The organism is Brevibacterium sp. FME17 (assembly GCF_014897515.1).
In the GTDB taxonomy this organism is placed as follows: Bacteria; Actinomycetota; Actinomycetes; order Actinomycetales; family Brevibacteriaceae; genus Brevibacterium.
This window is the reverse complement of the sequence record NZ_JABUYD010000012.1, coordinates 1-115343: the sequence shown is the minus strand read 5'-3', so window position 1 is coordinate 115343 and position 115343 is coordinate 1. Positions and strand designations below refer to the sequence as shown.

General features: G+C 63.2%; 103 protein-coding genes and 1 tRNA gene (1 of these 104 running past the window's edge). 42 read left to right on the top strand and 62 right to left on the bottom strand.

The window, feature by feature from the left end; translation table 11 throughout:
• From INT40_RS12455 to INT40_RS12435, 5 genes are all read right to left on the bottom strand, one after another.
• Positions 1-834 carry the 5' end (the start) of an ATP-dependent Clp protease ATP-binding subunit gene (locus INT40_RS12455; RefSeq protein WP_193096182.1) on the bottom strand. The gene continues 1719 nt to the left of window position 1, outside the view, so 834 of the gene's 2553 nt are visible here — the first part of the coding sequence; the start codon lies at positions 832-834; the stop codon falls past the left edge of the window.
• A gap of 110 nt (positions 835-944) precedes the next feature.
• Positions 945-2732: a P-loop NTPase fold protein gene (locus tag INT40_RS12450; protein ID WP_193096181.1), complete on the bottom strand. Its 1788-nt coding sequence runs from the start codon at positions 2730-2732 to the stop codon at positions 945-947.
• A 48-nt stretch (positions 2733-2780) separates the two neighbouring features.
• The gene (locus tag INT40_RS12445) at positions 2781-3602 is read right to left on the bottom strand and encodes a DUF3152 domain-containing protein (protein WP_319021986.1); all 822 of its coding nucleotides are present in this window, start codon (positions 3600-3602) and stop codon (positions 2781-2783) included.
• 59 nt (positions 3603-3661) lie between these two features.
• Positions 3662-4330, bottom strand: a complete 669-nt coding sequence (locus INT40_RS12440) for a VOC family protein (RefSeq protein ID WP_193072006.1) — start codon at positions 4328-4330, stop codon at positions 3662-3664.
• Positions 4318-5019: a VOC family protein gene (locus tag INT40_RS12435; protein ID WP_193096180.1), complete on the bottom strand. Its 702-nt coding sequence runs from the start codon at positions 5017-5019 to the stop codon at positions 4318-4320. Before INT40_RS12435 ends, INT40_RS12440 begins: the two co-directional genes overlap by 13 nt.
• Before the next feature lie 221 nt (positions 5020-5240).
• Here INT40_RS12435 and INT40_RS12430 point away from each other — a divergent pair, with 221 nt between their 5' ends.
• From INT40_RS12430 to INT40_RS12405, 6 genes are read left to right on the top strand one after another with little or no spacing between them, the layout of a single operon-like run.
• Positions 5241-6950, top strand: coding sequence for a TIGR04028 family ABC transporter substrate-binding protein (locus INT40_RS12430; protein ID WP_193096179.1), 1710 nt, complete (start codon positions 5241-5243; stop codon positions 6948-6950).
• Positions 6947-8032, top strand: coding sequence for an ABC transporter permease (locus INT40_RS12425; RefSeq protein WP_193072003.1), 1086 nt, complete (start codon positions 6947-6949; stop codon positions 8030-8032). Before INT40_RS12430 ends, INT40_RS12425 begins: the two co-directional genes overlap by 4 nt.
• Positions 8029-8904, top strand: a complete 876-nt coding sequence (locus INT40_RS12420; RefSeq protein ID WP_193072002.1) for an ABC transporter permease — start codon at positions 8029-8031, stop codon at positions 8902-8904. The genes INT40_RS12425 and INT40_RS12420 overlap by 4 nt, the downstream gene beginning before the upstream one ends.
• The gene (locus INT40_RS12415; RefSeq protein ID WP_193072001.1) at positions 8901-10592 is read left to right on the top strand and encodes a dipeptide ABC transporter ATP-binding protein; all 1692 of its coding nucleotides are present in this window, start codon (positions 8901-8903) and stop codon (positions 10590-10592) included. Before INT40_RS12420 ends, INT40_RS12415 begins: the two co-directional genes overlap by 4 nt.
• Positions 10593-10602: 10 nt before the next feature.
• Positions 10603-11646: a putative FMN-dependent luciferase-like monooxygenase gene (locus INT40_RS12410; RefSeq protein WP_193072000.1), complete on the top strand. Its 1044-nt coding sequence runs from the start codon at positions 10603-10605 to the stop codon at positions 11644-11646.
• A gap of 1 nt (position 11647) precedes the next feature.
• Positions 11648-12991 carry an alkylhydroperoxidase domain protein gene (locus INT40_RS12405; protein ID WP_193096178.1) on the top strand — a complete coding sequence of 448 codons (1344 nt, stop codon included), beginning with the start codon at positions 11648-11650 and terminating at the stop codon, positions 12989-12991.
• A gap of 6 nt (positions 12992-12997) precedes the next feature.
• Here the strand turns inward: INT40_RS12405 and INT40_RS12400 are convergent, their stop codons facing one another.
• Both INT40_RS12400 and INT40_RS12395 read right to left on the bottom strand, forming a co-directional pair.
• Entirely contained in the window at positions 12998-13666 is a 669-nt protein-coding gene (locus INT40_RS12400) for a class I SAM-dependent methyltransferase (RefSeq protein ID WP_193096177.1), read from the bottom strand.
• Positions 13666-14631 carry an NAD(P)/FAD-dependent oxidoreductase gene (locus INT40_RS12395; protein WP_193096176.1) on the bottom strand — a complete coding sequence of 322 codons (966 nt, stop codon included), beginning with the start codon at positions 14629-14631 and terminating at the stop codon, positions 13666-13668. The genes INT40_RS12400 and INT40_RS12395 overlap by 1 nt, the downstream gene beginning before the upstream one ends.
• Before the next feature lie 82 nt (positions 14632-14713).
• Between INT40_RS12395 and INT40_RS12390 the strand changes: the two genes are divergently transcribed.
• Complete coding sequence (locus tag INT40_RS12390) at positions 14714-15343, top strand: helix-turn-helix domain-containing protein (RefSeq protein ID WP_413463555.1); 630 nt, start codon at positions 14714-14716, stop codon at positions 15341-15343.
• A 108-nt stretch (positions 15344-15451) separates the two neighbouring features.
• Here the strand turns inward: INT40_RS12390 and INT40_RS12385 are convergent, their stop codons facing one another.
• Positions 15452-15871: a DUF779 domain-containing protein gene (locus INT40_RS12385; RefSeq protein WP_193096175.1), complete on the bottom strand. Its 420-nt coding sequence runs from the start codon at positions 15869-15871 to the stop codon at positions 15452-15454.
• Positions 15871-17394, bottom strand: coding sequence for an aldehyde dehydrogenase family protein (locus INT40_RS12380; RefSeq protein WP_101570841.1), 1524 nt, complete (start codon positions 17392-17394; stop codon positions 15871-15873). Before INT40_RS12380 ends, INT40_RS12385 begins: the two co-directional genes overlap by 1 nt.
• A 184-nt stretch (positions 17395-17578) precedes the next feature.
• Here INT40_RS12380 and INT40_RS12375 point away from each other — a divergent pair, with 184 nt between their 5' ends.
• Both INT40_RS12375 and INT40_RS12370 read left to right on the top strand, forming a co-directional pair.
• A complete protein-coding gene (locus INT40_RS12375) occupies positions 17579-18616 on the top strand; it encodes a protein kinase domain-containing protein (protein WP_101570843.1) in 1038 nt (345 codons plus the stop codon).
• Between the two features lie 71 nt (positions 18617-18687).
• Positions 18688-19146 (top strand): GNAT family N-acetyltransferase, encoded by a 459-nt coding sequence (locus INT40_RS12370; RefSeq protein WP_101570845.1) that lies wholly within the window; start codon positions 18688-18690, stop codon positions 19144-19146.
• 59 nt (positions 19147-19205) lie between these two features.
• Here the strand turns inward: INT40_RS12370 and INT40_RS12365 are convergent, their stop codons facing one another.
• Positions 19206-19781, bottom strand: a complete 576-nt coding sequence (locus INT40_RS12365) for a GNAT family N-acetyltransferase (protein ID WP_101570847.1) — start codon at positions 19779-19781, stop codon at positions 19206-19208.
• Positions 19778-20167, bottom strand: a complete 390-nt coding sequence (locus tag INT40_RS12360; protein WP_101570849.1) for a GNAT family N-acetyltransferase — start codon at positions 20165-20167, stop codon at positions 19778-19780. Before INT40_RS12360 ends, INT40_RS12365 begins: the two co-directional genes overlap by 4 nt.
• A gap of 58 nt (positions 20168-20225) precedes the next feature.
• Here INT40_RS12360 and INT40_RS12355 point away from each other — a divergent pair, with 58 nt between their 5' ends.
• Positions 20226-20456, top strand: coding sequence for a hypothetical protein (locus INT40_RS12355; RefSeq protein WP_193096174.1), 231 nt, complete (start codon positions 20226-20228; stop codon positions 20454-20456).
• Between the two features lie 3 nt (positions 20457-20459).
• Here the strand turns inward: INT40_RS12355 and INT40_RS12350 are convergent, their stop codons facing one another.
• Positions 20460-21530: an AI-2E family transporter gene (locus tag INT40_RS12350; RefSeq protein WP_193071991.1), complete on the bottom strand. Its 1071-nt coding sequence runs from the start codon at positions 21528-21530 to the stop codon at positions 20460-20462.
• A gap of 107 nt (positions 21531-21637) precedes the next feature.
• Between INT40_RS12350 and INT40_RS12345 the strand changes: the two genes are divergently transcribed.
• Positions 21638-24232 carry a M3 family metallopeptidase gene (locus INT40_RS12345; RefSeq protein ID WP_193096173.1) on the top strand — a complete coding sequence of 865 codons (2595 nt, stop codon included), beginning with the start codon at positions 21638-21640 and terminating at the stop codon, positions 24230-24232.
• A complete protein-coding gene (locus tag INT40_RS12340) occupies positions 24207-24953 on the top strand; it encodes a queuosine precursor transporter (protein ID WP_226831244.1) in 747 nt (248 codons plus the stop codon). The genes INT40_RS12345 and INT40_RS12340 overlap by 26 nt, the downstream gene beginning before the upstream one ends.
• 255 nt (positions 24954-25208) lie before the next feature.
• Here the strand turns inward: INT40_RS12340 and INT40_RS12335 are convergent, their stop codons facing one another.
• From INT40_RS12335 to tgt, 3 genes are all read right to left on the bottom strand, one after another.
• A complete protein-coding gene (locus INT40_RS12335) occupies positions 25209-25562 on the bottom strand; it encodes a hypothetical protein (protein ID WP_193071989.1) in 354 nt (117 codons plus the stop codon).
• 118 nt (positions 25563-25680) lie between these two features.
• The gene (locus INT40_RS12330; protein WP_193071988.1) at positions 25681-26142 is read right to left on the bottom strand and encodes a VOC family protein; all 462 of its coding nucleotides are present in this window, start codon (positions 26140-26142) and stop codon (positions 25681-25683) included.
• A 201-nt stretch (positions 26143-26343) separates the two neighbouring features.
• Complete coding sequence (gene tgt / locus INT40_RS12325) at positions 26344-27636, bottom strand: tRNA guanosine(34) transglycosylase Tgt (protein ID WP_374701020.1); 1293 nt, start codon at positions 27634-27636, stop codon at positions 26344-26346.
• Positions 27637-27657: 21 nt separating this feature from the next.
• Between tgt and mmuM the strand changes: the two genes are divergently transcribed.
• A complete protein-coding gene (mmuM, locus tag INT40_RS12320) occupies positions 27658-28608 on the top strand; it encodes a homocysteine S-methyltransferase (RefSeq protein WP_193096172.1) in 951 nt (316 codons plus the stop codon).
• Here the strand turns inward: mmuM and INT40_RS12315 are convergent.
• Both INT40_RS12315 and hisC read right to left on the bottom strand, forming a co-directional pair.
• The gene (locus INT40_RS12315) at positions 28583-30001 is read right to left on the bottom strand and encodes an FAD-binding oxidoreductase (RefSeq protein ID WP_193096171.1); all 1419 of its coding nucleotides are present in this window, start codon (positions 29999-30001) and stop codon (positions 28583-28585) included. The two genes, mmuM and INT40_RS12315, sit on opposite strands and share 26 nt — an antisense overlap.
• A complete protein-coding gene (gene hisC, locus INT40_RS12310) occupies positions 29998-31083 on the bottom strand; it encodes a histidinol-phosphate transaminase (RefSeq protein WP_101570864.1) in 1086 nt (361 codons plus the stop codon). The genes INT40_RS12315 and hisC overlap by 4 nt, the downstream gene beginning before the upstream one ends.
• 216 nt (positions 31084-31299) lie before the next feature.
• On the opposite strand from hisC, the gene mqo reads away from it, so the two are divergent.
• The gene (gene mqo, locus INT40_RS12305) at positions 31300-32775 is read left to right on the top strand and encodes a malate dehydrogenase (quinone) (protein WP_193096170.1); all 1476 of its coding nucleotides are present in this window, start codon (positions 31300-31302) and stop codon (positions 32773-32775) included.
• Positions 32776-32915: 140 nt separating this feature from the next.
• On the opposite strand, the gene INT40_RS12300 is transcribed toward mqo, so the two are convergent.
• The 3 genes from INT40_RS12300 to INT40_RS12290 all read right to left on the bottom strand — a co-directional run bounded on the left by INT40_RS12300 (position 32916) and on the right by INT40_RS12290 (position 36605).
• Complete coding sequence (locus INT40_RS12300; protein WP_101570869.1) at positions 32916-33740, bottom strand: bifunctional allantoicase/(S)-ureidoglycine aminohydrolase; 825 nt, start codon at positions 33738-33740, stop codon at positions 32916-32918.
• Positions 33741-33812: 72 nt separating this feature from the next.
• Positions 33813-35120 (bottom strand): DUF6986 family protein, encoded by a 1308-nt coding sequence (locus INT40_RS12295; RefSeq protein ID WP_193096169.1) that lies wholly within the window; start codon positions 35118-35120, stop codon positions 33813-33815.
• 105 nt (positions 35121-35225) lie between these two features.
• Positions 35226-36605, bottom strand: a complete 1380-nt coding sequence (locus tag INT40_RS12290) for an NAD-dependent malic enzyme (RefSeq protein WP_193096168.1) — start codon at positions 36603-36605, stop codon at positions 35226-35228.
• A gap of 241 nt (positions 36606-36846) precedes the next feature.
• Between INT40_RS12290 and INT40_RS12285 the strand changes: the two genes are divergently transcribed.
• A complete protein-coding gene (locus tag INT40_RS12285) occupies positions 36847-37632 on the top strand; it encodes an IclR family transcriptional regulator (protein WP_101570873.1) in 786 nt (261 codons plus the stop codon).
• Between the two features lie 224 nt (positions 37633-37856).
• Here INT40_RS12285 and aceE read toward each other — a convergent pair whose 3' ends face one another.
• The 4 genes from aceE to uraD form a co-directional block, all read right to left on the bottom strand.
• Positions 37857-40628, bottom strand: a complete 2772-nt coding sequence (aceE, locus tag INT40_RS12280) for a pyruvate dehydrogenase (acetyl-transferring), homodimeric type (protein ID WP_193096167.1) — start codon at positions 40626-40628, stop codon at positions 37857-37859.
• A 67-nt stretch (positions 40629-40695) separates the two neighbouring features.
• Positions 40696-41580: a factor-independent urate hydroxylase gene (gene pucL / locus INT40_RS12275; protein ID WP_101570948.1), complete on the bottom strand. Its 885-nt coding sequence runs from the start codon at positions 41578-41580 to the stop codon at positions 40696-40698.
• Positions 41581-41774: 194 nt separating this feature from the next.
• Positions 41775-42098 (bottom strand): hydroxyisourate hydrolase, encoded by a 324-nt coding sequence (gene uraH, locus INT40_RS12270; protein ID WP_101570876.1) that lies wholly within the window; start codon positions 42096-42098, stop codon positions 41775-41777.
• On the bottom strand, positions 42095-42589 hold the full coding sequence (gene uraD / locus INT40_RS12265) for a 2-oxo-4-hydroxy-4-carboxy-5-ureidoimidazoline decarboxylase (protein WP_101570878.1): 495 nt from the start codon (positions 42587-42589) through the stop codon (positions 42095-42097). Before uraD ends, uraH begins: the two co-directional genes overlap by 4 nt.
• A gap of 250 nt (positions 42590-42839) precedes the next feature.
• Between uraD and INT40_RS12260 the strand changes: the two genes are divergently transcribed.
• Together INT40_RS12260 and bcp are read left to right on the top strand one after the other, a co-directional pair.
• On the top strand, positions 42840-44039 hold the full coding sequence (locus INT40_RS12260; protein WP_226831242.1) for a glycerate kinase: 1200 nt from the start codon (positions 42840-42842) through the stop codon (positions 44037-44039).
• Positions 44040-44079: 40 nt separating this feature from the next.
• Positions 44080-44547: a thioredoxin-dependent thiol peroxidase gene (bcp, locus tag INT40_RS12255; protein ID WP_193096166.1), complete on the top strand. Its 468-nt coding sequence runs from the start codon at positions 44080-44082 to the stop codon at positions 44545-44547.
• Between the two features lie 80 nt (positions 44548-44627).
• On the opposite strand, the gene INT40_RS12250 is transcribed toward bcp, so the two are convergent.
• The 10 genes from INT40_RS12250 to INT40_RS12205 all read right to left on the bottom strand — a co-directional run bounded on the left by INT40_RS12250 (position 44628) and on the right by INT40_RS12205 (position 59067).
• Positions 44628-45656 carry a hypothetical protein gene (locus tag INT40_RS12250; RefSeq protein ID WP_101570884.1) on the bottom strand — a complete coding sequence of 343 codons (1029 nt, stop codon included), beginning with the start codon at positions 45654-45656 and terminating at the stop codon, positions 44628-44630.
• Positions 45657-45806: 150 nt separating this feature from the next.
• Positions 45807-47186 carry an allantoinase AllB gene (gene allB, locus INT40_RS12245; protein ID WP_101570886.1) on the bottom strand — a complete coding sequence of 460 codons (1380 nt, stop codon included), beginning with the start codon at positions 47184-47186 and terminating at the stop codon, positions 45807-45809.
• Between the two features lie 237 nt (positions 47187-47423).
• Positions 47424-49229, bottom strand: coding sequence for a glyoxylate carboligase (gene gcl, locus INT40_RS12240; RefSeq protein ID WP_193071619.1), 1806 nt, complete (start codon positions 49227-49229; stop codon positions 47424-47426).
• Between the two features lie 136 nt (positions 49230-49365).
• Positions 49366-50253 (bottom strand): 2-hydroxy-3-oxopropionate reductase, encoded by an 888-nt coding sequence (locus INT40_RS12235; protein WP_101570890.1) that lies wholly within the window; start codon positions 50251-50253, stop codon positions 49366-49368.
• A gap of 46 nt (positions 50254-50299) precedes the next feature.
• Complete coding sequence (locus tag INT40_RS12230; RefSeq protein WP_193096165.1) at positions 50300-51112, bottom strand: hydroxypyruvate isomerase family protein; 813 nt, start codon at positions 51110-51112, stop codon at positions 50300-50302.
• A gap of 195 nt (positions 51113-51307) precedes the next feature.
• A complete protein-coding gene (gene guaD / locus INT40_RS12225; RefSeq protein WP_101570894.1) occupies positions 51308-52594 on the bottom strand; it encodes a guanine deaminase in 1287 nt (428 codons plus the stop codon).
• Between the two features lie 40 nt (positions 52595-52634).
• A complete protein-coding gene (gene xdhC, locus INT40_RS12220) occupies positions 52635-53444 on the bottom strand; it encodes a xanthine dehydrogenase accessory protein XdhC (RefSeq protein WP_193071622.1) in 810 nt (269 codons plus the stop codon).
• Positions 53441-55876: a xanthine dehydrogenase molybdopterin binding subunit gene (gene xdhB / locus INT40_RS12215; protein WP_193071623.1), complete on the bottom strand. Its 2436-nt coding sequence runs from the start codon at positions 55874-55876 to the stop codon at positions 53441-53443. Before xdhB ends, xdhC begins: the two co-directional genes overlap by 4 nt.
• Entirely contained in the window at positions 55873-57357 is a 1485-nt protein-coding gene (locus INT40_RS12210; protein WP_193071624.1) for a xanthine dehydrogenase small subunit, read from the bottom strand. Before INT40_RS12210 ends, xdhB begins: the two co-directional genes overlap by 4 nt.
• A gap of 228 nt (positions 57358-57585) precedes the next feature.
• Positions 57586-59067, bottom strand: a complete 1482-nt coding sequence (locus tag INT40_RS12205; RefSeq protein ID WP_101570903.1) for an NCS2 family permease — start codon at positions 59065-59067, stop codon at positions 57586-57588.
• Between the two features lie 272 nt (positions 59068-59339).
• Between INT40_RS12205 and INT40_RS12200 the strand changes: the two genes are divergently transcribed.
• The 6 genes from INT40_RS12200 to INT40_RS12180 all read left to right on the top strand — a co-directional run bounded on the left by INT40_RS12200 (position 59340) and on the right by INT40_RS12180 (position 63051).
• Complete coding sequence (locus tag INT40_RS12200) at positions 59340-60125, top strand: IclR family transcriptional regulator (RefSeq protein WP_319020880.1); 786 nt, start codon at positions 59340-59342, stop codon at positions 60123-60125.
• 20 nt (positions 60126-60145) lie between these two features.
• Entirely contained in the window at positions 60146-60553 is a 408-nt protein-coding gene (locus INT40_RS12195; RefSeq protein ID WP_264298408.1) for a thiamine pyrophosphate-dependent enzyme, read from the top strand.
• Between the two features lie 67 nt (positions 60554-60620).
• Positions 60621-61379, top strand: a complete 759-nt coding sequence (locus INT40_RS12190) for an alpha-ketoacid dehydrogenase subunit beta (RefSeq protein ID WP_193071625.1) — start codon at positions 60621-60623, stop codon at positions 61377-61379.
• Positions 61376-61522 (top strand): hypothetical protein, encoded by a 147-nt coding sequence (locus INT40_RS20640; protein WP_226831238.1) that lies wholly within the window; start codon positions 61376-61378, stop codon positions 61520-61522. The genes INT40_RS12190 and INT40_RS20640 overlap by 4 nt, the downstream gene beginning before the upstream one ends.
• Positions 61492-61614: a biotin/lipoyl-containing protein gene (locus INT40_RS21215; protein WP_319021985.1), complete on the top strand. Its 123-nt coding sequence runs from the start codon at positions 61492-61494 to the stop codon at positions 61612-61614. Before INT40_RS20640 ends, INT40_RS21215 begins: the two co-directional genes overlap by 31 nt.
• Positions 61615-61869: 255 nt before the next feature.
• A complete protein-coding gene (locus INT40_RS12180) occupies positions 61870-63051 on the top strand; it encodes an integrase core domain-containing protein (protein ID WP_193071626.1) in 1182 nt (393 codons plus the stop codon).
• A 94-nt stretch (positions 63052-63145) separates the two neighbouring features.
• Here the strand turns inward: INT40_RS12180 and INT40_RS12175 are convergent.
• The 3 genes from INT40_RS12175 to INT40_RS12165 form a co-directional block, all read right to left on the bottom strand.
• Positions 63146-63233, bottom strand: a tRNA-Ser gene (locus tag INT40_RS12175).
• 89 nt (positions 63234-63322) lie between these two features.
• Positions 63323-63769, bottom strand: a complete 447-nt coding sequence (gene tadA, locus INT40_RS12170; RefSeq protein WP_193096164.1) for a tRNA adenosine(34) deaminase TadA — start codon at positions 63767-63769, stop codon at positions 63323-63325.
• A 59-nt stretch (positions 63770-63828) separates the two neighbouring features.
• Positions 63829-64383: a tRNA adenosine deaminase-associated protein gene (locus tag INT40_RS12165; protein ID WP_193096163.1), complete on the bottom strand. Its 555-nt coding sequence runs from the start codon at positions 64381-64383 to the stop codon at positions 63829-63831.
• A 79-nt stretch (positions 64384-64462) separates the two neighbouring features.
• On the opposite strand from INT40_RS12165, the gene upp reads away from it, so the two are divergent.
• The 3 genes from upp (at position 64463) to INT40_RS12150 (ending at position 67280) form a co-directional block, all read left to right on the top strand.
• Positions 64463-65101: a uracil phosphoribosyltransferase gene (gene upp / locus INT40_RS12160; RefSeq protein ID WP_101572032.1), complete on the top strand. Its 639-nt coding sequence runs from the start codon at positions 64463-64465 to the stop codon at positions 65099-65101.
• 322 nt (positions 65102-65423) lie between these two features.
• Positions 65424-66251, top strand: a complete 828-nt coding sequence (locus INT40_RS12155) for a winged helix-turn-helix transcriptional regulator (protein WP_193096162.1) — start codon at positions 65424-65426, stop codon at positions 66249-66251.
• Between the two features lie 87 nt (positions 66252-66338).
• On the top strand, positions 66339-67280 hold the full coding sequence (locus tag INT40_RS12150) for an endonuclease/exonuclease/phosphatase family protein (protein WP_193096161.1): 942 nt from the start codon (positions 66339-66341) through the stop codon (positions 67278-67280).
• A gap of 7 nt (positions 67281-67287) precedes the next feature.
• Here the strand turns inward: INT40_RS12150 and INT40_RS12145 are convergent, their stop codons facing one another.
• A complete protein-coding gene (locus tag INT40_RS12145) occupies positions 67288-68475 on the bottom strand; it encodes a MarP family serine protease (protein WP_101572026.1) in 1188 nt (395 codons plus the stop codon).
• 8 nt (positions 68476-68483) lie between these two features.
• Positions 68484-70181 carry a PrsW family intramembrane metalloprotease gene (locus INT40_RS12140; RefSeq protein WP_226831236.1) on the bottom strand — a complete coding sequence of 566 codons (1698 nt, stop codon included), beginning with the start codon at positions 70179-70181 and terminating at the stop codon, positions 68484-68486.
• A gap of 383 nt (positions 70182-70564) precedes the next feature.
• Here INT40_RS12140 and INT40_RS12135 point away from each other — a divergent pair, with 383 nt between their 5' ends.
• Positions 70565-72505: an LPXTG cell wall anchor domain-containing protein gene (locus INT40_RS12135; protein WP_193096160.1), complete on the top strand. Its 1941-nt coding sequence runs from the start codon at positions 70565-70567 to the stop codon at positions 72503-72505.
• 97 nt (positions 72506-72602) lie between these two features.
• Here the strand turns inward: INT40_RS12135 and INT40_RS12130 are convergent, their stop codons facing one another.
• Genes INT40_RS12130 through INT40_RS12105 form a run of 6 tightly spaced genes read right to left on the bottom strand, consistent with a single transcriptional unit; the run spans position 72603 to position 79003 of the window.
• A complete protein-coding gene (locus INT40_RS12130; RefSeq protein WP_193096159.1) occupies positions 72603-73391 on the bottom strand; it encodes an HpcH/HpaI aldolase family protein in 789 nt (262 codons plus the stop codon).
• On the bottom strand, positions 73376-74161 hold the full coding sequence (locus tag INT40_RS12125; RefSeq protein ID WP_193096158.1) for a fumarylacetoacetate hydrolase family protein: 786 nt from the start codon (positions 74159-74161) through the stop codon (positions 73376-73378). The genes INT40_RS12130 and INT40_RS12125 overlap by 16 nt, the downstream gene beginning before the upstream one ends.
• Positions 74162-74173: 12 nt before the next feature.
• The gene (gene hpaD / locus INT40_RS12120; protein ID WP_193096157.1) at positions 74174-75286 is read right to left on the bottom strand and encodes a 3,4-dihydroxyphenylacetate 2,3-dioxygenase; all 1113 of its coding nucleotides are present in this window, start codon (positions 75284-75286) and stop codon (positions 74174-74176) included.
• 11 nt (positions 75287-75297) lie between these two features.
• Positions 75298-76803 carry a 5-carboxymethyl-2-hydroxymuconate semialdehyde dehydrogenase gene (hpaE, locus tag INT40_RS12115; protein WP_193096156.1) on the bottom strand — a complete coding sequence of 502 codons (1506 nt, stop codon included), beginning with the start codon at positions 76801-76803 and terminating at the stop codon, positions 75298-75300.
• Positions 76800-77525, bottom strand: coding sequence for a GntR family transcriptional regulator (locus INT40_RS12110; protein ID WP_193071632.1), 726 nt, complete (start codon positions 77523-77525; stop codon positions 76800-76802). Before INT40_RS12110 ends, hpaE begins: the two co-directional genes overlap by 4 nt.
• The gene (locus tag INT40_RS12105; RefSeq protein ID WP_193071633.1) at positions 77522-79003 is read right to left on the bottom strand and encodes a fumarylacetoacetate hydrolase family protein; all 1482 of its coding nucleotides are present in this window, start codon (positions 79001-79003) and stop codon (positions 77522-77524) included. The genes INT40_RS12110 and INT40_RS12105 overlap by 4 nt, the downstream gene beginning before the upstream one ends.
• Positions 79004-79175: 172 nt before the next feature.
• On the opposite strand from INT40_RS12105, the gene INT40_RS12100 reads away from it, so the two are divergent.
• Both INT40_RS12100 and INT40_RS12095 read left to right on the top strand, forming a co-directional pair.
• Positions 79176-80516: an MFS transporter gene (locus tag INT40_RS12100; protein WP_193071634.1), complete on the top strand. Its 1341-nt coding sequence runs from the start codon at positions 79176-79178 to the stop codon at positions 80514-80516.
• 79 nt (positions 80517-80595) lie between these two features.
• The gene (locus INT40_RS12095) at positions 80596-82542 is read left to right on the top strand and encodes an FAD-binding monooxygenase (RefSeq protein ID WP_193096155.1); all 1947 of its coding nucleotides are present in this window, start codon (positions 80596-80598) and stop codon (positions 82540-82542) included.
• Positions 82543-82592: 50 nt separating this feature from the next.
• On the opposite strand, the gene INT40_RS12090 is transcribed toward INT40_RS12095, so the two are convergent.
• The 5 genes from INT40_RS12090 to INT40_RS12070 form a co-directional block, all read right to left on the bottom strand.
• On the bottom strand, positions 82593-83627 hold the full coding sequence (locus INT40_RS12090; protein ID WP_193096154.1) for a hypothetical protein: 1035 nt from the start codon (positions 83625-83627) through the stop codon (positions 82593-82595).
• Positions 83628-83656: 29 nt separating this feature from the next.
• Positions 83657-84064: a hypothetical protein gene (locus INT40_RS12085; protein ID WP_193096153.1), complete on the bottom strand. Its 408-nt coding sequence runs from the start codon at positions 84062-84064 to the stop codon at positions 83657-83659.
• Positions 84065-84320: 256 nt separating this feature from the next.
• Positions 84321-86006 carry an HNH endonuclease gene (locus INT40_RS12080; protein ID WP_193071638.1) on the bottom strand — a complete coding sequence of 562 codons (1686 nt, stop codon included), beginning with the start codon at positions 86004-86006 and terminating at the stop codon, positions 84321-84323.
• Between the two features lie 112 nt (positions 86007-86118).
• Positions 86119-86730, bottom strand: coding sequence for a uridine kinase (udk, locus tag INT40_RS12075; RefSeq protein WP_257930139.1), 612 nt, complete (start codon positions 86728-86730; stop codon positions 86119-86121).
• 94 nt (positions 86731-86824) lie between these two features.
• A complete protein-coding gene (locus INT40_RS12070; protein WP_101571990.1) occupies positions 86825-88399 on the bottom strand; it encodes a transposase in 1575 nt (524 codons plus the stop codon).
• Between the two features lie 184 nt (positions 88400-88583).
• Here INT40_RS12070 and INT40_RS12065 point away from each other — a divergent pair, with 184 nt between their 5' ends.
• Entirely contained in the window at positions 88584-92018 is a 3435-nt protein-coding gene (locus tag INT40_RS12065; RefSeq protein WP_226831234.1) for a bifunctional proline dehydrogenase/L-glutamate gamma-semialdehyde dehydrogenase, read from the top strand.
• Positions 92019-92130: 112 nt separating this feature from the next.
• Here INT40_RS12065 and INT40_RS12060 read toward each other — a convergent pair whose 3' ends face one another.
• On the bottom strand, positions 92131-92922 hold the full coding sequence (locus INT40_RS12060) for a GntR family transcriptional regulator (protein ID WP_125187783.1): 792 nt from the start codon (positions 92920-92922) through the stop codon (positions 92131-92133).
• A 339-nt stretch (positions 92923-93261) separates the two neighbouring features.
• Here INT40_RS12060 and INT40_RS12055 point away from each other — a divergent pair, with 339 nt between their 5' ends.
• Genes INT40_RS12055 through INT40_RS12030 form a run of 6 tightly spaced genes read left to right on the top strand, consistent with a single transcriptional unit; the run spans position 93262 to position 98927 of the window.
• On the top strand, positions 93262-94401 hold the full coding sequence (locus INT40_RS12055) for an ABC transporter substrate-binding protein (protein ID WP_101571983.1): 1140 nt from the start codon (positions 93262-93264) through the stop codon (positions 94399-94401).
• Complete coding sequence (locus tag INT40_RS12050) at positions 94398-95327, top strand: ABC transporter permease (protein ID WP_101571981.1); 930 nt, start codon at positions 94398-94400, stop codon at positions 95325-95327. The genes INT40_RS12055 and INT40_RS12050 overlap by 4 nt, the downstream gene beginning before the upstream one ends.
• The gene (locus tag INT40_RS12045) at positions 95312-96232 is read left to right on the top strand and encodes an ABC transporter permease (protein ID WP_096160314.1); all 921 of its coding nucleotides are present in this window, start codon (positions 95312-95314) and stop codon (positions 96230-96232) included. Before INT40_RS12050 ends, INT40_RS12045 begins: the two co-directional genes overlap by 16 nt.
• Positions 96229-97326, top strand: a complete 1098-nt coding sequence (locus INT40_RS12040) for an ABC transporter ATP-binding protein (protein ID WP_101571979.1) — start codon at positions 96229-96231, stop codon at positions 97324-97326. The genes INT40_RS12045 and INT40_RS12040 overlap by 4 nt, the downstream gene beginning before the upstream one ends.
• A complete protein-coding gene (locus INT40_RS12035; protein WP_101571977.1) occupies positions 97323-98003 on the top strand; it encodes an HAD family hydrolase in 681 nt (226 codons plus the stop codon). Before INT40_RS12040 ends, INT40_RS12035 begins: the two co-directional genes overlap by 4 nt.
• 9 nt (positions 98004-98012) lie before the next feature.
• Positions 98013-98927, top strand: coding sequence for an endonuclease/exonuclease/phosphatase family protein (locus INT40_RS12030; protein WP_096160317.1), 915 nt, complete (start codon positions 98013-98015; stop codon positions 98925-98927).
• Between the two features lie 59 nt (positions 98928-98986).
• Here INT40_RS12030 and INT40_RS12025 read toward each other — a convergent pair whose 3' ends face one another.
• Positions 98987-100168, bottom strand: a complete 1182-nt coding sequence (locus INT40_RS12025) for an FAD-binding domain (RefSeq protein ID WP_193096152.1) — start codon at positions 100166-100168, stop codon at positions 98987-98989.
• A gap of 260 nt (positions 100169-100428) precedes the next feature.
• Between INT40_RS12025 and INT40_RS12020 the strand changes: the two genes are divergently transcribed.
• Positions 100429-103269, top strand: coding sequence for an ExeM/NucH family extracellular endonuclease (locus INT40_RS12020; protein ID WP_101571972.1), 2841 nt, complete (start codon positions 100429-100431; stop codon positions 103267-103269).
• A gap of 110 nt (positions 103270-103379) precedes the next feature.
• Here the strand turns inward: INT40_RS12020 and INT40_RS12015 are convergent, their stop codons facing one another.
• Genes INT40_RS12015 through INT40_RS12000 form a run of 4 tightly spaced genes read right to left on the bottom strand, consistent with a single transcriptional unit; the run spans position 103380 to position 107602 of the window.
• On the bottom strand, positions 103380-104546 hold the full coding sequence (locus tag INT40_RS12015; RefSeq protein WP_193096151.1) for a PrpF domain-containing protein: 1167 nt from the start codon (positions 104544-104546) through the stop codon (positions 103380-103382).
• Positions 104543-105823: an MFS transporter gene (locus INT40_RS12010; RefSeq protein WP_101571969.1), complete on the bottom strand. Its 1281-nt coding sequence runs from the start codon at positions 105821-105823 to the stop codon at positions 104543-104545. Before INT40_RS12010 ends, INT40_RS12015 begins: the two co-directional genes overlap by 4 nt.
• A gap of 56 nt (positions 105824-105879) precedes the next feature.
• Positions 105880-107343, bottom strand: coding sequence for a benzaldehyde dehydrogenase (locus tag INT40_RS12005; protein WP_101571967.1), 1464 nt, complete (start codon positions 107341-107343; stop codon positions 105880-105882).
• 58 nt (positions 107344-107401) lie between these two features.
• A complete protein-coding gene (locus tag INT40_RS12000; RefSeq protein WP_101571964.1) occupies positions 107402-107602 on the bottom strand; it encodes a hypothetical protein in 201 nt (66 codons plus the stop codon).
• Here INT40_RS12000 and INT40_RS11995 point away from each other — a divergent pair.
• On the top strand, positions 107601-108374 hold the full coding sequence (locus INT40_RS11995) for an IclR family transcriptional regulator (protein WP_101571962.1): 774 nt from the start codon (positions 107601-107603) through the stop codon (positions 108372-108374). The two genes, INT40_RS12000 and INT40_RS11995, sit on opposite strands and share 2 nt — an antisense overlap.
• A gap of 12 nt (positions 108375-108386) precedes the next feature.
• Here the strand turns inward: INT40_RS11995 and INT40_RS11990 are convergent, their stop codons facing one another.
• Positions 108387-108650, bottom strand: coding sequence for a DUF2277 domain-containing protein (locus tag INT40_RS11990; protein WP_101572070.1), 264 nt, complete (start codon positions 108648-108650; stop codon positions 108387-108389).
• Positions 108651-108744: 94 nt separating this feature from the next.
• Between INT40_RS11990 and INT40_RS11985 the strand changes: the two genes are divergently transcribed.
• Complete coding sequence (locus INT40_RS11985) at positions 108745-109485, top strand: GTP pyrophosphokinase family protein (protein ID WP_226831248.1); 741 nt, start codon at positions 108745-108747, stop codon at positions 109483-109485.
• Positions 109486-109510: 25 nt separating this feature from the next.
• Here INT40_RS11985 and INT40_RS11980 read toward each other — a convergent pair whose 3' ends face one another.
• A complete protein-coding gene (locus INT40_RS11980) occupies positions 109511-110074 on the bottom strand; it encodes a dihydrofolate reductase family protein (RefSeq protein ID WP_101571960.1) in 564 nt (187 codons plus the stop codon).
• 581 nt (positions 110075-110655) lie between these two features.
• Here INT40_RS11980 and INT40_RS11975 point away from each other — a divergent pair.
• Entirely contained in the window at positions 110656-111375 is a 720-nt protein-coding gene (locus tag INT40_RS11975) for a type IV toxin-antitoxin system AbiEi family antitoxin (RefSeq protein WP_193096150.1), read from the top strand.
• Positions 111372-112160, top strand: coding sequence for a nucleotidyl transferase AbiEii/AbiGii toxin family protein (locus INT40_RS11970; protein ID WP_193096149.1), 789 nt, complete (start codon positions 111372-111374; stop codon positions 112158-112160). Before INT40_RS11975 ends, INT40_RS11970 begins: the two co-directional genes overlap by 4 nt.
• Positions 112161-112252: 92 nt before the next feature.
• On the opposite strand, the gene INT40_RS11965 is transcribed toward INT40_RS11970, so the two are convergent.
• Genes INT40_RS11965 through INT40_RS11950 form a run of 4 tightly spaced genes read right to left on the bottom strand, consistent with a single transcriptional unit; the run spans position 112253 to position 114325 of the window.
• Positions 112253-112846 carry a thiamine pyrophosphate-dependent enzyme gene (locus tag INT40_RS11965; protein ID WP_193071648.1) on the bottom strand — a complete coding sequence of 198 codons (594 nt, stop codon included), beginning with the start codon at positions 112844-112846 and terminating at the stop codon, positions 112253-112255.
• A gap of 1 nt (position 112847) precedes the next feature.
• Positions 112848-113390, bottom strand: a complete 543-nt coding sequence (locus INT40_RS11960) for a thiamine pyrophosphate-binding protein (RefSeq protein ID WP_193071649.1) — start codon at positions 113388-113390, stop codon at positions 112848-112850.
• 8 nt (positions 113391-113398) lie between these two features.
• Entirely contained in the window at positions 113399-113779 is a 381-nt protein-coding gene (locus INT40_RS11955; protein ID WP_193071650.1) for a VOC family protein, read from the bottom strand.
• Between the two features lie 12 nt (positions 113780-113791).
• The gene (locus INT40_RS11950) at positions 113792-114325 is read right to left on the bottom strand and encodes an O-acetyl-ADP-ribose deacetylase (RefSeq protein WP_101571950.1); all 534 of its coding nucleotides are present in this window, start codon (positions 114323-114325) and stop codon (positions 113792-113794) included.
• A gap of 230 nt (positions 114326-114555) precedes the next feature.
• On the opposite strand from INT40_RS11950, the gene INT40_RS11945 reads away from it, so the two are divergent.
• Positions 114556-115343: class II glutamine amidotransferase (locus INT40_RS11945; protein WP_193096148.1), on the top strand; the 788-nt coding region annotated here is incomplete at its 3' end.

The following is a 115343-nucleotide window of genomic DNA, read 5'->3' as shown; positions in this document are numbered from 1 at the left end:
TCCCGGCAGATCAAGTGAGATGACTCGTTTGCCCGACAGCTGCGCTGGGATTTCACCACTGTGGATGGCCTGAGCCAGTCCCTCTGCGATCGCGGTCTTGCCGACGCCGGCCTCGCCGAGCAGCACCGGATTGTTCTTGGTGCGGCGGGCCAGGATCTCAATGGTCTCCTGGATCTCCTCGGCACGTCCGATCACCGGGTCGAGTTCACCGTCTGCTGCCAGAGCCGTGAGATCCGTGCCGAATCGCTCGAGCATGGTCTCTTCCGGCTGGCCTGTGCCGGGTCCGCCCTGGGGGTCACCGGCCTCGGCGGCTTCTGCTCCGGCCTGCAGTCGCTCCTGCGTCACGCCCGCCTGGGCGAGGATGCGACCGGCAGGCATCTCGTGATTGAGTACGAAGGCGAAGAACAGGTGTTCCGGATCAACGTAGGTCGAGCCGAACGCCCGCGCCACCTGGTAGGCGTCGAGAAGCGCACGCTGACCGGAACCGGTCAGAGTCAGTGGGCCCTCGGGCTTCGTGCTCGAGGATGCGGGCAGACGCTCTTCCACGGCATGGGCGACCTGTTCGGGGTCAGCGCCCGCTTGGCGAATCGCTGAAACACCGGGTTCTGTCTCTGCCATGGTGCGCAGAATGTGCAGAGCGTCGACCTCCCCCTGACCGTGCTCTCGGGCATAGTCAGCGGCGTTGTCGATGACCTCGTGACTGCGTTTGCTCAGCAGCTTGTTGATGTCGACACTGCGCCCCTGGCGCGCGCCCTGCTGTCCCTGCAGAAAACGCGCAAGGAACTCGTCGAATGAATCTCCGCCAGAACCGGCGGATCCGAAGAACGTAGCCAATCTGACCTCCTGTCGAAAGTTGAGCCTATACGACTCAATCAACGACGAAGGCGGTGGTCTTATTCCCGCAGCAGCTCTGCGACTTGTGTCTCAGCCCTTCGAAGGCCACCTTATCGCCTGCTGCAACCAACACGGTCATAGGCAAATCGGAGGATGCGCTTGAGTTGTTCAAACTTCTCGTCGGCAACGAACTGATCTTCCAGCCCGTCCAAGATAACGGTCCCGTTCCAGTCGCCAGCCGAGCCTTCGACCTGCTTAAGCTGATTAACAAAACCTTCAGGCAAATCAGCCGCGCCGAGATCACCAGAGGACGTGTCAAACAAGGTCACTTCGATACGCAATGTCTCAATTTTTGGACGAATACGCATAATCGCGTAGACGACAGTATTTCTGCGATTCGTCGACCGGGAGAATCTATAATAGTGAGGCATCTCCTGTGAGTTATCTTCGTCGCCAAAGTCGGATAGATTCTTCGCTCGTTCAAATGCGTCCCGAAGATAATCTGGAGCTAAATCGTAGGTGATTCGAAGCCGGCCACCACTCGGTTCTTGAGCTGTCAATTCGTCTGCCCCGGGGTCTCGAGTCGTCTCCTGCGCCACCAACATCACAGAAAGCACATCGTCTGCCTGCACATCTTCACCTTCATCTAAGAAAAGGGTACTGAAAAACTCATCGAGAGCTTCCGCACCGTCCTCGAGAAGTCCAAAATCAGACTTGAACTCAAGACTTGATTCCTCTTCACCGACGCCTGCGATCTCACCCTGCGGTACAGCCTGTTGGTTGCGTCTCCAAGAAGCTAAGAAGTCATCAAATTTTAGCTTCCGCCAGGAGTCCGAATTTTTATCGGCTCGCTTCCTAACCTCAAGATCTTTCTGTAATGCCAAAAAGACAGTCGGCCACGAGATCCTTAAAGCCAACAATTTGAGTGCAGTATTTCGCATCGGCTCCTCGATGTTGGCAATCGCGGAAGTTATCAGATACAAGTTGATTAAACGCTTCAGTTGGCGCGGGTTGGATCTCAGACCCAAACGCAGAATCGCCTTTAAGTCATCCTCTGAGACCCCGCTCAGGAAACTGCTTACTTCATCCCAGTTATTAATAACATGCGAAAATTCGAGATTGTCAATCTGCGGAGTCGGAATATGAAATGGCACCTGAACTATTTTCTCAATAAATTGGTCTGCATCTACATCCTTATATTTAGCTCTAATTGCATTTGTCAAATATCGATAGTCAAGGGCTAGAACGAAAACTATCCCTTCGATGTCAGTGAGCACATTAATGGCCTCAACAACGTCTACTACTGCTTCTGGTGTGCACCTATCGAGGTCGTCGATGAATACGATGATTCGTTGATCCGACGGAAGCTGTGAAGCAATGTCACTGAGCTGCTCAAACGGTTGCAGCGCCGCCTCAGCATCAGTCGATGCGCTCGCGTCCTGCGGCTGCATACTAAAGTTCAACCCCCACGCCGAGATCTGAACAGACTTGATGACTTGACGGATCACAGACAGGGTTTTTTTCAGACCCTCTCGAACCTGTGCAGATACCCCGTCAGTTTGTGTCCGTCGCTCAACCGCGCTCTCGATCCTTAGTAGCATCGACAGAGTCACTGCGCCCTTATCTGCGTAACGCCAAGCATCAAAGTCCACCAAGATTGGGCTATACCCCAGCGCCGGCTGGTTGCGTTCAGGAGGGACGCCTAGCTTGCCTTTCAGCGCTTTAAGAAGTGATGACTTGCCACTACCCCAATCTCCATACAATGCAACGGTGAACCGTGCAGGATAACCACCAAGTATCGCCCGAGCAATAACATCAACGTACGTTTCAAAACCTAGTCGTGGATCATGAGTGGGAAGATCGACAACTATAGGCAGTCGTTCACTGGAAGTAATCATATTTTTAGCCTCTCCATCTGCTCTCCATCGAGCCAGCTTCGTATCAGACTAGCCCTTAGAAGGCCACCCATTGGGTTCACAGCCCTGCAGGCCCTTGGTCTGCTGCTGCATGAGCGGTGCGGTTTTGCCTGTGCCTGGGCAGGGTTCGTGGCTGTGGCCCAACGCGTGGCCGACTTCATGGTTGATGAGGTATTGACGGTATTGGGTGATGTCATCGAACTCATCTGTCGCCGAGACCCAGCGTTTGGCGTTGAGGATGACATTGTTGCCGTTGCGGCAGGAGAGCTTGCCCAAGGTGCGCAGCGGAAGGCACATCGAATCCACGGTGTCGGGGCTGGCGATGGAGATCATCGCATCCTCACCCTCGTCGACCATTTCGATCGACACATCATCGAGGTCCTGCCAGCCGCGCTCGTCCTGCAGCGTCTTGATGATGAACGCCGCGGCCCCGTCGACGTCGATCGGCAGATTGTCCTCAACCCGCAGCGCGACCTTGAAGGTCTTGCCCTCGTCACGGTTGGGACCGGTCTCCTTCTTCGGACGGTCCCAATCGCTGCTTCCCTTCATATCGATGTCACCTTCGCTGACACCGGCCGAACCAGCCGACTTCGCAGCGGCCGCCGCAGACTCCGATGCACTGGTCGTGCTCGGCTGACTCGTTGCACTCGGCGTCGAGGTCTCGCCGACTGCGACGGTCTCGCTCTGGGAAGGACCAGGTCGCGTCTCCTGCCCCGAGTCGGGTGCGCAGGCGCTGAGCCCGAAGAGCAGAGACGCCGCAACCACCGCCGAGGCGGCTCGCCGCTGACCAGTCGTGATCAGGTGACGTGTTGTGAGCAGTGGGCGCGGTGAAAGGCGGGGAAGTCTCGACACTCTCATGAGTCTAGCGTTTCCTCTCCGCCCACCGACGAAGATCGTCGCCTAGTCTGCCCTCAGAATTCGAGGACACCGCCGGGACCGCGCAGGCGTGCATGCAATCGGTGCTCGTTGCCTTCAACTACCTGGGTATCGCTGGCACCAAGCACCTCAAGAACACGGCGGGTCGCCTCGGCGTCCGAGGATTCTATGGAGAACTCTTCCAGCTCCACCGTCGGCAGAGCTGCCTCGGCGGGGTGGGTCGACTCGCCCCAGTCGATGAGGAAGGGCTGTGTGCCCTTGGCCGGCAAAGGGGCCCGGGAGGTCAGACGCCATTCCAGCAGCTCCCCCTCGGCAGTCTCCCGAGACATGTCGCGGACCTCACCGAAGTCGATTCCCTCAGTATTGGCTCCGGCGACCTTCGCGAGGAATGCGTGCGGATGGATAGCCCAGGTCTGCAGGGTCAGGCCATCGGCCAGATGTGCGTCCAGCGGCAGCGTGCCGTCTGCCGGTGGCGTCTGCTGTGGATCCGGGCCCAGGATCTCAAGGTAGGTGTGGGTGCCGGCAGATCCGCCTGCAGAGTTGAGACCGACAAGATAGTTGGCGGTTCCTCGGCCAGGGTGTCGCCCACCGGCGACGGCGCGGACTCCGGTGATGCGCTCGAATTCAGCGACCCCGGCTTCGAGCTCGGGCACCGTGATGATGAGGTGGTCAAGATTGGCGGGAATCGTACTCAGATCGTCCATGATCCACCGGGACCTTTCAGTGTGGCGTGCAGGGCTTCTGTGACCCCTGCCTCAACCTCGATGGTAGCCCCCAAGGATCTCAGAACTCTGGATGTTGTGTCTACATCCGTACTCGTCGCCCAGAACCGCTCGAGGCCGACCACAGGCATCGGTTGCCGCGCGGGGTGCGGAGAATCCTTCCAATCAATGAGGAACGGCTGAATTCCACCCAGCGCCAATGGTGCCCGCCTCGTCAATCGCCACTCAAGAAGCGTGCCCTCCGGTGTGCGGCGGGACATGTAATGCACCTCGCCGAGGTCGACGTTCGGTTCTTTCGAATGCGCGGCCGGCTGCAGGGAACGTGCACACGAAGTCACGACTGCGTCGAAATCGGCCGGATGGATGGCCCACCGCTGCACCGTGGGCTCGGTGATCCCCGCTAAGCGCGAGGCGGCAAGGGCTGGGTCCTGCTCGGGGTCGGGTCCGAGGATTTCGATGTAGCTGTCGCGATGAGCGTCGACGCTCACGTCTTCGACCGCGACGCCGCCCGCTTCGACCTTGAGGCCGAGCAGGGCGTTGGCCGTACCCAGGCCCGGATGGGTCCCGCCAGGAATAGCCTTCACCCCAACGAGATCGTGATATTGCTCAACACTTTGTGCAAGATTCGGAACGGCAATGACAAGATGGTCGAAATCTGGAGGCAGCGACATGACTCAATATTAAGCGATCGGATTGACTGCCAGTATGCCGATGCGCTTAACTCAAAGCATGCAGACACACTCAGGGCCCCAAATGCTGTGGCGCCGACTTCACATCGACCTCCAGAAGGTCACCAGCTCCAATTGTTGAGCTATATCAACGACTAGTTGAGCGACCTGAATAACTGTCCACAGCCCGATCTCGGTTTCATCTGCACAAAGGACCACATTCCATGACGGACCTCCGTCCCTCCACCTCGGCGAGCCCCAGGCGAACCTACGGCCGCCGCAATTTCCTCAGCCTCGGGCTGGGCTTGGGCACCATCATCACGCTCAGCGCGTGCACCCCCACCGACGACGCTCCTCTGCCCAAAGACGGCAACCCGGTGCAGGGCGGTGTCCTCACATACTTCGAGCCGCAGACGTGGACGCTGCTCTACCCGCCCTCGGTCGGGTTCTATCCCAATGGCGGCATCATGAACAACATCTCCGCACGGCTGCTGTGGCAGGATCCGGAGACCCTCGAACTCCACCCCTGGCTGGCCACGGAACTGCCGGAGATCAACGAGGATGCCACCGCGTTCACCTTCACGATTCGTCCGGGCGTGACCTACTCCGACGGCTCAGCGCTGACGGCGAAGAACGTGGCGAAGAACTTCGACCTCTTCGGCAAGGGCGATGAGGCGCGCACGCTTCCGGTCTCCGAACAGATCTCGAACTACGATCGCAGCGAAGTCCTCGGTGAGAACACGGTTCGCTTCCACTTCAGCGCCCCCTCCCCCGGCTTCGCGCAGGCGACATCGACGATGAATGCAGGCCTGCTCGCAGATTCGACTCTGAGACTCGACGCCGAGGGCTTCGGTCCCGGCGGTGCCACCGGAATCCACACCTGCGGGCCCTTCCACATCACCGAGGAGACCATCGGCACGAAGCTGTCTGTGCGGGTCCGCGAGGACTACGACTGGGCGCCACCGCACCTGAAACATCAGGGCCGGGCCCACCTCGACGGCATCGACTACCTGACCAACAACGAGTACTCGGTGCGCATCGGCGCCGTGCTCTCCGGGCAGGCCGACGGCGTCCGCGACGTCCAAGCTCCCGACGAAGCACGAGTGACCGAGCAGGGTCTGCGCCTCTATGCCAAGGCCACGAACGGCATCAACAACAGCGTCAACTTCCGGTTCCGGCACAAACTGCTTGCCGACCTCAGGGTCAGGCAGGCGATCATCGCCGCCGTTGACCGGCAGGAGATCGTCGACAAGCTCTTCACCCCCAACTACCCCTTGGCCACCGGACTCCTGGCCAAGGGTGCGATGGGCTACAAGGATCAGTCGGGATCGTGGGTCCACGATCCGAAAGCGGCGAACCGACTCCTCGACGAGGCGGGCTGGGGCGAGCGCAATGCCGCCGGCTTCCGCATCAAGGACGGCCAGGTTCTGGAACTGTCGGTCAACATCGCGTTGCCGCAGCCACGGTCGAATGAGGTGCAGACGCTCATCCAGCAGCAGCTGCGCCACGTCGGCGTGCGCCTGTCCATCAACCCCGGTGACCAGTCGAAACAGACCCTGGATGCTCTCGACCTCGACCGCGTACAGATCTACCATTCGATGGTTGCCCGCGCGGACTTCGACAATCTGCGCTCGAACTACTCCTCGGTCAACCGTGACGTCTTCCTCAATGGCAAGGACCGCGACGACGCCGCTGATGAGAGCATTGATCCCGAGGTCGACCGACTGCTGGACGAACTTGCCTCGGAGCCTGTGACGAAGAATCGGCAGAAGGCTGCGGAGAAGGTCCAGGACTACCTCGTCGAGAACGCCTATGTGCTGCCGTTCTTCGAAGAGCCGCAGGTCTTCTCCTTCCGTCGCCGGGTCAACGGTTTCGCGACCGAACCGGTGGGCCGTCCCGACTTCTACAGCACATGGTTGGCAGGTCAGAAATGATCCTCGATATCCGCTACCTCTTCCTGCGCCTGGGCCAGGCCCTGCTGGTCCTGCTCTTGGCGTTCACGGCCGCATTCATCCTGCTCAGCCTCATCCCCGGCGACGGTGTCACCGCCCGGTTCGCGGACCCCGCACTGGGCCTCTCGGCCGATCAGATCGCAGCGATCCGCACCGAGACCGGGGCCGATGAATCCTGGATCAGCCGCTACTTCCTCAGCCTCGGCGGGTTCCTCACCGGCAACTTCGGCTTCTCCGTCCAGACAGGTGCGGCCGTGTCGACGATCATCGCCGCCGCCCTGCCCTCGACCGCTGTGCTCGCCCTGTCCGGATTCGTCTCCGCCCTAGTGCTGGCAGTGGTCATCGCGGTGCTGGCGACCTACGGCCCCTTTGCCTGGCTGCGGAAGGTCCTCGACTCGGTGCCCAGCCTGTTCATCTCGATTCCCGTGTTCTGGTTGGGGATCCTGCTCATCCAGATCTTCTCCTTCCAGTTCGGTCTGGTCTCCGTCGTCTCCCCCGGCCCCGCCGAGGCACTCGTCCTTCCGACCCTGACCGTGGCAGTCCCGCTCTCGGCTCCCATCGCGCAGGTCCTCATCCGCTCCATCACCGACGTCAAGGCCTCCGGGTTCGTCAAGGTCACCGCGGCGAAGGGTGCCAGTGAGCTGTGGATCCTTGTCCATGCCGTCGCCCGCAATGCGGTCCTGCCCGGGCTGACGATCATCGGTCTGGTCTTCGGTGAACTCGTCGCCGGTGCCGTGGTCACCGAGACGGTGTTCGGCCGCAACGGCATCGGACAGATCACAGCCCAGGCCGTGACCCACCGCGACAATCCGATCCTCTTGGCCGTCGTCGCCATCGCGACCCTGGCCTACGTGAGCATCAACCTCATCGTCGATCTGCTCTACCCCGTCATCGACGTGCGTCTGCGCACTCAGCCAGGCGTCACCTCGGCGGGCAAGAAGCCTGCCGACGAACCCACCCGCCGAGCGCTGACGACGACCGCTGCCAGCGTCGGAGTCGACCTGAGCTGGGACGAGGCACCCGGAACACCCGGGACGTCCACGACGAAAGGCGGGGACTCATGAGCCTCATCGACACCTTCTCTCGCGCTCCGGGCACCTGGACTTCGCGCCCGGAAGCGCAGCGACGCGGCCGCACTCGCAGAAGCATCGGTCCCACCACGGTCATCTCCGCTCTCGTCCTGCTCATCGCCGTCCTGTGGGCACTCTTCCCGGGACTGTTCACCCACCATGATCCCAATGACGGAGGAACCACTCCTGCACTGTTGGCCCCGAGCCTCGACCATTGGTTCGGCACCGACCAGACCGGGCGTGATGCGTTCACCCGCGTTGTCTACGGCGCGTCCCAGTCGCTGCTGGCCGCCCTGGTGGCCGTGGGTGTGGGTCTCGTGGTGGGAACGGCGATCGGACTCATCGCCGGCACTCGCCGCGGCTGGCTCGACGATGTGCTCATGCGCTTCATTGACGTGCTGCTCTCGATCCCCGCGATCCTGCTCAGCCTCTCGATCGTCATCGTCTTGGGCTTCGGCACCATCAACGCGGCCATCGCCGTCGGCGTCACCGCCATCGCCCAGTTCGCACGTCTCTCAAGGTCAGAGGCGGTGCGGATCAACACCAGTGACTTCGTGGCTGCGGCTTACGGTTCGGGCGGCACCTTCTTATCCGTCCTGTTCCGCCACATCCTGCCCAACTCGATTTCGCCCGTGCTGTCCCTGGCAGTGCTGCAGATCGGGTCCGCGATCCTCCAGATCTCGACGTTGGGCTTCCTGGGCTACGGCACTCCCCCGCCTACACCGGAATGGGGCCTCATCATCGCTGAGGGCCGCAACTTCGTGGCCACCGCCTGGTGGCTGACGGTGCTGCCCGGTTTCGTCGTCATGGCCATCGTCCTGGCCACCCACCAGATCGGCAACACCCTGCGAAAGGCGACATCATGACCGAGTCCGTCCCCCTGCTGTCCGTCGAGAATCTGCGTGTCGCCTACTCACTCCGAGATGAACCTGCAGCACCAGCCGTCGATGGCGCCTCCTTCGCCGTGCGGCCCGGGTCGATGACCGCGGTCGTCGGCGAATCCGGGTCCGGCAAGTCCACGACCGCGAATGCGGCCATCGGCCTGCTCCCGGAATCCGCGCTGATCACGGGTGGGCACATCCGCCTCGGCGAGGTCCATCTGGGTTCACTGGGGGCCAGCGCCTGGCGTGGGATCCGCGGCAGCCAGATCGGCTATGTGCCCCAGGACCCCGGCAGCTCGCTCAATCCTCTGCAGACCATCGGGAAATCCGTCGCCGAGGCGCTGCGGATCCACAAGCGCGCCGACCGGAAGTCCGCCCGTGCCCAGGTCATCGACCTGCTGGCCAAGGTCGGCATCGATCGGCCCGAGATGCGCGCCGACCAGTTCCCACACGAACTCTCCGGCGGCATGCGTCAACGAGTGCTCATCGCCTCCGCCATCGCTCTGCGCCCGCGTCTGCTCATCGCCGACGAGCCGACCTCGGCGCTCGACGTGACCGTGCAGAAGCAGGTCCTCGACCTTCTCGATGAGCTGCGGGAAGAGACCGGGATGGGTGTCCTCTTCATCACCCACGACCTGGCTGTCGCCGGTGAACGTGCCGATGAGGTCGTCGTCATGCAGACCGGACGCGTGGTCGAGACCGGCCCGGCGGCTCGAATCTTCTCACGGCCCGCCACCGACTACACCTCACGACTCCTCGCCGACGCTCCGGCATTGAAGACGAAGTCACGCCACCGGTCTGCAGCCCCCGATGCACGCGCCGAATGGGAGGCCTCCTTCGTCTCTGTCGAGGGCCTGACCCAGGTCTATGCCCGAAACGATGACCAGGTTATCGGCGTCGACGATGTGTCACTGAGCGTCGAACGCGGAACCACCCACGGGATCGTGGGCGAATCCGGGTCAGGGAAGACGACGACAGGCAAGGCACTGGCCGGCTTCCTCACCCCTCAGGCCGGACGGATACGCATCGGCGAATTCGACACCACCGACACGTCACGGGGCCACGGTGCCCGGGCTCGCCTCCGGGACTTCCGACGCACGGTCCAGCTGGTGCACCAGAACCCGTATTCGGCGCTGGACCCCAAGCATTCGATCAGGCAGATCCTCACCGAGCCACTGCGTAACTTCCGCATCGGGACCCGCAGTTCACACCCTTCTCTTGTCGCCGAGGCTCTGGACAGGGTGGCATTGCCGATCGACTTCCTTGACCGGCGGCCCCAGGAACTCTCCGGCGGTCAGCTGCAGCGTGTGGCGATCGCCCGTGCCCTCATCGCGGGGCCGAAGCTCGTCGTCTTCGATGAAGCGGTTTCGGCCCTCGACGTCACCGTGCAGGCCCAGATCCTGACCCTCCTCGACGACCTTCAAGCGGAGCTGGGTCTGACTTATGTCTTCATCTCCCATGATCTCGCGGTCGTGCGACAGATCGCTGATACGGTGTCGGTGATGTCGCGGGGGCGCCTGATGGAGAACGGACCGACGGAGGACCTCTTCGCGCGCCCGCAGACCCACTACACACGTTCCCTCCTCGCTGCGATCCCCCGCCCCGTGATGCTCCACGGCGACGGGGAGAACATCGCGAAGAATCCGACAGTGCTCGCAGCAGCAGAAAGATGAGACCCAGACGATGACGAACAGCTCCACAGCACCCCGGCTCGGATTCTTCACACGCCTGCTCGAAGATGCACCGGCTGACCAGCGCTATCGGTTCGCGCTCGAACAGATCCAGGCGGCCGAAACCCACGGCTTCGACTCCGCCTGGGTCGCCCAGCACCACTTCTCTGCGGCCGAAGGCGGACTGCCTTCCCCACTCGTGTTCCTCGCCCATGCCGCGGCCCAGACCTCTCGGATCAGGCTCGGCACGGCGATCATCACCCTGCCCATGGAGAACGGTGTGCGCGTGGCCGAAGACGCCGCAGTCACAGATGTGCTCTCCGGGGGACGCCTGGAGATCGGACTCGGGTCCGGTGGAAACCCGAAGTCCTTCCCGGCCTTCGGCACCAGCTTCGACGAACGCCGCGAAGTCTTCGCCGACAACCTTTCCGCGTTGAAGACCCTCCTCGCCGGTCAATCCTTGGACACCGGGCACACCCTCTACCCCCAGGAGGCTGGTTTGTCTGAGGGTCACGGACTCTCCGAACGCCTCTGGCAGGCCACCTTCTCCGCTGGCGGGTCCGGAGCGGCCGGTGCCGCCGGGGATGGCCTCATGCTCTCGCGCACCCAGCCCCGCCCCCAGGACAAGCCTGAGGCGAGCCTCGACGAGGTGCAGCTGCCGGTCATCGACACCTACCTCTCGAAACTGCCAGCCGGAGTCGAACCCCGCATCCTCGCCTCCCGCACCGCCGTCGTTGCCGACTCCGAGGACCTGCCTGAGCTGCGTGCCCTGACCGAGCCGGCGCTGCGGGCCGAGGCCGACCGCCTCGTCGGCTACGACACCTCGGGGCTTAGCCTCGACGAACTGCTCATCGCCACCGACACTTACCTCGGCACACCCGAACAGGTCATCGAACGCCTGTCCACGGACCGTGTGCTCTCACGAGCCACCGACGTCAGCTTCCAGGTACACTCGGTGCCGGCAACGAACGAAACGACACTGCGGTCCATCGAACTTCTCGCCACTAAGGTGGCGCCGGCCCTGGGACTGATACTGACGACAGAACAGGCGGCCTGACATGACCGACATCATCAACACCCTCGCGGGAATCGCCGCGCATGACCCACTCGATGTCCTTCGCGATCATCGTGCACAGGCCAAGGAGAATGCGCAGCGCAGCTTCGAGGCTCTCTTGGAACCCGCCGAAACCGGCGGAATCTCCTACCGCGATCGCTACACCGTCGCCGCCTTCACCGCTGGCCTGCTGGGCGCACCCGCCGCCGAGGAGTTCTACCGCGACCTCCTCCGTGACGAGGACGAAGTCGCTTCCTGGGCGATCGCCGAACTCCTCGACGAGGCTCTGGCCGAACTCGACTCCCGGTCATCGGTGCGCGGTCCCTATGGGACCTTCGAATCCGCTGACCTGGCGGCAGAGAACGTTGTCGGACCGTGGTTTACAGTGGAGAAGAATTCCATCGAAGTCCTCGGTCCGCTGTTGGCCGCCGGACTAGAATTCGCGCACCTTCTGGCCCTCCATCCGCGCGACGCTCGGCCCGAACACATGGCACTGCTGCTCGACGCCGGCTGGGACGAGGACTCGATCGTCACGCTCGCACAGCTCGTATCCTTCCTCAACTTCCAGATCCGCATCAGCACAGGCCTGACTGCACTCGCCCACGCCCCGGCCGCAGCCCAGGCCCCAGTCGCCGACGAGGCGCCGGAAGCGGTCAACGATGTCGGCGAGACCACCTCGGCGAGGGAACCGGCCGCTTCTTCCAAAGGAAGTGAGGCCCTGGCTCGGGTGGGCGAACGTGTCAGCGCCCACCCTGAACTCAGTCGCCCGAAACTCTTCCAGCAGTCCGGGTTGGGATGGGTGCCCTGGATCGCCCCCGTCGCCGAGGCGGACCTCTCCGATGCCCAGCGCGAGGCCCTCATCGAGGCGGGGCGGGCGAAGAACCCCTACTTCCGCCTCCTGGCCAGGGACCCGGCGGCTCTGCAGGCACGGACGCTGACCGACCTCGACATCTTCTTCAACACCACCGACGGGCTCGGTCGGGCCGAACGCGAACTCGCGGCGACCGTGGCCTCACGACTCAACGGCTGCCTGTTCTGCGCCTCGATCCACTCGGACCGGGCCACCGAGGAATCCGGGCGCCGGGACCTCATGCAGACTCTGCTCGACATGGGCATCGAAACGCCGTCCAACCTCGGCGATCCTGTCTGGGATGCAGTCGTCGACGCTTCTGTGGCGCTCACGCTCACACCTCAGACATTTGGCCCGTCGCATGTGAACGCACTACGCGAAGCCAGCCTCGAGGATGGGGACATCATCGATGTCCTAGGCTGTGCGGCGTTCTTCAACTGGGCCAATCGCCTCATGCTCTCCCTCGGCGAACCAGAGGTGCTGGCACCCGGGAAGTGACGTGACTCAGCTGCGGCGGGCCGCCCGGAGGACGACGTCGTCGATGATGTCGGGTCGACCTCCTGGACCGATGACGGACCGATGCGATTCCTCGGCTGTGATCACGGTCCAAACCGTTGGATCCAGACGCTCTGTCATAGCGGCTGCCGTGGATGAGGCCTCGACTGGCGGGTGAGTATGGCCGTGTTCGCGGCGGTGAGCGCCCTCGCTGATGGTGCTGTGTGCTGGGGTGCTGTGCTCGTGATGGAGGTGGCCGACGATGAGCAGCGTTCCCCCCGGCGCCACCCAGTCTGCGATGCGGTCATAGAAGTCCAGCTGAGGCATTGCCGGGTGTGCATAGTGGGTGGTGACCAGGTCATATTGCATGTCTGGCTCCCATGTTGAGAGATCAGCCTGAACCCAGCGCAACTGGTCGTTCACTCCAGCGGCCGCCGCGCGGTCCTTCGCGTACCCAAGCGCCGCGTCCGCGACATCGGCCCCGGTGACGGCCCAGCCCTGTTTCGCCAACCAGATCGCTTCTGCTCCGGCACCGCAGCCGGCGTCGATCGCGGTACTTGGTTCGAGTCCGCCGACCTCGTTGATCAGGTGGGGGTTCGGATCGCCTGCGCTCATCGCGGGTGCTCGTTCACCGCTCCAGGTCTTGTCCCAGTAGTTCTTGTCGAAAGAGTGTGTCATCAGTTCGCCTTCTCTGCTTGTTTGGTCTCCAGCTCTGCCACTGCGTGGTCCAGGTCTGTGAAGGTGAGGTTGGTGTTGATGTGCTGAGCGGCGAGCGCACCCGCCGCTGCCGCACCGCTGACCTGGGCTCCGATATCGGTAGCGTTGCCAGCCACCCAGACGCCGTCGACCGCGGTCTGCCCGAAGGCCTCTGTCTCGATGAACGCACCGGCAGGATGGGCCGTGGGCTCGAGACCGATGCCTGCGAACAGTTCGGTGCGGGCAACCATCGGCGTGGCCACAACTGCAGCGTCGACGGCAACGACCTGCCCGTCGTCCAGTCGCACACCCGTGAGCTTGTCGCCGGTGATCTCCAGGCTGTCGATGCCGCCGTCGATCACGGGGACGTCGAGAGCTTGAAGTCTGATCTGATCTTCCTCGGTGAGCTGCTGGTCTCCGGAGAAGAGCATCACGTGAGGGCTCCACTGCTTGAACAGAAACGCTTTGTGGACAGCCATCGGACTGGTGGCAAGGATGCCGATGCGACTGTCCCGTACCTCCCAACCGTGGCAGTAGGGGCAGTGGATGACTCCGTGCCCCCACTGTTCGCGGACGCCGGGAATCTCAGGCAGCTCGTCGACGAGGCCAGTCGCCATGAGCAAGCGTCTGCCGACGATCTCGTCTCCGCTGCCCACGGTGAGCGTGAACCTGTCGACTTCGCCGCTGACCTTCGTGACCTGGTCGTCGACGATCTCGCCGCCGTAGCTCAGAACTTCGTCTCGACCTCGAGCCAGCAGCTCCGTGGGACTGATGCCTTCATGCGCGAGCAGCCCGTGTACGCCGTCAGCCGGGGCATTGCGAGGTTGGCCGGCATCGATGACTGTCACTGTCCGGCGGGCACGTGCCAGCGTCAGCGCCGCGCTCAGTCCTGCTGCGCCAGCTCCGACGATCACGATGTCTCTGATCGCACTCTTCTTCTCTGTCATGTCTTCGTCCTCCCACGATTGTGGAGCCACCGCAACGGCGCTCCGATACTTCGATGGTGACGACACCAGGAGCCAATTGCAAATGAGTTTGCCGAATGGCAAACTCATGGGTATGGATGAACACATGGACCGCACCCTTGACGCTGTCGGGCCGCGGCTGAAGCAGCTGCGGCAACGCCGCGACATCACCCTCACCGACCTCTCCGAGGAGACCGGAATCTCGATCAGCACGCTGTCCCGGCTTGAGGCCGGGCACCGCCGCCCCAACCTCGAACAGCTGCTGCCGCTGGCGCGAGCATTCGGAGCCACTCTCGACGAGCTCGTCGACGCGCCGCCGACAGGGGATCCGCGCATCAATCTGCGCCCCCTGCCCACCCGCGACGGCCGAGTGATCCTGCCGCTGACACGTCGCGCCGGAGGAATCCAGGCCTACAAATTCGTGCTGCCGACGGGACTGGATGAAGCGAAACCCGAGCTGCGCAGCCATGAGGGCTACGATTGGGTCTTCGTTCTCAACGGCAACCTCCGCCTTGTCATCGGCGAACACGACCTGATCCTCGAGCCCGGCGAAGCCGCCGAGTTCGACACTCGCACCCCGCACTGGTTCGGCGCCACCAGCGCAGGGCCGGTCGAGTTTCTCAGCCTCGTCGGCAAGCAGGGCGAACGAGCCCACATCCGTGCGGCACCGAAACGCCACCTCGGCGCCGAGTAGAATAGCCGCCAAGCCCACACCGAAATACGGGCGTCGCACAGAGCACCAGGTGTGAAAACCCGCAACTCGGCGCGACGCCCGTATGTCGGCGAATCTGAACGTATAGTGTCAGCCGATGTCCATGAGCGTGGACCGGATGATGAAGCGGTTGCCCGTCGGTGATTCGACGCTGAAGCCGCCTCCCCGTCCAGGAACCACATCGACGGTGAGGTGGGTGTGCTTCCAATACTCGAACTGCTCGACCGACATCCAGAAGTCGAGGCCCGCCTTCTCACTGTCATCGATGGGCAGTTCGAAGTGGCCGAGCAGAACGTCGGCGTCTGAGGTCAGGAAATCGCCTTCGGGGAAGCACATCGGCGAGGATCCGTCGCAGCAACCACCCGATTGGTGGAACATCAGTTGGCCATGTTTGGCGACCAGTTCGCTAAGGAGGTCGACGGTAGCCTGTGTCATGGCCACCCGCGACTTCTCCTCCCCAGCGATAGTGGGCGCTGATTCCAGTGCTGCTGTCTGTGTATATTCACTCATCAGAAAAATCCTTGCGCGTTCTCCGAGTAGCTGACCAGCAGGTTCTTCGTCTGCTGGTAGTGGTCGAGCATCATCAGGTGGTTCTCTCGGCCGATTCCCGATGACTTGTATCCGCCGAACGCGGCATGGGCCGGGTAAGCGTGATAGTTGTTCACCCATACACGACCGGCTTGGATGTCTCGGCCGGCGCGGTAGGCGATGTTTCCGGTCCGAGCCCAGACGCCGGCACCCAGTCCGTAGAGCGTGTCGTTTGCCGTGGTGATGGCGTCGTCATAGTCCTTGAACGAGGTCAGGGCGACAACGGGACCGAAGATCTCCTCCTGGAAGATTCGCATATTGTTCGTGCCCTTGAAGATCGTCGGCTGGACGTAGAACCCTCCGGCGAGGTCGCCTTCGAGTTCGGCCTTGTCACCGCCGATGAGCACCTCGGCGCCTTCATCCTTACCGATCTGCAGGTAGGACATGATCTTCTCGTACTGATCGTTCGAGGCCTGTGCACCGACCTGGGTGTCTGTGTCGAGGGGGTTGCCCTGTTTGACGGCTCGGACCCGTTCGACGCCTGCGGCCACGAAGTCGTCGAAGATCGACTCCTGGACGAGAGCTCGTGATGGGCAGGTGCAGACTTCGCCCTGGTTGAGCGCGAACATCGCGAAGCCTTCGAGCGCCTTGTCGCGATAGCTGTCGTCAGCGGCGAGGACGTCTTCGAAGAAGATGTTCGGGGACTTTCCGCCGAGCTCCAGGGTCACCGGAATGATGTTCTGCGAGGCATACTGCATGATGAGACGACCGGTCGTGGTCTCACCGGTGAAGGCGATCTTCTTGATCCGCTTGTTCGAGGCCAGCGGCTTGCCCGCCTCGACGCCGAATCCGTTGACGATGTTGAGGACGCCGGGCGGCAACAGGTCGCCGACGAGTTCGGCAAGGATGAGGATCGATGCCGGGGTCTGCTCGGCAGGCTTGAGGACGACGCAGTTTCCTGCTGCCAGGGCCGGTGCCAACTTCCATGTGGCCATGAGGATGGGGAAGTTCCACGGAATGATCTGGCCGACAACGCCGAGCGGTTCGTGGAAATGATAGGCAACCGTATCGTCATCGATCTGGGACAGACCGCCTTCCTGTGCCCGGATCGCCGAGGCGAAATAGCGGAAGTGGTCGATGGCCAGTGGAATGTCAGCGGCCAGCGGTTCGCGGATGCCCTTGCCGTTGTCCCAGGTCTCGGCGACCGCGATCATCTCAAGATTGGCTTCCATGCGATCAGCGATCTTGAGAAGGATGTTCGAACGCTCCGTCACCGAGGTCTTGCCCCAGGCGGGTGCCGCTGCCCAGGCCGCATCGAGTGCGGTTTCGATGTCTTCGGCGGTGGAGCTGGGAATCTCTGTGAATGCCTGTCCCGTGACGGGGGTGATGTTTTCGAAGTAGTTGCCGTTCTTCGGCGGCACCCACTCCCCTCCGATGTAGTTCTCATAGCGCGGTTTGAACGTGACGAGAGAACCTTCGGTACCGGGTGCTGAGTAGACTGCCATGACACTCCTTCGTGTGAGTCCAGCCGCTCACCCGGGTCTGTATATCGACCCGACCGAGCAGATGTGTCCGTGTCTTCTCACCATAGGTCTCAGAGCGCGAGTGGACAATAGTCTGAGTGACTTCCTATCGCCGTGCAGGCTGGTGTCACGTTTACGTTAGCGGTTCTGCGCCTAGAGTGTGGTGATGACCGCACGACTGGAAAGTGCCCGAAGAATCTCTGCCGTGATCGCCGGACTTGAGGACTCGGAGGTGCGCGCGCTCGTGGCCACGGCCAAGAAGGTCGGGATCGGCATCGGCGGAACCACCCGGACGACGCACATTGATGGAGCACCTGTCTTTATCAAGCAGCTGCCGATCACCGTGGCAGAACGGGCCGACCCTCTTGCTGCCGTCAATCACAATGGGCTTCCATTCGTCTCCCACTACGGGATCGGCAGCCCCTCGCACGGGGTCGGCCGAGAACTGGCAGCTCACCAAATGACCTCGTCCTGGGTCTGCTCCGGAGCGGTGGACTTCTTTCCGCTGCTGCTCGGGTGGCGAAACATCGACCTGAAGACTGAAACCGATCTCAGCGAATTCGCCGGAGATGGCCCGCAGCATCGGTGGGGATCCTCGTGGCCTCAGGTGGCGAAGAAGCTCGCCGAGATGATGGCCGCCCGGTCGAGTATGGTGCTCTTTCTCGAATACGTTCCTGGGACTCTCGGCTCTTCGATACGCACAAGCTTGGCCGGGAACACCAGGGAGTTCGATTTCACCCATACGGTGAAACAGATCATCGAAGCCACAGCGTGGATGAAGAAGCAAGGGTTTCAGCACTTCGATGTCCACCCGGGAAATATCCTCGTCAATGAAGGCAGACTGCTGTTCACCGACTTCGGGTTGTCACTGCATCCTGATTTCGTCCTCACTCCGGACGAAGAGTCCGCAATGCCCTCACACGCAGACTTCGACCGGGACACCGCGCTGATGCACCTGTTCCACTGGGTGCTGTTCGAACTCGGCTACTCCAGCGCAGACGGACGACTGGCTCTGTTGCGTGCCGCTGCCGGAGACGGCTCTGCCTCTGAGCTTGATCCGGTTCGAGTTGCTCTAGGTTCAGGTGCCGATCTCATCGCCGACCACGCGGGCGTCGTCGTTCGCATGACGGAGATGTTCGCCCTCCTCATTCGGGATGCGTTCGGGGCGAGGTACGAGGGTGCTGAGCAGCGAGGCGACCGGTGAGTTTCATCTTCTGTTCCTCCACGACCTGATCGAGCAAACGGAGAAGATGTGGGTCTTGGTAGTTTGTTGACATGACTGGACAGCTCCCCGAAATTGAGGCTCTTACGTCCCTCACATCCGATGACGTGGATGATCTTGCTCTACTCCTCGGCCAGCTCTCGACCACAACGACATTCGACCGAGGTCGCCTGGAGGCGGTCGTCGAACATGAAGCAACTGAACTTCTCGTGGCACGCCTCGACGGGAAGATTGTTGGCACTGCAACATTCGTCGCAGTACCACTGCCAACCGGTTTGCGCGGCCATGTCGAAGACGTTGTGGTCGATGCTTCCATGCGAGGAAGGGGCATTGCCAGATTGTTGCTTACACGGATGACGACGTTGGCAACGGAACGCGAATTAAGATCACTTGACCTCACCTCGCGGTCGTCGCGCGAAGCCGCCTTACAGCTGTACCAATCGGTCGGTTTCGTGCGAAGAGACACGAACGCCTTACGCTTCACCCCTCGACATGACGACATAACGAACTGATTCCAAATTCCAAACTGATCAACTTGCGATGACAATAGCTCGATACGTGCCTCCTCACTCTAGAAATTCCTACCTGCCTTCGCCCGCTTCGGAGCCCGAACGGCCACATACAGAAGCACGTCCCGACTCTGACCACCGATCATCTGGTAACCAACCAGGAGCCTCTCACGACGGTAACCAGCGCGTTCGGCGGTGCGGATTGACGCGGCATTCCACGGTTCGATGAACAGTTCGATCCGCTGAACGCCCGGGACAGACCAAGCGAACTCAGTCAACGCGGCGAGCGCATCAGCAGCGTATCCGCGACCGCGTTCAGCTGGAGCAATCGCGTAGCCACCGCTTGCCCGACCTTCCTCGAGGCCTTTCAGCCACAGACCGCAGTGACCGACCGCGTCACCGTCAGAACGCCGCGCAATAGTGAACGAGAAGCCTGCCCCCTCTGCATGACGACCCTGCTGGCGTACGACCCACGCACCGGCCTCCGACGCGGAGGCATCGCCCGGAAGGGAGCCCGTCTGCGGAACGTAAGGATCGGTCGACAGCCGCCGGGCCATTGCACCGTCCCGCGCCTCCACTGCTCGCAGTCGAACTTGCCCAAAGGTCGGAGGGTCCGCGGGCCACGGTGGCAGCGTCATACTAACGGCATGACCATGATCAGGCAGGGCGTCGCCTCGTCCCACAGGTCGGTCTCCTCCAGCGGGATGAACCCCATCCTCTCGTAGAAGTGACGGGTGCGGTCGTAGTTGGGATCGGGGCTCGAAGCACCCAATGTCTTGACCTGCAGCAGTTGCGCGCCCCGCGCCCGCACATCGGCTGCGACCGCGCGCATCATCGCAGTGCCGACTCCGACGACCTCGCCGACGTCACTGCGCACCGTCCATGTCTCCATGGTGCGTGCATCATCGACGTACTCGGCGTTGGATTCCGGTCTGCCGAACCACTCGGGAACGCTCAGCAGCAGGCGATCCACATCGTCAGGAACCTGGTTGTCTCGGACTGCACTCCATCGTGACTGTGTCATGGCCTCCACCCTAGCGCCCACCTCGGCGCGGGGAGCCTGCCTTGATATCCTGACAAGCATGAGTGACATCGACAGTCCGACTCTCCGCCTGATTCCCTATCTCGCAGCGATCACCGTGACGATCTTCGCGACCCTCGCGTTGACCAGCGGCGGTGAGAGCAACCTGCTGATCACTCTGGTCACGGCCGCCGTCTGCTATTTCGGAACGTACTTCATCGTCCGGTTCGTCATCGCACTCATCGTCCGCAGCCGAAGCGGCGAGCGCGAAGACCCAGACCGAAGAGCGTAGCCTCTACTTCTCGTCCTGTGCGGGCACGACGACCTTGCGGATGATGATCAGTCCCGAGGCTGCCACCGGCACAGCGACCACGGCGCCGAGCACTCCGCCGAGGGTGCCGCCAGCGATGGCCGCGATGATGACCAAGGCACCTGGCACATCGACGGCCGCCTTCATGATGCGCGGGCTGAGCAGGTACGCCTCCACCTGCATGTACACGAGGTAGTAGATGCCGACGGCGATCCCCAGCCCGGGAGAGACCATGAGGCACGACCCGGTGATGATGATCGCTCCGGTGATCGGGCCGACGAGTGGGATGAGTGAGGCGAGGAACGCGATGAACGCGAGCAGCGCCGGCAGCGGGGCACCGATGATGGTGAGGAAGATCGCCGAGCACACACCATTGACGATGCCCAAGGACACCTGCCCCAGAACGTAGCGCCCGATGGATCGGGTGACCTCCTCGGTGACAGATTCGACCGTCGAACGCGAACTCGCCGCGACGAGGGAGAGCATGGCTGCCTTGATCGTCGGCATCGTCACCGCAAAGTAGATGGTGAGGATGACGACGATGACGACACCGGTGAGGAAGCTGAGGATCCCAGCTCCGATGGACACGACGCCGCCGCCCAACGACACCACGTTCTTCGGATCGGATGCCCAATCGCCGAGGTTGGCGAAGATCTTGTCGAGATCGACGGCACCGGTGAATCTCTGTTCGAGGTCGGCCACCCACCCCGTGGACGCTAGGTTCGCGACGATGTCAGGAAGATCGCCGATGAACTGCTGGATCTGGCTGATGACGGCAGGAGCGATGAGCAGGACAGCGCCCGCGACGACGATGAGGAACGCCAACACCACGAGGACGACGGCCAGGGACCGGGGCAGCTTGCGCTCGACCAACCACAGCACGATCGGCTCCAGGCCGAGAGCAAGGAACAGAGCCAGGCCGATATAGATGAAAACGGTCGCCACGGACTGCAGTGCCGTGATCAACCCGAATGCGAGTCCCACTCCCAGTGTTCCAGTGAAGCCCACCCGGAATGCGCTGTTGAGAGTGAGGGATTTCCCCTGCTCTTTGGCCATGGTCCCAAGTGTAACCAGCGACCATGCACTTCAGCGCGTACACGCGTTAGGATCGAGGGCGAGACCAGGCACAATCATTCAACCGTGAAGAAAGTGGTACGTCGACGATGAGCTCCGATCCGAACAGCATCGATGTCTGGGAGGCCTTCCTCGATCCACAGGGTGACTTCTACCTGCCCGACTTCTCCGCCGTGACTCCCGCGTCGCTGATCGCCGCTGTTCGAGCAGCCACGGACTTCGCCCGGTCCGAGGTCGAGGCCATCATCGTTGATGAGAACGAGCCGACGTTCGTCTCAACCACTGTCCGTTTCGAGTCCGCGACCATTCCCATGGCGCGGATCGGTGCCGTGGTCTCCGCCGTGGAGTCGAATCATTTCCGTCCCGAACTCGCCGATGCCGTCGCCGAGGTGTGGGATCGTCTGTCCGCGGCCCGAACCCGGATCTTCCTCGACGTCGAACTCTTCCACCGCATCGAACAGGTTCCCTCCACCGATCTCAACCCTGAGGACAAACGTCAGCAGGAGCTCACAGTCGAGGAGTTCGTACGTGCGGGAGCCCGGCTCGGCGAGGAAGAGCGGAACCAGATGAGCACGATCGCGGCCGAGCTCACGACCCTAGGCACTTCTTTCTCCCGAGCCCTACAGAAGGACACCCGGGATCTGGCCGTCCACCTCGACGATCGGCAGCAGCTGGCTGGCCTCAGCGAAGACCAGATCGCGGCAGCAGCGAACCGAGCCGCTGAACGCGGCACGGACGGGTACCTGCTGACCCTGAACAACTTCACCCAGCAGCTCATCCTCGAATCTCTGGAATCCGCCGAGACTCGCAAACAGGTCTTGGACAATTCGACCTCGCGCGGCGCCAGAGGCGGCGAGGGCGACACCCGAACCCAGGTTGCCGACACCACTGCCCTGCGTGCTCTGCAGGCGAAACTGCTCGGATACCCCTCGTACTCATCGTTCGCTATCGACAACCAGACCGCCGGCGGGCCCGATGCCGCCGCTGACATCGTCTCTTCGCTCATCGCTCCAGCCAACGCCCAGCTCGCGGAGGAATTGGCCCAGGTCAAGGACCGCTACGGCCTCGACGACGTTGCCCCCGAAGACGTCAAGCACCAGATTGCGCGGTACCGGGCCGATGAATTCGACATCGACGCCGACGAGGTCGCAAAGTACTTCGAATTCGACACGGTCCTCACCGAAGGTGTCTTCCGCGCCGCCACGGGACTCTACGGCGTCACCTTCGCCCCACGTGATTCAGTCATCGGCTGGCACGAAGATGTGCGCACCTTCGAGGTCACCGATGCGAACGAACGCACCCTCGGCCTCATCCTCCTCGACCCCTATTCCCGGGACACGAAGCGCGGCGGCGCCTGGATGGGCGAGCTGGTTCCGAGTTCACGGCTGACCGGACACCTGCCCGTCGTCACACTCTCACTCAACTTGGCCAAGCCAGGTCCGGGCCGCCCGACTCTGCTCAACCCCACTGAGCTCAACACCCTCTTCCACGAATTCGGCCACGTCCTCCACGGCCTGTTCGCGAACTCGACCTACCCATCGACAGCCGGCACAGCAGTGCCGCGCGACTACGTGGAGTTCCCGTCCCAGCTCAATGAGATGTGGCGCTTCCACCCGCAGGTCCTCCCCCACTACGCCAAACACGTCGACACGGGTGAACCGATGCCCGAAACTCTGGTCACCGCACTGATCGAGAGCGAGAAGTTCGGTCAAGGCTTCAATACCACCGAGTATTTGGCAGCGGCCATGCTCGACCTGTCATGGCATTCCCTGGAAGCCGGTGAACACATCACCGACGTCCTCTCCTTCGAATCAGAGGTCCTGGCCGCCGCCGGATTCTCCACACTCGTTCCCCCGCGCTATCGCACCACGTACTTCGGCCACATCTTCGCCTCAGGCTATGCTGCCGGCTACTACTCCTACCTCTACTCGGAGGTCATCGCGGCCTGGGTCAGCGAATGGTTCGAGGCCCAGGGAGGCCTCAATCGCGAAGCAGGCGACGCCTTCCGCGAGGCGATACTGGCCCCCGGGTACTCTGTCGATCCGATGAGCGCGATCGAACGGTTCTTCGGCACCCGCCCCGACGTCGCACCCCTGCTGCGCCGCCGCGGACTGGCAGAACCGGTCAACGAATCCGCGGCCGAGGACGAAGAATCCGCCGAGGTGGTCGAGCCTTCAGCAGTCTCTGAGGTCGAGCCGAAGGAACACCGCAATCATGCGGAAGTCGCTCAGGTTCTCGAGGCGAAGGGAATCGAACCACAGATCAAGCTCTTCACCGATGCCACGCCCACGGCAGCCTCGGCGGCGGAGAAGGTCGGCGTCGAGGTCGGCGCGATCGCGAACAGCCTGATCTTCGCATCCGGCGGCGAACCGGTGCTCATCATGACCTCCGGACGCCACCGCGTGGACACTCAACACGTAGCCACGCTCATCGGAGCGGACTCTCTCGACCGGGCCGATAAGGATCTGGTGCGCACAGCGACGGGACAGGTCATCGGCGGAGTCGCACCGTGTGGTCACCCGCGGGCGATTCCCACGTATGTCGACGAGGCTCTGAAGGACTATCCTGTTCTCTGGGCTGCCGCCGGCACACCGAACTCGGTGATGCCGCTGACGTATGAGCAGCTGCTGGCGATCACCGGAGGGAAGGAAATCACTGTTGTCGAAGAAGGTGCCGAAGGCTGAGGGCTCGGATGAGCCGAGTGCTGAAAGTCCTGATGGCCTGAGCGCTGCAGGCAGATTCGCGGCCTTCGCCTCCTCCCGAGGACGCTACTACGCGGTGATTCTGGCCGTATTCTCAGCGATCCTCATCATCTCCAACATCTCCGCGACGAAGGTTATCGGCTTCGGGCCCATCGTCACCGACGGCGGCGCCTTCCTGTTCCCCATCGCCTACATCCTCGGCGATGTGATCAGCGAGGTCTACGGATTCAAAGCCGCCCGCAAGGCCGTCATCACCGGCTTCGGACTGCAGATACTGGCGACCTTCGTGTTCTGGCTCGTGCTCATCTCACCGCCGGGTCCCGGCTATGAGAACCAGGACGCCTTCGCCGCGGTCCTCGGCTTCTATCCGCGCATCGTTGCCGCGTCCCTTGTCGGATACTTCTTCGGACAGCTGCTGAACTCCTATGTGCTCGTGGCCGTGAAGAAACGGATGGGCGAGCAGAAACTCTGGGTCCGGCTGCTCACCTCGACCGGCGTCGGCGAGTTCGTCGACACGCTGCTCTTCTGCATCATCGCCTTCGCAGGCGTCATTCCCGGACTCGACTTCATCAACTACATCATCTTCGGATTCGTCTACAAGGTCGGAGTCGAAGTCATCCTCATGCCCGTCACCTACAGGGTGATCAAGCTCGTGAAGAAGCACGAACCCAGCTACGAACTGTCTGGCGAGGGCGACCGCTAGCGCTTCAAAACACAGAGCGTCTGGCTGGATCAACGCGGAGCTCGAATATGTCGTCGCTGGCGACGACATATTCAGCGTTCGCGTGGATCGGTGCGAGCGAGACGGCCTAGCCGTAGGCGTGCTATTGACCGGTCAGTCCATGTCCTCCCTGCCCGCATCGCCAGGTCGCATCGCCGAGCCAGAGCAGGACGGTGGATAACCTGAATCTGGTAAGAGGCAGCTAGCTCGCCACGTCGTGCGCGTTTCGCATCTTATTCATGCCAACTTGGGTGTTTCGAACCAGATGCGCAAATTGTCCTCACACATCGTCAGGTCGAGATATCGGAGGACGGTTCCTGCATGATCAATTGCCGCATATCTACCGACTGGCACGTTCATAACTGGAATGACCAATCGCGCTGCGTCGCCGAGAGTTAAAGTCGACAGATCGTCGACCAGCAAGACTGGCCCGACACCTAGATCGCGCTCGGTCAAGTCGTCTTCGACCATGACGCACGCACGCTGGTTCGCTCCCAACAGTGTTGTATGAGAATCCGGGTGCCACAGCACCTCGAGACCGCCGGCAACATGCGCGGCGATGGATTCGCTGAGATCGGTTGTCGGAACCATCGTGAACGCCTGCCTGATTATTCTCATTTCAAACCTCAAATTGAGTGGAACTCAGGCTTGCGGTGTATTCCAGCGAGCGCCGCTCATGTGCTGTCAGCTGAGTCGCATGGAACACTTCCTACCGAACGGGGAAGTCAGAGAACTGTGAACCGTCGTTCACTGAGGTTCCTCGATACTCCTGCTGTTGCCCGGACGGCACGAGGTCTTCGTAGTACCCGAGCTTGTTGCCCCAGGGGTCCGCGAAGTCAACGAAAGCCACTACACCCGGTAGATGAGACGGTTCGGAGTGCGAAGTTCCCGTAGCCTCCAGGAACCGGACGGCTCGAGACAGATCCATCACGCGAAATCGAATCCTGTTGTTCAGAACTTCGAAATCGTCACGCGCACCCACCTGGAACCAACACTCCTGTCCGGCGATCGGAGCCCATTCAAAAAAATCATCGTGGGGCTCAAACTCCGGCTCGCGTCCGAATAATTGACTGTAATACTCTCTGGCAGTGCTCGTCTCTTCAGTTGGCACGTAAACCTGGAGGGTGACCCCTGCCGTCTTCGGAGCTTTGCTCCTTGCCTCATCCGCCATAGTTCCCAGACTCCCGCAACACCTCTGAGACGTTAACCACTCGACGAGACTCAGATAAACAGCCCGGATGCCACCCTCGGTGCCTCATATACTTTTGCCCGCGAAATGGTGGACCCTTAGAAGCTATGGCGAGCGAACGCCGCAGGGACGTAACGTCACACGTGTTCTGCGCCCTCGGAGGCCCGACGGCAGCGAAGAAGCTTAGCCGCGCTGCTTGGCGTAGTAGCGGCCGAGCACCTCGGTCTCGAGTTCGGCGAAACGACCCTCTTCCATGGCCCGACGGATCTCAGCGACGAGGTTGACGATGAAGTACTCATTGTGGACCGTACACAGCGTGGAGAACAGCATCTCCTTGGCCTTGTACAGGTGGCGCAGGTAGGCCCGCGAGTAGTTCTGGCACGTGTAGCACTTGCAGTCGGGATCCAGCGGTCCGAAGTCCCGGCGATACTTCGCGCCGGTGAGGTTGTAGCGGCCGTCGCGGGTGTAGATCGCGGCATTGCGGGCCACACGTGAGGGTGAGACGCAGTCGAAGGTGTCCGCACCAGTCTTGATCGCCTCGAACAGGTCATCGGGTTCGGAGATGCCCAGCAGGTGGCGGGGCTTGTTCTCCGGCAGCTCCTCACACACCCAGCGGATGATCGTGCCGAGGTTCTCCTTCTCCAGGGCTCCCCCGATGCCGTAGCCGTCGAAGTCCATCGCACCCAGATCGTGGGCGGCCTTGCGACGCAGGTCCTCGTACTGCGCCCCCTGGAGTACACCGAACAGTGCCTGGTAGGGCCGGTGCGAGCGGGCTTCGGTCAGACGCTGGTGTTCCTCGATGCAGCGCAGCGCCCACAGGCGGGTGCGCTCGAGAGATTCGACCTGGTAGCCGCGGGTGTTGATCAGGGTCGTGAGCTCGTCGAAGGCGAACATGATGTCCGCGCCCAGCTCGTGCTGGACCCCCATCGAGACCTCGGGGGTGAAGCGGTGCATGCTGCCGTCGAGATGGGATTTGAAGGTCACACCATCGTCGTCGACGTTCGACATGCGCTCCTTGCCCACGGCAACGAGATCGTCGTTCTGCTCCCCGGTCGACTCCATCGAGATGACCTTCTTGAAGCCCGAGCCCAGGCTCATCACCTGGAATCCGCCCGAGTCCGTGAATGTCGGGCCGGACCAGTTCATGAATTTGCCGAGTCCACCGGCCTCGTCGACGATGTCGGAGCCCGGCTGCAGGTAGAGGTGGTAGGCGTTGGCCAGCACGGCCTGTCCGCCGAGCTCGGCCACCTCGTCGGGTCGCACGGCCTTGACCGTGGCCTTCGTGCCGACGGGGATGAACGCCGGGGTCGCGATATCCCCGTGCGGGGTGTGGATGACGCCGGTGCGTCCACCCTCATCGAGCCGGGTTCCGATCTCGAACCCGAATCGGGAGCGGTCGTTGATGGCCGGGACGTCGACGCTGCCGTGGTTCGAGGCAGCTGTCTCAGATTCTGCGGGGGATTCGATTCGGGTCACCAGACCAGTTTAACTGGGAGCATGTCGACAACCTTCATCCAGATGCTCCAGGCCGCTGAGCGCTCGGGCCAGCCCATCATCATCGACGGTGGCCTGGGCACGGCGCTCGAGTCGCGCGGCATCGATCTGGGCCACGAGCTGTGGTCGGCGGCCCTGCTCAGTGAAGCTCCGGACACCCTCGCCGAGGTGCACGCCGACTTCATCCGCGCCGGTGCCCGGATCGTCACGACCGCCAGCTACCAGGCGAGCCCGCTCGGCTTCGAAAGAGCATCGATTACCGCCGAGGACGGCCGGCGTCTTATCGCCGCCAGCGTTGAAATCGCTGCAGAGGCGAGCGTTGGCGTGGAGTCTGCCGGCCCTGTCCTCGTGGCCGGTTCTGTCGGGCCCTATGGGGCTGCTCTCGGCGATGGTGCCGAGTACACCGGTGATTACAACCTCAGCGACGACGACTTCGCGGCCTTCCACCATCCTCGCATCGAGGCTCTGGTCAGTGCCGGTGCAGACCTGTTGGCGATTGAGACTCAACCCAGCCTGTCCGAGGTCAAGGTTCTCGCCGGTCTGGCCGATGAGTTCGGTGTTCCCGCGTGGCTCAGCGTCACTCTCTCGGATGGTCGGCACCTTGCCGACGGCTCGCACCTGGCCGAGGTCGCGAAGGTGACGTCCGCCTCGGCGATGGTCCACGCGATCGGCGTCAACTGCGTGCGCCCCTCGCTCGTGGCCTCGTCGTTGAGAGCGCTGCGTGAGCACACCGATCTGCCGTTGATCGCCTACCCCAATTCGGGTGAACGCTATGACGCGACTGCAATGCAGTGGTGGGCAGGTCCCGACTTCGAGACAGGCCCGGAGATGATCGCTGAGTGGACGAAGGCGGGTGCCGCGCTGATCGGCGGTTGCTGCCGAACGACGCCGGACGATATCGCCGGACTGGCCACCTCCGCGAAGAAGCTCAGCCGAACATCTTCCCCGGATTGAGGATCCCCAGCGGATCGAGGGCGTCCTTGATCTGTGTGTGCATGAGCTTGGCACCGTCGTCGAGTTCATGCCCGAGCCATTCGCGTTTGAGGTATCCGACGCCGTGTTCGCCCGTGATCGTGCCGCCCAGATCGAGTCCCAGCTGCATGATCGCGGCGAAGGCCTCCTGCGCCTGAGCCACCTGCCCCGCGTCACCGGCGTCGAAGACCACCGAAGGGTGCATGTTCCCGTCACCGGCGTGACCTGCCGTGGCAACCTCGACGTCGAAGCGGGAATCGATGGCGGCCAGACGTTCGAAGAACTCCCCAAGTGCAGAGCGCGGGACGCACACATCATCGACGAGCTCTCCCCCACCGCGAGTGTGCGCGTACTTCTCCATCGCCGGGGCCACGGCACGACGGGCCGCGACGAGCATCTCGGAGTCGGACGGATCATCGGAGACGAAGACCTCAGTGCCGCCGTTGGACTCTGCGACCCGGCGGAAGGCTTCGAGTTCCTCCATCGCACCGGCGCCCCGTGCATCCGACTGCACGAGCAGGAGCGCACCGACATCCTCGGGCAGACCGAAGTCGCCGTAGTCATTGATCATCGCCACGCTGGCCCCATCGATGAACTCAAGCATCGACGGGTTCGCGCCCGATCCCATGTATTCGGTGACCGTGCGCCCGGCCGAGGCGGTGTCGGGGAAGATTCCGACGGCAGTGATCGGCGGGGTCAGTGCCGGTTTGAGGGCCAGGGTCACCTCGACGATGGTGCCCAAGGTCCCCTCGGAACCGACAAGCAGAGCCGCCAGGTCGAGTCCCGCGACGCCCTTGGCGGTGGCTCGACCCAGCTTCGTCACAGTCCCATCGGCGAGCACCACGTTCATGGCACGCACATAGTCCTTGGTCACGCCGTACTTCACGCAGCACATTCCGCCGGCGTTGGTGGCGACGTTGCCGCCGATCGTCGAGATCGCCACCGACCCAGGATCGGGAGGATAGGCCAGCCCGTGTTCGGCCAACGCCGCCTTCAGATCCTGATTGATGACCCCGGGCTGGACCCGGCACGTCTGGTTGACCGGGTCGATGGCCACGATCTCATCCAGCCCTGCCACGTTGAGCAGCAGGCAGCCGTCGACCGCATTGGCCGCACCAGAGAGTCCGGTCCGTGCACCTTGGGTGACGACGGGAATGCGATGCTTCGTGGCGAAGACCATCACAGCCACCACATCATCGACGCTTTGGGCTCTGACCAGGGCCACAGCCTGACCGGCGGGGCAGAACAGGGCCTTGTCGAAGGCATAGCTGTCGATGACGTCGCGGTCGGTGACGAGGACACCGGGGCTCAGCTGAGCCTCCAGATCTTGGATCGGAGGCTGTGCCGAAGTCTGCGTCGAGTCGCTCACGCTCATGCGGTCCTGGAGGCTGCGAAGGTCTTCGCCACCTCGCGCACACGGTCAAGTGCTTCGTCGGGGCCGATGCTGATCCGCACGCCACCGCTGAGCTTGCGGACGGCCACGGCCTGCTCTGCGCATGCCTCTTCGAAGGCCTGTGCGTCGTCAGTCCCGAGGGCGACCCACACATAGTTGCCCTGCGAATCCGAAACCGTCAGGCCGGCATCGCGCAGGTCCTGTGCGAACTGGTCACGGGTGGCCGCGACCTCCTTGGCCCGGACGAGGACCTCATCGGTGCGCGAGAGAGATTCCACGGCTGCGACCTGAGCCGCCGAGGTGACGCTGAACGGTGCGATCACCTGGCGCAGTGCGGTCGCGATCGTGGGATCGGCGACACCGAAGCCCACACGCAGACCGGCCAGGCCATGGGCCTTGGAGAAGGTGCGTGCCAACACCAGGTTCGGGAACTTCTGGTAAGCTGCCATCCCATCGACCACCTCGGCGTCGGTGGCGAATTCGAAATAGGCCTCGTCGAGGACGACGATGACCTCGGGCGGGACCTCAGCCATGAAGCCCTCGAGCTCGGCTGTCGAGATGGACAGACCCGTCGGGTTGTTGGGCGAGCAGAGCAGGATGAGTCGGGTCGTGTCATCGATGGCCGCGACCAGACCCTGGAAGTCGTGCCGGCCGTCTTCGAGCAGGGGCACGGGGCGCTTCTCGGCACCGCGCGCCGAGGCGAGGATCGGGTACATCTCGAATGAGGGCCAGGGGTAGACCACCGAGGTTCCGGCCTCGAGCGTGATGTTCGTCAGCGCCGACAGGATCTCAGAAGCGCCTGCTCCGGGAACGATCTCGGCCTCAGCGACGTCGAGGTGAGCCGCGATGTCTGCGACCAGCTTCGTCGACTTCGGGTCGGGGTAGTTAGCAGGCACCTGCCCGGCATCTGCGATCGCGTCGGTGACACCCGGCAGCGGTGCCAGATGATTCTCGTTCGACGACAGCTTGTACGGTTTCAATCCTGGCGTGGTGGTCGGGGGTTTGCCCGGCACATAGGGCGGGAATTCGGCCAGGGCATCACGAAGAAGGAAGCTATTCGACATGTGCCCATATTTGCACATCCTGTGGCAGGCGACACAAGGCGTCCAGGAGCTAAACGTCCGAATGGTCGGAAAATGTGTGTGACTGCGGACGATCAGGGTCTGTGAGGTTGCTCGCACGAGACTCCTGTGCCCGGGGGCCGGTTACTGGTTCGCCTGAGGCGGAGAGTAGTCTGTGAGTCGAATACATGTAGTCAGTGACGAGGAATGAGAGTCGAAATGCCCTCAACGCAGGAAAAGGTTGACGTTGTCTTGATCGGCGGCGGCATCATGAGCTCCACTCTTGGTGCCATGCTGACCGAGCTTCAGCCCGAATGGGATATCCGGGTCTACGAGAAGCTCGACTATGTCGCCGAGGAGAGCTCCGATCCGTGGAACAACGCCGGCACCGGCCACGCCGCCCTGTGCGAGCTCAACTACACTCCTGAGGATGAGAACGGCCACATCGATCTCGCGAAGGCCTCGCAGATCAACGAGCAGTTCCATCATTCCCGCCAGTACTGGTCGCACCTCGTCGACAACGGCGTCCTGGCGGAGCCGAAGTCCTTCATCAACCAGGTCCCTCACATCAGCTACGGCCGTGGTCAGAAGGGACGCGACTACATCAAGAACCGCTACGAGCAGATGGTCCGCAACCCGCTGTTCTCCGAGATGGAGTACACGGACGACCCGAACACTCAGGCCGAGTGGCTGCCGCTGATGTTCGAGGGCCGCGGACCCGGTCAGGTCAACGGCATCTCCCGCACGAAGGTCGGCTCAGACGTCGATTTCGGATCCCTGTCCCATCAGCTGCTCAACTACGTCGGCGACAAGGGTGCCACCATCCGCACCAGTCACCAGGTCCCCGACCTCGAGCGTTCCTCCGACGGCTGGGTCGTCACTGTCAAGGACCTGCTCTCCCACGAAACTCACAAGGTCAACGCGAAGTTCGTCTTCGTCGGTGCCGGCGGCGGTGCTCTGCCGCTGCTGCAGAAGTCGGGCATCCCCGAAGGCCGCGGATACGGCGGATTCCCCGTCTCCGGCATCTTCCTGCGGACCTCGAATCCCGATCTCGTCGCCCGTCACCAGGCCAAGGTCTACGGCCAGGCTTCCTTCGGTGCTCCGGCCATGTCGGTGCCTCACCTCGACACCCGTGTTGTCGACGGCAAGGACTACCTGCTGTTCGGACCCTACGCCGGCTTCTCGCCGAAGTTCCTCAAGGGCGGCCGCTTCACCGACCTGCCCCTCTCGGTGCGTGGAAACAACCTGCCCACGATGCTCAATGTGGCCAAGGACAACACCGACCTCGTCACCTACCTCGTCTCCGAGCTGGCCGCGTCGAAGAAGGCCCGTTTCGAGTCGATGCACGAGTTCATTCCGAACATCGACCCCTCCGACTGGGAGTTCATCCAGGCCGGTCAGCGCGTGCAGGTGATGAAGAAGGATTCGAAGAATGGCGGCGTCCTCAGTTTCGGCACCGAGCTCATCTCCTCGGCAGACGGTTCGATCGCCGCTCTCCTCGGTGCCTCCCCCGGTGCGTCGACGGCAGTGTCGATCATGCTCAACCTGCTCAAGACCTGCTTCCCTCGCCAGTACAACGGCTGGGAGCCTGCGATCAAGGACATGGTGCCTTCGCTGGGCCGCAGCCTCGCCGATGACGAGACCCTGCTCAAGGAACTCTCCGAGTACACGGCTCGCACCCTGGAGCTGATCTGAAGCTGAGGCGACAACTGGCGGCACTTGACCGCTGACAGCTGAACACAAGAAGAACGGTGGACCACCTCGGTCCACCGTTCTTCTTCTGTCTGCAGCTGTCTGCAGGCAGGAGCCTCAGGGGCGAGCGCCGGCTCAGCGCCTCAGAGCTCTACTTGGCGGTTGACGTCCTTGTAGAGAAGGTAGCGGAACCGGCCCGGCCCACCGGCGTAGCAGGCCTGTGGGCAGAAGGCGCGCATCGAGATGAAGTCACCCTCCTGCACCTCGACCCAGTCGCCGTTGAGCCGATAGACGGCCTTGCCCTCGAGAACGTAGAGGCCGTGCTCCATCTCGTGAGTCTCGGCGAAGGGAATCACCGCACCGGGTTCGAAGGTCACGATGTTGACGTGCATGTCATAGGCCAGATTCTCGGGATCCAGGGGACGCGTCGTCCGCCACCGGTTATCGGTGCCCGGCATCGAAGCGGGTTCGACGTCTGATTCCTGGCCGAACTTGGCCTCCGGGGTCAGCCCAGCTACGGGCTGGTAGCGCTTGCGCACCCAATGGAAACGGGCCGCCTCGGTGCCGGTGGACTTCACGCTCCACGTCGAACCGGCGGGCAGGAATCCATAGCCCCCAGGGGTCAGGGTGTGAGCCTGGCCCTCGTGGGTGATCTCGAGCTGACCGCCCATGAGGAAGATGAACCCTTCGACCTCGACCTGCGGTTCGGGCTTCTCAGAGCCACCACCTGGGGCGACTTCGAGGATGGTCTGTGAGAACGTCACCGCTCCCCCGGCCACCGGCTTACTCAGCACCCAGGACCGTGCCCCCGTCCATTCGGGCAAATTCGAGGTCACGATGTCACGCATGACTCCGCGCGGAATCACCGTGTAGGCCTCGGTGACGATGGCACGGTCGGTAAGCAGATCTGTCTGCGGCGGGTGGCCGCCGGTGGGCGCCCAATAGGTGTAGGGGTCGGTCGTCGTCATGTGTACGTGTTCTCCTTCGATTCGGTGCTGGTCAGTGCAAGCTGATGCGGTATCGCCGAGGTGGTCGGCAGGTCACTCGGCCGCGCCGGTGGCGGCGATTTGGTTGAGGGTCGCGATCGACATCTTCGTGCGGTCCGTGACGAAGTCCTCGGTGTGGGCACCGCAGGAGAGTCCGCGGCCCAGATAGCGGGCCAGTGCCCGTGCCGTTGCCGGCTCGTCGAGGACGGACGAGTCCTCCTTGAACACATAGTTGCGCAGCCGGGTCGCCGCCTTCTCCGCTCCTTCGCGGTAGAAGCGGAAGGTGGCGAGGAAGCGTGTGGGCAGCTGGTGCGGGTGCATATCCCAGCCCTGATAGATGCCGCGCTTGAGGTGCCTGCGGACCAGTCCGGCGTGCAGGCTCCAGGCGCGCTGAATCTCTTCGGACTCACCGAGGGGCAGGATGTTCGTCGAACCATCGGAGAGGTGGACGCCGGTGCCGGCGACCGCGAGCATCATCTGGTTCTTCGCGAAATCGGCCACCGGGTGATCCATCGCCTGGTAGGCGGCGGCGACACCCATCGATGCCGAATAGTCGTAGGTGCCGTAGTGCAGTGAGGTGATGCGCCCTTCACCGGCGTCAAACACCGGTGCCAGCGGAACCCTGCCGTCGGCGCCGAGGATGAGCTGCGGCGTCTCGACCTGCACCTCGAAGGTGATCGAGCCCTCGGCAAGACCGTGTTGGGACTCCAGCGCACGGCAGGCCAGGACCATGGCGGACACTTGGTCGACGGTGCTCACCTTCGGCAGCGTGAGGACCAACTGCGTCGGCAGGGATCCGTGGGCGGCGATCACCTCGGCGAGGAACAGGTCCAAGGTGCGCAGTCCGCGCGCCCGGGTATCGGCCTCCATGCATTTGAAGCGGATGCCGAAGAACGCCGGTGCGCCCGCCTCTGACAGGCCTGCAACGGCGTTGCGTGCGGCCTGGCGGACGCACTCGTCCTCGGTCTCGTCGCCGCGGTCGCCGAACCCGTCTTCGAAGTCCAATCTCAGGTCTTCGATCGGTTCGGTGTCGAGCTTGTTCGTGACCGCCTGGGCGAGCATTTCCGCTTCCCGGGCGACCTGGTGCAGGTTGGGCATCGTGTGGTTGTCCCGGGCGTGGGTCTCTTTGCGGGAGGCAATGATGACGCGTTCGGCCAGCTGGACCATTCCGCCGTTGGCCTCGACGCATTCGAGGGCCTGCTCACCCCACTCGCGGGGCAGGGGCGGGGTCGAAAGGTGACCTGGGACGTAGACGGTGTGCACGGGTTGCCGGACATCACGCTCACCGGGATAGCGCTTACTCAGCAGCTCGTCCGTGTCCGCCAGGAGTGAGTCGATGTCGGCCAACGTTGAGTGATCCAATTTCACATTCTCTTTCGTAGCATCATTGCGCGCGGGTGGTGGTCACCCAACATTATCTCTCATAGAACAGCGACCGGCCTCCTGTTTCAGGAGACCGGTCGCTGTTCAGGAGGAGACGGCTGCGACGGCCTCCGCCACCTTCTTCGCTACCTCGGGGTCGAAGACCGAAGGCACCACGTAGCCCGGGTGGAGTTCGTCCTCTGGGATGCATGAGGCGATGGCGTCCGCTGCGGCGACCATGATGTTCTCGTCGATATCGGTAGCCTCGGCGTCGAGGAGGCCGCGGAAGATGCCCGGGAAGGCCAGCACATTGTTGATCTGGTTCGGGTAGTCGCTGCGCCCGGTGGCCACAACGGCCGCGTATTTGAGCGCCTCCGCGGGGTCGACCTCGGGGTCGGGGTTGGCCATTGCGAAGACGAGCGCGTCCTTGTTCATGGCCTGGATGTCGCTGCCGTCGAGCACGTTCGGGGCGGAGACGCCGATGAACACGTCCGAGCCGGCGACGGCTTCCTTCAGTGTGCCCTCGAAGCCCTGGGGGTTCGTGTTGGCCTGCAGCCACACCTTGTGTTCGGTGTCGACGGTCGAATTCGGTCCGATCGCGCCGTTGCGACCGCAGGCGATGATGTTCTTCGCGCCCGCGACCTGAAGCAGCCGGATGATCGCATTGCCCGCAGCACCGACGCCGGAGACGACGATGCGCTGATCCTCGAGCTTTCGGCCAACGACCTTGAGCGCATTCTTCAGCGCGGCGAGCGTGACGATGCCGGTACCGTGCTGGTCATCGTGGAAGACCGGGATGTCGAGTTCTTCGCGGAGCCTGGCCTCGATCTCGAAGCACCTCGGCGCCGAGATGTCCTCCAGGTTTATTCCGCCGTAGGCCGGAGCGATGGCTTTGCAGATCGAGATGATCTCCTCGGTGTCCTTCGTGTCCAGTGCCACGGGCCAGGCGTCGACGCCTGCGAACTGCTTGAACAGCACTGCTTTGCCCTCCATCACGGGCATCGCGGCTTCGGGTCCGATGTCTCCCAGACCCAGGACCGCGGTGCCGTCGGTGACGACGGCGACGGTATTGCGCTTGATCGTGAGGCGCCGGGCATCGGCCTTGTTCTCCGCGATGGCCATGCACACACGGGCCACGCCCGGTGTGTAGGCACGTGAGAGATCATCACGGTTGCGCAGGGGCACCTTGGGTGCGGATTCGAGTTTGCCGCCGAGGTGGAGCAGGAAAGTCCGATCGGAGACCTTGTGGACCTCGACACCGTCGAGTGCATTGAGCGCATCTGACACCTCATCGGCGTGTGCGACATCGCGAGTATCGGCACTGACATCGATCATCACCGTGTGCGGGGTAGATTCGACGACGTCGAGCGCGGTGATCGCGGCACCGGTCGCTGCGGCGGCGGCCACGAGGGCGGACGTCGATGTCCGACCGACCGCGGTCTCCACCCGAAGAGTGATTGAGTATCCGGGACTGGGAACAGCCATGGGAGTTATCCTCTCTGATAAGTCTTTTCCGTATTACGGATAATATCTTCTGTATAGTGGAAAATCTAGCCAGAATGCCTCTCAGCGGAAACTTTCTTCCATTTGGTGACTAGACTGAGGGACAGTTTCGCTGAGCGATCCCTTGTTCAGCGATCCGCGCTTTCAGCCGGCGGCACTCAGCGTCGAGCCTGTCCGGCATGTACATGAACACGAATCCGATGGACGAGGAAGAGGAACTGGGATGACCAGCAATGATGAGAAGGCCCCCGCGATCCGCCAGACGAAGGGCGGCGTCCAGTCAGTCGAACGCGCCTTCGGGCTCCTCGAGTGCATCGCGAACTCCTCCGGCTCGGCCACGCTGAGCCACATCGCCGCCGAGGTGAGCCTCCCTCTCCCGACGATCCACCGTCTGCTCAACACTCTGGTCAACCTAGGCGTGGTCCGTCAGCTGCCCAACCGCGGCTATGCGCTCGGGCCGGGATTGATCCGCCTCGGCAACCTCGCCGGGTCCCAGCTGGGTGCCATCGCCCGCCCCTATCTGCGCACACTCGTGGACGAACTCGGCGAGTCTGCCAACGTCGCGACCATCGACGGAGACATGGTCGTCTACGTCGATCAGGTCTCCTCACAGCGACAGATGCGCATGTTCACCGAGGTGGGCCGGCGCACGCACATGCACGACACCGGCGTGGGCAAGGCGATCCTCGCTGGCCTCGACACCGAGCAGGTGCGTCACATCGTGACGACCGCCGGGATGCCAACGCCCACGGAGTACAGCATCGGCACCATCAAGGACCTCGAGGCCGAGCTGGTGCGCGTCCGCGACCGCGGGTACTCGATTGATGAGCAGGAGCAGGAACTGGGTGTGCGCTGCTTCGCAATGTCGATCCCCGATGCCCCCGCTCCCCTGGCGATCTCCGTGTCCGGGCCGATCAGCCGCGTCGACCAGGCCTTCGCCGATCGCGCGATCCCACTGCTGCGCTCAGCCGCCGAGGCGATCTCCCAGGACATGCGCGGCACCGCCTGAGCTGGCTGTGGCGCCTGAGCAGCCGGTGTCCCCTGGCCTTCAGGCTGCACCAGCTGCACCGGCTGCATGGTGCCAACACTCGGGTGTTAACTCGAGCTGAGTATTGAAACACGGGTGGCGTGTAGAGAAACGTATGTGCAATCACGTTTCTCTACACGCCACCCGTGTTTCGCCGCTGGCTGCAGTAGCCAGCACCAGCTGCCTAACTGCCAGAGGCAACTATCTCAGGAATCGCCTCCGGCTGAGCCTGAGGTTCCTGCGTTGACCTCGTTCAGGCGGTACTTCTTCGCCGCTTCGACGGGTACGGAGCGGGCAATCTCGCCCCGGTCCGCCAGAAGCTGCAGGGTGCGGACGACCATCGAGTGGGCATCGATCTTGAAATGGCGCCTGGCAGCGGCGCGTGTGTCGGAGAATCCGAACCCGTCGGCTCCCAGTGTCGCGAAGTCCTGGCTGAGGAAGGGTCGGATGAGGTCCGGCTGCGTGGAGTCGAAGTCGCTCGTGGCGACGATCGGCCCTGCCTCGGCGCCCAAACGCTCACGCACATAGGGCGTTCGCGGCTCGGCCTCGAAGTCCTCAAGCTTCTCGGCCTCGCATTTCAAAGCATCGCGGCGCAGTTCGGCCCATGAGGTGACCGACCAGACAGCCGCATCCACACCCCATTCCTGAGCCAGCAGGCCACGGGCCTCAAGCGCCCACGGGACGGCGACTCCCGACGCGAGCAGCTGAGCCTGCGGACGATCGCCCGCCCCAGCCTCGGCGCCGGTGCCGGCCGCTGCACCTGTCCCGGCTTCTGCCACGCGATGGATACCGCGCAGGATCCCGTCGACGTCGACATCCTCGGGTTCGGCCGGCTGAAGCATTGGCTCGTTGTACACGGTCAGGTAGTACATGACGTTGCGGGCGTCATCGCCGAGGTCGTGCTCGCCGTACATGCGGTGCAGGCCATCACGCATGATGTGGCCGATCTCGTATCCGTAGGCCGGGTCGTAGATCCGCACCGCAGGGTTGGTCGCGGCCAACACAGGAGAATGACCATCAGCGTGCTGCAGGCCCTCACCGGTCAGCGTCGTGCGACCGGCTGTGGCGCCGATGATGAACCCGCGGGTCATCTGGTCACCGGCGGCCCAGAAGGCGTCGCCGGTGCGCTGGAAACCGAACATCGAGTAGAAGACGTAGATCGGGATCATCGGCTCACCATGCGTCGAATACGCGGTTCCGGCGGCGGTGAAGCCCGCTGCCGCACCGGCCTCGTTGATGCCGACGTGGAGCAGCTGCCCACTGGTGGCTTCCTTGTAGGAGAGGAAGAGCTCACGGTCCACGGCGAGGTAGTTCTGCCCGTTCGGATTGTAGATCTTCGCAGTCGGGAAGAACGCATCGATGCCGAAGGTCCGTGCCTCATCCGGGATGATGGGCACGATCCGGTTGCCGATGCCTTTCTCGCGCATGAGGTCCTTGAGCAGTCGCACGAAGGCCATCGTGGTCGCAGCCTGCTGCTGGCCAGAGCCCTTCTTCGTCTGCGAGAAGGCCTTGTCGGACACGGCGGGCAGAGTCTTCTTGGAGTTCTCGGGCTTGCGACTGGGCAGAAACCCACCCAGCTTGGACCGCTTCTCCAGCATGTACTGGACTTCCTCAGCGTCGTTGCCCGGATGGTAGTAGGGCACGGCATAGGGATCTTCGTCGATGACCTTATCGGTGATCGGGATGTCCATCCGATCGCGGAAGGCCTTGACGTCGGCAGCGGTGAACTTCTTCATCTGGTGCGTGGCGTTGCGTGACTCGAAGGTCGTGCCCAGGCCATAGCCCTTGACCGTCTGGACGAGGACGACGGTCGGCTTGCCCTTCGTGTTCACGGCCTGCTCGTAGGCGGCGAAGACCTTGTGATAGTCGTGGCCGCCGCGCTTGAGGTTCCAGATGTCATCATCGGACAGATGCTCGACGAGGCCTTTGGTCACCGGTGAGCGGCCGAAGAAGTTGTCGCGGATGAATCCGCCGGATTCGGCCTTGAAGGTCTGGTAGTCACCATCGAGGGTCTCGTTCATGATCCGGACCAGTTCACCGGTGTGATCAGCGTCGAGGAGGGAGTCCCATTCGCGACCCCACAGCACCTTGATGACGTTCCAGCCGGCGCCGGTGAAGACGGCTTCGAGTTCCTGGACGATCTTGCCGTTGCCGCGCACCGGACCATCAAGTCGCTGCAGGTTGCAGTTGATGACGTAGGTGAGGTTGTCGAGACCTTCGTTCGCGGCCAGCTGGAGGGCACCGCGTGATTCCGGCTCGTCCATCTCGCCGTCGCCGAGGAAGGCCCAGACGCGCTGATCGGAGGTGTCCTTGATGCCGCGGTTGTGCAGGTAACGGTTCATCTGCGCCTGGTAGATCGAGTTGATCGGGCCCAAGCCCATCGACACGGTCGGGAACTGCCAGAACTCCGGCATCAGGCGCGGGTGGGGGTATGAGCTCAGCCCGTCGGGGGCCTTCGAAGCCTCCTGCCGGAAGCCGTCGAGCTGCTTTTCGTTCAGACGGTTCTCGAGGAAGGCCCTGGCATACATGCCGGGTGAGGCATGTCCCTGGAAGAAGACCTGGTCGCCCCCGCCGGGGTGGTCCTGGCCGCGGAAGAAATTGTTGAACCCGATCTCGTAGAGGGTGGCGGCACCCGCATAGGTCGAGATGTGGCCGCCGACGGAGATCTCTGGACGCTGGGCTCGGTGGACGAGCATCGCGGCGTTCCAGCGCAGCCATTTGCGGTATTTGCGCTCGAGGCGCTCATCCCCGGGGTACTCGGGTTCCTGATCGGCCGGGATCGTGTTGACGTAGTCCGTGGTCGTGACCTTGGGCTGAGCCACGGAGTTCGAGGCGGCACGTCGACGCAGCGCCTCCATGATCTCGCTGGCACGCAGGGTACCGCGCTGGCTGACGAGCCCTTCCCAGGACTCCAGCCATTCGTCAATCTCTTCGTCACCGGTTCCCCTCGGGATTGCCGAGGTTGTGTCCTGGGTCATAGTCGTCCCTCTCAAACACGTCAGGTCCACGGGAAGGTGCTCCCGTGGACCCGACTATGAAAATTTATCAGCAGAAGCCGGCGATCTGCGCCCAGGCGTCCTTGTTCTCCTCCACACCGTCACGTGTGAAGGTGGCTTCGATCAGCCCGTAGGGCCGATCGGCGACGATGAGCACTTCGTTCGGGTTCTCCAAACCGAAGCGTTCGATGTCGTAGAGGAAATGGTGCTTATTGGGGCAGGAGAACCGGATCTCGTCGATCTCCGGCACAGCGTCGATGACCTTCTCACCCATCTGGTAGAGGGTGTGCTGCAGGGCATGCGAGTAGTGGTCGGTGAACGAGTCGAGGATGATCTCCTTGACCTTTTTGTACACGCCTTCGAAGTCGAGATCCGTTGTGTTGTAGATCCAGCGGGTCGCGATGTCGGTAGCGAGAATGCGGTCGTCGGTCTCCGGCAGGGTCGTGTATTTGTCCTTCGGGTAGCCGACGAAACCTGATTCGGTGGTTTTGAGCACGGTGAGCCCGTAGAAGCCGGAGATCAGGGTGGTCGTGTCGCTGTCGCGGGTTAGGACCGCGGTCCGGGTTTCGGGTGCGGACTTGTAGAACGAGTGGTTGTGATCGTTGATGCGCGACCAGCCGTATTCCTCTGCCGCCCAACGCCCACCGGTGACCCAGTCGAAGCTGGAGGTGAAGTGCTCGCCGAGGCCGAGGAGGAACTGTTCGGGTGAGCTCACTCCGAGTTCCTTGGCTTTGGCGAAGACCGTATTCTTCTGGGTGTCGGTGGCGACGACGTGCTCGTTGTTGCCCTCGGTGTGGGCGGTCTCGAAGTCGCCCCACAGCTGTGAGGTGACGTTGAGGTCGCGGATCTCGTGACGTTCGGAGTCACGGTAGACCCTCATCAAACGGTTCTCCGCCTTGCCGTACTGGTTCGTTGTCAGTTTCACCTTGCTCATCTTCTTGCTCCTGTTGCTGAAACCAGCGACCGCGCCGCGCTCGTAGCCGAGTGCAGCATGGTCTCTGTGACCAATTGATTTGCGAGATTGCCGGACGACTCGTCCTGCGAACTTCGGCGGTTTGTTGAGGATCTTCATCCCGCAGGGGGCCTGCTTCCCCTGGTGCTTGTGGGTGGTGCTGCCCGCTCAGCTTCTCAGCTTCCCCGGTAGGTGCTGTACGCGAACGGGCTCAGCAACAATGGTATGTGATAGTGCGCTTCACCGGCTTTGACCGTGAAGTCGATCGTCACCTGAGGATGGAAATGATCTTGCCCCTGGGTCTCGAAATAGGCGCCGGTACCGAATACGATCCGATAATCCCCGGCGCCGAGGTGGTCCGGTCCGAATTCCGAGACACGACCGTTTCCGTCCGTGCGGGCGTTCGCAATCACCTCGGCGCCGGAATACAGCGTGACCTCAAGGTCGGCGGCAGGGGTACCGAGCGTGGAGTCGAGAGCGTGGGCGGAGATGAAGCTCATACGAGGAGTCCTTCGAGTCTGAGTGCGGCGATCTGGATCAGCTGCTCGCCGACCTCGGCGAGTTCGTCGGCGGCGGTGTTGGCCATGCGGCGGTTGAGTTCCCCGAGGATCTCCTCGGGGTCTCGACCGGCGGCGCGGATGAGGAAGACACGGTCGAAGCGCTCTTCGTAGGCGGCATTGCCTGCTGCGAGTCGCTTCTGTACGTCTCCGCCGAGGGCACCCAGACCCGCCTGTTCGCGGGAGGAATGAGCCGCCTCGGCGCCGGAGCCCTTGGATTTCTCACCGATCCGGGGATGGTGGGACATGGCCTGGTTGATCTCATCATCAGACAGTGGATTCGCGCTGGTGCGGGCGGCTTCGACCGCGGACTCGGCATCGGGATACGGCCTGGCCTCGACGACTCCGTCGATCCACCGATCCACGTCGAGACACGGGCGCAATGCCGTGCGGGCGTCGTCGGCAGGGAGCCGATTGAACTCGTTCAGGTCCACACTGACCTCCTAGACATCGAGATCTGAAGCCTTATGTAAGGCGTTTCACATCTCGGAAGTATATTTCCATTTAACTGGTTCGAGTTTGGCCCGAGGGGTTCTCGATGTCAAATCTCGACCGACGACGTGGAGTGGGAATTTGGAAAACTTCTTCCGCAGAGTGGATAATGGATGAGCGTGCAGTGACAACGGCCCGTCCGACTGCCGAACGCTCTCCGCCGATATCACGACAATGAGGTTGAATGACGTCATGAGCAGGGAAACCCCGACGATCGTCTGCGCCCCCGATTCCTTCAAGGGCTCCGCCAGCGCCCCCGCAGCCGCCGCCGCCCTGGCTCGCGGTGCCCGCCAAGTGTTCCCCGAGTCGCAGATCACCGACCTGCCCTTCGCCGACGGGGGCGAGGGAACCCTCGACGCGCTGCTCGCCGTGTGGGGCACCCCGGCTCGCTCGGTCGACATCGTCGATGCCCTGGGACGGCCCGCAACTGCCCTGTTCGGCATCTCCGCCGATGGGAAGACCGCTGTCATCGAGGCCGCTCAGGCCAATGGCCTCCCGCAGGTCTCCGACGTTGCCCTCCAGCCTGAACGCGCCGACACCTACGGCGTCGGACTCATTGCCGCCCATGCCCTTGACCAGGGGGTCGAGGAGATTCTGCTGTGCATCGGCGGATCAGCGAGCACCGACGGCGGAGTCGGCATCGCCTCCGCTCTGGGCGCCGCCTTCACCGACTCCGCGGGCTCACCGATTGCGCCTGGCGGCGGAGGGCTTACGTCCCTGACTGCAATCGATGGCTCGGGCCTTGATCCGCGTGCCCGCGAGGTGCGCTGGCGCATCGCCGTCGACGTCGACAATCCACTCACGGGACCTCGCGGTGCCGCGGCAGTCTTCGGCCCCCAGAAAGGTGCCGATGCCGCGTCTGTATCCGTCCTCGACTCCGGCCTGGCCCACCTCGCCGAGGTGCTCGCCGGCTCTGAATCGGAGGCCTCGTCCTTGGCACTGACGCCCGGCTTCGGTGCCGCGGGCGGAATTCCTTTGGCGCTGACGACCCTGTTGGGCGCCGAGGTGGTGCCCGGGTCGACGATGGTCGCCGAGGCGGTAGGCCTGACCGAGGCCCTGGCGAAGGCCGATATCGTGCTCACAGGTGAGGGCTCTTTCGATTCCCAGTCCCTCGGAGGGAAGGTCGTTGCGGCAGTACGAGACCACGCCCCCGCCTCGGCGAGGATCATCGTCGTCGCCGGACGCGTCGCGCTCAGCCCCGCCGAATGCCGGGAAGCGGGCATCACCGCCGCACTGTCCATCGCACCTGGCCCGGCCGAGCTCGCTGAGCTCTCCGACCACGCCGAAGAGCTCATCGAAGCCACCGCCGCCCACGCATGCGCCCTCGTCCACGCCGGCGCGGGCGTCGCGGGCGCGGGCGCTATGGGCGTCACGGGCGCGCGACAGAACTGACCACCAGCACCAGCAGTCACCTACGAAAGGACACATCATCATGAGTGCACAGCTCGAAGTCGGACAAAACGCACCGGACTTCTCCCTGACCGACGCCAAAGGCAAGACCTACTCGAAGGCGGATTTCGCCGGGCAGAAGGTCATCCTCTACTTCTACCCTAAGGCCGCAACGCCTGGCTGCACGACCGAAGCCTGCGATTTCCGCGACAACCTCTCATCGCTGACCGGTGCCGGATTCCAGGTGCTCGGAGTCTCTCCCGATGACGCCGAAGCACTGCAGGCTTTCACGGACGACCAGCACCTGACCTTCCCGCTGCTCTCGGATCCGGGGGCAGCGCTGGCGAAGACCTACGGGTCGTTCGGTGAGAAGACCGTGGGCGGCAACACCTTCGAAGGCACCCTGCGCTCGACATTCGTCATCGCCGAAGACGGCACGCTCTCCGACGTCGAATACAACGTCGACGCCGAGGGCCACGTCGCCCGTCTCCGCGAGAAGCTCGGCGCCTGAGGCACAGCCTCTTCGACTAAACCTCCCTGACGTCACTAAATGCCCCCGGCGCCGGGCGCATTTAGTGACGTCAGGGAGGTTTACCGTGCAATGACGCGCTCAGAAATCACCCGTTTGACGTCTTCGAATGGCCCTGCGAGGAAAAGCTGTTTCCACGTCAGGTGAATCACCCTGTAGCCAAGAGCCGAAAGCTGGGCGTCACGGCTCTTCTCGTTCTCAAGCGCCTGTCGTGGAGTTCCTGGGCCCATGGAATACTTCGCCAAGCCGTCTACTTCAACAACGACTTTCGATGGTTGGTGACAGAAGTCGACCCGGGCGAATACGCGCCCGAACCTGTCCCTGAACTCGACCTGGGGCACGAAACCGCGAATGCCGTGTTCGAAGAAGCGTGCCGCGGCCACCGATTCTGCGGGAGATTCGCGAAGGGCATCCGCAAGGCCCAGCGCACACCTCGCTCGCCGCTGTGCACGGGCACCGTCGCACTCAACCAGAACTTCTCGGATAGCCTCCACCGACGTCCACTCCAGACGTAGAGCATGATCGATCATCGACACCGTGGTGGCGAGATCATAGGTCAAAGCAACATCAACGAGAGTTCGTTCAAGCGTGGTCACACGGTAGATCCCCACCGTTACCCAGCCACTGTGGGGCAAAGTGGTGTTGCGCACTCGTAGGTGGCGATGTTTACGTGAAGCGCCCGGCCTGATGACCTCAACCCTGCGATCCGGCAGAGTTACTGTCGGCAGACCATGGATCAGAGCGGCAGACAGATGTGAGAAGACTTCCCGCCCTCGGACCGAGGGCCTGACTGACTCCTGCTCATTCACTTTCTCCGCTCGCGCACGGATGAGCGCCTTGAGATTCTGTTCGGCATCCCGGCGGTCATTGAACAACTCGAACTCTTCAGCGTGCCCCTCATCCACGGCAGCCCAGACGCACTGATGCGCAGGGTTGTCACATATACGCTCGACGGCGTATCGGCCGCGAGCAATCCGCCGGAGACAGCAACGTTCGGCGCGCGCCAGTTCTCGCTTGCTGAAGCCTGAACGCAACAATCGCGCCGTAGTCATAATAGAGTACATAAAGCAGATAATGACAACAAATCGCATCAAACGCCACACTATGAGCAATATTGTGGATAACCCTGTGGATTACGTAATCGAAGTTCCGGCGCACACACTAAACCTCCCTGACGTCACTAACTACGCGCGGCGCCGGGCGCAATTAGTGACGTCAGGGAGGTTTAGGCGACCTGAGGGTCAGCGGGCGCGCAGCAGGCGGCCCTGAGGCTCGTCGAAGTTGACCGGGGCGCCGCGGAGGATGGTCTGCTTGACCGCACCGCGGACGGCACGCGTGTCGTAGGCGCTGATCTGGTTCCGGTGGTAGAGCTCCGTGGCATGAACGGTCCACTCTTCTTCGGGGGCGAAGACCGCGAAGTCTGCGTCGTTGCCGAGGGCGATCGCACCCTTGTCCTGTACTCCGGCGACCGCGGCGGGTGCCGAGGACATCCAGGCCACCACCTCGGCGAGGTCGATCCCGCGCCTGGCGGCCTCGGTCCACACCAGCGAGAGACCCAGCTGCAGGGAGGAGATTCCACCCCAGGCCGCACCGAAGTCACCGGTGTCGAGGAGCTTCAGCTCGGCAGTCGAGGGCGAATGATCGGAGACTATGCAGTCGATCGTGCCGTCGACGAGCCCCTGCCACAGAGCCTCACGGTTGGATTCCTCGCGAATCGGCGGGCAGCACTTATGTGTAGTTGCGCCGTCGGGGATCTCCTCTGAAGTGAACACGAGGTAGTGGGGGCAGGTCTCGACCGTGAGCTTCACGCCCTCGGCCTTGGCCTTGGCAATCTGCGGCAGCGCGTCGGCCGAGGACAGGTGCAGAATGTGGGCGCGGGCGCCGGTCTCCCTCGCCGCTTCGATGACGCGAGCGATCGCGACGTTCTCGGCCTCACGCGGACGGGAGGCGAGGAAGTCGCTGAACTTGCGGCCGGAGTTCTTCGGCGCCTCGGCCATGACCGAATGATCCTCGGCGTGGACGATGAGCAGACCGTCGTATTTCGCGAGCTCCGCCAGATCGGCGCGCAGCTCCTCGGGCTTCAGCGGCGGGAACTCATCGACGCCCGAGTCCTCGAGGAAACACTTGAAGCCGTAGACGCCGGCATCGAAGAGAGGCTTGAGGTCACTGGTGTTGCCGGGGATCGCTCCGCCCCAGAAGCCGACGTCGATGAAGGCCTTGGGCCCTGCGACCTCGCGCTTGATGTCCAAGGATTCGACATTGACGGTCGGTGGCAGGGAGTTCAGCGGCATGTCCACGATCGTCGTCACTCCTCCGGCTGCCGCTGCCCGGGTGGCGCTGGCGAAGCCCTCCCATTCGCTGCGGCCCGGGTCGTTGACGTGCACGTGGGAATCGACGAGGCCAGGCAGCAGCACCTGGTCGTCGCCGAGTTCGACGACCTTCGCATTCGCCGAGGTGGTCCCGCTCAGCACCGTGCCCCCGGTGGCGATCTCGATAATCCTGCCCTCGCGCACTCCGACTTCAGCAGCGCTCTGGCCCTCGGGCAGAACCGCCCGCTGTGCTCGGATGACCAGATCGAAGGCCTGGTCGGTAGCCTGTGTTCCGGCGTCGTCGACGTTCATACACTCTCCTCATTCACTCAGCCGAGACGGCCGAGGTGGTTCACCCAGCCAGGACGGCCGAGCCATTTCACCCGGCAGTGCCAGCCGGGCAGTTGTCCTCGGCAGCTGCGCCGAGCATGTCATACAAGTCCCCGAGGGCTCGGACTCGTGCATCCGACCCCCTCGGGGCCATGGTATACCAATTGTGACGTGGCCGACGTCGAAGCAGGCTGGCACAGCCTGCTGACCGCCGATCCCCTACTTCGCAGCGGCCAGCTCGCTCATCGGCGTCAGCGCCGTGGGGGCATCGGCCGGGGTCTGAGCGAGGACGTCGAACTCATTGATGCTGTCCAGCGCCGCACCCATGGAGATGTTCGTGACGCGTTCGAGGATGACCTCGACGACCACGGGGACCTGGTGTTCGTCCATGAGTTCCTTCGCCACCCGCAGACCCTCGCCGATGAGCTCGGGATCCTCGACGCGCAGCGCCTTGCACCCCAGCCCCTGCGCCACGGCCACATGGTCGACGCCGTAGCTGGCGGCTTCACCTGAGGAGTTGATGTTGTCGAAGGCCAACGACACCTCGAAGTCCATGTCGAAACCGCGCTGTGACTGCCGAATCAGGCCCAGGTAGGAGTTGTTGACGACGACGTGCAGGTACGGGATCTTGTGCTGTGCGCCGACGGCCAGCTCCTCGATCATGAACTGGAAGTCGTAGTCACCGGACAGGGCGACGACCGTCTCCTCCGGTTTGGCCTTCGCCACACCCAGCGCAGCGGGTCCTGTCCAGCCCAAGGGGCCGGCCTGACCTGCGTTGATCCAGTGGCGAGGCTTGTAGACGTGGAGCATCTGTGCACCGGCGATCTGGCTCAGCCCGATCGTCGACACATAGGTCACGTCCTCATCGAACGCAGCGTTCATCTCCTGATAGACCCGCTGGGGCTTGATCGGCATATCCGTGTAGTTGGTCTTGCGGTGCTCGGTGGACTTGCGCTCCGTGCATTCGCCGGCCCAGCCGGTGAAGTCCGGCAGCGCGCCAGCGCCCGTGCCCTCGGCCCGCCCGTGAGCGGCAGCCAGCAGTGCGTCGAGCGCGGCCCCTGCGTCGGAGACGACGCCGTAGTCGGGTGAGAAGACGCGTCCGATCTGTGTGGGTTCGATATCGATGTGGACGAATTTGCGTCCCTCACGGTAGACGCCGAGGTCACCGGTGTGACGGTTGGCCCAGCGGTTGCCGATGCCAATGACCAGATCGGATTCCAGGAATGAGGCGTTGCCGTAGCGCACGTGTGTCTGGATGCCGACCATGCCCGCCTGCAGCGGGTGGTTGTCCGGGATCGTGCCCCATCCCATCAGCGTCGGTGAGACCGGGATCGAGGTCGCCTCGGCGAATTCGACGAGCTTGTCCGCGGCATCGGCGTTGAGGATTCCGCCGCCGGCGATGATGAGCGGGTGCTTGGCCGCTGCGATGAGGTCGAGGACCTTCTCCGCCTGAGCCGAGGTGGCCGCTGGCTTCGAGGGCACCAAGGGTTCGTAGGTGTCGATGTCGAAGTCGATCTCGGTCTGCTGGACGTCGATCGGCAGGTCGATGAGGACCGGGCCGGGCCGGGCCGAGCGCATGAGCTGGAAGGCCGACTGGAAGACGCCGGGCACCTGTCCCGCTTCGAGCACGGTCTTGGCCATCTTGGTCACGGGCTTCGCGATGGAGGCGATGTCTACGGCCTGGAAGTCCTCTTTGTCGAGGACCGCGACGGGTGCCTGTCCGGTGATACACAGGATGGGCTGTGAGTCCGCTGCCGCGGCGTAGAGGCCGGTGATCATGTCTGTACCGGCAGGCCCCGAGGTGCCCAGGCAGATGCCGATGTTCCCTGCCGCTGCCCGCGTGTACCCGTCGGCCATATGGGAGGCCCCTTCGACGTGGCGAGCCAGGGTGTGGCGAATTCCGCCGTGGGCCTTCATCGCTGAGTACAGCGGGTTGATGGCCGCGCCCGGCAGGCCGAATGCCTCCGTGGCGCCTTCCTTTTCGAGGATGAGCACCACCGCGTCAACTGCGCGCATACGTGTCATTGTTCTTCCTTCGCTTCAGCGGCCCACGTTCGAGCGGACCGGGTTCGGTGGCCCGCAATGGGCCGAGTTGGATGAGCCGGCGACGACGCTGTCGCCGGCCCGGTTCGTGGTGGAATGAAGCCGCCGAGGTGGCGCTTCAGTCCTGGTTCTTACCGGAGAGCTGCTCGACGACGGTGAAGAGCCCCGAGTGGTCGAGTCCGCCGTTGCCCTGCTGGACGGTCGAGGCGACGAGCTGGGCGACGGCGGATCCGAGGGGGATCGCGACTCCGGCCTCGCGGGCGGCGGCGGTGACGATGCCCATGTCCTTGTGGTGCAGCGCCAGCCGGAAGCCGGGCTCGAAGGAGCGGTCGAGCATCTTCTGGCCCTTCTGATCAAGGACCTTCGATCCGGCCAATCCGCCGCCGAGGACCTGCAGCGCCGAGGTGGTCTCGACTCCATAGGCTTCGAGGAAGACGACGGCCTCGGCCAGGAGTTCGATGTTGCCGGCGACGATGAGCTGGTTCGCGGCCTTCACGGTCTGCCCCGAGCCCGAGGGGCCGACGAGCACGATGGTCTTGCCGACGGCGTCGAAGACATCGGAGACGGCATCGAAGTCGGCCTGTTCGCCGCCGACCATGATCGACAGGGCACCGTTGACCGCTCCCGCTTCGCCGCCGGAGACCGGTGCGTCGAGGGGCTTGAGGCCCTTCTCTGCGGCCTGGGCGGAGAGGTTCTTCGCAACGTCAGGGCGGATGGTCGAGTTATCGATCCAGTAGGCGCCGGACTTGGCATGGGCGAGGATGCCTTCCTCACCGGTCAGCACGTCTTCGACGTCTGGGGAATCGGGAACCATGGTGATGATGACATCGGCACCGTCGACCGCCTCGGCAATGGTGCCTGCGGCCTGCCCGCCTGCCTTCGCGAGTTCCGCGGCCTTCTCAGGTGAGCGGTTGTAGCCGCGGACGGTGAAGCCGGCGCTGACGAGATTCTTGGCCATCGGCAGGCCCATGATTCCGAGTCCGATGAATGCGATTGTCTTGCTCATGTTCGTGTCCTATCTACGATGTCGATGAAAGTTGGTGAGGGCAGGTTCAGTTCGCGAGCCACTGAAATGCGGTGGTCCGGTCCTGCTTGTATTCGAGGGCGACCTGGCCGGTGTAGCCGAGTTCGTAGGAGCGGTTGATCCAGTCCTGCAGCGGCAGTTCGCCCGTTCCTGGTGCTCCGCGGCCGGCGGCATCGGCGATCTGGATGTGCCCGAACTTCGCGGCGTCGGCCTCGATGACAGCGGCCACGTCATCGCCGTTGATCGACATGTGGAAGAAGTCGGCGAGGACGGCGACGTTGACCACACCCTGGGCCCGGACCTTCTGAACCACGTCGGCGGCGTCGGATGCGCGCTTGAGCGGATAATCCTCTGCCCCTGAGACGGGCTCGACGAGCACGGTGCCCTCGATGGCGGCGACGGCGTCGGCGGCGAGTTTGAGGTTCTCGATGGCGACCTCGTCCTGCTCCTCAGGCGTCTGGCCTTCGGTGCGCAGGCCGTAGAGGGCGTTGAAGGCGCGGCAGCCGGTGCGGCGTCCGATCTCGACGACAATGTCGACGTTGGCTGCGAAGTCCGCCTCGGCGCCCTTGATAGAGACCATGCCGCGATCACCTCCGGCCATGTTCCCGGCCCAGAAGTTCAGACCCTTGAGTTCGACGCCTGCGTTGTCGAGTGAGGCGATGAACTCATCGACCTCCGCCGAGGTGGGGGTCGGGTTGCCGTCGAAGGGCCACCAGAATTCGACCTGGTTGAACCCGGCGTCCTTCGCCGCCTGGGCGCGCTCCATCACGGGCAGCTCGGTGAGCAGGGTGGAGCAGTTGAGGATGTAGCTGTCGGCATTGGTGAAATCGAAGTTCGTCATGGGGTTCTCCTTCGCGTCGCTGCGAGTACGGATTCTCTGTTTTCCGTATTGTGGAATTGTGTTTCCGTTTGATGAAATCAAGCATAAGCAGGCGGCTAGTGGATCGTCAACCCCGCGACGAAAAGAACCCTCCGGGCGCTGAGCAACCTTTAGCGGGGTTGCCCAGCACCCGGAGGGTGGCTGAGAAGTGAAAGGTCAGCCCTTGACGGGCTCTCCATCGACCCACACACGGGCGATGTCGGCTGGGGTTCCCATGGCGAAGATCTTCGCCAGGGCGTCCTCGTCGCTGCTTGCGTGCTCAAGTCCCACGGCCAGGGGCTGACCTTCTGCTGGCGCGATATAGGCGGCGTCGAAGCGCTTGCCCACGGACAGATCGCCCACCTCATCCGACAGCTCGAGGGCCTGTGCTCCGGCCGCGGTGGCCAGGTGCAGCAGGTGCGCAGAGGTCAGCGGCAGCCCGCCGGAGGGGTCGAGCTGCTGCATGAAGTAGGCCTGCACGCCCTCCTTGAGCAGGGAGAAGCCCGTTCCCGCGCCCACGTCGGAGCCGAGCGCAACGCGGACTCCGGTTTCGATGTGTCTGCGCAGCGGGAAGAAGCCGCTGGCCAGGTTCGAATTCGAGGTCGGACAGTGCGCCGAGGCGGCCCCGACCTCTGCCATGCGGGCCAGTTCGCGATCACTCGGGTGCACATTGTGGGCCAGGATCGTCCGTCGGTTCAGCAGTCCCGCCCGGTCGTAGGTGTCGAGGTAGTCCAGGGCTTCGGGGAACATCTCGGCGACACCGGCGACCTCGTCGCGGTTCTCGTTCAGGTGAGAGGTCACCCAGATGCCCGGGTTGTCAGCCACCAGCTGCCCTCCGGCGGCCAGCAGCTCCTGTCCGGCGGAAAAGGAGAAGCGCGGCGTGACCGCGTATCGCAGGCGGCCTTGGCCATGCCAGCGGTCGATGAGGCCCTGGCTCTCCGACACGGATTTCTCCACGCTCGTCAGCAGCGGTTCCGGGAGGATCCGGTCGCTGGTGACCAGGCCCGATGTGATCCGCAGACCCACCTCGGCGGCCTGGGAGAAGAAGGTGTCCATGGCGCTGGCGAAATGCGAACCGAAGACCATCGCCGAGGTGGTCCCCGCCGAGGTCAGCCCGGTGAGGAAATCACCGGCCACGGCCGAGGCATAGGCCTCGTCACCGAGCTTCGTCTCCTCGGGCAGGGCGCAGTGGTCGAGCCAGTCGAGCAGGGGCATGCCGAGGTAGCCGATGGCGCGGACCTGCGGGTAGTGGACGTGGGTGTCGATGAGGCCGGGAATGAGGACACCGGCACGGAGGTCGACCACCTCGGCGTCGGAATGTTTGGCCGCAGCTGCGGCGAAGTCGGTGCGGGCGATGATCTGTCCGTCATCGACGACGATGGCGACGTCTGAGTCCGAGCGCAGGGCGCCGCCGGCAAAGGGGTCGCTCGGTGTGTCGAAGACACGGGCACGATAGATGAACATGGTGGTGCTCCTTGAAGAATGAAGTGTGGTCTGGTGAAAGTCAGCCCATGCGGCCAAGCAGATCGGCGGCGACGCTGAGTGCGATCGTCGCCGGCTGTTTGCCAGGCAGATCGGGCAGTCCGATGGGGCAGTCGATGGTGTCGACGGACTCGGGTGTGTGGCCCTCGGCGATGAGGTTCTTCCGGAACCGCTGCCATTTGGCGCTCGAGCCGATGAGCCCGATGGAGCCGAGGTCGCCGCGGGTCAGTGCCGCATCGCAGAGGTGGAGATCCTCGGCGTGGTCGTGGGTCATGATGAGAACGTGCGTACCGGCAGGCAGCCCGACGAGCACCTCTTCGCCGACAACGGCGAACTCGCGATGAATCGCAGCCACGGGCGGCTCCAACCGGTCGAGCTCCCCTAGGTGCTCCGGGCGAGAATCGCTGACGTGGACATCGATGTCGTGGCGGGCCAGGATCCGGGTCAGCTCGAGCCCGATGTTGCCGATGCCGAAGATCGCCACCGAGGCGGGCACGGGCAGCGGTTCGAGCAGAACGCTGACCTCCCCGCCGCAGCATTGGCGCCCGTATTTGGCGGGTGCTTTGTCGTTGAGTCGCAGAGTGAGCATCTCGGGTTCGGCGCGGTGCTCCCCCGACGCCGAGTCTGCTGCGGCGGCGAGGATCTCGCGGGCACGGGTGACGGCCGTCATCTCCAGATTGCCGCCGCCGATGGTCCCATACAGGTCATCGGCGGTGGCGATCAGCTTCGCTCCGGCTTCACGCGGGGCGTGCCCGCGAACCGAAGCAAGAGTGACGAGGACGGCCGGCACTCGAGCCTTCCGAAGCTCGGCCGTTGTGTCCATCCAAGTCATGATGGGACACTGATGCCTTCCGGATTCTCCCGCGCAGCATCGCCGGACGCAGCCGCAGCGCCAGTGGCAGCCGCACCGCTCGTGGCAGGTGAGCGCACCGATTCGATGGCCCAGAACACGGCTTCGGGAGTCGCCGGTGAAGCCAGCTCAACCGACGGCCCCACACCGCCCGGCTCGGACTCAGCGCCGAACGCGGCCACAGCGTCTCGCAGGGCTTCGCGGACGGAGAAGGCAAGCATGAGCGGAGGTTCGCCCACGGCCTTCGAACCGTAGACGGCGCCCTCTTCGTGCGCCTTGTCCAGCACCGCAACGTTGAAGATCTCGGGGGCTTCGGAGAAGCTGGGGATCTTGTACGTGCTTGCGGCCTGGGTGGCTAGGCGACCTCGGCTGGGTTTGTCTGATTCATCCCAGCGCAGGTCTTCCAGTGTCAGCCAGCCGGCGCCCTGGACGAAGCCGCCCTCGATCTGGCCGAGGTCGATCAGGGGTGAGAGCGAGTCGCCGACGTCATGGACGATGTCGACGCGACGCAGCGTGTAGGAGCCGTCGAAGCGGTTGACCTCGACCTCGGACGCGGCAGCCCCGTAGGCGAAGTATTTGAAGGGTTCGCCGGTCATGATCGACAGGTCCCAGTGCAATCCCTCGGTCCGGTAGAACCCGGAGGCCGAGAGCTGGATCCGCTGGAAGTAGGCGGCGTTGATGAGCTCTTCCCAGGTCACTGTCTTCTTCGAGGACAGTGCGCTGACGATGCCGCGGCTTACGCTCACCTCGTGGGCGGGTGCCCCGAGGATCCCGGCTGCCACCTGGGTCAGACGATCCCGGATCTGCTCGCAGGCGTCCTTGACCGCACCGCCGTTGAGGTCGGTGCCGGAGCTCGCCGCCGTCGCCGAGGTGTTGGGGACCTTGTCCGTGCGCGTGGGCGCGAGCCGCACCGTGGACAGAGGCACACCGAGAGTGGTGGCCGCGACCTGCAGCATCTTCATGTGCAGGCCCTGTCCCATTTCGGTGCCGCCGTGGGTGACGAGGACAGAACCGTCCTTGTACACCAGCACGAGGGCCCCGCCCTGGTTGAAGGCGGTGAGGTTGAACGAGATCCCGAACTTCACAGGGGTCAGCGCGATCGCGCGTTTGACGTGATCGTTGCGGGCATTGAACTGCTCGATCTCGGCTTCCCGAGCCTCCACCTCGGCGGTAGTGACGACCTGGTCCCAGGTGGCCTCCAGCCTCTCTGGGTGACGCACGGGCTGGTAGTACGGGGTGTCCTGGCCGGCTTGGTAGAAGTTGCGGCGACGCAGCTCTCGAGCCGACAGACCCAGCTTCGGGGCGACCCGGCCGAGGATGTCCTCCATCACCAGCATGCCCTGCGGCCCGCCGAACCCGCGGAACGCGGTCTGCGAAGTCTTGTTGCACTTCGCGATGCGACCGGCCACGCGGATATTGGGCACCCAGTAGGCGTTGTCGATGTGGCACATGGCCCTGGTGAGCACGGGCTCGGACAGGTCGAGGCTCCACCCGCCGTCGGCGGTCAGCGTCGCATCCAAGGCAAGGATCTTGCCTTCCTCGGTGAAGCCGATCTTCCAGGACGAGTGAAAGCCGTGACGTTTGCCGGTCATCGTGATGTCGAGCGTGCGGTTGAGTCGCAGGCGCACCGGACGACCGGTGAGCTTCGCGCCGAGAGCCGCGAGTGCGGCGTAACCGTGGGGCTGCATCTCCTTGCCGCCGAAACCTCCGCCCATGCGCAGGCACTGCACGGTCACCTCGTGGGCGGGAACCCCGAGGACATGGGAGACGATGTCCTGCGTTTCGGTGGGATGCTGTGTCGAGCACTGGACGAAGATCTGTCCGCTCTCGTCGACCTGAGCCAGTGAGGCCTGGGTCTCGAGGTAAAAGTGCTCCTGACCGGCGAACTCGAATTCGCCTTCGAACACGTGGGCGGCATCGGCGAAGGCTCCCGTGGCGTCACCCTTGTCGATGACGGGCTGGATGCCGTGGAAGCTGCCCGCCTCGATCGCCTCACGTACGGTGACGAGCGAGGGCAGGGTGTCGTAGTCGACGACCACAGCCGCGGCTCCGGCCTTCGCAGCTTCGAGGTCGTTGCCGAGGACCCAGGCGACGGGCTGGCCGTAGAACATCACTTCGTCGACGGGCAGCATCGGTTCGTCGTGCTTGACGCCCTGGTCGTTGACGCCGGGGATGTCTGCAGCGGTGATGACGCGAACGACTCCGGGCACCGCATAGGCACCGTCGATGTCGACCCTGTTCAGTTTCGCGTGGGCCTGAGTGGACTGCACCGGGTAGGCGTGGAGGACGCCGGCGAGGCGTCCGACGAGGTCATCAGTGTAGAGGGCAGCTCCGGTGACGTGGCCGAAGGCGCTTTCGTGATGGTGGCTCTCACCGACGATGGGGTCGGTGGGGCGCTGTGAGAGGTGGCTCATCGTCCTGCCTCCTGTTCTGCATAGAAGCGTTCCAACGAGGACCGCAGCATCGCGGTCCGATATTTCGCACTCGCCCGGTGATCGTCCATCGGGGTGCCTTCTGCTGCCAGTGTTTCGGCTGCGCCGTGGACGGTGTCCAGCGTCCAGGGTGCGCCTTCAAGCAGCGCCTCGGTGGCCCTGGCGCGCAGCGGGGTGGCCGCGACTCCGCCCAGACCGATCCGAGCCTTGGTCACGATCCCGTCTGCAACGGTCACGGAGTAGCCGATGGCGACCGAGGAGATGTCGTCGAAGCGGCGCTTTGCGATCTTCTGGAACGAGGTCATGGGGGCCAGCGGCAGCGGGATGCGGATCGCAGAGATGAGTTCCCCGGCACCCCGCACGGTCTGCCGGTAGCCGGTGAAGTACTCGGCGAGTTCCACGACCCGTGACCCGGTCGCCGAGGTGAGCACGAGCTGTGCGTCCAAGGCCAGGAGCGCCGGCGGGGTATCACCGATGGGTGAGCCGGTGCCGAGGTTGCCGCCGATGGTGGCGGCATTGCGGATGAGTCGGGAGGCGAACTGCGGAATCAGTTTGCCCAGCAGCGGGATCGAGCCGGCGAGTTCGCGTTCGAGTTCGCTCAGGGTGTGGGCGGCTCCGAGTTCGATGTATTCGTCGGTGCGGGTGATGCCGCGCAGTTCGGCCAGGCGGTCGATGGCGAGCATCGATTTGGCGCGTGCCCCCTTGATGTTGACCTCGACGCCCCAGTCGGTGGCGCCGGCGACGACGAGAACCTCGGGTTCGGCAGCCAAGATATCCAGCGCCTCGGCGAGGGTGGACGGGCGACGGTAGCGTCCGGCTTCACCGGTGGCAGTATCCGTGCGGTGAATATCGGTGCTCGCCGAGGTGGGCGCCGACTTCTGGGTGCGCGCGGCAATCGAGTCGCCGGGTTCGGGCTGGCCCAGTGCGTAGGCGGCGTCGCGGATGGGGCGATAGCCAGTGCAGCGGCAGAGGTTGCCGGACAAGGAGTGGATGTCGAAGCCGTTGGGACCGCAGTGGTGGTCCTCGTCCGCTGCGGCTGAGGCAGCCGAGGCGTCGTCGGCACGTTCGGGCCGGTAATATTCGGCGGCCATGGAGCAGATGAAGCCGGGGGTGCAGTATCCGCATTGGGATCCGCCGCGCACGGCCATCTCTTCTTGGACGGGGTGGACGGATTCACCGTCGACGAGCCCTTCGGCTGTGATGACCTCTTGGCCATCGAGTGCTGCGGCGGGCAGCAGGCACGAGTTGACCGAGGTCCATCGGGTGGTCCCATCGGCGTCGGGGCGGGCGACCATGATCGCGCAGGCTCCGCATTCGCCTTCGGCGCAGCCTTCTTTTGCTGCGGTGAGGCCGACTCCGCGAAGGAAGTCCAAAGCATTTGTGTGTGGGGGGCCCTCAATCTCATGAACGGCTGAGTTCACTGAAACCTGGGCGGTGGAACGTTGAGTTGCCGGGGCAGACATCGCACTTACCTCCTGCGCCTCGTCTCTGCGGCGCACAGTGCATGGTTAGAACATTTGCTTCATTCTTCGAAACTTCTGGTTATCCATGCGAACAGCAGCGAAGAACGTGGTGTCGAGATGACGGTGTGGCCCGATTGACCGGGTGACCCGTCAGTGCAGCGACTGACGGGCTTCAGTCGCCGTGCGCGATCTGGCCCTTTCCCCAAGCAAGATGTCCCATCATTTCACTCATCCACCCAACATAGCCGAAATCGGTCCGCGAACGAAGTACAGCACGAATCCTGCGGACACGAGCCAGAGGAGCCAGTGGACGTCTTTGCCGCGCTTGCTCATCGCGTGGATGACGGCCCAGGAGATGAACCCGACGCCGATTCCGTTGGCGATCGAGTAGGTCAGCGGCATCGTGACCATGGTCAGGAACACCGGCAGTGAGGTGCGGAAGTCGCTCATGTCGATCTCGCGGATCTGAGTGACCATCATGGCACCGACGACGACGAGCGCGGCGGCGCCGGCTTCCATCGGGATGACTCCGATGAGCGGTGCGAAGAACATCGACAGCAGGAACAGCACACCGGTGATGCAGGCGGCAAGTCCGGTTCGTGCACCTTCGGCAATGCCTGCTGCTGCGTCGACGAACACGGTGTTCGACGAGGCGGAGGCTCCACCACCGGCGACTGCGCCGAGGCCCTCGACGATGAATGCTCCGCGGATGCGGGGGAACATTCCATCCTTCGTCTGCAGACCGGCGCTGCGCGCGAGCCCGGTCATTGTGCCCATGGCGTCGAAGAAGTTCGTGAACACCAGAGTGAAGACGAGCATTGTGGCTGCGAGGACGCCGATGCGCTCGAAGGCTCCGAACAGGTCGAAGGCTCCGATGAGGGAGAAGTCCGGCAATGCGACGATCTGGCTGGGAATCTCAGGTGCTGCAAGGTTCCAGCCCTTCGGGTCCGGACTGACCGGATCTCCCACGGTGCCCAGCTTTGCGATCGCCTGGATGACCATCGCAAGGATCGTGGCCACGACGATGCCGATGAGGATTCCACCGGGAACGTTGCGAGCGACGAGGATGCCGATGAGGAACAGTGCGACCACGAACACCAACGTCGGCAGCGAAGCGATCGATCCGTCCTGTCCCAGCTGGACGGGAGGTCCGGCCGGAGTGCGGGTGACGAAGCCGGAGTTGACGAAGCCGATGAACGCAATGAACAGGCCGATGCCGACCGTGATCGCGACCTTCAGTGCGTGGGGCACGGCGTTGAAGATCGCGGTTCGGATGCCGGTGGCTCCGAGGACGACGATGATCACACCGTTGATGACGACGAGCCCCATGGCTTCGACCCAGGTCACTTCCTGAACCACGGATACGGCCAGGAAGCTGTTCATGCCAAGGCCCGCGGCGAGCGCGAAGGGCAGCCTCGCGACGACTCCGAAGAGGATCGTGATGACACCGGCGACGAGGCCGGTGACAGCGGTCAGTTGGGCGAAGTCGAGCGACCCGCCCGCGACATCCTCGGAACCGCCCAGGATGAGGGGGTTGAGGACGACGATGTAGGCCATCGCGACGAAGGCGACGATGCCTCCGCGGATCTCTTGCTTGATCGAGGAACCACGTGATGTGATTTCGAAGAATCTGTCGAGCAGGCCGGGACTCCCGCTGCTCTCGGCGGCGGACTCTGTGTCCCGCCGTTGGTCGTTGTCAACCTTTTTCATGGATCACCTCAAGTTGTTCGATTTGATCAGCCGTCAACATCATCGTTGGCGACCATGCGCCTTGAACATGCGCAGAGAAACGGGCGCTGCTTCCACGACAGAAACTTTTTTTCGCATCATGGAAAGACACTTCCGTTCCGACTGACCAGTTAAGTCTGTTTTGCATAATGTGTCAACGATCACAATCTGGCTACGAGGACCGACCGCCGCCGATTCACCCGATTCGACCACACACAATCATCGCAAATCTCGCGCCTGGCGCTGCCATCGGGGTGCGGGCCGTTGCCGCGAAAGGGTGGGTATCCACTGCCGAACGGTCTAGGATCGATGCCACATTCGAGAGCGGCACCGATGCCGATTCCCGAGGAGGACCCGTATGTCTGAGCCGACACTCATCGGATCTGTCCAGAGAGCTGCCGCGCGTCGTCGGCCTGCCCCTGCCCACGGCATACCACCTCCTGCGCACCCTCGTCTTCGAAGGCTATCTGAGCAAAAACGAAGACGGATACCTGCTCGGGCCAGCCGCCTCACAGCAACAGCGTTCGTCCCCGCAGCAGAGACTCCCACGGATCCGACCCGTGCTGCGCTCCCTGCGCGACGAACTCGGCGGTGCCACATACCTCTCGATCTACGATCACAGAGAGATCCGACTCGTCGATATCGCCGATGGCCCCACCGCACCCGCGGTCGTCCTCTGGGCGGGCGTTCACGAATCGGGACATGCAACAGCATTCGGGAAGGCAATCCTCGCCGGCCTCACCCAAGACCAGCGGGCCGTCTACATCGACCGTCATGATCTTTTCGACCTCATCCCGAGCACGGTCACGAACCGCGGAGCCCTCGAGAGGAGTCTGAATACAACCCCCACGGTCTGGTCCGACTCCGAGGAATATCTGCTTGGGACCTCTTGCCTGGCGACGACGATCAGCGCAGGTGAGACGGTCGGGGCAATTGCGGTCCCCCTGCCATCACATAGGCCGGATACACATGACCAGGCCCTCACATTGCAACGGGCGACACGGCGACTGAGCAGAATCATGGACGCTTCGACGGCCTGAGCGATGGATGCGGCGGGCATATGCACCTCTTCGATCCGGCTGTGAAGTTCTCCTGTTCTGGAATCGTGGGCGAGGGCCTGCCCGTGGCCGTGGGCCAGGCGCTCTCGTTCTCGCGCAAGGGCCTCGACAACATCGCCGTCGCCGTGGCGGGGGAAGGTGCCGCCAACCAGGGCGTGTTCCACGAGTCCCTCAATCTGGCTGCGCTGTGGAAGGTGCCGGTCATCTTCGTCTTCGAAGACAACGATTGGGGAATCTCGGTTGCGCGCGCCACATCCACCTCGGTGACCTCCAACGGCGGCGGACCCAACCTGATCGAAGTCCATACGCTTCGCCTGTGGGGACATTTCGAAGGCGATGCTCAGGGATACCGCCCGAACTTGAAGGAGTGCCCGGCCTCGACCCGATCCCCACCTACGAAGCTCAGCTGAAAGGAAGCGGCGTCATCGACGACTTCCGGCAGCCAACAACTGCCACCCCAATACCAGGAGGACAGCAATGACAACGACAGCACAGCCATCGACCCGTCGCCTCAACACCGCTAAGGCCACGGTTGAAGCAATTGCCACGGAGATGGACCGCGATGAGAATGTGTTCGTCATGGGCGAGGACGTCGGCGACTACGGCGGCATCTTCTCCTCGATCACAGGCCTGTTCGAGCGATTCGGCCCAGAGCGCGTCATCGACACCCCGATCTCGGAGACCGGATTCATCGGAGCTGCGACGGAGGGCATGCGGCCGATCGTCGAGCTCATGTTCGTCGACTTCTTCGGCGTGTGCATGGACCAGATCTACAATCACATGGCCAAGATCGACTATGAGTCCGGCGGCAATGTCACGGTTCCGCTCGTGCTCACGACCACAGTCGGCGGGGGCTATTCCGATGGGGCGCAGCACTCCCAATGTCTGTGGGGAATATTCGCACATCTGCCGGGCATGATGATCGTCGTTCCGAGCAATCCAGCCGATGCTGCGGGACTGATGACAACGGCGATCCGGGACGACAATCCCATCGTCTTCATGTTCCACAAGGGAGTTCAGGGACTGCCGTGGATGGCGAAGAACCGCCGGTCAATCGGCCTGTCAGGGGAGATCGCGGCAAGGATCACAGAACACGACCCCAGCATGCTCAAGACACCGATCGAGCGCGTCGCCAACCCCGATATCCCGATCCCCTACGCTCGCCCCTTGGAGTATGCAGCCTTGCCGACTCCTGCAGGGATCAAAGAGGCGATCCTCAAGCAGGTGAACCGATGACTGAGATCGTCTTCCCCACGCTGTCGGAGAACAGTCCGGACACGGAGGGCGTCGTCTCCACGTGGTTCGCCGAGGACGGCAGCAAGGTGTCAATAGGGATCTCATCGCTGAGGTGGCTGTGGACAAGGTGGACGCCGAGGTGACCGCACCCGAATCTGGAACGTTGAGCCATGTGGTTGCCGAAGGTGGAGCGACAACCCAAGGGTCGGTGATCGCGACGATCGCCTCGACCTGAGCGAACAACGATCCGGCACGATGCCCTGAGCTGGCTCCAGCCATTTCCAGGTGCATCCGAGCACAGAAAAGCCTGAGCCGTGACATCGTCTTCCAACGATGTCACGGCTCAGGCAAAACGCGGTGGCGGTGGTGTCTGGTTGCACGACATCGTTCCGCTATGTCTCCCGACATAGTTCCGGTCTCTGTCTCACGACATCAATCCCCTGGTGTGTCACGACATACTTCCGCTGGTGTCTCGCGACATCGTTCCTCTATGAACGATTCAAACAAGAACCGCTCGATCATCCTCGCCATCACCGAAGGCGGACTCACCCAGACCCAAGCAGCCCAACGCTTCAACGTCTCCACCCGCTGGATCCGGACCCTCCTGACCCGGTACCGCACCGGAGGCCTCGACGCCGTCGACCCACAATCGAAACGCCCCCACACCAACCCCAACGCCACCGATCAGGCCACCACCTCCACGATCCTGACACTGCGCGACTCCCTGAACGCCGACGGCCTCGATGCCGGACCCGAATCAATCTGGGACCGACTCCCAGCACAGACCCGACCCAGCACCGCTACGATCTGGCGAATCCTGCGCCGCAACAACACGATCACCGACCAACCCCAGAAACGACCACGCTCGTCCTGGCACCGATTCGAAGCCGCAACCCCAAACGAGACCTGGCAATCCGACTTCACCCACTGGCCCCTCGCCGATGGCACCGACACCGAGATCATCTCCTGGCTCGATGACCACTCCCGCAAACTCCTCCACGCCACCGCCCACACCCCCGTGACCGGACCTATCGTCATCGACACCTTCAGCCAGACCATGGATGCCTACGGGCCACCAACATCTACCCTGACCGATAACGGCATGGTCTACACAGCCCGATTTTCTCGCGGCAACGACGGCACACGCGACCAACCCAACGCCTTCGAGCAACTCCTGTCCGACCTGGCCATCACGCAGAAGAACGGTGGCCCCAACAAACCGACCACGCAGGGCAAGATCGAGCGCTATCACCAGACGCTCAAACGGTGGCTCAGAGCCGACGGGGACGTCGAATCGGTCGAGGCACTCAACGAGCAGCTGGTCAGATTCGCCCACGTCTACAACACACAGCGGCCCCATCGGGCTATTGGCAGGCGCACGCCCGACACCGCCTATAACGCCACACCGAAGGCACAGCCGGTGATCGAGGTCGGCAACCGAGTCTGGCGCATCCGTTACGACCGAGTCGATGCCTACGGAAAGATCAGCCTGCGCTTTGCCGGCAGACTCCGACATCTGGGCATCGGGAGAGCATATGCGCAAAAGCGAGTTCTCTTACTCGTCCATGACCGGGAAACGATGGTCATCGACCGAGGCGCAGGAGCAATCATCGCGCAACACACGATCGATATCGAGAAGAACTACCAGCCATCGAAAGGAACGATGACGTGAGACATGACCGGAATGATGACGTGAGACAGAACCGGGCCAGAAATGAAAAATGTGCCGCGACATCGTAGGAACGATGTCGCGACACATCACAACGCGGTGGCGGTGGGATTTGAACCCACGGTAGGGGGATGCCCTACACGACATTTCGAGTGTCGCACCTTCGGCCGCTCGGACACGCCACCGCGGACAACATTACAGTCAGGCCCAGGTGGCAACCAAATCGAGCGAGAGTGACTTGAACCACTGCCCTGCTTCACGCTTCCGACGGCGCTCAGCCAGCAGCGCTCTCCCGCTTTGCGGCGAAGAAATCACTCAGCAGGCTGCGGCACTTCTTCGCCGCCACGCCGGAGTAGACCTCAGGATGATGCAGTGCGGCGCGGTCTCGCAGCAGATCCCAGACCGAGCCTGCAGCACCGGCCTTTTCATCGAAGGCCCCATAGACGACTCGCGCCACCCGAGACCCGACGACTGCACCTGCGCACATTGCGCAGGGTTCGAGGGTGACGACGAGAGTGACGTCGTCGAGGCGCCACCGTCCGGTCGCCTCGGCGGCATTGCGCAGAGCCATGAGCTCAGCATGCCCGAGAGGATCCTGATCGACTTCGCGTCGATTATGACCGCGGCCGATGACCGAACCTTCGGCATCGAGAACCACGGCCCCGACGGGCACGTCGTCATGTTCACCGGCCAGGGCCGCCTCGGCGAGGGCAAGAGTCATCCAGTCCTGGAAGTGCGGGTGAGCACCAAAGCCGAGTTCTGCACTTTCCTCCGGTGCGCTCAGCGGGCGGCCTGAAGCTGGTCGGCGAATCCGACGGTCTCGCCGACGTGAGCGACGACGCGGGCAGGATCCGAGCGGTACTTCTCCACCTGTTCGATGAGCTCTGCGGGCAGGACTCCGCGATCGGCATAGATCTCAGCATCGCCGCCCCACTCCGCGGCGGCGTCGAACTCGAGCATCGCGACCTCTTCGTCTTCATCCTCGTCATCGGCCTCCGCGGCCCCGTCTTCCGCGAGCCCGAACTCCTCCTCCGGCTCAGCCTCGTAGGCATCGGGCTGCGAATCGAGGTAATCGGCGAAGATCTCCGCGAAGGGACTGAGCTCGACGGCACGCAGGTCAGAAAGGAAGACTCGGATCTCGTTGTTCTCGCAGACTCGCACGAGGCCGAACCATTCGTCCTCGTGTTCGATGACAGCGACCGATTCGCCGTCTTCCGACCCGGCGGCCTGCATCATCTCAACGAGGCTGTCGAGATCGGAGGCATCCTGAACATCGACATCGAGCGCACGAAAACCATCGCTCGTTTCGGCAAGGATCTCAGTGAAGTAGGACATGACTCCATTGTGACGCTTCAGCCGACCTTTCACCACAGCTCCACGCGCGAAGATGAAAAGTTCCGTACCATTTATTCTTATGCGCCTTCATGTAGCCGATCACCCGCTCATCGCCCACAAACTCAGCGTCCTGCGTGACCAGAGCACCGACTCTGCACGGTTCCGCCAGCTCACCGAAGAACTCGTGATGCTTCTCGCCTACGAAGCCACTCGTTCGGTGGCGGTCGAGGACAAGGAGATCTCCACTCCAGTCACAACATTCACGGGCACCCGCCTGGCCGAGCCGCGCCCGGTTGTCGTCCCGATCCTGCGCGCGGGCCTGGGCATGCTCGACGGCATGCTGCGCATCCTCCCCACCGCCGAGGTGGGCTTCCTGGGAATGGTCCGCAACGAAGAGACCTTCGAGCCCAGCGCCTACGCAGATCGGCTGCCCGATGACCTCAGCGGTCGGCAGATCTTCGTCGTCGATCCGATGTTGGCCACGGGTGGGACCCTGGCCATGGCCATCGATTTCCTCCTCGCCCGAGGCGCCAGAGACGTCACGGCGGTCTGCCTCGTCAGCGCCCCGGAAGGCGTCGAGCGCATTGAAAAGGATTACGCACAGTCCGCGAATGTCGAGATCTACACCGCGGCACTGGACGAGAAACTCAATGAGAAGGGCTACATCGTGCCCGGGCTCGGCGACGCCGGTGATCGGATGTACGGAATCGTCGACTGACGCCAGCTGGTCGGCTGGACCGAGTCGACCGAGTCGACCAACTCGGTCGGCCAGGCCGTATGAACGGGCCCAGACGCGTCATATTTCGTCACACTCGTCTCATTTTCGGACTTTCCTTTGCACCCGACGAGTTTTGTGACAAATAATGAAGCCATGACTTCTACGACGCACTCGACACGAATGTGCCCCGCAGGCATGTGTATGCTCTGCGTTCGTTGTCGGTGACCGTCTCTCCGCTGTCCGGCCTCGAACGAGTACACGCAGTCTCCGCAGCGGACTCATTCAGTCACAACGGCCGTGCAGGCCGAAGCAAAGGACAGCCATGTCGAATCCAGAACCAGCATACGCACATCCACGCAGCGCAGCTGCCGTCCGTCGTGCAGGAGCCCGCTTGAGTGCAGTGGACCCGCAGAACCCGCCCCACACCTTCGGCCCCGCCGGTGTCGTGGCCTCACCGAAGGCAGCGCGCGGAATCATCGTCTACATCGGCCTGGACGAGTCCAAGGCGGCCGCTGATGGGACCAACCTCTCCGCGATCGCCGGTGAACTGCAGGCCTACGCGAAGGAATTGGCTTCCCAGGCGGAGACCCAAGCGGTCATCGCCTTGGCACCAGAAGGCCGCGGCAACGATATCGATGCCGTCCGTGCCGTGGCCAACGGCTCCCCCGCCGCCACCGGCACCCCGGCTGGAACACACGGCCCGGTCCGCTCCCGTATCCCCAACCGCATCCATCCGCCGGCCTTGCGCCGCGAACCTGACCAGGGCAACGGTGAAACCGCACCCACAGGTGGCTTCGGCTCACGCTTCGATGGGAACTTCCAGAACAGAACCGCCGAACGTCTGCGCATCGACATCCCGCGCCGCGAGGTTCGCATCGACGGCGACCTCGTCGATGTCACCACCAAGGAGTTCGACCTCCTGGCGACTCTCGTCTCTCATGCCGATTCCACTCTGCCGCGCGAAGATCTCATCACCGCTGTCTGGTCAGGTAGTGAAGTCCCTGATGAGCGGACTGTCGACGTGCATATCCGACGCCTGCGCAGGCGTCTGGGCGAGTACTCTTCGGTGATTCGGACCATGAGAGGCACCGGCTACCGCTATGACACTCACCCCGATGTCACGGTGTGGTCCGCCACCGCTCACCGGTGAGCCGATCGATTTCTGTGAGCCCAAGTGAGGCACGTCGCATGACTCACCCAGCATGAGGACAGACTCAACGGTTAAGCTTCTTAATCGATGAACCAGGAATCTTCGCAAACCAGAAAAACGCATAGCCCGGCCAAGGGGATCACTGTGCTGATCTTCGGCATGGCCTATGCTGCATTTCTCCTGCTCCACCACCTGCTGCCGGCCAGGATGGGCATTGCGCTGCTCGTCGAGAGCATTCTTCCGTGGACGGGACTTTTCCTCGCCCTCGTGCTGCTGATGTTCCTCTTCCGCTTCTCGGTGCTCTCAGCGATCGGCTTCCTCGTTCCGACAGTGGTCTGGGCTTCGATGTTCGGCTCTGCGTTGATTCCGGCCAGTGACAACGGCGAACCAGACCTCACCGTCGCCACGCACAATGTGGGTGCCAGGATGCCTGAGCCCACAGCAGCGGCAAAGAGCATCGTGTCCGCTGATCCTGACATCGTCACGATTCAGGAGCTGGAGTCCCTGTCGGGCAAGATCATCCACAAGGAACTCGATTCCTCATTCGAGCATTCGCAGGTCGTCGACACGATCGGCGTCTGGTCGAAATGGCCGATGTCCGAACCCGAAGAGGTGGACCTGGGTCTGCAGTGGCCACGCGCCTTCGCCACCACAGTGTCTACGGACCACGGCGATATCAGGTTCTACTCCGTGCATATGCCCTCGGTTCGTCCCGGCCACGAAGCCATGCGCAACGCGGCCATCCGCAGGCTGGCCACAGAAGTCGAAACCGATGAGGCCGAGCATGTCATCGTCGCCGGTGATTTCAACACCGCGACGACGGACACCAACTTCTCAACCCTGTCTCCCCCGCTGGAAGACACCCGCGTCGAAACCCGCGGCGGATTCGGCTTCACATGGCCCGCGCGCTTCCCCGTCACCCGGCTCGATCATGTCCTCTATCGCGGGTTCGAGGCCACCTCCGACGAGGTGCTGAGCCGTGGCTCGAGTGACCACCGTGCCGTCCTGGCTGGCCTCGACCTGAAATAGTCTGTCGCTAGCCGGTGCACTGACCTGTCGACTGCGGGGAACGGTTCTTCGCTCCGGCTTGCAGCTCATCGCTGATCTCCGACCGTGTGAGGGCATACCCAGTTTCATCATCGGTGGCGGACCTGGCGAAGACCATCCCCACCACGTCACCGTTAGCGTCCAGCAGCGGACCGCCCGAGTTTCCTTCGCGGACGATGCCTCGGAGCGAATACACCTCACGCACCACTGAGTTCGAATCATAGATATCGAGGCCGCGCGCGTTGATCGTCTCGCGCACTCGTGATGGGGAGATCGTGTAGGGGCCGTTCTGTGGGAATCCGGCGACTACGGAGTCATCTCCCGGTCCCAGCGCATTGCCGAAGTCAAGGGCGGGAGCTTCGAGGTCTGGAACCCGCAGGACGGCCACGTCGGCTTCAGGATCGAATTCCACCACCTCGGCGGAATAGGGCCTGCCCCTTCCGCCGACTTGGACGGCGAGCTCCTTGGAGCCGGCAACGACGTGGGCATTGGTGGCGACGAGCCCGTCACTGTAGACGAACCCCGAACCCTCGGATCCGGTCGGGCAGCTGGTGGCAGCTGTCGTGATCTTGACGACCGATTCTTCGACGCCACGGCCGACGTCGACCATCGCGGAGTCGGGTTCGCCGACGCCGCGGATCTGCTCTGTCTGCCCCGAGAACACCTGCGGGAACCCGGTGGCCTTGAGACCTTGCGAGATGTCGCCCAGCGCGATCTGCGAGGAGTACGGGATCGTCCGGTCGACGGCCGCGATCACCGACGAGTCCGCGACCCACCGATTCGGTTCGACCCACGGCGTGGTGCGGATGAAACCTGCCGCCAGCCAGATGACCAGGACGTAGACGACGCCAGCGGTGACTGTGCCTCCGATCGAGTCGATGCCCTGCCCGAGTTCTGAGTCCATGGATCGTCTGATCCACACCCCGACACCGTTGCCGGCGAAGGCGAACAGGACGCTGAGGACGAGCGGCATCGATGCCAGGAGGATGACGACGCCGGGATTCTCCATGACCTGTGTGCCTTGGCTCAGGCTTTCGACCAGAGGCGAGAGCAGCCTGCCTATGACCCAACCGACCACGAAACCGGCGACGGTGCCGAGACCGATGATGAAACCTTGGCGGAACCCGGAGAAGAGTGCAGCGATCCCCAGGATGATGATGATTACGTCGACGAGCATCACGGGAGTCAGCGAACCACGCTTCTCGAGGCGGCGAGAAGGCGATCGCGGGCGGAGGAGAACTTCTTCAGCTGGAAGCTCTCGATGTCACGTTCTTTCTGCCCGCCGACTCCGGCTAGGAGCCGCATGCGTGTCGTCGAGAGGTCCCCGGAGGTGCGGATCATGGTGCGCATCTCCTCTTTGCCGCCGGGGAAGGAATCCGCCCAGCGCTTGCCGAACTTGCGTCCCTTCCACGTTGCGAGCATGTCCACCTCGGAGTGGGTGAGCCAGCCTGTATTTGCATAGTCGCCGAGCATGTTCTGCGTGTGGAGGCGTTCGCTGCGACGGAGGAGAATTCCCAGCACCACCCAACAAGTGGTGAGGATGAAGCTGAGGGCGATGAGTCCGATGATCGACACGACCGGGTGGAAATGGCCGAGTCCGGTCATGGTGCCGTTCCACAGTGCGTGGAGAAGCATCCCGACCAAAAGTCCGGGCAGCCACATCAGGATGACCGCCCACCACTGCCACTTCCGGGCAGCGAGTCCGATAGTCACGCCGGCACAGGTGGAGAACGCTGTGTGCAACAACGGAGAACATATGCAGCGGAAGATGAAAGTCTGCAGCAGACCCCCAGCTTGGTGCTGTTCCCACGCTCCTCCGAGGTAAAGAACGTTTTCGGTGAAGGCGAAACCGGCGCCGATGAGGGCTCCGTAGACGAGTCCGTCGAGGGGACCTTCGAAGTGCCGACGAGCGGCGAGAGCGATGACAACGAGCAGTACGGTCTTCGTTGTCTCTTCGACGATCGGGGCCTGAACCACTGTGCCGAATGCGTTGGGCATTGCGCCGACGCCGGAGAAGTACAGAGCGACTTGGCCGACGAGCGTGACGAAGAGGGTGAGGATGACGGCGGCGACGGCACCCCAGAGCAGGCAGAGTCCGAGAATGATCTTGGGCTGCGGCCTCCAGCGATCGAGCCAGAGCACGTAGGCGATGATTGCGATCAATGGGATCGCGGACAGTGGGACGAGGACGAAGAGTTTAAGACCGAAGTTGAGACCGCCGAGCAGGGCGAGAAGCAAGAGTCCCACGAACAGTCCGACCACCGCAAGGATGGCAATCACGAGACGCACCACGTTTGCCGTCGAATCTGGTTCTTCTTCTGGCTGAGACTGGCGCACGGCCCCGGTCCACGGTGTCTCCGAAACGATCTGCTGTGGTGCCTGCATGCGCGCACGGACCCGCATCTCTTGGGTCACGGTCGGCGCGAACCGCGCCTGTTCGTAGACGCGTCGCTGCATCGGTAGCTGGCCCTGCACTGGTGGCTGGCCCTGCATCGGGGGCTGGCCCATTTGGCCGCCGAGGTGGGGGTTGGCCTGTCCCTGGAACGCCGGGTTCATGCCCGGCTGGGGAATCTGACGAGGAGCCTGTTGAGGACCCGGCTGCTGAGGACCAAGCCCCTGCGAACCGGGTCCGGGCTGCTGCGGACGAGGACGAAACCGGTCATTGCTCGGCCCCTGTTGAGGCGGAGGCCCCTGTTGAGGAGGCATCCCCTGCGGCATCTGGCCCTGACCCGGAGGCGGCATCTGTGCCTGCCCCTGAGGCGCAACATCAGGGTTCCGGGGGCCGGCGACCCGAGGCTGTTGCGCGCGCGGGGGCACTGGGTTGCCCGGGTGCGCGTTCTGCTGCGAGTCGGGGCCCTGTCCAGGGCCCACCTGATCCGACATATATCGTCCTTCGTCGTTTGGAATTGCCGCATTGCCAAGTTTACGGTCCAATGCTGACGTCAGGCCCAGAATGGTGTGTCCGTCCGGCAACAGTTCCTGGCTTTCGATGTCCCACTCAAGTTCGCTGGCATGTGGACGAATCAGCGTTCCCGGGGCCACCTCGGCGAGGGATCGCTGCGATGGAATCGCCCATTACGCGACCGATATCGTCGCCATCCGTCGTGACCTGGAACGATAGATGCCTGTGGGAGTGCTCGTCTGTCCACACCCACGCTGCCGTCGACGTTGACTCATGTTCGTTTTCCTGTGGATGGCACCGAGTGAATTCACAGGCAGATTTTCTGCTCTGGCCAGGTACGACAAGGTCATCGTGGAATCAGGGTATGACTACTCGCAGACGCATCACTCTCCGCTCAGCTCTCTTCTTCCTGATCTTGGCCCTGGCCCCGCTCATCGGATTCGGGCCCGCCATGGCCCAAGGACCGCCGGCAGGTCTCGGAGAGGTGCCGATGCACAAAGCCAGCAACGCCTATGGTCCCGGCATCTGGCATCACGCGCCACAGGGAAAGACCTGGTACGGCGCCTACAGAACTTTCGATGACACTCAGGCGTATTGCATCGATGCCGGCAAGCAGTCGCCACTTCCCAAGTACTTCAAGGGCTCGAAACCGAAGACGGTCACCTCTGCGCAGACGGCATGGGCGCTGTACGAGTACTCCGGGTCCAAATCAGCCGATGTGCAGGCAGCCTTGAGCGCGCTGGCTCGCCTGGACAAGGCGATTCCGCATGACCACAAGGTGCCTCCGCAGAAGCCTGGCGATCTGGGAAGGAAGTTCAAGGGTGCCGCGAAGCAGTTCTCAAAGATCAGCGCCGAGTCGAAGAAACTTGCAGGCCCCTATACCCTCGAAGTCACTCTGACCCCGGTCCTGGACATGCCGGAACTCGAGGCATACGGCAAGCAGGGACTCGGTGACAGTGATTTCAAACGAGACGACGCCGGCAAAGACGACGACGGTAAGGACGAGGACACAACGCTCCAACTCCCCACGACGGGTTCAGTTACGCTCTCCGTGTCCTTGACCAGCGCGTCCGGCACCGCGGTGCCCGGTATCCCCATCGCCCTCGATATCAGCGGAACCACGGACGCGCCGAAGTCCCTGACCAGTGAGGCGAAGCCCGTTGTCACCACCCTCAAACTCAAGGCTCCAGGCACGGTGACGGCCAAGGCATCTGCGAGCCTCGCACCGGAGTCAGTTCTCCTCTACAAGCCGCAGAAGACCAAACGAGTGCAGCGCGTCATCACGCCGGACGAACCTGTCGACGTCTCAGCCCAGGCGAAGGTCGACATGACCTCACAGCCTCGCATCACCACCGAAATCTCGGATCAGAGTCCACAGCCCGACGAATCGGTCACCGACAAGTTCACTGTCACAGGCCTGGTCGGTGACCACACGGTCACCGTGAAACATAAGCTGTGGCAGACGGAATCGATGCCGGAACCCGGAAAGAAGAACGACGACGCCGAGGTGATAGCCGAGGTGACGTCGAAGAACATCGGCAACGGCACGCACCAATCCGATGCGATCACAGTCCCCACGGACTTCCACGGCTGGATGTACTTCACTGAGACCATCGCCGGTGACAAGTCCACAAAGGAATGGAATGGTGTCCATGGTCAGCCGCGAGAGACAGGCTTTGTCCCCTGGACCCCGAAAGCCGCAACGGTAGCGGTCCTTGAGGTCAACTCCGTCCACGACGAAGTCACGGTCAGGGGACTGCGCCCAGGCGGCGAAGCAGTGATCACGATGACGGCATATCACTCGGAATCAGAGCCGAAGCAGTCCACAGAGATCAGTGGGACAGAGCTCGATTCCCAAGACATCACTGTCGTCGGAGACCAGGACGGCACGGCAACCGTGAGCTCGGAGGCCATCGACATGCCCGTCGGGTGGGTCACATATGTGACCACGATCCAGGGCAACGACGAGCACCACAAGTGGACGAGCGACTGGGGCGTCCCCGCCGAGACCGTGCACAGACCACCTGAGGAGACGCCGACAGCGCCACCCGAGGAACCCTCCACTCCCCCAGCACCACCGGAACCAACACCACCCGAGGAACCCTCGACACCCCCGGCACCACCGGAAGCCCCAGCATCTCCAGTCGAGCCGGTCGCCGACAAACCTGCGACACCCGCACCTCCTGCACAGCTGCCGAGAACGGGAACCACAGGCAACGGAATGCTCATCGGTGCCGGGATCTTCCTCATCGGCCTCGGAGCCACTGCCCTGCTCATCACGGGCAGCCGCCGCAACAAGGAGTGAATGGAGTGAGGAGTAATGAATAGAGCCGTGGCCCGGAGGACGCATACCCTCCGGGCCACGGTCCTGCAGTCACGCGGCTATTACTGCAGTCAGTCGCTCAATCGCGCACCCAGGTCTCGGCCCAGGCGCGGGCGCCGTTCATCATGAGGCCGACATCGGCACCGACGAGCACGAACGAAGCACCAGCGTCGAGGTACTTGCGAGCCTGCTCGGGATCGAAGGCGTTGACGCCGACGAGTTTGCCGGCCGCTTTGACCGCGTCGAAGGTGGCCAGCACCGCTGCGGTGACATCCGGATGGGACTGCTGACCGAGCAGACCCATCGAAGCCGCAAGGTCAGAGGGCCCGACGAACACCGCGTCGATCCCATCAACAGCAGCGATCTCCGCGGCGTTGTCCACCGCCGTTGCGGATTCGATCTGCACGGTCAGGGACACGAATTCTTCGGCCCGAGCGAGGTAGTTCGGCACCGCGTTCCAGCGCGAGACCCGGGCAAGCGCCGATCCGACCCCACGCACACCGCGAGGTGGGTAGTGCACGGAACGCACGGCAGCCTCGGCGTCGGCAGGGGTATCGACCATCGGTACGAGCAGATTCTGCGCACCGAGGTCGAGGTACTGCTTGATGAGCACCTGATCATTCACGGGCACCCGCACGACGGGGGTCGCGGGGTATCCGTTCATGGCCTGGAGGAGGCTGGTCGTGATCTGCAGGTCGATGGGCGAATGCTCGGCGTCGATGAGCACCCACTGCATTCCGGAGGCCGCGGCGATCTCCGCAGCCACGGGCGAGCCGGAGCAGACCCACATTCCGGCCAGGTACTCCCCCTCGCCCAACTGCGCGACGCGTTGGGTGAGGGTTTGTGGCAGATCTACTTGAAACGGCATGTGATGACTCCCAGATCTCCGTAGTCGGCGTGGACGGTGTCACCCGGGCTGACCCACATGGGCCGGGTGAAGGATCCTGCCAGAACGGTCTCGCCTGCTTGAAGGACATCGCCGTGTTCGGCCAGCTTGTTCGCCAACCACACGATGCCGCGGGCAGGATGGTCGAGGACGGCGGCGGCGAGGCCGGAGTCTTCGACCGACTCATTGCGATAGAGCAGCGCACCGACTCGGCGCAGATCAACAGCGTCGACGGCCACCGGACGACCGCCGAGGACCATGGCCCCCAGTGCCGCATTGTCAGAGATGGTATCGACGATGGTGCGGCCTTCCATCTCAATCCGAGACGACAGCACCTCGAGTGCCGGCACCACATGTTCGGTGGCTCGCAGGACGTCGATGAGGCCGATGTCGGGTCCGCGCAGCTCGTCCTTCAGCACAAAGGCGAGTTCGACCTCGACGCGCACGCCCGAATACTGCGAGTGGTCGATTACCGAGCCGGTGTCGTAGACCTGGTCGGCGAAGATCGCCCCGTAATCCGGTTCGCTGATCCCTGTCGCCTGCTGCATCGGCTTCGAAGTCAGGCCGATCTTATGGCCGATCAGCCTGCGCCCGGACGCCTCGCCTCGGCGACGCCATTCGTTCTGCACGGCATAGGAGTCCTCGACGGTCATATCGGGATACTTCGCCGTGAGCAGACCGATCTTCGTCCGGTTCTTCTCCGCATTCGCCAGATCGTCGGCGATGGCCGCGATCGTTGATTCATCGAGCATGTGCGCGTCTCCTCAGAGCTGGTGGCCCAATTTGAACTCGTCTTCTCCGTCGTCAGCGCCGGAGCGCTCACCGAAGTTCGTCGTCGCATCCTGACGGCGGGTGTAGGAGAATCCGTCGGCGCCGATCGTGACGTCCATTTCGGAATCGTCGGTGCGCTGCTTCAGCGGCACCGGATTGCCGTCGAGGTCGAGGACCGTGGAGGCGTCGGTGTACCAGGATAGTACAACCGGGTTGCCCCACCAGTCGCGACGCTGGTTGTCGTGAACGTCCCAGGTCACGCGGGGGTTGTCGGGGTCGCCCGTGTAGTAATCCTGGGTATAGATCTCGATCCGGTGACCGTCGGGGTCACGCAGGTAGAGGTAGAAGGCGTTCGAGACGCCGTGGCGTCCCGGTCCGCGTTCGATCGAATCCGAGAGTCGCAGTGCACCGAGCTTGTCGCAGATGGCGAGGATGTTGTGCTTCTCATGCGTGGCGAAGGCGACGTGGTGCATGCGCGGCCCGTCGCCGCCGGTCATTGCCGTGTCGTGCACCGTCGGCTTGCGGCGCATCCAGGCCGCGTAGACGGTGCCGTCGGAGTCCTGGATGTCCTCGGTGACGCGGAAGCCCAGGTTCTCCATGTAGTCCACTGCCTTCGGCACGTCTGGGGTGACCTGGTTGAAGTGGTCGATCCGGACGAGAGCTCCCGGGGAGTAGAGGTCGTAGCGCCAGGCCAGACGGTCGACATGGTCGACCTCGTAGAAGAACTCGTACGGGAACCCGAGGGGATCTTGGACGCGCACCGAATCGCCGATGCCCTTGACGAAGCCGTCTTTCTTCCGCACGACTTCGCAGCCGAGTTCACGGTAGTAGGCCTCGGCAGCGTCGACATCTTCAGGTGTGCGCACGCGATAGGAGAATACTGCGGCCGCTGCGACGGGTCCCTGTCGAAGCACCAGGTTGTGATGGATGAACTCCTCCATCGACCGCAGGTAGACGGCGTTGTCGTCTTCCTCGGTGACTTGGAGGTCGAGCACGTCGACATAGAAGTCACGGGACTTCTTCAGGTCGGTGACGACGAGTTCCATGTAGGCGCACCGCAGGATGTCGGGTGCCGGAACCGATGGGATTGGAATGGTTTGGGACATGTGTTTTCCTCTCACTGCTTCCCGAAGACGGGATTGTGAACCTCGCCGAGGTTGATGTGCACGGACTGCTGTTCCGTGTAGAAGTCGATCGAACGGTAGCCGCCCTCATGTCCGAGGCCCGAAGCCTTGACACCGCCGAAGGGGGTGCGCAGGTCGCGGACGTTGTTCGAGTTCAGCCACACCATTCCGGATTCGACGGCCTGCGAGAAGTTGTGTGCCCGTTTGAGGTCGGAGGTCCAGATGTAGGCGGCCAGACCGTACTTCGTGTTGTTGGCCAGCTGCAGGGCCTCTTCATCGGACTTGAACGGAGTGATCGCGACGACGGGCCCGAAGATCTCCTCCTGGAAGATCCGTGCGTCGGGTGCGACGTCGGCGAACACGGTTGGTTCCACGAAGTTGCCGGTGTCGAATCCTTCGGGGCGACCGCCGCCTGCGACGAGGCGAGCCTCTTCCTTGCCGATTTCGACGTAGGACATGACCTTGTCATAGTGCTCGGGGTGGACCAGTGCGGCCACCTCGGTGGTGGGATCCGAGGGCAGACCCACCTTCACACGCTTGGCCTGGGCGGCGTAGCGTTCGACGAACTCGTCGTAGATCGACTCTTCGACGAGGATGCGCGAACCAGCGGTGCAGCGTTCACCGTTGAGGGAGAAGACGCCGAAGACTGTGGAATTGATCGCGGTGTCGAGGTCGGCATCGGCGAAGACGACGGCCGGTGACTTTCCACCGAGCTCCATCGACAGGCCCTTGAGCCAGGGAGCGGCGTTGGCGAAGATCGTCTGACCGGTCGTGGACTCACCGGTGAACGAGATCAGCGGGACGTCCGGGTGCTTGACGAGGGAGTCGCCGGCGAAGCCCTCTTCGCCGTAGCCGTTGACCATGTTGAAGACGCCCTTGGGCAGTCCTGCCTCTTCGAAGATGCCCGGCCACAGCGATGCCGAGAGTGGGGTGAACTCGGCGGGTTTGAGCACGACGGCGTTACCGGTTGCGACCGCCGGGGCCAGCTTCCACGACTCGAGCATGAACGGTGTGTTCCACGGGGTGATGAGCCCGGCGACGCCGATGGGCTTGCGGTTGACGTAGTTGGCCTGGCGGCCGGGGACCTTGAACGCGTCGTCGACCTGGGCGACGATGAGGTCTGCGAAGAAGCGGAAGTTCTCCGCTGCGCGGTTGGCCTGGCCCTTCGCCTGGGTGATCGGCAGACCGGAGTCGAAGGACTCCATCTCTGCGAGTTCCTGGCTGCGGGTTTCGGCGATGTCGGCGATCTTGTTGAGGACGCGGGCGCGCTCACGTGGGAGCATCGTCGGCCACGGGCCCTCGTCGAAGGCCCACTTCGCCGAGGCGACGGCGGCGTCGATATCGGCCTTCTTGCCTGAGGCGGCCTTGATGTAGGGCTCGTTGGTCACCGGGTTGATGACATCGAATTCGTCGCCGTCGATCGAATCGACGAATTCGCCGTTGATGTAGTGACGGATCTTCTCCGGCAGGTTTGCTGGAGCTGCAGTGGACTCGGTCATGACTTGTCCTCTTCTCTGTCGATGTTTCTCATGGTCTTGGAGGTGGCTTGGGCTTCCTGGTAGCTGGCGAGGGTCGTTGAGCGGTGGCTCCTCACCACCCGCTCGATCTCCTCCGCCGAGGCGCGGGCCCGGATCAGCGCAACGATCCTGGAGTGCTCGTCGACCGACCCCAGAGCCCGTTCGGGCACGAAGGAGAAGGTCGAGTTGCGCAGGTGAGCCAGGCGGTCCCATTCGACGGCAACCAGATTGTGCAGCCGTTCGTTCGGACACCGGCGAAACAGTGCCGCATGGAATTCGTGGTTGAGGCGGGTGAACTCGGTGGGATCGAAGTCGGTCAGCAGATCACGCATGCGCTCATTGATCGCATCCGCCTCGGCGAGGTCCTGCTCATCCAAGAATTCAAGCGCCTGCGCGGTCGCGGCACCCTCAAGGATCGCCACGGCCTCCATCGACTGGACGTAGGAGGTGTGGTCAACCATGGCCACACGAGCCCCGACATTGCGTTCGAAGGTGACGAGTCCATCGGCCTCGAGGCGGCGAATGGCTTCCCGCACGGGCACGACAGAGGTGTCGAGTTCGAGAGCGATCTGAGCCAGAACCAGTTTGTGTCCGGGTTCGAAGGTCTGATCAGCGATGCACTTGCGGATCCACCGGTAGGCCGTCTCCGCCTTGCTCAGTGACGTCGCCTCCGGCTGTGTCTCCGCGGTGGGAACAGAAGTCATCGCGCGGCCTTCCAGGCTTCGAACTTCTCTTTCCATTGGCCCTTGGGCGGGAACAGGGATTCGATCGGATTGCCCGCCGCGACCTGCTCGGCCACCCAGCCGTCTTCGATCTCCTTCGCCAACGCCGAGTCGACGACGTCTTCGACGAGGTCACGTGGGATGACGATGACTCCGTCGTCGTCTCCGACGATCACATCGCCGGGCAGCACGGTGGCGTTTCCGCAGGCCACTGCCACGTCCGATTCCCAGGGAACGTGTTTGCGGCCGAGCACGGCGGGGTTCTTCGCCGTCGAGAACACGGGGAGGATTCCGGCCACCTCGGCGGAGTCGCGGACTCCCCCGTCGGTGATGACGCCGGTCGCACCTTTGGCCTTGGCCCGCAGCGCCAACACGTCACCGAGGGTTCCCGAACCGGACTCGCCGCGCGCCTCGATGACGACGACCTCACCGGACTGCAAAGAGTCGAAAGCCCGCTTCTGGGCGTTGTATCCGCCGCCATGGGATTTGAACAGGTCCTCACGGTTGGGCACGAAGCGCAGAGTCTTCGCGGTGCCCACGACTTTGCTGCCGGGCACCAGCGACGAGACGCCTTCGATGACCACATTGTTGAGTCCGCGTGCACGCAGCTGCGCGGAGAGACCAGCCGTCGGAGCCTCGGTGAGCTTGGCGCGCAGGTCCTCACTCAGTGCACCGCCGCCGGTGGATTCCGGTGCCAGGCCTGCGGCCTCTCGCGATCCCCAGGCGTCGACCTGCAGCGCTTCGGTCACGGCCGGTGTGCTGCCGAGGTTCGGGTCGAATTTCCCCGGCCCTTCGACGACATTCGTGACGAGTCGGCCCGTGCTGAGTTCTGATCCGGTACTCGCCGAGGTGGTGCTGACCTCGACCTCGACCGTGTCCCCGGGAGCCACCACGGATGATCCCGCAGGGGTGCCGGTGAGGATGACGTCGCCGGGCTCCAGGGTCATGTGCTGGCTGAGATCGGCGACAATCTGGGTCAGGGGGAAGATCAGCTGTGCGGCACCCGTGCCGTCGTCCTGCTTGACCTCGCCGTTGACCCAGGTGCGGATGCGCAGCGACTGAGGGTCAGCCTCGGCGGCGGGGATGATGTTCGGACCCAGCGGTGTGTACCCGTCGCGGCTCTTCGACCGCAGGTTCGAGCCCTTGTCGGGTGACTTGATGTCGTAGAGGCCGAAGTCGTTGGACGCGGTCACTCCCTCGACGAAGGTCCAGGCCTCGTCGGGGCTGACGGATCGGGCCGCGGTGCCGATGATGACCGCGATCTCGCCTTCGAAGGCAAGCAGCGATGTCCCGGCAGGGCGCTCGATCGCCTCACCAGACGCGGCCAGGGAACTGGTGGCCTTGAGGAAATAGGACGGCTGGGAGGGCCGTTTTCCGCGCTGGGCGGAGCGTGACTCGTACGCCACATGGACGGCAATGATCTTGCCCGGTCGGACTGGGACACCAGCTGGAGTCGACATCGATCTCGCACCTCATTTCGATTGGCTTTCACCCAGATCGTATATGATACGGTTCCGGAGGACAAGTAGTCCGCGTCACATGATTGAGGTCACGTCAGCGTTCCGATGGCTGCGATCTCCCACCCATGGGACAGCGGCACTAACGCAGCAGTCACAATGCGACACAGGAGTCATGGTGAGTAAAAAGCACACCCAAGGTCGGGTGGCATTCGCGACCGTCGTCGGCACCAGCATCGAGTGGTACGACTATTTCCTCTATGCGGCTGCCTCTGGACTGATCTTCAACGAGCTGTTCTTCGGTGGTCTCGGGTCGACGCTCTCGACCATGGTCTCCTTCGCCACTGTCGGCATCAGCTTCCTGTTCCGCCCACTGGGCGCATTCCTCGCCGGACACTACGGTGACAAACTGGGGCGCCGTGTCGTCCTCATCATCACCCTCATCGCGATGGGTGCGGCCACCGCCCTGATCGGCTTCCTACCGACCTACGACTCGATCGGCCTTGCAGCACCCATCCTCCTCATCGTCCTGCGCGTCATCCAGGGAATCTCCGCCGGCGGCGAGTGGGGCGGAGCGGTCCTCCTGGCCGTCGAGCATGCGGAGGTCAAACATCGCGGGCTGCGCGGATCCTTCCCGCAGATCGGTGTCTCCATCGGCCTCATCCTCTCCTCCGGCGTGCTCGCACTCATGACCGTGATCGCTCCGGGCGAAGCCTTCCTCGAATGGGGTTGGCGCGTGCCCTTCTTCCTCTCGATCCTGCTCGTCGCCGTCGGCTACTGGATTCGTCGCGGGGTTGAAGAGTCCCCTGTCTTCCACGAGATCGCCGAACGCAAGGAACAGGTCACCAACCCACTCGGCAAACTGTTCAAGTGCCACTGGCTGCTCGTCATCCTGGCCTCGCTGGTCTTCGTCGGCAACAATGCCGCCGGCTATATGACCACCGGCGGCTACATTCAGAACTACGCCACCGACCCGACCGGCCCAATCGGGCTCGAGCGCGGCCCCGTGCTCTGGGCAGTCTCCGCCTCGGCGGTGTCGTGGCTGATCTTCACGATCATCGCCGGCTCCGTCTCGGACAAGATCGGACGCAAGAACACTTATCTGCTCGGATGGGTTCTGCTGCTGATCGGCATCTTCTCCCTCTTCCCATTGGTCAACACCGGCAGCATCTGGATGCTCTTCCTCGGGCTGGTCATCCTCACCGTCGGACTCGGCTTCACCTATGGGCAGCAGCCGGCCATGTATGCCGAGATCTTCCCCTCCAGCGTGCGCTTCTCCGGTGTCTCCGTGTCCTATGCGATCGGGTCGATCCTCGGCGGGGCCTTCGCACCCACGATCGCAAAGGCATTGGTCTCCGCCACCGGAACAACCACCTCGGTGGCTATCTATCTTGGTGGTGTGACCGTGATCGCGCTGGTGGCCACGCTGCTCCTGCGGGACCGCTCGGGCATCCCCCTGGGACCGGCCCACGAGGAGGAGCAGTCCGTGAGCCCGATCATAGGTATCCGCTCATGATGACCTGAGCAACACAAGATCGTATATGAACTGCTAATATTGGAAAGTCACGAAGACGTGTGATGAACCGGAGGTTGACATGCATTTTCACCAGCACGGCTATGTGTCCGCAGACCCGCGGATCGAAGCTGCAGCAGGTTACGGAATCGATCGTCCAGAGGATCTGCCCGACGAGGTCGATGTCCTCATCGTCGGCAGCGGCCCGGCTGGCATGATCGCGGCAGCACAGCTGTCTCAATATCCCGAAGTCAACACCCGGATTATCGAGAAGCGCGACTCGAGACTGGTCATCGGGCAGGCAGACGGCATTCAAGCCCGCTCGGTCGAGACCTTCCAGGCGTTCGGATTCGCCGAAGAGATCATCCGCGAGGGCTACCACATCGTCGACATGTCCTTCTGGAATCCGGATCCGGAGAACCCCGAACACATCATCCGCACCGGACGACCCAAGGATGACGAATCCGGAATCAGCGAGTTCCCGCACCTCATCGTCAACCAGGCGCGAGTCCTCGACTACTTCGCGCAGTTCGCCAAACAGTCCCCCGGCCGCATCGAGCCCGACTACGGCATCGAATTCGTCGATCTCAAGGTCAACGATGCTGCCACCGCAGGCTCGGCCGACCCATCCAGCTCCGAAGCCGCCGCGTCCGATCACCCAGTGACGGTTGCCGTTCGCTACACCGCGGGTGACCGCGCAGGAGAAGAGCGCACTATCCGCGCCGGCTATGTGATCGGCTGCGACGGGGCCCGTTCGGGCGTGCGCAGGTCCATCGGCCGCAAGATGGCCGGCGACCAGGCCAACCACGCCTGGGGTGTGATGGACGTGCTCGCGAACTCGGACTTCCCCGATATCCGCACCAAATGCGCAATCTCCTCGAAACACGGAAACATCCTCCACATCCCCCGGGAGGGCGGGCATCTGTTCCGCATGTACGTCGACCTGGGCGAAGTCCCCGAAGACGACGCACGCAAGGTGCGACAGACGAGCGTCGACGAGATCATCGACCGGGCGAACGCCATCATCAGCCCGTACAGCCTCGACGTGAAGGACGTGGCCTGGCACAGCGTCTACGAGGTCGGACACCGCCTCACCGATGCCTTCGATGACACAGATGACACGTCTGTCGGCTCGCCGTGTCCACGCGTGTTCATCACCGGCGATGCCTGCCACACCCACTCGGCCAAGGCGGGCCAGGGCATGAATGTCTCGATGCAGGACGGGTTCAACATTTCGTGGAAACTCGGCCAAGTGCTCTCCGGACGGTCCTCGTACGAACTGCTGCGGACCTATTCCGCCGAGCGCCAGGTGACTGCGAAGAACCTCATCGACTTCGACAAGGAATGGTCGACGCTGATGGCGACTCCGCAGGAGGATCTTCCGGACGAGACCTATCTACAGGACTTCTACGTCAAGACTGCCGAGTTCCCTGCCGGCTTCATGACCGAATACACGGAATCGATGATCACCGCTTCGCCCAAGCATCAGGAATTGGCGACCGGCTTCCCGGTGGGCAAGAGGTTCAAGTCCGCTCGGGTACAGCGCAACTGTGACGCCAACTTCATCCATCTTGGCCACCGAGCACGCGCAGATGGCCGCTGGCGCGTCTACGTCTTCGCTGACGCTCCAGCCCCGGCGCTCGGCGACGACGCGGCGGAGTCCAAGACCACTCAGTTGGCTGACTGGCTCGAATTTGATCCAGCTTCACCTCTGGTCAGGTTCCGACGTGAGGGCGCTGACCTCGATGCACTCATCGATCTCAACGTCGTCTACCAGCAGGATCACACCGCGTTCTCGTTCCCCGATGTTCCGACGGCGTTCCGCCCACACGTGGGCAAGTTCGGCCTCGAATACGTGGAGAAGATCTTCGCAGCTTTGCCCGAGGAAGACATCTACGACGAACGCGGCATCAGCCGTGACGGCGCCGTAGTCGTCGTCCGCCCCGATCAGTACGTCTCGGGCATCTTCCCTCTGGATGCTCACGACGAGATCGGTGAGTTCTTCGACGGAGTGTTCTTGCCCCAGTAAGTGACTTGCTTCGCCCGGTGACGCCGGCGCCTCATCAGCCGCGAGATGCTTCAGCTGATGAGGTGCCGACGTTTTGCGTTTATGGGGTGTTGCCGCCTCTGACCGATGAGTCCGCAGATTCCAGCCGAGACCAGAGCGGCGCTTCCCAGTGCCCAGTAGCTCACTCCAGCGGCCGGATAGCCGACAATACTCGCGCTGATCGACTGCCCATCTGTTGTCTCACCCGCCCACCGGACAATCGGCGGATGAGCCAATCGCTCTACCAACAGCGCATACAGCACGACACCGAGTCCCAGCACAATCGCAGGCCACCAGCGCGGAAGGTCGTTAGCCAAGCCGACAACTGCGCAGATGAGGACTATCAACCATGCGATCACCACACTGGGCTCGAAATCGACAAGGTCGGCCGTCTGTCGGCCAAGAGACGTGAACGTGACATCGTCTTCGTCCGACGCTGTATTGTCCATTATCGGCACCCAGATCATCACTATCCACGAAGCCAGGGCAAGAAGTGGAAACAGGCAGGCCGCGCGGTCGACCGCGGAGATGTGCTGATGATTGGTCGCTCGGCCAGGCCGGCCAGACGTACGGTGATCGGTTGCGAACCAGCGGCGGATCCGCACGTTCGAGCGATGCCGTTCGGAAATGAGTCCGCAGATTCCAGCCGTAACCAGTACGACGCCGCTGAACGCCCAAAATGCAGCACCAACTGAGGGAGAGGCCACCTCCATACCGCCGATCCACATGCCGTCTCCGTCTTTGCCGTCCCACATGATTGTCGGCGGGTCCTCCACCATGGCTCCTAGATGCGACATGACCACGATTCCGAGGACTGCAGCGGCCCATGCCCACAGCCGCAGACCATTGACGAGCCACCCGGAGATTACGCAGGTGAGCAGGCAAGCCCAGATCACGACAAGCTCGACGTCGATTTCGCTCAGGGTGATCGGCCTACGTCCGAGTGAGGTGACGATAAGCACCATGGACTCGTTGGAATGCAAACTGTTGGAAGTGCTGTCAAAGACCGGCACCCAGATCGTCGCGACCCACGCGGTCATCGCAAGGATCGGGAGTACCTTGGCCACGATACGGGATCGCTCACGCCCTCCCGCAGTCATTTCGATCCCCCGCTCTTTAGCCGCTGTACCCCGATCCATCCGCAGATGCCGGCGACGATGAGCGCTAGACTCCCGATGATCCACAGCACGAACCCGAAGTCGGGGCGAGCAATTTCCATACCCCCTGTCGGCACTCCTTCGGCGGTCTGTCCGTCCCAAATCAGGGAAGGCGGGGTGATCGCCACGGCTACGAGGCCGAAGAGAATGACATCACCGATCAGGATCGCGGCTGCCGACCACCAGTGTGAGTATCCAAATAGCCAAGGCAGAAGCGCGATGATCACAATGAGTATCCAGATGGCGACTAAGCCAGGGTCGGTGCCCCTTGTGCCGAGCGGAGCTTCCCCTAAGGATGTGATCGTGATTCCTAAGCCCTCAGTAGCTCCACTGTCGAGAATGGGCACGAAGATCGTGGCGATCCAAACTGCGACTGTCGCAAGCGGCAGGAGACGAGCCGCTTGAAGCAGACTCCGGCCGGGCCGAGTCTCGCGTCGTCGCAGGGAACCCGCAGCGGGGCCTCGTCGCTGCCACCGTCCTCGGATTTTTGAACCCTGCGGTCGGCATCAGGTCCTGGAGCGTTGTTGTCGTCCGCATTCATGCTCAAAATCATGCAATCTGACGCTGTGTGGACAGTGTCGGATTTGTTGCAGATTCACCACGTCAGCTCGCTTCGAGCAGCGCCTTCCGAAAAGTCCTCTCCACACAGCAGTCCTCGGAATCGCTGAAACTGCGAATCCTGCGACGATATGTGGGCCAAATCGTTCGTGGAAGTAGAACGGGTTCGACGATCTCTACGATTTCGAGCTCCGGAGGTTCGCCCTGGTCACGCGCTGTTCGCTGGCTTTCCTCGTACTTCTTCGCTTCTGCTCCTGTGATCGGAAGGAACGGGATCTCCACTTCGCGGCATTCCGTGCCTTGTGGTTCCCTGCGTCGTTCAGGCTCCAGAAATCCGGACAGCTTCAGCCGCCAATCGTCGTCGCGTGGAGAGGAGCGCGAATTTCCGGCTTCCCACGTGTCACTGGTTCCTGGTGGGTCAACTGTTCGGGGTGGGTCCAACGACCCGGACACGGCTCGCGGGTATTTCATTCGTCTGACGAAGGGCGGGGTCAGATCCTCGTACTCAGCGCCGTTGGGAGTGGTGACTTTAAGACCCTCTGCCGTCGCTTCGTGTTTCCAACCCGGATGTTCCTTCGCATAGTTGCACGCGGCGCACAGTCCTGAGCCGTTCTCCCACGAAGTCGCGCCGCCTGAGGCATATCCATCCGCATGGTCGGCGTGCCTGATCCGCGCATCGCACCACGGAGTGCGGCACACATCGTCGCGGTAGATGACCATCTGCCGTAATTGACCAGTGAATATGCGGCCGCGAGATTCCATCCCCACCAGCTGACCGTCGGTCGCGCGGGTGAACATCCGGCGGATGAAGACTTCTGCCTCATTGGCGGCGAGGAAGTTGCGTGCGGTCCGAGCAGGGAGAGGACCGAAGCCTGGCAACCAGGCGGGCACCATTCCATCGGAGAGCAATGTTTCCGCCTCTACGACGAGGTGCAATTCGGTGGGAATGGCTGCCGCACTCGATTGTCCAGTCAGGCGTTCGACGAATGTGTCGACCATCAGCTGGTTGTTTCTGCGCCCTTGGGCGCCTCCGGCTGCAGTCACTGATTCGGCCGCACCTCTCAGCCCTTCATAGACGGCAACGGCTTGCTGGATCGGAAGGATCGCAGACACTCGTCCCATTCCATCTTCGAGCGCGGTCATGGTCACACGTCGGTTAGCCGTCGCTCTCTCCGCTCGCTCAGCGGCCGTCTCGGCGTTCATCTCCTCCGCCAAGGCGCGCGCCTCGGTGCGCAGGCTCCGGATCCCGGCGGGTCCCATGCTCATCTTCATACGAGTGTCGACCTTGCGTCGGTCAGCGCTGGGCAGCGTCGCCGTTTCGTCGGCCATGACACGGGCCTTGTCTTCTGAGATCTCCCCGGAGGCGAGAGCTTTGAACGTATTCGGCATCTCGCACACGATCGCACGAGAGGTGGACAGGAACTTTCGACCGGAACCCGGTGACACCTTCTTCGCGAGGGCGATTTCCTCAGCGGAGCGGATTCCGCAATCACGTGCGGGAACCTGGTTGAGGGCATCTCGGCGTTGGCGCAAGCCCTCGAATGCCACCGCCTCGGCGGATTGCGCGGACACGATGGTCGCCTTCAGGCTCTCGAACGCGGTGATGCGTGCCAATGTCTCGGCTTCGGTTACAGCAGGCCGCTCACCGCGCAGCATAGATGCGAAGCGGTCGATCTCTGCAATGAGATCGAGGTCCGCCGGTGGTGCATCCGGAACGGTCTCCGTGTCCATGCAAACACACTACAATCCGGTACTGACACGAGACTTTTCGAACGCCTGACACGAAGGTACTCGTGCCTCTGGCACGAGATTTCAACGAACTGGAACCCGATCAGGCAGAGCTCTACCCAACGTCCCGTTGGATTCGGTTGAGCACCATGTCCATGGCCACGATATTGTGCCCGCCATCAGGGATGATGATGTCTGCGTTGCGCTTCGAGGGCTCCACATACAGCTCGTGCATCGGCTTTACGGTGCCCAGATATTGGTCCTCAACAGACTGCAGGGTCCGTCCTCGTTCGACGACGTCGCGTTTGATCCGCCGCAGCAGCCGAACGTCGGCGTCGGTGTCGACGAAGAGCTTGATGTCGAGCAGTTCACAGATTCGCGGTTCGGCGAAGATGAGGATGCCTTCGACGATGATCACTGGCGATGGCTCCACGAGCGTCGTGCGATCGCTGCGATTGTGGATCGAGAAGTCGTAGACCGGGCTCTCCACCGACTGCGATGCCCGCAGAGCGCTCAAATGTTCGACGAACAGGTCATTGTCGAAGGCGTCAAGGTCGTCGTAGTTGACCTTCTCGCGCTCCTCGTACGTCAGCTCGTCTCGCCGCCGGTAGTAGTTGTCGTGAAACAACACCGAAGGCGGGCCCGCGCACTTGTCCAGCAGCGCCTGGGTCAGGGTTGTCTTTCCACTGCCGGTGCCCCCGGCCACGCCTACAATCAAGGTCTCCACGGTTCAACTATCCCATTCGGCTCTGCGGATTCAAGCTTTGACTTTCCCCAAATTTATACCAGTCACCCTCGCCGAGGTTGGCCGGCGGGTCCGTTCATACTCGACGGGTGAGCTGGGCCCAGAGGTCTTGGTCGAACCGACGCTGAGCGAACAGTCCGGCCATGTGCCTGACCGCGTTGTCGACTTTGCCTCGCCATGCCACCACTGCGGTATCGGCGTCACCGAGGGACAGTGCCCTGAAGATAGCGCGGTCATCGATGAGGATGCGATCGCTGGCGGGTGAGTAGTCAAGCTGCAGAACAGAGATGAACAGGCGCAGGCGCAGGGTCAGTGCCTCGAAGGCTCGGGCGCTCTGTCGCAGACCGGAGGCCCGTGCCAGTTCCTGCTGGAAGTGGAGATCGGCATCCTCGACGTCGATGCCGCTCTTCGTCGCCGCCGAGGCCTCCACCTGCCGCAGTGCCAGCTGCACGGGCACGAAGTAGCGCTTCGGTCGCAGCGCCAGCGAGCGCAGGAGAACTTCCCCCACCGACATGCGTCCGGCATAGAGGTCGAGGACGTCAAGGGTGGTGATCAGTGGAATCCTCGAACCGCCCCGTGAACCGTCGAGCAGCTTGTCATCGACCATGCGCCGCAGAGCGGCATCCACCGAGGAGCGGGGCACCTGCATCCGCCCCGACAGAAGGCGCGGATTGATTCTGTCCCCAGGTTGATATCCCGAATCGATGATCTCCTCACGCAGGGCGATCGCCAGGTGTTCTGTGATGGACCGAGTCCCCTTCGGCAACCACGAAGAGATCTCCATTGAGTCAGAAGAAATGGAACTTCTACGAGCATCAGTTTGGCTCGATTGCCGCCACATGACGCCTTCGAAACCGTGACGCACACGGCCGGAGAGGGTGTCGAGCAGGGAACCGGGAACATCGCGGCAGAGAGCGAGTCCAGCTTTGACGTCGTCGATAAACGCATCGAACTCCCTGTGGACCACGATGCCGGCGTTCGCAATCGGGACCTGCACGTCCAAATCGTCCGTCTCACCGAAGGGATCGAAGACGATGAAGCGCTCGCGCTCGCCCCCGTCCCGAAGCAGATCGAGCAGGTCCTGAGCATCTGTCTGGCGATGCTCGCTGTCAAAACGCTGCGGCCAACGCTGAACACCTGCCGAACGCAGAGCCGCCACGATGCCAGCGATGCGGCGTTGGACCCGTCGTGCCGATACTGCGCTCGCACCACCATCGCGGCCGGCACCCCCATCAAAGGCTTCACCCACACCGTGCTCGTCACCAAGTCGGATGCCGATGACAACGAGCGGGAATCCGCCTGCGACAACCGTGATCTCAGCGCTTCCGCGCAGCTGGTCGCGGTGCACCGTCATCCCTCTCATCGCACGGGACACGATGCTCTGGCTCAGCCCGGTCGCCTCGGCGAGAGCCCTCGTCGAATAGTCCTTCCCCGAGATCCTCGCCCCTGCCGTGCTCACCAGGGCTTCCACGACCTGATCTGCCGTACTCTGAATCTGCGGACGGCCGCTGCGCGGGCGGTCGTCAAGGTCGGATCGCAGCGTCCACCGACGCAGACTCGATGGCGAGATACCCAACTCGGCTGCCACCTCGGCGATGGAGGACGAAGCCGTCTTGGCAACAGCGGCGCGACGCATCTCTGAGGAATACATCGCCCCATTCTATTACTTCTGACTCAACTATGTCTGCGATTGGCTGCAAGCCCTTCACCGCGAATTCTCTGCGGCGCATACTGGTCTCAACGATCCCGTCAACAGTCAACGGCGACGCGGGAACAGCTGGCACGACCCCAGCCAGACTCATCCAGAGTTCGTCCAACAGAAAAGGAACGAGCAGTTGTTGCATACAGACTCCGATCTCGATCAGCTCACCAGTCGCTCCATCGACACCGTTCGCAAATGGCTGCGCGTGGCAACGAGCAAGACCACGGCGAAGAATCCTGCCGCCGAACGCCTCTCGGCAGTGCTCTCCGATCCCAACGGCCTCGACTTCACCGTCGGATTCGTCGATCGGGTCGTGCGTACCGATGATGTGCACGCCGCCGCGGATGCTTTGGCGGAGGTCGGCAAGCTGGCTCCCGAGACGATGTCGGCCCTCGACCGCGCCCAGATCAAGACCGGTGCCGCCCTGGCCCGGGCACTGCCCCAGGTCGTCGTGCCGGCGGCTCGCACCCGCCTGCGTCAGATGGTCGGGCACATGGTCGTCGACGCTCGCGACAAACAGTTCGGCAAGGCTGTAGCAGCACTGACAGCCGACGGGCACCGGCTCAACATCAATCTCCTCGGCGAGGCTGTCCTCGGTGATGGCGAAGCCGATCATCACCTCGAAGAGACCCACCGTCTGCTGGCGCGCGAGGACGTCGACTACGTCTCCGTCAAGGTCTCCTCCGTCGCCTCACAGATCTCGATGTGGGCCTTCGACGACACCGTCGACTACGTCGTCGAACGCCTGCGCCCGCTCTACCAGCAGGCGGCGAAGGCACCGACCGGGTCCAAGTTCGTCAACCTCGACATGGAGGAGTACCGGGACCTCGAGCTCACGATCGCGGTCTTCACTCGCCTGCTCGCCGAACCCGAGTTCAAGAACCTCGAGGCCGGAATCGTGATCCAGGGCTACCAGCCCGATGCCCTGGGGGCCGTGCAGCGCCTGAGCGAATTCGCCAACGAACGCGTCGCCGATGGCGGGGTCGGAATCAAGGTTCGCCTCGTCAAGGGCGCGAACCTGGCGATGGAGACCGTCCACGCGGAGATCGCCGGCTGGCCCGCCACCACGTGCGACTCGAAGCAGTCCACCGACGCGAACTACAAGCGCGTCCTCCATTGGCTCTTCACGCCCGAGCGGATGAAGGGGCTGCGCATCGGCGTGGCCGGCCACAACCTCTTCGACATCGCCTTCGCCCACCACCTGTCCGTCGACCGTGAGGTCACGAACCGGGTGGAGTTCGAGATGCTGCAGGGCATGGCCTCGGAACAGGCCGCCGCAGTGACGGAGGACGTCGGAGACCTTCTCCTCTATGTCCCGGCCGTGCACCCGAAGGAATTCGACGTCGCCATCTCCTACCTCGTGCGCAGGCTCGAGGAGAATTCCTCGTCCGAGAACTTCATGTCGGGCATCTTCGACCTGGCCAACGGCAACGACGTCTTCGTCCGCGAGGCCAACCGCTTCGAGGACTCCGTCCGGCAGCTCGAAGACATTCTCGCGACAGACGGCGATTCCGCTCCCATGCCCAACCGTGGGCAGAACCGTGCGGCCGAACGCGATGTCCCGGGCACGGCACCGACCGAATTCTTCAATGAGCCCGACACCGATCCCTCGCTGCCCGCGAACCAGAAGTGGGTCAAGGCCATCATCGCCGAGGCGACCGCTCCCGGATACCTCGACGACCGCCCGAAGACGCCGAAGGTCGATTCGGCAGCGCAGCTCGATGAGATGATCGCCGGCGGTCGTAAGGCGGCGAAGGCCTGGCGCGAGCTCGGTGCTGCCGGACGTGGCGAGATCCTCCACCGTGCGGCCGAGATCTTCGCCGCACGCCGCGGTGAGTTCATCGCCGTCGAGGCCGCCGAGGTGGGCAAGATGCCCTCGCAGTCCGATCCGGAGATCTCCGAAGCCATCGACTTCATCCGCTACTACGCTCTCAACGCCGCGGAGCTGGAGACCCTCGAGGGGGCGAGCTTCGTCCCCGATGAGATGGTCGTCGTCACCCCGCCGTGGAACTTCCCCATCGCCATCCCCACCGGTGGCACCGTGGCAGCTTTGGCCGCAGGTTCGGCCGTGATCCACAAGCCCTCGAAACCCACCCAGCACTGCTCGGCACTCATCATCGACTGCCTGTGGCAAGCCGGCGTTCCGAAGGACGTGCTGCAGCTGTGCACCCCGTCCGACCGTGACCTCAGCCGTCACCTCGTCGCCCATCCGGATGTCGACCGTGTCATCCTCACGGGTGCCTCCGAGACGGCCGCTCTGTTCAAGTCCTTCCGTCCTGACCTGCACGTCAATGCCGAGACCTCCGGCAAGAACGCCCTGCTCATCACTCCTGCGGCGGACCGGGACCTGGCTGTTGCCGACCTCGTGTATTCGGCCTTCGGCCATGCCGGTCAGAAGTGCTCGGCCGCCTCGCTGGGCATCATGGTGGGCTCGACCTATGATTCGGAGCGCTACCGGCGCCAGCTCATCGATGCCGCCTCGTCGATGGTCGTCGACTGGCCTGCGAACATGTCGGCAACCATGGGACCGCTGACCGAGGATCCCGCCGACAAGCTCGAACGGGCCCTGACCTCCCTCGAACCCGGTGAGTCCTGGCTGCTCGAGCCTCAGCAGCTCGATGACACGGGTCGCCTGTGGAGTCCGGGAATCAAGGACGGCGTCAAGCCGGGGTCCTTCTTCCACCTCACCGAGGTGTTCGGACCCGTGCTCGGACTCATGCACGCCCGTGACCTCGACGAAGCCATCGAGTTCCAGAACGCGGTGGACTTCGGTCTCACCGGCGGCATCCACTCCCTCGATCCCGAAGAGGTGCGCACCTGGCTCGACGAAGTCCAGGTCGGCAACGCCTACGTCAACCGCGGCATCACCGGCGCGATCGTGCGGCGTCAGTCCTTCGGCGGCTGGAAGCAGTCCTCCGTCGGGCTCGGCTCGAAGGCCGGTGGCCCGAACTACCTCATGCTCTTCGGCCATTACACCGACGATCCCTCCACTTTGCCAGGGGCCACTGACGCAAGCCAGAACCTGGAACTGGCCAAGGCCGACGACGAACGTTGGCTGGCGCGGGAGTTCGGCGCGGCGAAGGATCACACGGGCCTGCAGTCAGAGGCCAACATCTTCCGCTACCGGCCCCGTCCGGTCACACTGCGGGTGATCTCGACATCGTCGCTGTTCGATCTGGAGAGGTCATTGCACGCGGCGAAATGCGTCGGGTCGACCGTGCAGCTGTCCGTCGCCGAGGAGGTGGCCCCCGAGGTGAAGATCGCCGCCACGAACGCGGGTGTCGCAGCTCGGACCGAGTCCGCAGCGACATTCGCGAACATGGTCGGCGAAGGACGCTACGACGACTCCGTCGGTGCCCGCATCCGCGTGCTCGGACCGCAGGAACCTGAGCTGCTGGCGGCCACCGCACCACGCCCCGAAGTTGCGGTCATCGATGAACCGGTGACCTCCTCGGCGCGGGTGGAGATGCGGTACTACGTGCAGGAGCAGGCAGTGTCGATGACTCTGCACCGCTTCGGCAACCCCAGCCGCGACTTCCACGAGCTGGCGGCCGAGCTCAAGGCCTGACCCAGCCGACCTGCTGGCTCTGACCCAGCCGATCGGTTGGCGGACGGCGGCTCTGATACCTCGGATCGAGGTGTCCGAGCCGCTGTCTGCTGTTCGGGTGTCGGCGACGAAATCAGAACCAGTTCGGTTCGTCGGCAGTCAGCCAGCTGATCGGGTTGACATTGCGACCGTTCGACATCGCCACGGACAGGATGTTGGCCAGATAGCGGTCTTCGGATATCTCCAACGGCCGCCCCGCGCTGTCGCGGCTGCGGCGCAGGTGGCGCAGCAGCGGTCGTCCGCGTGCAACCCCCAGCAGGTCTGCATCCTGCTGACCGCAGACGGTCGCCGAGAAGACGTGATCAGCACCGGCGAAGACGATCCCGTACTGCTGGGCGAGGCTGCGACTGACCGAGGCTGCATCGTTGGGAACCTTCTCGACCAAGTCGCCGAGATCCTCGGGGTAGCTCGTCCGTTCGACCATGACCTTCTCGCCGTCGAGTAGACGCACACGAAGAACCCGCAGCACACGGGCACGAGGATCGACTTTGAGTGCCGCGGCCGTCTCATCCCCCGCAATGCGCCAGCGCTGCTCGATGACCTGGCCGCCCGGGGTCCGCCCGTGCGCGCTGGCCCACTGAGCGAAGCTGCGGAACTCCTCAGCCACTGCCGCCGGCCGAGGCCTGCGCAGCACCATCTTGCGAGCTCCGCGCCGACCTCCCACGGTTCCCTCGCTGACCAGCAGTCGCAGCGCTTCGCGCACCGTGCCCGGTGCGACTTCGTACTCGGAGGCCAGAGCTGCTTCGGATTCGAGGCTCTGACCCACCTGCCGTGCCCCCGTGCGAATCGATTCGCGTATCTGCTCCGCGATCTGCTCGTACCGCGCTCCGCCGGATCCAGACGGCTGCAGTTGCGACTCGGTCACGCCTTCAGTCCTCCCATGATGTATTCCCAATAGAGCCAGCACGCTCAGCACTGCTGTCAGTGCCGTGCACCTACGCTACCGCAAGCTCCGAGCTGGCGATGGCCGCACGCACTGGAGCGTCACCGTCACCTTGTCTCGACGCTGTGAGCAGCCCGGCAGAGTTCATACGCACGGAATTTTCGCGGTTAGGCTCACTAGTGAGGATTATTCTACTCTTAGAACCTCACTAGTGATCTAGGTTGTCTATCTTCCATCTGTCCCCTATCGTGGGGATGGATCGAAGCACTTCGAATGAGAACACAATGCGCTTGCGCACAAGTCCGAAAGGCGAGTACGACGATGCTCAAACACACACGAAAGCTCACGGCTGCCCTCGCAGTGGGCGCTCTGGCCGCCCTGTCCGGCTGCGGTGACAGCGCCGAGTCCGAGGAATCGGCCAATTGGCGATCGGCGACGTCGGTCGAAGACGGCGGGGGCATGGACGCTCTCGTCGAGGCTGCTCAGGCGGAGGGATCACTCAATGTCATGGGCCTCTACCCCGACTGGGCCAACTACGGCGGGCTGCTCGACGCGTTCTCGGAGAAGTACGACATCGAGATCGACAACGACACCTCGACCGGCGCGAGCCAGGACCTCATCAACGCGGTCAAGAACAGGCAGGGGCAGGAAACCTCTCTCGACTACCTCGACACCGGCGAATCCTTCGCCGTCGACGCCGCAGAGGAGGGCCTGCTCGCCGAATACTATCCCGAGACCGCCGATGACATTCCCGAGAACATGAAGGCACCGGACGGCACCTGGTTCAACCACCTCGGCGGGACCATGGCCATCGGCTGTGACTCCGAGACCGTGAAGAAGTGCCCGAAGAGCTTCGCCGAGCTGCTCGAGCCCGAGTACAAGGGCAAGGTCGCCATGCGCGGCAACCCGACGACGGGCGAAGCCGGCTTCATGGCCGTCGTCGCCGCGTCCCTGGCCAACGACGGCTCGCTCGACGACATTCAGCCGGGCATCGACTACTTCGCCGAGCTCTCGGACAAGGGCAACCTCGTACCGACAGAGGCCGAGGCCGGAACGTTCGAGACCGGTGAGACGCCGATCGCCGTCAACTGGGACTACCTGCTCCTGCAGTGGGCGGACGACCTTGCTGACGGTGGGGTGGACATGTCGATCTCCATCCCGTCCGACGGCACCGTCGCCTCCTACTACGCGGCATCGATCAACGATGATGCACCACACCCAGCGGTTGCACGCCTGTGGCAGGAATTCGTCTTCAGCGACGAGGGACAGAACCTGCTGCTCGAAGGCTACGTCCTGCCCGGTCGCCTCGACGCCATGGTCGAAGCCGACACGGTCGACGACGATGCACTGTCGAAGCTGCTCGATGATGCGGTCGACCAGACGGCGCCGCAGCCGACTCAGGAACAGCGGGATTCGCAGCAGAAGGTCCTCGCTGACAACTGGGCGAAAGCTATCGGATGACCTCAGTTCCACAGTCATCGCCCCGCACCGCTGGGCCGGCCGGAGCAGGTTCCGCTCCGGCCGGCCCACGGCGCAGGCGAGCCCTCTCACCGGCCTGGACGGCCCTGGCACCGATCGCGGTCATCATCGTGCTGTTCTTCGTGATCCCGATCGGCGGAATGGTGGCGACCTCGCTCCTCGTTCCCGGCAGCGAACCCGGCACGAAGACCTTCGGCCTCGACAACTTCACCGCGCTGGGCTCGGGATCGCGTTCGATGGCCCTGGGCAACAGCCTCCTCCTGTCGTTCACCGCCGCCACCGTGGCCGCGATCTTCGGCGGTCTCTGCGCCTGGGCGATCTCGACCGTGAAGTCGAAGATCGTCGACTCCATCACCGCCGTCATCTCCAGCGTGCTGGCCAACGACGGAGGCGTTCCTCTGGCGTTCTCCTTCATCGTCGCCGTCGGCAACACCGGATACTTCACCGCGCTGATCACGGCGGTCGATTCGACCTTCACGCTCTACAGCGTCAAGGGTCTGATCCTCATGTACCAGTACTTCCTCATCCCCACGATGATCCTTCTCACGCTTCCCAGCTTCGTCTCGCTCAGACAGCAGTGGCGTGAGGCCAACACGTCGTTGGGCGGCACCAGCCTGACCTTCTGGCGCCGTGTCGGACTGCCTGTGATCACTCCCGCCCTGCTGGGTGCCTGGCTGCTCATGTTCGGTTCCGCCTTCGGCACCCACGCCTCGGCAGCAGTGCTCATCGGCACGGGAGGCTTCCCCCTCATCCCGCTCGAGATCGCCGGACAGCTCGCCGGTTCTGCAGCCACCGGCGGAGAAGGAGTGGCGATGGCCCTGGGCGTGACGACGGGAGCGATCGCCGTGATCGTCCTCATCGCCTACAACGCATTGATGAAGAGGAGCGCCAAGTGGCTGAACACCTGAACAGCTCCCCGCGGATGAAGAGATTCTTGGCGTGGCTGCCGCTCGCGGCGCTGGCGATCTTCATCCTCACTCCGCTGCTGAGCTCGCTGATATATTCGTTCTTCCGCGCCGACGGCAGCTTCACCACGTCCGGGCTCACCGGCCTGGCCGACTCCGGAAAGATCGTGGCCCCGCTCATGCGCAGCCTCGTCGTGTCCGTGCTCGCCGCCGTCATCCTCGTGGTCACGCTGGTTCCTGCAGTCGTCGCCGTCCACCTCTGGGCGCCTCGGCTGCGGTCGGTGCTCAGCATCCTGTGCACCCTGCCTCTGGTCGTGCCGGCCATCGCGATCGTCGCCGGACTCTCAGCAGTGCTGCGCAGCCTGGCGGCTCAGGGCCGGGGCAGCCTCGGCATGCAGCTGAATACGATGTTGCAGTCGCAGGATCTGCCGCTCGTGCTCGTCGGCACCTACGTCATCCTATGCCTGCCCTTCACATTCCGATCGATCGACGCGGGGCTGTCCACCCTGCCGCTGCGCACGCTCTTCGAGTCCTCATCGATCCTCGGCGCCGGGCTCGGGACCACACTGCGGCGGGTCATCATTCCCAACATCCGAGGACCGGTGATGTTCTCGGTCTTCTTCACCTTCGCCCTGTCCATTGCGGAGTACACGGTGGCCGCGACTCTGTCGATCAACACCCTGCCGGTCTTCCTCAATACACTCTCAAGCACGAACTTCCGCGGTTCGATCACCCTGTCCGTGCTGCTCAACCTCACCACATGGCTGCTGCTGGCTGCCGCCACCGTGAGCGCCTCGCGCTTCGGCCATCGACCGAGCGCTGTCAGCGAGCACGATGAGCCCGAAGCCGATGAACCGGCCGTCTCCCAGGCCGCCGGTGCTTTTCGAAAGGACGATGAGACCCCATGACCACTGCGGATAACCGCCCTCGCCCATCACGATCGGGCATCGAACACACAGATGAGCCCGAAGCCGTGCGCTTCGAACACGTCAACAAGTCCTACGGCGGCACCGAGGTGCTCAACGACTTCAACATCGACATCGAAGCGGGCAGCATGGTCAGTTTCCTCGGACCGTCCGGCTGCGGCAAGACGACGACCTTGCGCATCCTCGCCGGTTTCGAACCGGTCAACGGAGGAGATGTCCTCGTCGGCGGCGAATCCGTCCTCAAGCTGCCACCCAACAGCCGCGACATGGGCATGGTGTTCCAGAGCTACAGCCTGTTCCCCAATCTCGGGGTCAGCGACAACATCGAATACGGCCTGCGGATCCGCAAGGTCGACGCCGGAGCACGCCGTCGACGCACCGAGGAGCTCCTCGAGATCTGCGGCCTGACCGGAATGGGCGCCCGCTTCCCGCATCAGCTCTCTGGCGGGCAGCAGCAGCGTGTCGCTCTGGCCCGCGCGCTGGCCACTCAGCCGAAGGTCCTGCTGCTCGACGAGCCGCTATCCGCACTCGACGCTTCGGTCCGCTCCTCGCTGCGTGATGAGATTCGTCGAGTGCAGCAGGCGCTGGGCACGACGACGGTCTTCATCACCCATGACCAGGGAGAGGCTCTGGCGATCGCCGACCGCGTGGCGGTGATGAACGACGGCAGGATCGAGCAGTACTCCGCCCCGCACGAGGTGTATTCGTCTCCGGCCACTGCCTTCGTCGCCCGGTTCGTCGGCTCGATCAACGAATTCGCCGTGGGCCAAGACTGGACGATTCGCGACCGTCTTCCCATCGAGCCCGCACCGGATCACACCGTCTTCGTCCGTCCCGAGAACCTGTCGATCACTTCTGCCGCGGACGGCTTCCTCGAGGTCAAGCACAGCACCTACACCGGCGAGCGCACAATGGTCCACCTCGGGCTGCCCGGAGACCACAAGGCGCGGTGGGCGGCCTCCCTGGCCTCGGTCGACGCCGATGACTTGCGACCCGGCATGCGCATCGATGCCTCGGTCACCGCTGAACCCGCGCTGCGCCTGGACCGGAACGACGCCGAAGGAGTCCCCGCATGAGCGACTCCATCACCGGATTCTCCGGTGCCGTCTTCGACTGCGACGGCATCCTCGTCGACTCCGAAGCCCCCTGGATCGACCTCATGGCCGGTTACCTGACATCGATGTCCGCCAGTGGCCTCTCGCCCGAGGACCTGCGCGGACTCACCGCGGACGAGGCTGTGGCCCGACTTCAGCGCATTCACGAGGCACTCGGCTCGCCCAGCGATGTCCAGCCGCCGACGGCAGCCGAGGTCGACCGCGCCTACAGCGCCGCCCTCGAGCACGTCGCCGCTCCCATGCCCGGCGCTCCCGAACTCGTGGCCTCATTGTCAGGGACCATTCCGATAGCTGTGGCCAGCAACGGCCGAGGCGAGGACGTCCGCGGACTCCTCGAACGTGCCGGAATGCTCGACTTCTTCGACGCCATCATCACGATCGACGACGTCGACCAGGGCAAACCGGCACCGGACCCCTACCTTCTGGCTGCTCGACGGCTCGGGCTCTCCGCCTCGACGGTGGTCGCCTTCGAGGACTCACCGGTCGGGTCACAGGCAGCGCACACGGCCGGATGCACGGTGATCGGAGTCAACAACGATCCCAGCATCGAGCTGGCAGGCGAGGTGCGACTGCGCCACTTCGCGCAGCTGCGTTTCGATCCCCGAACCCGTTCGCTGCTCATCGACATCGAGCATTGAGGAGATGCCATGCCCACTTCGACCACATTCACCCTGCAGACGTGGAACGTCTGGTACGGCGGCCGCGAAGTCGACTTCGGCCAAGAGAAGCAGTACGCGATCGCTGCGCAGTTCCCAGCAGACGTTCTGGCGCTGCAGGAATGCTGGGGCAGCGCCGCAGAGAACCTGGCACCGAAGATCCTCGCAGACCATGCGCAGCGGGGATGGGACACGGCTGTGCTCAGCTCCGGACAGCTGACGGTGGTGGAAACCAGCACGCTGCCCTATGCCCAGGCAGCACTCGTGCGTCCGCTGCCGGACTCGCCGCAGATACTCGTCTGGTCCGTCCACCTCGCGCCGTACCCCTATGCGGTCTACCGAGCTCTGCAGGGGGAAGGACAGGACGTCGCCGATGCCGAGGAGGCACCACGCCTCGAGCAGATCGAAGAGATCCTGTCCGAGACCGACCGTATCTGCGGCCAGGACGGTCAGGCCGATCTGCCCGTCGTCATCTGCGGTGATTTCAATACCCCGTCCACCGGGGACTGGTCGGCGCGCACTGATCGACCCGATATCGCGTGGCGCTCGCCCGACGCACTGCTGGCGGCCGGGTTCACCGACACCTTCCGCGCGGTGCACTCTGACCCTGTCGCCTCTCCGGCCGATACATGGTCTCCGATCGAGCCGCTCACCCACGCGGGTCATCAGGAGAAGCCCGAACCGGGCCGCGCCGACGGTGCCGAGCCCCGTGATCGGATCGACTTCATCTTCTCGCGCGGCCTCGACGTCGTCGACAGTGTGATGCGTGGCTGCAGCGCCGAAGGTCTGATCGAAGACGGCTTCGTCGATGTCGGCGGACGCTGCGAACTCATCCCGAACCAGCGGCAGAACCGTTTCCCGTCCGATCATCAGCTCGTCGAAACACGGTTCACTTTCCCGGCCTGAGCGGTTCCCTGCGCGATCGGCGCGTGCCACTCCGTCGATCGTGTACATACGCTGAAGCCTCAGCGGCCCGGCCACGTGGGAAGGCCGGCCTGGTCCCGCAGACTGCGCCCCAGCATCAAACCGGCCAGCGGTCGGATGTTCATGAGTTTCATTCCGACCGAGCGCAGCAGCAGGTCGCGGCGATTCGCTGGAGCGAAGACGATTCCGAGCCCATGGGCCGCGTCCTGCTTGCTGGCTATCATCGGCATCAGCCGACGTTCGTATGCGTCGAAGGCTCGGCGATGGTCCCCCGGTGTGGCAGCCAATTCGGCCGCCAGCACATAGGCTTCGACCATCGCCAACGCCGATCCCTGACCGGCCAACAATGACGGACTCGCCGCGGCGTCGCCGATCAGTGCGACTCTGCCGCTGGTCCATGAGGGCATCCGGATCTGATTCGCCCGATCTAGGTAGAGCGTTCGTGCCCGCGGCAGCTCGTGAAGAATCGCCGGGATCTCCCATCCTGCCTCTGCCAGGCTGGAACGAAGGAGGTCCCGTTGTGCATCGAGATCATCAGTGGGAACCGGGCCCTGATGCCGGAAGGTCAGCATGAACATCGTCAGGTCATCACGCAGCGCGACACGGATCGCCTGGAACCCGACTTCAGCATGCAAGACGGCGACGAGTTCATCGCGTGGGCGGTAGCCGTCGACATCGAACGCGGCGACGGCGATCCCGAGGTCTCGCTCGAACCGCGACTCCTCACCGAAGATCAGTTCACGGACGCGTGAGTGCAACCCGTCCGCACCGACCACGAGGTCGAATTCCCGTGGGGCAGCATGCAAGAACTCGATATGGACGCCTCGCTCCCCCTCGGTGAGTCGGGCAACGGTGTCCCCGAAGATCGTCTCGACGCCTCCTTCGAGGCTGTCATGGATTGCAGCGGCGAGGTCTGAACGCAGAATGCTGACGTATCGGCCACTTGTTCCCGCAACGAACTGCTGGGGGTCGAGCGACGCAATCCGGTGCCCATCTAGGGCGACATCGCGAGCCTCTGCGAGCGGGTAGCCCTCGCGTCGCAGTCGAGGCACAAGGTCCATCCGCTCTGCCACATCGAATCCAGTACCCCAGAAATCGATGAGATAACCACCTCGACGCAGCCCGTGTGATCGCTCGAGGAGCGTGGGCTGATGCCCCGCTTTCTGCAGCCAATGGGCCACCGTGGAACCAGCGATCCCGGCGCCGACGACGAGCACACGCATCTTCTGCCTCCCTGCAGACTGATGATCAGATCACCAGTTTAGATCTCCCGGAGCCAGCGCGGACTGGCTGTGTCCAAGCCGACGTTCGTGTTGGCAGGGTCTCATATGTAGTAGTCTCGATCACACCAGAGCACCCAGCGTTCTCTTGCAGAGTTCACACTTCGTTCACATGTCTGCCATAGACGTCAGCGTGGACAGCGATACGGTGCTTGTGTCTGCGCCGTGATCTCTCGCGACGCTTGAGAATCCGAAAGGCTCCTATGACAGTCTCCAAGACGGCTTCATCGTGCGCGGCGCTCAGCCTCGTCGCGGCAATCGGCCTCACGCTTCCCCCAGCACCGGCAACCGCTGCCGAAGATCCGCACATCAGCGAAATCGGCTACACGCTCGACACTGACTTCATCGAGATCGCAGCCGAGCCCGGCACCGACGTCTCGGGATGGACGGTCGGTTCCGTCACTCGCGGCGGCAGTGTCCAAGCGGCGGAGAACATCACCACCGTTCCTGCCGGCACCACCGTAGGCGAGGCCGGCGCGCTGGCGGTCGAGGTGCCGATCACGAACTCCGTGAAGTCCGGGAATGCCGCCGACGGCAGCTACGGCTCCTCGGCCTTCGCCATCGATGACGACGGCATGCTCGTGGACTTCGAACAGGTCGGCGGCGTGACCGACGGCAAGGGTGTGACGGGTAAGTCGAACAAGAACACCCCCGACGCCGTCGTCGGCGAAGAGGCCTCTCCCACGGGAGCCACCGCCGCGGGCGGACAATCCATCCAACTCATCGACGGCACCTGGTCCTCCGCGGCGCCGACTCCGGACGCGCTGCCCGGTGATGATGGTGAAGACGGCGGCAACTCCCCTGTGCCAGAGGATGTCACCCCGATCGCCGATATTCAGGGCACCGGCGATGCAAGCCCCCTGCAAGGCGAGACCGTCAGGACCCGCGGCATCGTCACAGCGTCGTACCCGAGCGGCGGGCTGAACGGATACTACGTGCAGACGCCGGGCACAGGCGGTGCCGAGGATGAGACTCCGGGCGCCTCGGACGGCGTCTTCGTCTACTCCCCTGACACAGTCGCTGATGTCAGCCTCGGCGACCATCTTGAACTGACCGGCTCGGTCTCTGAACACTACGGGCAGACTCAGATCTCCGTCAGCAACAAGGGAATGACGGTCCTGGATGAGCCCGCCGAGGCGGTCAAGCCCATCGAAGACGCGTTCCCTGACGACGCTTCCGCCCGTGAAGCCCTCGAAGGCATGCTGCTGCAGCCCACCGGTGAGCTGACCGTGGCCGACAATTACAACACGAACGCCTACGGCGAAGTGGTGTTGGCCACCGGCGACGGAGCCCTCCCCCAGCCCACCGAAGTCGCCCGACCGGGAAGTGCAGAGGCCAAGGCCGTCGAAGCCGAGAACCTCAAACGTGAGGTCATCCTCGATGACGGTGCGAGCGTCAACTACCTCGAAAACGACAAGGACACTGTCGTCCCGTATGTCTCGAACGACGAACCGATGCGCGTCGGCGCTCAGGTAACGATGACCTCGCCGGTGGTGCTCGGCTTCGATCACGAGAAGTGGCGCTTCCAGCCCACCACCCGCCTGACCGGCGACAACGCCGAGGCGATCCAGCCTGCCAGCTTCACCGACACCCGCACCGATGCACCAGAGGACATCGGCGGACAGGTCAGTCTGGCCAGCTTCAACGTCCTCAACTATTTCACCACGACCGGCGATCAGCTCTCCGGCTGTGACTACTATGACGACCGCGAGGGCAACCCGATCACCGTTCGCGGCGGCTGCGATGCCCGTGGTGCTGCCAACGCGGAAAGCCTCAAACGCCAGGAGACGAAGATCGTCACGGCCATCAGCAAGCTCGATGCTTCAGTCGTCTCTCTCATGGAGATCGAGAATTCCGCGGCGTTCGGCGATGATCGCGATGATGCACTTGAGACTCTTGTGCAGCGCCTCAACGAGTCTGCCGGAGAAGACAAGTGGGACTTCGTACCTTCCCCCGCCACGGTGCCGGAAGATGAGGATGTCATCCGCACGGCTTTGATCTATCAGCCCGCCGAGGTGGCCACGCAGAACGATTCCACGATCCTTGACGACCAGGATGCGTTCTCCAACGCCCGCGAGCCCCTCTCGCAGGCGTTCGCACCCAAGGACGAGTCCGGTGAGCTTGAGACCGACAAGACCTTCGTGACGATTTCGAACCACTTCAAGTCCAAAGGTTCGGGCTCAGGCGAAGGCAACGAGGACAGTGGTGACGGACAAGGAGCGTCGAACGCTGATCGGGTGAAGCAGGCGACTTCGCTGGTCAAGTTCGCAGGCAAGCAGCAGGAGGCCGCCGACAGCGACTTCGTCTACATGCTCGGCGACTTCAATTCCTACACTCAAGAGGACCCGATGCAGGTCTTCTACGAGGCAGGGTTCAAGGACGTCGCAGCCGAGAAGACAGACAAATCCACCTATGTGTTCAAGTCCCGCACCGGCAGTCTCGACCACGTGCTGGCATTGGACGCTTCAGGCTCGGGGGCTCAGTCGAAGTCGAGGTCCGAGGCTCAGGCGGATGTGCCGTCGAGCGCTTTCGATGCAATCACCGGTGCCGATGTCTGGAACATCAACTCGGTCGAAGCTCTGGCACTCGAATACAGCCGCTTCAACTACAACGCGGGCGACTTCTACGCTCCGGATCAGTTCCGTGCCTCCGATCACGACCCTGTCATCGTCGGGCTCTTCGAACCCGAGGACGAAGATGGAAGCGACGGTGCAGCGGCCTCGGGTGAGGCTGATGTGGGTGCCGCCTCCGACGACGGGGCTGATGCAGGTGCCAACGGCGCTGACTCTGATGCTTCTGCAAGTGCGAATTCCGCCAGCGACTCGAGTGGCTCATCGACGGCCGCGGCAGACGGTTCCACTGGTTCTGGTGCGAGCGGCTCCTCGGACGCGGCGGCAAGCGATGCTGGCAGTCATGCCGGCGGCGATCTGCCGCGCACCGGTACTGATCCAACGCTGATCATGTCGATTGCGGCCGGGCTTATCATCATCGGCGCAAGCATTGTGCACATCGTGCGCAGGCGGAAGCTGGGCGAGCGCAGCTAGCCCACGGCGCTGGGCGCCGCGCACCCAGCCGGCCGTGAGCCGGACCAGCAATTGTGAGGGAGAATGACCTTGATTCTACGATCAGAAATCAAGGTTCTTCTCCCTCACCTTCAGCTCTCTACTGCAACCTGGCCGCGCATGAGCACGCGGGCAGTGCGGAACAGGGAGGCCGCCGTCACGGTCTTCTGCGCTTCGTCCCAGACCGCGGAGGCGGTGACCACGCCCGATGGTGTGCCGAGACGCACCTCCGGGCCAGGCACAGAATGCTCGGATCTGTGGATTATTCCGTAAACGATTGTTCCGGAGATCTGCGCGGCAGCTGCCAAACACATTGCTCCAGTACCCGGTACCGCTTTGTGGGTCTGGCCCATCGAGATCATGCGCACGACGACATCGGAATCGGCCGCAGCCAAGGTGGTGCCGTCGAGCAGGGTCGTCGGCTCCGGCGAGGTGACGACCGCGACCTTCGGTACGACCTGTGGAGCTGTCTCCGGCGACTCGCACAAGCCCATCCGCACCGCCGCCTTGCGCCGCAGCTCCTCGATCATCAGGGTCGAATGACGGTTGGCGTCGATGGACTCCGGAGACTCATCACCGTTGAGACCGATTGCCGCCGCGGGCACGATGACCACCGGCAGCGACGCATCGACCATGGAAACGTCGAACATGGCTCCGTCGACGTCGATCGATTCAGAGGACACTCCGGTTGGCAGGAGCCCCGAAGTGCGGCTGCCGGCAGGATCCGGGTAGATGAGTTCGATCGGCGCTCCGGTGCCGCTGACACCGGTGAGTTCGAAATCGCCCGCAACGGAGGCCTGGCCATCGACGACGGTGAGACCGACGTCGACGAGCTTGCCGGTATTCGTATTGAACAGACGGAACACATGCCACCCGTCGGCGGCCGAGATGATCTCGGCGATGAGAGCGAAGGGCACGACACCCGATGACAGATTTCCGCAGTTGCCGGAATAGTCCACGGCCGCCTCGGCGACATCGACCTGACCGAAGGTGTAGTCGAGATCCACACCCTCACGGTCCGAGGCGGATACCACCATCACCTTCGACAGCGACGAAATCCCGCCGCCCATCCCGTCGAGCTGACGACCAAAGGCATCCGGGGAGCCCAGCGCGGAGCAGAAGATCGCATCCCACGCCGAGGTGGTCCCATCGGGCCCCGGTCCCGGCACCGAGTCCAGCGTCGGCAGTGCATCGGCGCGGAAGTAGAGCCCCTTGCTCGTACCTCCGCGAACGAACGCGGCATCGATCCAGTGTGTCATCGGCCCGCGGGGTCCACGGTCTTGGGCACGATGACCATGGCCACGAAGCCGAGGACAGCGACGACCGCGAAGAGGTAGAAGCCCCACGGGTAGGCGATGCCAGCGGTGACGAGGGTGCCGGTGATGAACGGGCCGACGATGGCGCCGAGGCGGCCGACGGCCGAGGCCATGCCCAACGCCGTTCCGCGTGCGGTGGGTGGGTAGATCGCGGAGACGAATGCGTAGACGAGGACCTGGGCGGAGAATACGAAGACTCCGGTGATGAAGACGGCGATGTTGAGCAGGATCTGGCTCGTCATGGGAATGCTGAGCACGGCGAGGAAGACTGCTGCCAAGATGAACCACATCAGCACGATCGGCTTGGTGCCGTGCTTGTCTGCCAGCCAGCCGGCCATGACGAGACCGACGACGGCGCCGAGGTTGAGTACGAGCAGCATGACCAGGGAGTCTGAGACTTCGTAGCCGGCGTCGGCCATGATCTTCGGCAACCAGGTGTTGAGTCCGTAGACCAGCAGCAGACCCATGAAACTGGCGGCCCAGACGCCGATCGTGACCAATTTGAAGCGGCCCACGAACAGTCCCGCCATTCCAGTCTTCGGCGCGAGGACAGTCGCGTCTGCGGTTGCGGCCGTGGCTTCGGCTGGACGTGACTTCGCGGCCTGGGCGTCGACGAATTCCTGGGATTCGGGCAGCTTCCACCACAGCAACGGGACGAGGACGAGTCCGGCGACACCGCCGGCGATGAAGAGCAGGTGCCAGTTGTGGGAGTAGAAGACGGCGAGCAGAGAGATCGCCACGGCGCCGGCGTGGTAGCCGGTCATCGTCAGCGTCGTCGCTTTGCCGGTCTTGCCCGATTTGTTGTGCTCGCTGATGTAGGCGAGGCAACCGGGCATCACGGCGCCCAGGGCGAGTCCGGCAATGAACCGGAAGGTTGTGAACAGTGCGACGTTCGGGGAGAACGCGACGAGAATCGTGAAGATGGAGAAGACGAGGACGCAGACGAGGATCGTGTAGCGGCGTCCGACGCGGTCGGCGATCGGCCCCACCGCCGCAGCACCGAGGCCCACACCCACCAAGCTCAGGGTCGCGACGAGGGTCGCGGCCTCCGCGGTGAAGCCGATGGCGTTGGTCGCCAGAAGCTCAGGGATCACGGCCCCGAGCACGACGAGGTCGAAGCCTTCGAGGGCGACGGCCAGCCAGCACAGGATCGCCGGCCAACGGGTATCGGTCGCGCGAGCTGTGGTGGCAGCGCCAGTGGGTGAAGCAGGTGTGGACATCGATGTCTCCGGTCGTTCAGGGGTTCGAGCAGTACGTTTGTCGATAAATCATCAGGTCAGAAGGGGTACGGTGCGATCTGCGAGCGCATCGTGACCCACTGCGTTTCGGTGAAGGCCTCGATATTGGCATCGGCCCCACCGAAGCGGGATCCATTGCCGGAATCCTTGGTGCCGCCGAAGGGCACATTCGCCTCATCGGAGACGGTCTGCTCGTTGATGTGGACTTTGCCGGAGTCGACGAGATCGGCCAGTTCGATGGCCATGCCCACATCGCCGAGGATGCCCACGGACAGACCATATTCGCTGGCATTGACGAGTTCCGCGGCCTCTTCAAGCGTCGAGAATCGACTCACGGGCGCCACAGGTCCGAAGATCTCCTGCGTCCAAGCTGGGTTCGAGGGGCTCAGGTCCGCGAGCACCGTCGGTGGCACGAAGGCGCCTTCACCGGTGCCACCGGCAACGAGTCGTGCACCGTCGGCCTGGGACTTGTCGATGATGTCGCGGATGTTCGTCCGCTGGTGATCGTCGATGATCGGCCCCAGTGCGACCTCCTCGGTGGCGGGATTGCCCACGGGCAGGTTCCTGGCGCGCTCGGCCAGCTGTTCGACGTATTCGTCGTAGATGGAATCGTGGACGAGGTGGCGGCCGGTGGTCATGCAGATCTGTCCCTGGTGCATCCAGGAACCGAAGGCCCCTGCCGAGGTGGCCGGACCGACCTCTGCTCCGGGAAGGACGACGAGTGCATTGTTTCCACCCAGTTCCAGGTGGCAGCGCTTGAGGAGGCGCCCGGCGGACTCGCCGACCTTGCGCCCGGCTGCGGTGGATCCGGTAAAGGAGATGACAGAGACCTCGGGAGCAGAGACCACGGCTTCGCCGGCTTCCCGGCCTCCGGGCAGAACCTGCAGGAGACCCTCGGGAAGACCCGCCTCGGCGAAGATGCGGGCCAGGCTCACTCCTCCGCAGACTGCGGTACGTGGGTCCGGCTTGAGCAGGACCGCATTTCCCAGGGCGAGTGCCGGGGCAACCGAGCGGATCGAGAGGATGAGTGGGAAGTTGAATGGTGCGATGACGGAGACGACTCCGGCGGGCACCCGGCGGGAGAACGACCAGCGGGGTTCGTTCGAGGTCAGGACCTGCCCCTTGGGATGGCTGGGCAGGGCGGAGGATTCGTAGCAGATCTGCTCAGCAGAGCTTACTTCCAGACCTGCCTTGGCTGGGATTCCACCGGATTCGCGGACGATCCAGTCGGCGAGCTCCTCGGCATGTTCGGCCCACAGCGCACCGGCTCGGCGGAGGACGGCTGCACGTTCGGCAGGTGGTGTCTTCGCCCATTCCTTCTGGGCCGCGGCCGCACGAGTGGCGGCTGCATTCACGTCGTCGGCGTTCGCAGCGCTCAAGCGCCCCAAGGTCTGGCCTGTGGCGGGTTCGATGACGTCATAGGACTCGTCTGCGCCGTTCGTCCACGCGCCGGTGAAGATCTTGCCGTGCCACTGGGTGCCTAGGAAACTGTTCTCGCTCATGACGTTCTCCCCTGTTTCTGCTCTGCTCGGGTTGTGACTGTGATGACTTCAATGTAGGTCAGCCCCCGTGCCCACGGGAACGATCGGCCGCCTCGGCGATCGGGTGCTGGGCTGCCGCTCCTTCGAGGTCGGCCTTTCGGGCACAGCTGATGCGCGTGGCTGCCACACCTATCGCCACAATAGTGATGCGGACCACGCGGAGCCATCGGTGATCCATTGATTGAGAATACGCCAGTTCTCCGGCTACGATTGCGGCCATGGCGAACTCTCAATCGGGCGATTCCATGATCGATCGGCTGGTCCGGGTCCTCGGCTCTTTCGACCCCGATCATCAGAGCCTGAGCACCGACGAGCTCTCCGCACGAGCAGCCTTGCCGAAGTCCACGGCCTACCGGCTGATCAACGACATGATGCGACACAACCTGCTGCAGCGTGACCCCAACGGGCGGCTGCGAATCGGCGTGGGAATGTGGGAGCTGTCGAATCGCGCCTCCGACGCCGTCGACCTGGCCTCCGTGGCCAGACCGCATATGATGGCCGTCCACGATTTCGTCGGCGAAAACACTCAGCTGGGGATTCTGCGCGAGCGTGAGGTCCTCATCATCGAGCGAATGTCGAAGCCGACTGCCGTCATCCACCGCTCGAAGACTGCCGGGAGGCTTCCCGCCCATGCCTCGTCATGCGGACTGGTACTGTTGGCGCACGCACCGAAGCATGTGCGCGAAGCGTACCTGCGGGGCCCTCTGGCTGCGATCACCGAGAAGACGACGACCGATCCGAGCGTGCTGCGGAAGATGCTGGCCTCGATCCGGACCTATCACTTCGCAGAACTGGTCGGTCATATCGATGACGGCACCACTGGAATCGCGGTGCCCGTGTTCGACGGCAATGGGCTGACGATCGCCGGCCTCGGCGTCGTCGTCGATTCCGAGCACCACGTCGGCGGGCCGGCGATCATGCAGGCCCTGCGCACCGCCTCGGCGGGGATCACGAAGGATCTCGAGGCTGCGGGCAAGACTGTGATGGACTGATCTCCCGGCTCGTCACGCGCGGGCTTCGTATCTGGCTCGTCGCTTCTCGGCCTCGACTTCTCTGTTCTTCGCCGGGGCGTTGGTCACCAGCGCATCGAGGAGGTGCTGAGTGGTATGGGCAACCTCCTCGACGGCCCGGTCGAAAGCCTCGGCGTTGGCCTGGGAGGGCTTCGTCGTACCCACGATCTTGCGCACGTACTGCAGTGCCGCGGCATGCACTTCGTCCGAGGTGGCGTGGGGTTCGAAATTATGAAGGGTTCTGATGTTCCTGCACATGGCCCAACGGTACGCCGCGGGACTGACACGAGATAGGTCTCTGCCGCCGATAGACTGGCGAAGCGTCCCCGCAACAACCCAGTCTTGGAGAATGATGACCGACCAACTCCCTCCCCCGAACACGGCGGTGACTCCTGGCCAAGTGGCGAGCGTGCGAGCTCTGCGACACGACTTCTCCCGCCTGCTCATGGAACACCGCTTCGTCATCGACGAGCTTCTGACCAAGATCTCGATCCTCAGCGAAGAGACCTCCCACACGCACAGCTACAACCCGATCGAGCACATCACATCGAGGGTGAAGTCGCCGCGGAGTCTGCTGGAGAAGGTCAATCGCCGCGAGCTTCCCCTCGACTTCGATGTGATTCGCACGAAGATCACCGACATAGCCGGTATCCGCATCACCTGCAGCTTCATCGCCGACACCTACCACGTGCTGAAGATGCTGACCTCGCAGAACGATGTCCGGGTCGTCCAGATCAAGGACTACATCACCCACCCGAAGCCCAACGGCTACAAGAGCCTGCACGCGATACTCGAGGTGCCCGTGTTCCTCAGCTCAGGTCCGACCCCGGTGATCTGCGAGGTTCAGATCCGCACGATCGCCATGGACTTCTGGGCCAGCCTGGAACATAAGATCCACTACAAGTTCGCCGGCGAAGTTCCCGATCGGCTCGTCGAGGAACTCACACAGGCTGCCGAGGTGGCCGGCCAGCTCGATCGCAAGATGGAGCAGCTGCACGCCGAGGTCCACGACAGCGAACCGGGCAGCACCGATGAGGATTTCGACGAGGAAGCCCTGCGTATCCTGTGGGAGCTGAGTTCACGACAAGAGTGAGCTCACCCGATGCGGCAGCAGAACACTACCGACGCTTCGGACGAAATGTGCGAAACCAGGCATCGTTGTTGGCCTCATCCTCTGCGACGAGTTCCCAGTAGACGCGTCTGCCACCGGGAACGTCGAAGATTCTCGTGCCATCGCCGAGGAACACCGGCGCGACGAACATCTGCATCTCGTCGATCAGGTCGCCTTCGAGCGCCTGGCGGCCGATGTCGGCGCTGATTATCTGTATGTCACGATCACCCGCGATGAGCTGGGCACGGTCGATCGCCTCGGCGATGGAACAATTCAGGGCGGTGACGGCCGAGTTGTCTGCCAATTCCTCGGGTCGGTGGGTGAGGATGAACTCTGTGCCTTCCCAGGCCCCGCCGTAAGCCTCGGAGGTCAGTTCGTCGCGTTCATCCGCCTGAGCCTTCGCAGCGTCATAGCCACGGCGCCCGGAAATGATGACAGCCACCTGGGACGCAAGGTCCTCAACGGTGTCTTCAGCCAGTGAGCCGAGACCGGACATCCAGGACATGTCGTGGTTCGGCCCGGTGATGAACCCGTCGAGTGAACTCGTGAAACCCCACGTGACTTTTCCCATCACTCCCCTTTGAGTCGTCGATGCAATCAGTATGACGGTCATTGAGCCGCACTGCTACGGCTCATGTCGAAATTTGCGGCTCGGTTCCCAATTGAACTCACGTCCATCCCAATGGCTGTGTTCGTACCTGTGATTACAGGTGATGTGAAGAGCAAGGTCGATCAGATTTGGAACTCCTTCTGGTCAGGTGGGATATCGAACCCCTCAAGATGATCGTGCAGATCGCTTCTCCGCAGGATGTTCAATTTTTCCACATGTTCAAGTATCCTGAACATATGGATCCGATTGAACATAGGAGTCAAGATGCCCCCGCGTTCATCGAACGGGCTGTCAGTCATCTCGCTGCGTTGGGCATGCGCGTCGGCTGGTCCGGTCATGCGGACGAATACGGGCAGGCCGTTTCAGGAACACTGACAGTCCAAAACGGAGGACGACCTCACAAGTTCTCAGCAATTGCGAGCCCATCGAACTCAAAAGCAGACGTCGCTATGTTCCCTCATGATCGAGATACGGTCTTGATTTCAGAGCGAGTCACGCAAGCACGTGCGCAGCAGCTCAAAGATCGGGGGTGGGGAGGTTACGTGGACTCCTCGGGAAATGCTTCACTGCGCGGAGAGGGCTTGGTCATCGAGATCGCGGGCCAACGCAATGGTGATTCGGCTCAGCAGGCCGCGACTACAGCGCCTTTCACCCGCGCGGGGCTACCTGTGACGTTCTCACTTCTTGCCGCCCACGAGCATTTCGGCAGCACGCCCACTCAGCGAGCCCTGGCTGACAGTTCTGGAGCTTCCTTGGGAACGGTCAACCGTGTGATCAAGGCACTGCGCGAGCGCACCCCACCCGTGCTGGAGGGAAAACGCAATGAGCTGTTGAGAAGATCTGCTCTGGAACACGAATGGATCTCGGCGTACTCGGCGATGCAGCACACTGTCTGGCCCGAAGAACGTTTTACCAGCGACATCTGGAAGAAGCCTTCAGATCTGCTCGACGTATCTCTTCCACCGGCTGCGCTGTTCGGCTCGGAAATCGCCGCCGCCCGCCTCGGTGCACCGATCCGGCCGGCATCCGTACTCATCCACCTCGGCGGTAACGCCAGCGACCGGCGAGAGCTGATCCGACAGGGGAGGCTCCGCAAAGACGAGCGCGGGATGATCCGAATCCGGCCAGCTATCTGGAGCCACCCACCGGTGCCATCGCTCGATCAGACGTCCCCTCGCCTCCTTGTTCGCGCCGATCTGCTCCTTGAAGACGATCCTCGTGTCGACGAGATCAGAACTCAGTTCTTTGGTGACGACCGTTGATCGATCTCTTCGGACACAACGACGTCCCGGTGCCCGAAGAGGTCCTCGCCGAACTTGGCGTTGCCTGCAAGGAGTCTAACGTCGAAATGCTCGTCATCGGCGCAGCCGCTCGCGATCTCGTCATCCACTCTCAGCAGCAGACAGAGCCCATACGCGCCACAGATGACGTCGATATCGCTGTTGCGGTCCGCACCGACGAACAGTTTCTCGAACTCGCCGGAACCGTTGCTCGCAGGGGCAAAGCACCTCACAAGCTCAAAGTTCTCGGAGTCGAGGTCGACATCGTTCCGTTCGGCGGCGATGAAGCCGATCGCACTGTGACATTCACAGACGGCAACCTTCTCGATGTCACTGGGCTTCAAGAAGCGCACTCGACCTCCGTCTCGGTGCGCATGCCGCAAGGAACCGAAGTGCAAGTTGCATCCCCTGCCGCTCTGACTGCACTCAAGATTCTCGCCTGGCATGATCGCCACACTGACAACCCCAAGGACGGACTGGACCTCGCCGTAATCCTCAATGCGCTCTCTGAAAGTCCATTCGATGACGAGGTCTGGGACGACGACGAAGCACTTGACGCTACCGATGCCGACATCATCACAGCGGCCAGTTACCACTACGCCCACATCGCGGCCCGGCCCTTCTCACAGCATGACGGGATGGCCGTGCTCGACATCATCCGCGATCCGGCACAGAGACAGATGCTGATCCGTCACATGCGGAACTCGCTTGCCGGTGAACTCCTTACCGCCTATAGCCGAGGTTTCGAAGCCGGCCTCGGCCATTGACGACATACCAGCTGTCTCCTGTTCGTCCGATCTGGCAGGATGATCAGAATCGCACCGAACTCATTGACGGCGGTTACACCACGGTCTGATCTTCACCTGGTCCCACTGCCCCGTGCCAGTCTGGGTCTCAGCCATCCTTGGAAGCGGTGGGCGAGGACGACCGAGTCGACGAGGAGTTTGGGGATGTCGGCGGCATTACCTGCCTCGATGCTCGCATGCAGCAACGTCGGACCACTCGTTGTCAGTAGGCGGTCGAATTCGGTGCGCAGCTGTAATTCATCCGCGGCTCGGCCGACGGTCCAGCCTGCGGCCTCGGCGATGGCACCGAGGTCGACGCGTGAAGAATACGTCGGCAGGCCTGCGGTGGAACCGTAGACCTTATTGTCGAGGACGATGAGGAGCAGCTTCTCGGGACCTAAGAATCCCCCTGTGGGCAGAACATTCGGGTTCATCAGCAGGGACCCATCACCCTCGATCCCGATGACCTTGGGCAGATCTGAGTCCTTCGCCGCCAGAGCGAGGCCTGTGGTGATGGAGCCGACGAGGCCCATCGAGTCGAGGACGTAGAAGTGGTTGTCCCGGTTCTCCAAGGACGCCAGCTCACGGCTGGTCGCGGCACATGTCACGACGACGGGCAATTCGGCGGTCAGTTCGTTGAGGACTTCGAGTGCTTCGATGCGCTTCATCTCAGGCCACCCTCCCATCGGTGTTCCAGAAGGAACCGAGCACGACGACCGGACGGTAGGTCATACGGGCGTGGACACCCGCCTCGGCGACAGTCTGCTCCCAATCCTCGGACGAGGATCGGCGGTCGAGTTCGAGGACTTGGAGTCCTACCGTGCGCAGCACCGTCGGCATTGGCCGGCTGATCGAGTGGATCATCGAGTTGTACTCCCCCGGGCCGCCACGGGTGTTGGCGAAGATGAGCAGCGGCAGGTGGTAGGACAGCGAGAACGTCGTCAGGGCCGTGAGGCTGTTGCCGAAGCCGTTGTCCTGCATGACGACGGCCCCGAACTTCCCCGCCAACGGCAGAGCCCCGAGCACGCCGATCGCTTCCTCTTCACGCGAGAGCGGCTTCACTCGCTCCGAGATTCCGGCTCTCCCTCCATCGGCAGTGACCAGATGGTCGATGACGGGCGCGATGGTGACTGAGGGGATGTAGCCGATGAGATCGGCGCCTGCACCCCAGATCCCATCGGCGACGGCTTGCGTATATGACTTCGTTGTCACGGATTTCCTCATTCCCTGTCTTCGGTGACGTCCTCGGGGACTCTGTGCGCGGTGATGTTGATGATGTTGCCGTCGGGGTCGCGGACGAAGAATCGCGTCACGCCCCATTCCTCGGTGACGAGCGGATGGACGATGTCCAAGCCGCGATCAACCGCCTCGGCGTAGGCAGCATCGATGTCATCGACCTTGAGCGAGAGCACCGGGGTGACTGGAGCGGTCGCGTCCTCGGTGACGAGCTGGACATGCGCTCCAGTCTCCGCCGAGGTGAAGCGGGCCACCCAGCCCAGGTTGAACTCCTCGGTACCCAGGCCGAGGAAATCTTCGTAGAAACCTCGGGCCGCGTCGATGTCGGAGACCAGAATGTCGGGGATGACGTCGTGGACCTTCATCGTCTCTACCTTTCACCATTGATCGTGGTCGAAGACCTGGCAGAACACGCTCGTCATCGAATCGCTGAAGAGGACGAAGACCACCTCGGCGATCTGCTCCCAGCGCCTGCGCTCCCGACCGTCGACGATGACGGAATGGGCCGCCTCGGCGACATCTCGGGCCGACCAGCCGTAGACTCCCCCGCCGATGGCGGGGACAGCCACCGAGGTGGCGCCGAGGTCCTCGGCTGCGTTGAGGCTGGATTCGAAACAGGACTCAAGCACCTCGGGATCGGCCTCGCCCTGGTGACGATTCGGGCCGACGGTGTGGATGACCCACTTGGCCTTGAGCGCGCCAGCGGTCGTGGCGACGGCCTGACCTGCGGGAAGTCCGCGCGGGTAGCTGGTCTGGCGGACCTCGCGACAGGCTTCGAGCAGTTCGGGTCCGGCCGCCTTGTGGATGGCTCCATCGACGCCGCCGCCACCCAACAGACTTGAGTTGGCGGCATTGACGATCGCGTCCACGGCAGCCTCGGTGATATCTCCCTCGAGTACCGTGATCTTCATGGTCCGAGTCTAGTGAGCCGGCGAGGACTGCAACAGGGGATGACGTTGATAATGGAAGTGTCTTCTCCTCCTACCTGTGTGCACCGGCACTTCTTATTAACACTTCGCCGCCTAAGTGTTAATAAGACAGACGATCTGATCGAACTGCTTGGGAAGGGTCAGGCGTACGCTGGAATGACGTAGCCGCCTCGACTAGGCAGACGGTCTTCTGCGGAAGGAAACGACGAACCATGTGCAGACTTCTCGGCTATATCTCCCCCCTCCCGGCGAGCGCGGCGGACCTCATCGGCGCCGAGGAATGTCGACAGTGGCAGAACCTGGGCCGCCTCCATGCCGACGGCTGGGGCACCGCCTGGATCCGACCGGAAGCTGATTCAGCCGAATCAGCCCGCCCGCAGGGAACCACCTCGGGCACCTTCGACATGGAACCCGATGTGCAGGACACCGTGTCTCGGGGAGGACGTCTGGAAAGGTATCGCACCCCGCACGAGGGAGCCGATGACCCTCATCTCACGGAAGTCCTCACCGCCCGCCCGACGGTCGCGCGGATCGCTCACCTGCGCATGGCCACGCACGGAGCGGTCGACCTCACCGAGAATTCGCACCCGTTCCTCGCCGACAACATTGCCCTGGCGCACAACGGGTCCATCCACCCGATAGAACGCCTCCGCAAATACGTCCCGAGTGCCGAGGTTGAACGCATCGGTGGAACCACGGACACTGCGATCCTCTTCGCTCTCCTGCTGCGACGTGTGGCCGAAGGGGAGAGCCTCTTCGAAGCCACCATCGCGACCGTGCGGATGCTGCGCGCAGACTTCGATCATCCGGGGATCAATCTGCTAATCCTCAGAGCGGAGGATATGATCGTCGTCCATGCCACCGCGGGAACACCGATTCCGTATAAGAACTTCGACACTTCGGGCACCGGCGGCGAGCTGCCGCCTGACCACAAGGATCACTACTTGCGGCCGTATGGTTTTGTGAGACAGGTTTTAAGGAGCACTCACAAACATGACCA

Bases quoted from the DNA above. Each gene is read 5' to 3' on its own strand.
- INT40_RS12105 (WP_193071633.1), bottom strand. From the start codon at position 79,003: ATGTCGACTCCAGCTGGTGTCCCAGTCCGACCGGGCAAGATCATTGCC.
- pucL (WP_101570948.1), bottom strand. From the start codon at position 41,580: ATGAGCAAGGTGAAACTGACAACGAACCAGTACGGCAAGGCGGAGAAC.
- INT40_RS12015 (WP_193096151.1), bottom strand. From the start codon at position 104,546: ATGACACACTGGATCGATGCCGCGTTCGTTCGCGGAGGTACGAGCAAG.
- INT40_RS12450 (WP_193096181.1), bottom strand. From the start codon at position 2,732: ATGATTACTTCCAGTGAACGACTGCCTATAGTTGTCGATCTTCCCACT.
- hisC (WP_101570864.1), bottom strand. From the start codon at position 31,083: ATGTCGAATAGCTTCCTTCTTCGTGATGCCCTGGCCGAATTCCCGCCC.
- INT40_RS11995 (WP_101571962.1), top strand. From the start codon at position 107,601: ATGGCGAACTCTCAATCGGGCGATTCCATGATCGATCGGCTGGTCCGG.
- INT40_RS12380 (WP_101570841.1), bottom strand. From the start codon at position 17,394: ATGGCAGTCTACTCAGCACCCGGTACCGAAGGTTCTCTCGTCACGTTC.
- xdhB (WP_193071623.1), bottom strand. From the start codon at position 55,876: ATGAGCCACCTCTCACAGCGCCCCACCGACCCCATCGTCGGTGAGAGC.
- INT40_RS12140 (WP_226831236.1), bottom strand. From the start codon at position 70,181: ATGTCGGATCAGGTGGGCCCTGGACAGGGCCCCGACTCGCAGCAGAAC.
- INT40_RS12405 (WP_193096178.1), top strand. From the start codon at position 11,648: ATGACCGACATCATCAACACCCTCGCGGGAATCGCCGCGCATGACCCA.
- INT40_RS12005 (WP_101571967.1), bottom strand. From the start codon at position 107,343: ATGAGCGAGAACAGTTTCCTAGGCACCCAGTGGCACGGCAAGATCTTC.
- INT40_RS12020 (WP_101571972.1), top strand. From the start codon at position 100,429: ATGACAGTCTCCAAGACGGCTTCATCGTGCGCGGCGCTCAGCCTCGTC.
- INT40_RS12070 (WP_101571990.1), bottom strand. From the start codon at position 88,399: ATGTATTCCTCAGAGATGCGTCGCGCCGCTGTTGCCAAGACGGCTTCG.
- INT40_RS12415 (WP_193072001.1), top strand. From the start codon at position 8,901: ATGACCGAGTCCGTCCCCCTGCTGTCCGTCGAGAATCTGCGTGTCGCC.
- INT40_RS12315 (WP_193096171.1), bottom strand. From the start codon at position 30,001: ATGAGCGTGAGCGACTCGACGCAGACTTCGGCACAGCCTCCGATCCAA.
- INT40_RS12350 (WP_193071991.1), bottom strand. From the start codon at position 21,530: ATGGCCAAAGAGCAGGGGAAATCCCTCACTCTCAACAGCGCATTCCGG.
- INT40_RS12440 (WP_193072006.1), bottom strand. From the start codon at position 4,330: ATGGACGATCTGAGTACGATTCCCGCCAATCTTGACCACCTCATCATC.
- INT40_RS12410 (WP_193072000.1), top strand. From the start codon at position 10,603: ATGACGAACAGCTCCACAGCACCCCGGCTCGGATTCTTCACACGCCTG.
- INT40_RS12425 (WP_193072003.1), top strand. From the start codon at position 6,947: ATGATCCTCGATATCCGCTACCTCTTCCTGCGCCTGGGCCAGGCCCTG.
- INT40_RS12130 (WP_193096159.1), bottom strand. From the start codon at position 73,391: ATGCCGTTTCAAGTAGATCTGCCACAAACCCTCACCCAACGCGTCGCG.
- INT40_RS12230 (WP_193096165.1), bottom strand. From the start codon at position 51,112: ATGACGAACTTCGATTTCACCAATGCCGACAGCTACATCCTCAACTGC.
- aceE (WP_193096167.1), bottom strand. From the start codon at position 40,628: ATGACCCAGGACACAACCTCGGCAATCCCGAGGGGAACCGGTGACGAA.
- INT40_RS12395 (WP_193096176.1), bottom strand. From the start codon at position 14,631: ATGACAGAGAAGAAGAGTGCGATCAGAGACATCGTGATCGTCGGAGCT.
- INT40_RS12125 (WP_193096158.1), bottom strand. From the start codon at position 74,161: ATGCTCGATGAATCAACGATCGCGGCCATCGCCGACGATCTGGCGAAT.
- INT40_RS12010 (WP_101571969.1), bottom strand. From the start codon at position 105,823: ATGTCCACACCTGCTTCACCCACTGGCGCTGCCACCACAGCTCGCGCG.
- INT40_RS12205 (WP_101570903.1), bottom strand. From the start codon at position 59,067: ATGAAAAAGGTTGACAACGACCAACGGCGGGACACAGAGTCCGCCGCC.
- INT40_RS11985 (WP_226831248.1), top strand. From the start codon at position 108,745: ATGACCGACCAACTCCCTCCCCCGAACACGGCGGTGACTCCTGGCCAA.
- bcp (WP_193096166.1), top strand. From the start codon at position 44,080: ATGAGTGCACAGCTCGAAGTCGGACAAAACGCACCGGACTTCTCCCTG.
- INT40_RS20640 (WP_226831238.1), top strand. From the start codon at position 61,376: ATGACTGAGATCGTCTTCCCCACGCTGTCGGAGAACAGTCCGGACACG.
- guaD (WP_101570894.1), bottom strand. From the start codon at position 52,594: ATGTTCATCTATCGTGCCCGTGTCTTCGACACACCGAGCGACCCCTTT.
- INT40_RS12290 (WP_193096168.1), bottom strand. From the start codon at position 36,605: ATGGCTGTTCCCAGTCCCGGATACTCAATCACTCTTCGGGTGGAGACC.
- INT40_RS12400 (WP_193096177.1), bottom strand. From the start codon at position 13,666: ATGACACACTCTTTCGACAAGAACTACTGGGACAAGACCTGGAGCGGT.
- INT40_RS12050 (WP_101571981.1), top strand. From the start codon at position 94,398: ATGACCTCAGTTCCACAGTCATCGCCCCGCACCGCTGGGCCGGCCGGA.
- INT40_RS12055 (WP_101571983.1), top strand. From the start codon at position 93,262: ATGCTCAAACACACACGAAAGCTCACGGCTGCCCTCGCAGTGGGCGCT.
- INT40_RS12110 (WP_193071632.1), bottom strand. From the start codon at position 77,525: ATGACTTCTGTTCCCACCGCGGAGACACAGCCGGAGGCGACGTCACTG.
- INT40_RS12335 (WP_193071989.1), bottom strand. From the start codon at position 25,562: ATGGTTCCGACAACCGATCTCAGCGAATCCATCGCCGCGCATGTTGCC.
- INT40_RS12390 (WP_413463555.1), top strand. From the start codon at position 14,714: ATGAGTTTGCCGAATGGCAAACTCATGGGTATGGATGAACACATGGAC.
- INT40_RS12365 (WP_101570847.1), bottom strand. From the start codon at position 19,781: ATGACGCTGCCACCGTGGCCCGCGGACCCTCCGACCTTTGGGCAAGTT.
- INT40_RS12080 (WP_193071638.1), bottom strand. From the start codon at position 86,006: ATGGACACGGAGACCGTTCCGGATGCACCACCGGCGGACCTCGATCTC.
- xdhC (WP_193071622.1), bottom strand. From the start codon at position 53,444: ATGACTTGGATGGACACAACGGCCGAGCTTCGGAAGGCTCGAGTGCCG.
- INT40_RS12360 (WP_101570849.1), bottom strand. From the start codon at position 20,167: ATGACACAGTCACGATGGAGTGCAGTCCGAGACAACCAGGTTCCTGAC.
- INT40_RS11965 (WP_193071648.1), bottom strand. From the start codon at position 112,846: ATGAAGCGCATCGAAGCACTCGAAGTCCTCAACGAACTGACCGCCGAA.
- INT40_RS12430 (WP_193096179.1), top strand. From the start codon at position 5,241: ATGACGGACCTCCGTCCCTCCACCTCGGCGAGCCCCAGGCGAACCTAC.
- INT40_RS12330 (WP_193071988.1), bottom strand. From the start codon at position 26,142: ATGGCGGATGAGGCAAGGAGCAAAGCTCCGAAGACGGCAGGGGTCACC.
- INT40_RS12180 (WP_193071626.1), top strand. From the start codon at position 61,870: ATGAACGATTCAAACAAGAACCGCTCGATCATCCTCGCCATCACCGAA.
- INT40_RS12210 (WP_193071624.1), bottom strand. From the start codon at position 57,357: ATGTCTGCCCCGGCAACTCAACGTTCCACCGCCCAGGTTTCAGTGAAC.
- INT40_RS11955 (WP_193071650.1), bottom strand. From the start codon at position 113,779: ATGAAGGTCCACGACGTCATCCCCGACATTCTGGTCTCCGACATCGAC.
- mqo (WP_193096170.1), top strand. From the start codon at position 31,300: ATGCCCTCAACGCAGGAAAAGGTTGACGTTGTCTTGATCGGCGGCGGC.
- INT40_RS12195 (WP_264298408.1), top strand. From the start codon at position 60,146: ATGCACCTCTTCGATCCGGCTGTGAAGTTCTCCTGTTCTGGAATCGTG.
- INT40_RS12420 (WP_193072002.1), top strand. From the start codon at position 8,029: ATGAGCCTCATCGACACCTTCTCTCGCGCTCCGGGCACCTGGACTTCG.
- INT40_RS12260 (WP_226831242.1), top strand. From the start codon at position 42,840: ATGAGCAGGGAAACCCCGACGATCGTCTGCGCCCCCGATTCCTTCAAG.
- tadA (WP_193096164.1), bottom strand. From the start codon at position 63,769: ATGACTCTTGCCCTCGCCGAGGCGGCCCTGGCCGGTGAACATGACGAC.
- upp (WP_101572032.1), top strand. From the start codon at position 64,463: ATGCGCCTTCATGTAGCCGATCACCCGCTCATCGCCCACAAACTCAGC.
- INT40_RS12370 (WP_101570845.1), top strand. From the start codon at position 18,688: ATGACTGGACAGCTCCCCGAAATTGAGGCTCTTACGTCCCTCACATCC.
- INT40_RS12355 (WP_193096174.1), top strand. From the start codon at position 20,226: ATGAGTGACATCGACAGTCCGACTCTCCGCCTGATTCCCTATCTCGCA.
- INT40_RS12030 (WP_096160317.1), top strand. From the start codon at position 98,013: ATGCCCACTTCGACCACATTCACCCTGCAGACGTGGAACGTCTGGTAC.
- INT40_RS12035 (WP_101571977.1), top strand. From the start codon at position 97,323: ATGAGCGACTCCATCACCGGATTCTCCGGTGCCGTCTTCGACTGCGAC.
- INT40_RS12300 (WP_101570869.1), bottom strand. From the start codon at position 33,740: ATGACGACGACCGACCCCTACACCTATTGGGCGCCCACCGGCGGCCAC.
- INT40_RS12025 (WP_193096152.1), bottom strand. From the start codon at position 100,168: ATGCGTGTGCTCGTCGTCGGCGCCGGGATCGCTGGTTCCACGGTGGCC.
- INT40_RS12040 (WP_101571979.1), top strand. From the start codon at position 96,229: ATGACCACTGCGGATAACCGCCCTCGCCCATCACGATCGGGCATCGAA.
- INT40_RS12285 (WP_101570873.1), top strand. From the start codon at position 36,847: ATGACCAGCAATGATGAGAAGGCCCCCGCGATCCGCCAGACGAAGGGC.
- INT40_RS12250 (WP_101570884.1), bottom strand. From the start codon at position 45,656: ATGCGATTTGTTGTCATTATCTGCTTTATGTACTCTATTATGACTACG.
- INT40_RS12345 (WP_193096173.1), top strand. From the start codon at position 21,638: ATGAGCTCCGATCCGAACAGCATCGATGTCTGGGAGGCCTTCCTCGAT.
- INT40_RS12375 (WP_101570843.1), top strand. From the start codon at position 17,579: ATGACCGCACGACTGGAAAGTGCCCGAAGAATCTCTGCCGTGATCGCC.
- INT40_RS12435 (WP_193096180.1), bottom strand. From the start codon at position 5,019: ATGTCGCTGCCTCCAGATTTCGACCATCTTGTCATTGCCGTTCCGAAT.
- INT40_RS12165 (WP_193096163.1), bottom strand. From the start codon at position 64,383: ATGTCCTACTTCACTGAGATCCTTGCCGAAACGAGCGATGGTTTTCGT.
- INT40_RS11950 (WP_101571950.1), bottom strand. From the start codon at position 114,325: ATGAAGATCACGGTACTCGAGGGAGATATCACCGAGGCTGCCGTGGAC.
- hpaE (WP_193096156.1), bottom strand. From the start codon at position 76,803: ATGACCGAGTCCACTGCAGCTCCAGCAAACCTGCCGGAGAAGATCCGT.
- INT40_RS12150 (WP_193096161.1), top strand. From the start codon at position 66,339: ATGAACCAGGAATCTTCGCAAACCAGAAAAACGCATAGCCCGGCCAAG.
- INT40_RS12385 (WP_193096175.1), bottom strand. From the start codon at position 15,871: ATGAGTGAATATACACAGACAGCAGCACTGGAATCAGCGCCCACTATC.
- INT40_RS12095 (WP_193096155.1), top strand. From the start codon at position 80,596: ATGCATTTTCACCAGCACGGCTATGTGTCCGCAGACCCGCGGATCGAA.
- INT40_RS12145 (WP_101572026.1), bottom strand. From the start codon at position 68,475: ATGCTCGTCGACGTAATCATCATCATCCTGGGGATCGCTGCACTCTTC.
- hpaD (WP_193096157.1), bottom strand. From the start codon at position 75,286: ATGTCCCAAACCATTCCAATCCCATCGGTTCCGGCACCCGACATCCTG.
- INT40_RS11980 (WP_101571960.1), bottom strand. From the start codon at position 110,074: ATGGGAAAAGTCACGTGGGGTTTCACGAGTTCACTCGACGGGTTCATC.
- uraH (WP_101570876.1), bottom strand. From the start codon at position 42,098: ATGAGCTTCATCTCCGCCCACGCTCTCGACTCCACGCTCGGTACCCCT.
- INT40_RS12100 (WP_193071634.1), top strand. From the start codon at position 79,176: ATGGTGAGTAAAAAGCACACCCAAGGTCGGGTGGCATTCGCGACCGTC.
- mmuM (WP_193096172.1), top strand. From the start codon at position 27,658: ATGTCGACAACCTTCATCCAGATGCTCCAGGCCGCTGAGCGCTCGGGC.
- INT40_RS12135 (WP_193096160.1), top strand. From the start codon at position 70,565: ATGACTACTCGCAGACGCATCACTCTCCGCTCAGCTCTCTTCTTCCTG.
- allB (WP_101570886.1), bottom strand. From the start codon at position 47,186: ATGAACGTCGACGACGCCGGAACACAGGCTACCGACCAGGCCTTCGAT.
- gcl (WP_193071619.1), bottom strand. From the start codon at position 49,229: ATGACACGTATGCGCGCAGTTGACGCGGTGGTGCTCATCCTCGAAAAG.
- INT40_RS12000 (WP_101571964.1), bottom strand. From the start codon at position 107,602: ATGGCCGCAATCGTAGCCGGAGAACTGGCGTATTCTCAATCAATGGAT.
- INT40_RS12155 (WP_193096162.1), top strand. From the start codon at position 65,424: ATGTCGAATCCAGAACCAGCATACGCACATCCACGCAGCGCAGCTGCC.
- INT40_RS12235 (WP_101570890.1), bottom strand. From the start codon at position 50,253: ATGAGCAAGACAATCGCATTCATCGGACTCGGAATCATGGGCCTGCCG.
- INT40_RS11990 (WP_101572070.1), bottom strand. From the start codon at position 108,650: ATGTGCAGGAACATCAGAACCCTTCATAATTTCGAACCCCACGCCACC.
- INT40_RS12190 (WP_193071625.1), top strand. From the start codon at position 60,621: ATGACAACGACAGCACAGCCATCGACCCGTCGCCTCAACACCGCTAAG.